The 115343-nt window shown below is 65.3% G+C and carries 100 protein-coding genes, 6 tRNA genes, 1 pseudogene and 1 riboswitch (2 of these 108 running past the window's edge); of the genes and pseudogenes, 49 read left to right on the top strand and 58 right to left on the bottom strand.

The genetic code is table 11. The features are described from left to right. Positions 1-573 carry the 5' portion of an inositol 2-dehydrogenase gene (gene iolG, locus LC062_RS04000; RefSeq protein ID WP_224909704.1) on the bottom strand. It extends 426 nt beyond the left edge of the window, so 573 of the gene's 999 nt are visible here — the first part of the coding sequence; its start codon is at positions 571-573; its stop codon lies off the left edge, out of view. Between the two features lie 161 nt (positions 574-734). Between iolG and LC062_RS03995 the strand changes: the two genes are divergently transcribed. Continuing rightward, entirely contained in the window at positions 735-1847 is a 1113-nt protein-coding gene (locus LC062_RS03995; protein WP_224909703.1) for a Gfo/Idh/MocA family protein, read from the top strand. Here the strand turns inward: LC062_RS03995 and LC062_RS03990 are convergent, their stop codons facing one another. Beyond that, positions 1848-3266, bottom strand: a complete 1419-nt coding sequence (locus LC062_RS03990; RefSeq protein ID WP_224909702.1) for an aminotransferase-like domain-containing protein — start codon at positions 3264-3266, stop codon at positions 1848-1850. It abuts the gene before it with no gap. 120 nt (positions 3267-3386) lie between these two features. On the opposite strand from LC062_RS03990, the gene LC062_RS03985 reads away from it, so the two are divergent. Continuing rightward, positions 3387-4247 carry a DMT family transporter gene (locus LC062_RS03985; RefSeq protein ID WP_224909701.1) on the top strand — a complete coding sequence of 287 codons (861 nt, stop codon included), beginning with the start codon at positions 3387-3389 and terminating at the stop codon, positions 4245-4247. A 9-nt stretch (positions 4248-4256) separates the two neighbouring features. On the opposite strand, the gene LC062_RS03980 is transcribed toward LC062_RS03985, so the two are convergent. Beyond that, entirely contained in the window at positions 4257-5138 is an 882-nt protein-coding gene (locus LC062_RS03980; protein WP_224909700.1) for a LysR family transcriptional regulator, read from the bottom strand. A gap of 204 nt (positions 5139-5342) precedes the next feature. On the opposite strand from LC062_RS03980, the gene LC062_RS03975 reads away from it, so the two are divergent. From LC062_RS03975 to LC062_RS03965, 3 genes are all read left to right on the top strand, one after another. Further along, positions 5343-6842, top strand: a complete 1500-nt coding sequence (locus tag LC062_RS03975) for a CoA-acylating methylmalonate-semialdehyde dehydrogenase (protein ID WP_224909699.1) — start codon at positions 5343-5345, stop codon at positions 6840-6842. Between the two features lie 634 nt (positions 6843-7476). Then, complete coding sequence (locus tag LC062_RS03970) at positions 7477-8670, top strand: acetyl-CoA C-acyltransferase family protein (protein ID WP_224909698.1); 1194 nt, start codon at positions 7477-7479, stop codon at positions 8668-8670. 82 nt (positions 8671-8752) lie between these two features. After that, complete coding sequence (locus LC062_RS03965; RefSeq protein ID WP_224909697.1) at positions 8753-9766, top strand: ChaN family lipoprotein; 1014 nt, start codon at positions 8753-8755, stop codon at positions 9764-9766. Positions 9767-9987: 221 nt separating this feature from the next. On the opposite strand, the gene LC062_RS03960 is transcribed toward LC062_RS03965, so the two are convergent. From LC062_RS03960 to LC062_RS03945, 4 genes are all read right to left on the bottom strand, one after another. Then, entirely contained in the window at positions 9988-11883 is a 1896-nt protein-coding gene (locus LC062_RS03960; RefSeq protein WP_224909696.1) for a potassium/proton antiporter, read from the bottom strand. A 104-nt stretch (positions 11884-11987) separates the two neighbouring features. Further along, positions 11988-13118, bottom strand: coding sequence for a saccharopine dehydrogenase family protein (locus tag LC062_RS03955; RefSeq protein WP_224909695.1), 1131 nt, complete (start codon positions 13116-13118; stop codon positions 11988-11990). Positions 13119-13362: 244 nt separating this feature from the next. Next, entirely contained in the window at positions 13363-13842 is a 480-nt protein-coding gene (locus LC062_RS03950; RefSeq protein WP_224909694.1) for an Lrp/AsnC family transcriptional regulator, read from the bottom strand. 106 nt (positions 13843-13948) lie between these two features. Beyond that, complete coding sequence (locus LC062_RS03945; protein ID WP_224909693.1) at positions 13949-15361, bottom strand: helix-turn-helix domain-containing protein; 1413 nt, start codon at positions 15359-15361, stop codon at positions 13949-13951. A 141-nt stretch (positions 15362-15502) separates the two neighbouring features. Between LC062_RS03945 and LC062_RS03940 the strand changes: the two genes are divergently transcribed. The 8 genes and pseudogenes from LC062_RS03940 (at position 15503) to LC062_RS03910 (ending at position 24669) form a co-directional block, all read left to right on the top strand. After that, a complete protein-coding gene (locus LC062_RS03940) occupies positions 15503-16066 on the top strand; it encodes a biotin transporter BioY (protein WP_224909692.1) in 564 nt (187 codons plus the stop codon). Positions 16067-16086: 20 nt separating this feature from the next. Further along, the gene (locus LC062_RS03935) at positions 16087-17619 is read left to right on the top strand and encodes an acyl-CoA carboxylase subunit beta (protein WP_224909691.1); all 1533 of its coding nucleotides are present in this window, start codon (positions 16087-16089) and stop codon (positions 17617-17619) included. Between the two features lie 13 nt (positions 17620-17632). Then, positions 17633-19100 (top strand): annotated as a pseudogene (locus LC062_RS03930) (acetyl-CoA carboxylase biotin carboxylase subunit); the annotation flags it as partial. After that, a complete protein-coding gene (locus LC062_RS21535) occupies positions 19088-19639 on the top strand; it encodes a biotin/lipoyl-containing protein (RefSeq protein WP_404829675.1) in 552 nt (183 codons plus the stop codon). The pseudogene LC062_RS03930 and the gene LC062_RS21535, both read left to right, overlap by 13 nt. A 10-nt stretch (positions 19640-19649) precedes the next feature. After that, positions 19650-21797 carry a methylmalonyl-CoA mutase gene (scpA, locus tag LC062_RS03925; protein WP_224909689.1) on the top strand — a complete coding sequence of 716 codons (2148 nt, stop codon included), beginning with the start codon at positions 19650-19652 and terminating at the stop codon, positions 21795-21797. Positions 21798-21807: 10 nt separating this feature from the next. After that, positions 21808-22665 (top strand): GNAT family N-acetyltransferase, encoded by an 858-nt coding sequence (locus LC062_RS03920; protein WP_224909688.1) that lies wholly within the window; start codon positions 21808-21810, stop codon positions 22663-22665. Between the two features lie 82 nt (positions 22666-22747). Further along, positions 22748-23815 carry an FAD-dependent oxidoreductase gene (locus tag LC062_RS03915; protein ID WP_224909687.1) on the top strand — a complete coding sequence of 356 codons (1068 nt, stop codon included), beginning with the start codon at positions 22748-22750 and terminating at the stop codon, positions 23813-23815. 245 nt (positions 23816-24060) lie between these two features. After that, positions 24061-24669, top strand: a complete 609-nt coding sequence (locus LC062_RS03910) for a sarcosine oxidase subunit gamma (protein WP_224909686.1) — start codon at positions 24061-24063, stop codon at positions 24667-24669. Between the two features lie 81 nt (positions 24670-24750). Here the strand turns inward: LC062_RS03910 and LC062_RS03905 are convergent, their stop codons facing one another. The 5 genes from LC062_RS03905 to LC062_RS03885 all read right to left on the bottom strand — a co-directional run bounded on the left by LC062_RS03905 (position 24751) and on the right by LC062_RS03885 (position 31237). Beyond that, positions 24751-25605 (bottom strand): ABC transporter permease, encoded by an 855-nt coding sequence (locus LC062_RS03905; RefSeq protein WP_224909685.1) that lies wholly within the window; start codon positions 25603-25605, stop codon positions 24751-24753. Positions 25606-25615: 10 nt separating this feature from the next. After that, complete coding sequence (locus LC062_RS03900) at positions 25616-26887, bottom strand: ABC transporter permease (protein WP_224909684.1); 1272 nt, start codon at positions 26885-26887, stop codon at positions 25616-25618. Between the two features lie 142 nt (positions 26888-27029). Next, positions 27030-28130, bottom strand: a complete 1101-nt coding sequence (locus LC062_RS03895) for an extracellular solute-binding protein (protein ID WP_224909683.1) — start codon at positions 28128-28130, stop codon at positions 27030-27032. A 93-nt stretch (positions 28131-28223) separates the two neighbouring features. Beyond that, on the bottom strand, positions 28224-29318 hold the full coding sequence (locus tag LC062_RS03890) for an ABC transporter ATP-binding protein (protein ID WP_224909682.1): 1095 nt from the start codon (positions 29316-29318) through the stop codon (positions 28224-28226). Between the two features lie 377 nt (positions 29319-29695). Continuing rightward, entirely contained in the window at positions 29696-31237 is a 1542-nt protein-coding gene (locus LC062_RS03885; RefSeq protein ID WP_224909681.1) for a trimethylamine methyltransferase family protein, read from the bottom strand. 300 nt (positions 31238-31537) lie between these two features. Between LC062_RS03885 and LC062_RS03880 the strand changes: the two genes are divergently transcribed. Both LC062_RS03880 and bmt read left to right on the top strand, forming a co-directional pair. Beyond that, positions 31538-34099, top strand: a complete 2562-nt coding sequence (locus LC062_RS03880; protein ID WP_224909680.1) for a GcvT family protein — start codon at positions 31538-31540, stop codon at positions 34097-34099. Positions 34100-34180: 81 nt separating this feature from the next. Next, positions 34181-35191 carry a betaine--homocysteine S-methyltransferase gene (gene bmt / locus LC062_RS03875; RefSeq protein WP_224909679.1) on the top strand — a complete coding sequence of 337 codons (1011 nt, stop codon included), beginning with the start codon at positions 34181-34183 and terminating at the stop codon, positions 35189-35191. A gap of 99 nt (positions 35192-35290) precedes the next feature. On the opposite strand, the gene LC062_RS03870 is transcribed toward bmt, so the two are convergent. From LC062_RS03870 to LC062_RS03810, 13 genes are all read right to left on the bottom strand, one after another. Next, positions 35291-36904: a BCCT family transporter gene (locus tag LC062_RS03870; protein WP_224909678.1), complete on the bottom strand. Its 1614-nt coding sequence runs from the start codon at positions 36902-36904 to the stop codon at positions 35291-35293. 583 nt (positions 36905-37487) lie between these two features. After that, a complete protein-coding gene (locus LC062_RS03865; RefSeq protein WP_224909799.1) occupies positions 37488-39521 on the bottom strand; it encodes an ASKHA domain-containing protein in 2034 nt (677 codons plus the stop codon). Positions 39522-39580: 59 nt separating this feature from the next. Further along, the gene (locus LC062_RS03860; protein WP_224909677.1) at positions 39581-40537 is read right to left on the bottom strand and encodes a methyltetrahydrofolate cobalamin methyltransferase; all 957 of its coding nucleotides are present in this window, start codon (positions 40535-40537) and stop codon (positions 39581-39583) included. After that, positions 40534-41430 (bottom strand): methylenetetrahydrofolate reductase, encoded by an 897-nt coding sequence (locus tag LC062_RS03855; RefSeq protein WP_224909676.1) that lies wholly within the window; start codon positions 41428-41430, stop codon positions 40534-40536. The genes LC062_RS03860 and LC062_RS03855 overlap by 4 nt, the downstream gene beginning before the upstream one ends. Beyond that, positions 41423-41725, bottom strand: coding sequence for a virulence factor (locus tag LC062_RS03850; protein ID WP_181759197.1), 303 nt, complete (start codon positions 41723-41725; stop codon positions 41423-41425). The genes LC062_RS03855 and LC062_RS03850 overlap by 8 nt, the downstream gene beginning before the upstream one ends. A gap of 240 nt (positions 41726-41965) precedes the next feature. Next, positions 41966-42619 (bottom strand): type B chloramphenicol O-acetyltransferase, encoded by a 654-nt coding sequence (gene catB, locus LC062_RS03845; protein WP_224909675.1) that lies wholly within the window; start codon positions 42617-42619, stop codon positions 41966-41968. Positions 42620-42699: 80 nt separating this feature from the next. Next, positions 42700-43356: a DUF1638 domain-containing protein gene (locus tag LC062_RS03840; protein ID WP_224909674.1), complete on the bottom strand. Its 657-nt coding sequence runs from the start codon at positions 43354-43356 to the stop codon at positions 42700-42702. A 33-nt stretch (positions 43357-43389) separates the two neighbouring features. After that, the gene (locus tag LC062_RS03835; protein ID WP_224909673.1) at positions 43390-44097 is read right to left on the bottom strand and encodes a corrinoid protein; all 708 of its coding nucleotides are present in this window, start codon (positions 44095-44097) and stop codon (positions 43390-43392) included. A 557-nt stretch (positions 44098-44654) separates the two neighbouring features. Then, a complete protein-coding gene (locus LC062_RS03830) occupies positions 44655-46325 on the bottom strand; it encodes a formate--tetrahydrofolate ligase (RefSeq protein WP_224909672.1) in 1671 nt (556 codons plus the stop codon). A 148-nt stretch (positions 46326-46473) separates the two neighbouring features. Continuing rightward, complete coding sequence (gene sseA, locus LC062_RS03825) at positions 46474-47316, bottom strand: 3-mercaptopyruvate sulfurtransferase (RefSeq protein WP_224909671.1); 843 nt, start codon at positions 47314-47316, stop codon at positions 46474-46476. Between the two features lie 59 nt (positions 47317-47375). After that, the gene (locus tag LC062_RS03820) at positions 47376-48089 is read right to left on the bottom strand and encodes an alanyl-tRNA editing protein (RefSeq protein ID WP_224909670.1); all 714 of its coding nucleotides are present in this window, start codon (positions 48087-48089) and stop codon (positions 47376-47378) included. Positions 48090-48172: 83 nt separating this feature from the next. Next, complete coding sequence (cls, locus tag LC062_RS03815) at positions 48173-49651, bottom strand: cardiolipin synthase (RefSeq protein WP_224909669.1); 1479 nt, start codon at positions 49649-49651, stop codon at positions 48173-48175. Between the two features lie 264 nt (positions 49652-49915). Next, a complete protein-coding gene (locus LC062_RS03810; RefSeq protein ID WP_224909668.1) occupies positions 49916-50956 on the bottom strand; it encodes a cysteine synthase A in 1041 nt (346 codons plus the stop codon). Positions 50957-51273: 317 nt separating this feature from the next. Here LC062_RS03810 and LC062_RS03805 point away from each other — a divergent pair, with 317 nt between their 5' ends. Next, complete coding sequence (locus LC062_RS03805; protein WP_224909798.1) at positions 51274-51927, top strand: ChrR family anti-sigma-E factor; 654 nt, start codon at positions 51274-51276, stop codon at positions 51925-51927. A gap of 55 nt (positions 51928-51982) precedes the next feature. Next, the gene (locus LC062_RS03800; RefSeq protein ID WP_224909667.1) at positions 51983-52807 is read left to right on the top strand and encodes an SDR family NAD(P)-dependent oxidoreductase; all 825 of its coding nucleotides are present in this window, start codon (positions 51983-51985) and stop codon (positions 52805-52807) included. A 7-nt stretch (positions 52808-52814) separates the two neighbouring features. On the opposite strand, the gene LC062_RS03795 is transcribed toward LC062_RS03800, so the two are convergent. The 6 genes from LC062_RS03795 to LC062_RS03770 all read right to left on the bottom strand — a co-directional run bounded on the left by LC062_RS03795 (position 52815) and on the right by LC062_RS03770 (position 59925). Then, positions 52815-54044, bottom strand: coding sequence for an SAM-dependent methyltransferase (locus tag LC062_RS03795; protein ID WP_224909666.1), 1230 nt, complete (start codon positions 54042-54044; stop codon positions 52815-52817). Positions 54045-54076: 32 nt separating this feature from the next. Then, positions 54077-54931 carry a DUF1365 domain-containing protein gene (locus LC062_RS03790; RefSeq protein WP_224909665.1) on the bottom strand — a complete coding sequence of 285 codons (855 nt, stop codon included), beginning with the start codon at positions 54929-54931 and terminating at the stop codon, positions 54077-54079. After that, complete coding sequence (locus tag LC062_RS03785) at positions 54928-56232, bottom strand: NAD(P)/FAD-dependent oxidoreductase (protein ID WP_224909797.1); 1305 nt, start codon at positions 56230-56232, stop codon at positions 54928-54930. The genes LC062_RS03790 and LC062_RS03785 overlap by 4 nt, the downstream gene beginning before the upstream one ends. Positions 56233-56270: 38 nt before the next feature. Beyond that, positions 56271-57716 carry a cryptochrome/photolyase family protein gene (locus LC062_RS03780; RefSeq protein ID WP_224909664.1) on the bottom strand — a complete coding sequence of 482 codons (1446 nt, stop codon included), beginning with the start codon at positions 57714-57716 and terminating at the stop codon, positions 56271-56273. A gap of 270 nt (positions 57717-57986) precedes the next feature. Then, on the bottom strand, positions 57987-58658 hold the full coding sequence (locus LC062_RS03775; protein WP_224909663.1) for a hypothetical protein: 672 nt from the start codon (positions 58656-58658) through the stop codon (positions 57987-57989). A 445-nt stretch (positions 58659-59103) separates the two neighbouring features. After that, positions 59104-59925 carry a phosphodiesterase gene (locus LC062_RS03770; protein ID WP_224909662.1) on the bottom strand — a complete coding sequence of 274 codons (822 nt, stop codon included), beginning with the start codon at positions 59923-59925 and terminating at the stop codon, positions 59104-59106. Between the two features lie 204 nt (positions 59926-60129). On the opposite strand from LC062_RS03770, the gene LC062_RS21635 reads away from it, so the two are divergent. From LC062_RS21635 to LC062_RS03750, 4 genes are read left to right on the top strand one after another with little or no spacing between them, the layout of a single operon-like run. Then, positions 60130-61998: an ArnT family glycosyltransferase gene (locus LC062_RS21635; protein ID WP_224909661.1), complete on the top strand. Its 1869-nt coding sequence runs from the start codon at positions 60130-60132 to the stop codon at positions 61996-61998. Further along, positions 61995-62939 (top strand): phosphatase PAP2 family protein, encoded by a 945-nt coding sequence (locus tag LC062_RS03760; protein ID WP_224909660.1) that lies wholly within the window; start codon positions 61995-61997, stop codon positions 62937-62939. The genes LC062_RS21635 and LC062_RS03760 overlap by 4 nt, the downstream gene beginning before the upstream one ends. Positions 62940-62947: 8 nt before the next feature. Next, on the top strand, positions 62948-63757 hold the full coding sequence (locus LC062_RS03755) for a glycosyltransferase family 2 protein (RefSeq protein ID WP_224909659.1): 810 nt from the start codon (positions 62948-62950) through the stop codon (positions 63755-63757). Positions 63758-63760: 3 nt separating this feature from the next. Then, positions 63761-64078, top strand: a complete 318-nt coding sequence (locus LC062_RS03750) for a lipid-A-disaccharide synthase N-terminal domain-containing protein (RefSeq protein WP_224909658.1) — start codon at positions 63761-63763, stop codon at positions 64076-64078. 49 nt (positions 64079-64127) lie between these two features. On the opposite strand, the gene metC is transcribed toward LC062_RS03750, so the two are convergent. Further along, positions 64128-65306: a cystathionine beta-lyase gene (metC, locus tag LC062_RS03745; RefSeq protein ID WP_224909657.1), complete on the bottom strand. Its 1179-nt coding sequence runs from the start codon at positions 65304-65306 to the stop codon at positions 64128-64130. Between the two features lie 290 nt (positions 65307-65596). Here metC and LC062_RS03740 point away from each other — a divergent pair, with 290 nt between their 5' ends. From LC062_RS03740 to LC062_RS03725, 4 genes are all read left to right on the top strand, one after another. Continuing rightward, complete coding sequence (locus tag LC062_RS03740; RefSeq protein ID WP_224909656.1) at positions 65597-66613, top strand: amino acid ABC transporter substrate-binding protein; 1017 nt, start codon at positions 65597-65599, stop codon at positions 66611-66613. Positions 66614-66761: 148 nt separating this feature from the next. Beyond that, positions 66762-67964: an amino acid ABC transporter permease gene (locus LC062_RS03735; RefSeq protein WP_224909655.1), complete on the top strand. Its 1203-nt coding sequence runs from the start codon at positions 66762-66764 to the stop codon at positions 67962-67964. 4 nt (positions 67965-67968) lie between these two features. Beyond that, positions 67969-69288 carry an amino acid ABC transporter permease gene (locus LC062_RS03730; RefSeq protein WP_224909654.1) on the top strand — a complete coding sequence of 440 codons (1320 nt, stop codon included), beginning with the start codon at positions 67969-67971 and terminating at the stop codon, positions 69286-69288. Positions 69289-69347: 59 nt separating this feature from the next. Next, positions 69348-70142, top strand: coding sequence for an amino acid ABC transporter ATP-binding protein (locus LC062_RS03725; protein WP_318246093.1), 795 nt, complete (start codon positions 69348-69350; stop codon positions 70140-70142). Positions 70143-70709: 567 nt separating this feature from the next. Here LC062_RS03725 and LC062_RS03720 read toward each other — a convergent pair. After that, entirely contained in the window at positions 70710-71744 is a 1035-nt protein-coding gene (locus LC062_RS03720) for a GlxA family transcriptional regulator (RefSeq protein ID WP_224909653.1), read from the bottom strand. 587 nt (positions 71745-72331) lie between these two features. Here LC062_RS03720 and LC062_RS03715 point away from each other — a divergent pair. Beyond that, positions 72332-73171: a hypothetical protein gene (locus LC062_RS03715; protein ID WP_224909652.1), complete on the top strand. Its 840-nt coding sequence runs from the start codon at positions 72332-72334 to the stop codon at positions 73169-73171. A 125-nt stretch (positions 73172-73296) separates the two neighbouring features. Here the strand turns inward: LC062_RS03715 and LC062_RS03710 are convergent. Continuing rightward, positions 73297-73371 (bottom strand) — tRNA-Val (locus LC062_RS03710). Positions 73372-73610: 239 nt separating this feature from the next. Between LC062_RS03710 and LC062_RS03705 the strand changes: the two genes are divergently transcribed. Both LC062_RS03705 and LC062_RS03700 read left to right on the top strand, forming a co-directional pair. Next, positions 73611-74066, top strand: coding sequence for an Lrp/AsnC family transcriptional regulator (locus LC062_RS03705; protein ID WP_224909651.1), 456 nt, complete (start codon positions 73611-73613; stop codon positions 74064-74066). Continuing rightward, complete coding sequence (locus tag LC062_RS03700; protein WP_263625421.1) at positions 74063-74710, top strand: LysE family translocator; 648 nt, start codon at positions 74063-74065, stop codon at positions 74708-74710. The genes LC062_RS03705 and LC062_RS03700 overlap by 4 nt, the downstream gene beginning before the upstream one ends. A gap of 27 nt (positions 74711-74737) precedes the next feature. Here the strand turns inward: LC062_RS03700 and gph are convergent, their stop codons facing one another. Both gph and LC062_RS03690 read right to left on the bottom strand, forming a co-directional pair. Beyond that, positions 74738-75433: a phosphoglycolate phosphatase gene (gene gph / locus LC062_RS03695; RefSeq protein WP_224909650.1), complete on the bottom strand. Its 696-nt coding sequence runs from the start codon at positions 75431-75433 to the stop codon at positions 74738-74740. Positions 75434-75606: 173 nt separating this feature from the next. Next, on the bottom strand, positions 75607-77244 hold the full coding sequence (locus LC062_RS03690; protein WP_224909649.1) for a methyl-accepting chemotaxis protein: 1638 nt from the start codon (positions 77242-77244) through the stop codon (positions 75607-75609). A 399-nt stretch (positions 77245-77643) separates the two neighbouring features. Between LC062_RS03690 and rpiA the strand changes: the two genes are divergently transcribed. The 3 genes from rpiA to gor are packed head-to-tail and all read left to right on the top strand — an operon-like array spanning position 77644 to position 80334. Next, the gene (rpiA, locus tag LC062_RS03685; protein WP_224909648.1) at positions 77644-78339 is read left to right on the top strand and encodes a ribose-5-phosphate isomerase RpiA; all 696 of its coding nucleotides are present in this window, start codon (positions 77644-77646) and stop codon (positions 78337-78339) included. A gap of 58 nt (positions 78340-78397) precedes the next feature. Then, positions 78398-78910, top strand: a complete 513-nt coding sequence (locus LC062_RS03680) for a DUF2059 domain-containing protein (protein ID WP_224909647.1) — start codon at positions 78398-78400, stop codon at positions 78908-78910. A 50-nt stretch (positions 78911-78960) separates the two neighbouring features. Then, positions 78961-80334, top strand: coding sequence for a glutathione-disulfide reductase (gene gor, locus LC062_RS03675; protein ID WP_224909646.1), 1374 nt, complete (start codon positions 78961-78963; stop codon positions 80332-80334). Positions 80335-81398: 1064 nt separating this feature from the next. Here the strand turns inward: gor and LC062_RS03670 are convergent. The 3 genes from LC062_RS03670 to LC062_RS03660 all read right to left on the bottom strand — a co-directional run bounded on the left by LC062_RS03670 (position 81399) and on the right by LC062_RS03660 (position 82927). Beyond that, entirely contained in the window at positions 81399-82064 is a 666-nt protein-coding gene (locus LC062_RS03670) for a 5-formyltetrahydrofolate cyclo-ligase (protein WP_224909645.1), read from the bottom strand. Positions 82065-82266: 202 nt separating this feature from the next. Further along, positions 82267-82342: transfer RNA gene (locus LC062_RS03665), tRNA-Glu, on the bottom strand. Between the two features lie 144 nt (positions 82343-82486). After that, positions 82487-82927 (bottom strand): VOC family protein, encoded by a 441-nt coding sequence (locus LC062_RS03660; protein ID WP_224909644.1) that lies wholly within the window; start codon positions 82925-82927, stop codon positions 82487-82489. A 303-nt stretch (positions 82928-83230) separates the two neighbouring features. On the opposite strand from LC062_RS03660, the gene LC062_RS03655 reads away from it, so the two are divergent. After that, positions 83231-83803 carry a cold-shock protein gene (locus LC062_RS03655; RefSeq protein ID WP_224909794.1) on the top strand — a complete coding sequence of 191 codons (573 nt, stop codon included), beginning with the start codon at positions 83231-83233 and terminating at the stop codon, positions 83801-83803. 152 nt (positions 83804-83955) lie between these two features. After that, the gene (locus LC062_RS03650; protein WP_224909793.1) at positions 83956-84510 is read left to right on the top strand and encodes a DUF192 domain-containing protein; all 555 of its coding nucleotides are present in this window, start codon (positions 83956-83958) and stop codon (positions 84508-84510) included. 21 nt (positions 84511-84531) lie between these two features. On the opposite strand, the gene arsC is transcribed toward LC062_RS03650, so the two are convergent. From arsC to LC062_RS03630, 4 genes are all read right to left on the bottom strand, one after another. Further along, positions 84532-84936 (bottom strand): arsenate reductase (glutaredoxin), encoded by a 405-nt coding sequence (arsC, locus tag LC062_RS03645; protein ID WP_224909643.1) that lies wholly within the window; start codon positions 84934-84936, stop codon positions 84532-84534. A gap of 28 nt (positions 84937-84964) precedes the next feature. Then, positions 84965-86071 carry an ACR3 family arsenite efflux transporter gene (gene arsB / locus LC062_RS03640; RefSeq protein ID WP_224909642.1) on the bottom strand — a complete coding sequence of 369 codons (1107 nt, stop codon included), beginning with the start codon at positions 86069-86071 and terminating at the stop codon, positions 84965-84967. A 75-nt stretch (positions 86072-86146) separates the two neighbouring features. Continuing rightward, on the bottom strand, positions 86147-86497 hold the full coding sequence (locus tag LC062_RS03635; RefSeq protein WP_224909641.1) for an ArsR/SmtB family transcription factor: 351 nt from the start codon (positions 86495-86497) through the stop codon (positions 86147-86149). 108 nt (positions 86498-86605) lie between these two features. Beyond that, positions 86606-87049, bottom strand: coding sequence for a hypothetical protein (locus LC062_RS03630; protein WP_224909640.1), 444 nt, complete (start codon positions 87047-87049; stop codon positions 86606-86608). 703 nt (positions 87050-87752) lie between these two features. Between LC062_RS03630 and LC062_RS21455 the strand changes: the two genes are divergently transcribed. Together LC062_RS21455 and LC062_RS03620 are read left to right on the top strand one after the other, a co-directional pair. Next, a complete protein-coding gene (locus tag LC062_RS21455; RefSeq protein WP_224909639.1) occupies positions 87753-88487 on the top strand; it encodes a helix-turn-helix transcriptional regulator in 735 nt (244 codons plus the stop codon). Between the two features lie 100 nt (positions 88488-88587). Then, positions 88588-89241, top strand: a complete 654-nt coding sequence (locus LC062_RS03620; RefSeq protein WP_224909638.1) for an acyl-homoserine-lactone synthase — start codon at positions 88588-88590, stop codon at positions 89239-89241. 340 nt (positions 89242-89581) lie between these two features. On the opposite strand, the gene LC062_RS21295 is transcribed toward LC062_RS03620, so the two are convergent. Continuing rightward, entirely contained in the window at positions 89582-89713 is a 132-nt protein-coding gene (locus LC062_RS21295; RefSeq protein ID WP_263625420.1) for a hypothetical protein, read from the bottom strand. Positions 89714-89913: 200 nt separating this feature from the next. On the opposite strand from LC062_RS21295, the gene LC062_RS03615 reads away from it, so the two are divergent. The 3 genes from LC062_RS03615 (at position 89914) to LC062_RS03605 (ending at position 90644) form a co-directional block, all read left to right on the top strand. After that, positions 89914-89990, top strand: a tRNA-Pro gene (locus LC062_RS03615). A gap of 240 nt (positions 89991-90230) precedes the next feature. Then, positions 90231-90536: an ETC complex I subunit gene (locus LC062_RS03610; RefSeq protein WP_224909637.1), complete on the top strand. Its 306-nt coding sequence runs from the start codon at positions 90231-90233 to the stop codon at positions 90534-90536. A 31-nt stretch (positions 90537-90567) separates the two neighbouring features. Then, a tRNA-Arg gene (locus tag LC062_RS03605) sits at positions 90568-90644 on the top strand. Between the two features lie 161 nt (positions 90645-90805). On the opposite strand, the gene proX is transcribed toward LC062_RS03605, so the two are convergent. From proX to LC062_RS03580, 5 genes are all read right to left on the bottom strand, one after another. Next, a complete protein-coding gene (proX, locus tag LC062_RS03600) occupies positions 90806-91819 on the bottom strand; it encodes a glycine betaine/L-proline ABC transporter substrate-binding protein ProX (protein WP_224909636.1) in 1014 nt (337 codons plus the stop codon). A 120-nt stretch (positions 91820-91939) separates the two neighbouring features. Continuing rightward, a complete protein-coding gene (locus LC062_RS03595; protein ID WP_224909635.1) occupies positions 91940-92872 on the bottom strand; it encodes an ABC transporter permease in 933 nt (310 codons plus the stop codon). After that, complete coding sequence (locus LC062_RS03590) at positions 92869-94155, bottom strand: quaternary amine ABC transporter ATP-binding protein (RefSeq protein WP_224909634.1); 1287 nt, start codon at positions 94153-94155, stop codon at positions 92869-92871. The genes LC062_RS03595 and LC062_RS03590 overlap by 4 nt, the downstream gene beginning before the upstream one ends. 361 nt (positions 94156-94516) lie before the next feature. Then, on the bottom strand, positions 94517-95695 hold the full coding sequence (locus LC062_RS03585; protein ID WP_224909633.1) for a BaiN/RdsA family NAD(P)/FAD-dependent oxidoreductase: 1179 nt from the start codon (positions 95693-95695) through the stop codon (positions 94517-94519). Positions 95696-95988: 293 nt separating this feature from the next. After that, positions 95989-96064, bottom strand: a tRNA-Asn gene (locus tag LC062_RS03580). A 212-nt stretch (positions 96065-96276) separates the two neighbouring features. Next, a riboswitch (cobalamin riboswitch) is annotated at positions 96277-96501 on the top strand. Between the two features lie 35 nt (positions 96502-96536). Here LC062_RS03580 and LC062_RS03575 point away from each other — a divergent pair. From LC062_RS03575 to LC062_RS03545, 7 genes are read left to right on the top strand one after another with little or no spacing between them, the layout of a single operon-like run. Next, complete coding sequence (locus LC062_RS03575) at positions 96537-96728, top strand: CbtB domain-containing protein (protein ID WP_224909632.1); 192 nt, start codon at positions 96537-96539, stop codon at positions 96726-96728. A 47-nt stretch (positions 96729-96775) separates the two neighbouring features. Continuing rightward, positions 96776-97582 (top strand): CbtA family protein, encoded by an 807-nt coding sequence (locus tag LC062_RS03570; protein ID WP_224909631.1) that lies wholly within the window; start codon positions 96776-96778, stop codon positions 97580-97582. Next, a complete protein-coding gene (gene cobU, locus LC062_RS03565) occupies positions 97579-98133 on the top strand; it encodes a bifunctional adenosylcobinamide kinase/adenosylcobinamide-phosphate guanylyltransferase (protein ID WP_224909630.1) in 555 nt (184 codons plus the stop codon). The genes LC062_RS03570 and cobU overlap by 4 nt, the downstream gene beginning before the upstream one ends. Then, positions 98130-99230: a cobalamin biosynthesis protein CobW gene (gene cobW, locus LC062_RS03560; RefSeq protein WP_224909629.1), complete on the top strand. Its 1101-nt coding sequence runs from the start codon at positions 98130-98132 to the stop codon at positions 99228-99230. The genes cobU and cobW overlap by 4 nt, the downstream gene beginning before the upstream one ends. Before the next feature lie 43 nt (positions 99231-99273). Beyond that, positions 99274-103074 (top strand): cobaltochelatase subunit CobN, encoded by a 3801-nt coding sequence (gene cobN / locus LC062_RS03555; protein ID WP_224909628.1) that lies wholly within the window; start codon positions 99274-99276, stop codon positions 103072-103074. Between the two features lie 17 nt (positions 103075-103091). Then, the gene (cobO, locus tag LC062_RS03550; RefSeq protein ID WP_181758540.1) at positions 103092-103703 is read left to right on the top strand and encodes a cob(I)yrinic acid a,c-diamide adenosyltransferase; all 612 of its coding nucleotides are present in this window, start codon (positions 103092-103094) and stop codon (positions 103701-103703) included. A 12-nt stretch (positions 103704-103715) separates the two neighbouring features. Beyond that, entirely contained in the window at positions 103716-105197 is a 1482-nt protein-coding gene (locus LC062_RS03545) for a cobyric acid synthase (RefSeq protein ID WP_224909627.1), read from the top strand. Between the two features lie 20 nt (positions 105198-105217). Here LC062_RS03545 and LC062_RS03540 read toward each other — a convergent pair whose 3' ends face one another. The 9 genes from LC062_RS03540 to LC062_RS03500 form a co-directional block, all read right to left on the bottom strand. Beyond that, the gene (locus LC062_RS03540; RefSeq protein WP_224909626.1) at positions 105218-105832 is read right to left on the bottom strand and encodes a DUF938 domain-containing protein; all 615 of its coding nucleotides are present in this window, start codon (positions 105830-105832) and stop codon (positions 105218-105220) included. Between the two features lie 8 nt (positions 105833-105840). Further along, entirely contained in the window at positions 105841-106821 is a 981-nt protein-coding gene (gene cbiB / locus LC062_RS03535; RefSeq protein WP_224909625.1) for an adenosylcobinamide-phosphate synthase CbiB, read from the bottom strand. An 8-nt stretch (positions 106822-106829) separates the two neighbouring features. Beyond that, entirely contained in the window at positions 106830-107831 is a 1002-nt protein-coding gene (gene cobD, locus LC062_RS03530) for a threonine-phosphate decarboxylase CobD (RefSeq protein ID WP_224909624.1), read from the bottom strand. A gap of 260 nt (positions 107832-108091) precedes the next feature. Next, a tRNA-Cys gene (locus LC062_RS03525) sits at positions 108092-108165 on the bottom strand. Between the two features lie 189 nt (positions 108166-108354). Continuing rightward, a complete protein-coding gene (locus tag LC062_RS03520) occupies positions 108355-108876 on the bottom strand; it encodes a flavin reductase family protein (RefSeq protein ID WP_224909623.1) in 522 nt (173 codons plus the stop codon). Positions 108877-108890: 14 nt separating this feature from the next. Next, on the bottom strand, positions 108891-110261 hold the full coding sequence (locus LC062_RS03515) for a carboxylesterase family protein (protein ID WP_224909622.1): 1371 nt from the start codon (positions 110259-110261) through the stop codon (positions 108891-108893). 9 nt (positions 110262-110270) lie between these two features. After that, positions 110271-111461: an acyl-CoA dehydrogenase family protein gene (locus tag LC062_RS03510; RefSeq protein WP_224909621.1), complete on the bottom strand. Its 1191-nt coding sequence runs from the start codon at positions 111459-111461 to the stop codon at positions 110271-110273. A 9-nt stretch (positions 111462-111470) separates the two neighbouring features. Further along, on the bottom strand, positions 111471-111872 hold the full coding sequence (locus LC062_RS03505; protein ID WP_224909620.1) for a nuclear transport factor 2 family protein: 402 nt from the start codon (positions 111870-111872) through the stop codon (positions 111471-111473). 172 nt (positions 111873-112044) lie between these two features. Next, entirely contained in the window at positions 112045-112473 is a 429-nt protein-coding gene (locus LC062_RS03500) for a cupin domain-containing protein (protein WP_224909619.1), read from the bottom strand. A 265-nt stretch (positions 112474-112738) separates the two neighbouring features. Here LC062_RS03500 and LC062_RS03495 point away from each other — a divergent pair, with 265 nt between their 5' ends. The 4 genes from LC062_RS03495 to LC062_RS03480 all read left to right on the top strand — a co-directional run. Next, positions 112739-113731, top strand: coding sequence for an AraC family transcriptional regulator (locus tag LC062_RS03495; RefSeq protein WP_224909618.1), 993 nt, complete (start codon positions 112739-112741; stop codon positions 113729-113731). Between the two features lie 368 nt (positions 113732-114099). Continuing rightward, positions 114100-114648, top strand: a complete 549-nt coding sequence (locus LC062_RS03490) for an iron transporter (protein ID WP_224909617.1) — start codon at positions 114100-114102, stop codon at positions 114646-114648. Positions 114649-114715: 67 nt separating this feature from the next. Beyond that, positions 114716-115105, top strand: a complete 390-nt coding sequence (locus LC062_RS03485) for a cupredoxin domain-containing protein (RefSeq protein WP_224909616.1) — start codon at positions 114716-114718, stop codon at positions 115103-115105. Between the two features lie 50 nt (positions 115106-115155). Further along, a protein-coding gene (locus LC062_RS03480) for an FTR1 family iron permease (RefSeq protein ID WP_224909615.1) crosses the window boundary here: on the top strand, positions 115156-115343 show its 5' portion. Its footprint extends 652 nt past the window's final position; 188 of the gene's 840 nt are visible here — the first part of the coding sequence; the start codon lies at positions 115156-115158; its stop codon lies beyond the right edge, outside the window.

The raw sequence follows: 115343 nt of genomic DNA, 5'->3' as shown, positions 1-115343 counted from the left end.
GACCGGCTCTTCGCCGAGCAGGAAGCGGGCCATGTCGAAATCATGGATCATCATGTCGCGGAACAGCCCGCCGGACCGTTCGATGTAGGAGACCGGCGGCGGGGTCGGATCGCGCGACAGGATCGTCACCAGTTCCACATCGCCCACCTGGCCCGCGTCGATCCGCGCCTTCAGGCTTGCGAAATTCGGGTCGAAGCGGCGGTTGAAGCCGATGAACAGCGGCACGCCGCTGTCCTCGACGACGGTCATCACCGCGCGGATGCGCTCCGCCGACAGGTCCACCGGCTTTTCGCAGAAGACCGCCTTGCCGGCCCGGGCCGCCTGTTCGATCAGATCCGCATGGGTGTCGGTGGGCGAGGCGATCAGCACCGCGTTGCAATCCGGCGAGGCCAGCGCCGCTTCGGCGGTGACCACCGGCGCACCGACACGGGCCGCCAGCGCGGTTGCTGCCGCGTCCACCGCGTCGGCGATGCCGAAGATCTTCAGATCGCCGCGTTCGCTGGCGCGCGCGGCAAGGTTGCTGGCATGGATCTGGCCGATGCGGCCGGCCCCAATTACGGCGATGGAAAGCACGGGTTGGACCTCGCGAAAGAATGTTTATTCCATATTGACCGATGTATAGAATTCACGTTTCATTCGTGCAAGGGGCCCGGCGCGCGGCCCGGGCAAAAATCGGCTTTTGAACATCTTTCGTCGCCGGGTGATGGCGGCGACCACCGGCGGAAAGGCTTGGCATGACTTCTCTCGGCGTCGGTCTGATCGGAACCGGATACATGGGCAAGTGTCACGCGCTTGCCTGGAACGCGGTCAAGGGTGTTTTCGGCGATGTCGCCCGCCCGCGTCTGGAACTCCTGTGCGAGGTGACGCCGGAACTGGCGCGGGAGAAGGCGGAGGCCTTCGGCTTTGCCCGCGCCACCGCCGACTGGCGGGCGCTGGTCGCCGATCCGGCGGTGGATGTGGTGTCGATCACCACCCCGAACGAGTTCCATCCTGAGATGGCGATTGCCGCGCTTGAGGCCGGCAAGCATGTGTGGTGCGAAAAGCCGATGGCGCCGGCGCTCGCCGATGCGCAGCGCATGAGCGCGGCCGCAGTGGCCTCGGGCCGGGTGGCGCTGCTTGGTTACAACTACATCCAGAACCCGGTGTTTCGCCAGATCGGCCGGTTGCTGGAGGAGGGAGCCATCGGCACCCCGTTCCAGGTGCGCGCGGAGATGGACGAGGATTTCATGGCCGACCCGGAGGCGCCGTTCCACTGGAAAAGCGCTGCGGCCTCCGGCTATGGCGCGCTCGATGATTTCGCCGTGCATCCGCTGTCGCTGATCCAGCGCCTGTTTGGCAATGTCGCCCGGGTGTTCTGCGACATGGGGCGGCCCTACGCGACCCGGCAGGATAAAGGCAATCCGCGTGTCGTGGAGACCCATGACATGGCCAATCTGCTGCTGCGGCTGGAAAACGGCATGCAGGCGAGCCTTCTGGTCAACCGCTCCGCCTGGGGGCGGAAAGGCCGCATCGCCCTGCAGATCTTCGGCTCGAAGGGCTCGATCCTCTACGATCAGGAGCGCATGAACGAGGTCGAGGTCTATCGCGCCGCCGGACCCGAGGCGGAACAGGGCTACACCCGAACCCTGGCCGGTCCGGCGCATGCGCCCTATGGTCAGTTCATTCCCGCGCCCGGTCACGGTCTTGGCTTCAACGATCTGAAGGTGATCGAGTGCCGGGAGTTGATCCGCCTGATCGCCGGGGAGACGGCCACCGCCATCACCTTCGCGGACGGGCTGGCCATTGAACGTACGGTGCATGCGGCGGCGCGGGCGTTTGAAAGCGGCACCTGGCAGGAGGTGGGCTGATCAGCCGTCACCAGAGCGCTGCCGTGCCATCTCGCGCGCCGAGTTCAGCGCCCGGGCTAGCACGGCATCGACCTCAAGACCGCCCATCTGGCTGACATTGAAGCGCATGAACCCGGGCAGGCTGCGGCTGACGCTGAAGGCGTTTCCGGGCGCCAGCACGAGCTCTTCCTTCAGAGCCGCGCGGGCGACATCGGCACCGTCCAACCCTTCGGGCAGACAGCACCAGAGATAGAAGCCGCCGCGCGGCAGGATCCACGGGGTGATGCCGAGCGCGCCAAGCCGGGTCACGGCATCCTTGCGGGCGCGGGCGAGGCGGGTGCGCAAGGCTGCCATGTGCTTGCGGTAGCCGCCGTCCGACAGGACCGAGAAGGTCAGGTCGGTTGCCATCGGGCTCGGGCCGCCGAAACTCGTCGCCACCTGCAGGTCGATCAGCGCGGCAATCCACTCGGGCCGCGCGGCGATGTAGCCGCAGCGCATGGAGGCGGAGAGCGTCTTGGAAAAGCTGCCGATGCGGATCACCCGTTCCAGCCCGTCGAGCGCGGCAAGGCGTGGCGCGGGCTCCGGCTCGAAGGCGGCGAGGATGTCATCCTCGATGATGGTGAGATCATGGTGTGCGGCGAGCATCAGCACCCGGTGCGCGGTCTGCGCCGACAAGGTGGCGCCGGTCGGATTGTGCAGGGCCGAGTTGGTCAGGTAAAGGCGCGGGGCCGCCGTCTCCAGACGTTCGGCAAAGCGCTCCAGGTCCGGGCCTTGCGGGGTGTAGGGCACGGCGACCAGTTGCACCTGATGTGCCCGAAGCAGGGCCTGGAAGTTGAAGTAGCAGGGATCGTCGACCAGCACCGTATCGCCGGGGCGTAGCAGCAGGCGGCAGATCAGATCCATCGATTGCGACCCGGACCCGGTCAGGAGGATCCGGTCGGGGGGAACCTCCAGCCCCTGTTCCAGAAGGTCGCGGGCCACCAGTCGCCGCAGCGCGGCCGGTCCCTGCGCGCTGCCGTAGTCGGTCAGCGTTCCGTCTTCGGCCCGGGCAAGCGTGCGCAGGGCGCGCCGTAGCGATGCGGTCGGCATCCAGTCCGGCGGCAGCCAGCCGCAACCGGGCTTGGGCAACTGCGGATCCGCGTCGAGCGATTGCCGGGAAATCCAGAACGGGTCGATGGCGCGGTCGAACTGCGGCCCGCCGCGCGCGATCCGCAGCGGCTGCGGCGTGTCGCGGACGAAGAAGCCGGAGCCGCGCCGGGCCTGGATCAGCCCCTCGGCGGCGAGCCGGTCATAGGCGTCCACCACGGTCGAGGGCGAAACCCGCATGGTGGTGGCAAAGGCCCGGATCGAGGGCAGGCGCTCGCCCGGCGTCAGCGCCCGTGTCTCGATCTGCTTGCGGATCGCGGTCATCACCGTCTCCGTCCGGGTGCTGCGGTTCATGCTGGTTCCGATCGTGTGGCCCGTTGCGCCAGTACAGTTTGGCAAGATTGTATGGATCTGTCTCTGGTTCCGCCAGCCCGATTGCGCCACACCGTGGGCTCGGCGGACAGGAGTGCGGTCATGCAGTCATCCTTCACGGCCTGGGGCAATGGTCTCCTTGGCGTGCTCATCTTCAGCGGCTCGCTGCCGGCAACCCGGGCGGCGGTCGGTGGGTTCAGCCCGGTCTTCCTCACCTCGGCCCGGGCCGTTTTGGCGGCGCTGATCGGCGGTCTGGTGTTGATCGCTCTGCGTCAGGCGTGGCCACGGCGCGGCGATGTGCTGCCGCTGATGCTGGTGGCGCTCGGCGTTGTCGTCGGTTTTCCGCTGCTGACGGCGATTGCGCTACAAGAGGTCACGGCGGCCCATTCGACGGTGTTCATCGGCCTGCTGCCGCTGGCGACCGCTATTTTCGGCGTGCTGCGCGGCGGCGAGCGGCCGCGCCCGCTGTTCTGGGGCTTTTCCTGCGCCGGGGCGCTGGCGGTGGCGTTGTTCGCCCTGCGCGAAGGCGGCTCGGTATCGCTGACCGGTGATCTGCTGATGCTCGCTGCCATTCTCGTCTGCGGCTACGGCTACGCGGAAGGTGCCAGGCTCGCGCGGCATCTCGGCGGCTGGCAGGTGATCTGCTGGGCGCTGGTCTTCTCGCTGCCGCCGATGCTGGCGCTGGCGCTCCTCACCCAGCCGCCGACCCTGGCCGGCATTGCCGTTCCCGCCTGGATCGGTCTTGGCTATGTCTCGGTGTTCTCGATGCTGGTCGGTTTCTTCTTCTGGTATCGCGGGCTGGCGCTGGGCGGTATTGCCGGGGTTGGCCAGCTTCAGCTGCTGCAGCCGTTCTTCGGCCTCCTGCTGGCCGGCTGGCTGCTTGGGGAGGCGGTGGTGCCGTCGATGATCGCCGTGACCGGCTTCGTCGTTGCCTGTGTCGTCGGCGCGCGCCGCTACGCATAAAAGCTCAGGTCAGGTGAAGCTTGTCCGCTCCCGCTCCACCGCGTTGGCGATGAAATCGGCAACGACGCGCACCCTTCGCATCTCGCGCAAGCTCTCATGCAGCACCAGCCAGTAGCTGCGGGAAATTCGTTTCTCCGGCAGCACCGGGACAAGATCCGGATCGCGCCGGGCGATGAAAGCATGAAGGATGCCGATGCCGGCGCCGGCCCGCACCGCCTCGGTCTGGCCGAGCGCCGAGGCGATCTCGAACCGGGGGCGGAACGCCCGGTCGATCTCATCCGCATAGGCAAGGGCGGAGGCGTAAACCAGATCCTCCACATAGCCGACCAGCGCATGCGCGCGCAGGTCCTGCGCCGTCTCCGGCATGCCCGCCCGTTCCAGATAGGCCTTGGAGGCATAAAGCCCGAGGCTGTAGTCGACCAGCTTGCGGGCGACCAGCCGGCCATGTTCCGGTCGTTCGACGGTGATGGCGATATCCGCCTCGCGCCGCGACAGCGACACGGCCCGGGGCACCGGCACCAGTTGCAACGTCAGATCCGGATGCCGCGCGGCCAGCGTGCCGAGCCGGGGGGCGAGAAAGGCGACACCGAAGCCGTCCGGCGCGCCGATCCGCACCGTGCCGGAAATGGCGATGTCGCCGCCGCCGATATCGGCCCGGGCGCCGAGCATCTCCGCCTCGATCCGTTCAGCCGTTGCCCGGAACCGCTCGCCCGCAGGGGTAAGCAGGGACCCGGTGGTGCGCCGGTCCACCAGCTTCACCGCCAGATCCTCCTCCAGTGCCGACAGCCGCCGGGCGACCGTGGCATGATTGACCCCAAGCGCGCGGGCGGCGGCCAGGAGCTGGCCGGCGCGGGCCACCGCGAGGAAGATGCGCAAGTCGTCCCAGTTCATGAAAGAGTGCCTGTCGGTTCAACGATATCGAGGATGCGACTATAATTTACGCACAACGGTTGCGGCAATGCGTCTATTGCGAAAGACAAAAAACGAAGGCATCAACATGGGGTCGCCTCGGCATGTCGCGTGACATGCGGGGCACGAGAATTTGCAAGCCGTCCGGGCGATCCGACCGGGATGGAGACAGGGAGAGAGCGATCCATGGAAACGATTGGACATTTCATCGGCGGCAAGCATGTTGCCGGCACGTCGGGACGGTTCGCGGATGTCTACAATCCGGCGACCGGTGAGGTTCAGGCCAAGGTGGCGCTGGCGAGCAAGGACGAGCTGCGCGCAGCGGTGGAGAACGCGGCGGCGGCACAGCCGGCCTGGGCCGCGCAGAACCCGCAGAAGCGCGCTCGCGTTCTGATGAAGTTCGTCGATCTGCTGCACCGCGACATGGACAAGCTGGCCGAGGCGCTGAGCCGCGAGCATGGCAAGACCATCCCGGATGCCAAGGGCGACGTGATCCGTGGCCTTGAGGTTGCCGAGTTCTGCATCGGTGCGCCGCATCTGCTGAAGGGTGAGTTCACCGAGGGCGCCGGCCCGGGCATCGACATGTATTCCATGCGCCAGCCGCTGGGTGTCGTTGCCGGCATCACGCCGTTCAACTTCCCGGCGATGATCCCGATGTGGAAGTTCTGCCCGGCGATTGCCGCCGGCAATGCCTTCATCCTGAAGCCGTCGGAGCGCGATCCGTCCGTGCCGATGATGCTGGCCGAGCTGATGCTTGAGGCCGGTCTTCCCGCTGGCATCCTCAATGTCGTCAACGGAGACAAGGAAGCGGTCGACGGCGTGCTCGACGATCCGGACATCATGGCGGTCGGTTTCGTCGGCTCCACGGCGATTGCCGAGTACGTCTATTCGCGTGGCTGTGCCAACGGCAAGCGGGTGCAGTGCTTCGGCGGTGCCAAGAACCACATGATCATCATGCCGGATGCGGACATGGATCAGGCCGCCGATGCGCTGATCGGCGCCGGCTATGGCGCCGCAGGCGAGCGCTGCATGGCGATTTCCGTCGCCGTTCCGGTGGGCGAGGCTGCGGCCAACGCGCTGATGGAGCGACTGATCCCGCGGGTGGAAAACCTGAAGATCGGACCGTACACCGCTGGCAACGATGTCGACTTCGGTCCGCTGGTCACGGCGCAGGCGCGCGAGCGCGTGCTCGGGCTGGTGGAGCAGGGCATCAAGGACGGCGCAACGCTCGCGGTCGATGGCCGCGACTTCACCATGCAGGGCTATGAGAACGGCTACTTCATGGGCGGCTGCCTGTTCGACAATGTCACCAAGGACATGTCGATCTACAAGGACGAGATCTTCGGCCCGGTGCTGTCGGTGGTCCGCGCCAAGGATTATGCCGAGGCGATCGATCTGCCGATGAGCCATGAATACGGCAATGGCACCGCGATCTACACCCGCGATGGCGACACCGCGCGCGACTTCGCCAGCCGCATCAACATCGGCATGGTCGGCATCAACGTGCCGATCCCCGTGCCGCTCGCCTACCACACCTTCGGTGGCTGGAAGCGGTCCGGCTTCGGCGATCTCAACCAGCACGGCCCGGATGCGTTCCGCTTCTACACGCGAACCAAGACGGTCACCTCGCGCTGGCCGAGCGGCATGAAGGAAGGCGCCGAATTCGTCATTCCGACGATGAAGTGAGCCCCGGTCCGGCCCGCCAGGGCCGGATCGATCATGCCGGTGGCATGATCGAAGGGGCGAACGCGGTCGAGGGTAAGCGGGCGTCAGCCCGCGCCCGGACCGCCAGCCGGTCGGGCCCACAAGATCAACCCGTCCCAGCCCTTTCCGGGACGGGCGAGTTGATCGCTCAAGAAAGGGCCGGATCGATCATGCCGGTGGCGTGATCGAAGGGGCGAACGCGGTCGAGGGTAAGCGGGCGTCAGCCTGTCCGAAATACGAGGACGAAGCCCCTGTGGGCGTCCTCCCGGACGCAGCAAAGCGGCGAGCCGGGATCGGCGAGGCACGGCCTGTCGGCTCCAGCCCTATGAAAACGCGAGTCTTTCGGCTCCCCGATCCCGGGTCGCGCCAAGGCTTGCCCGGGATGACGCGGGAGGGAGTTCCTTACCTTGTGGTGACACGTAAAACGTGACGCCATCGTACCAAGTCTACCCGGTTCGGGTGATCCGGATCAGAGGGTGGGAGCGCATGCTCCCGCCCTCTTTGCGTTTTGTTTGGCGGTGCAACATCGGGTTTGCGCTTCGTCGTTACGGAGGTTACGTTCAGGTCAATCGTGCGCGAGGATGGCGTTCGGAAGGATAAAACAGGTGAGGGATCAATGACGCAGCGTGAAGTGGTTCTTGTGTCGGGCGTGCGCACGGCGATTGGCAGTTTTGGCGGTTCCCTGAAGTCCGTGCCGCCCTGCGAGTTGGCCGGCAAGGTGACGGCGGAGGCCATTCGCCGCTCCGGGGTCGGGGCGGAAGAGATCGAGCATGTGGTGTTCGGGCATGTGATCAACACCGAGCCGCGTGATATGTATCTGGCCCGGGTTGCCGCCGTTGACGCCGGCATTCCGGTCGAGACGCCGGCGCTGACGTTGAACCGGCTGTGCGGATCTGGCGCGCAGGCGATCGTGTCCGCCGCCCAGTCGATCCTGTTGGGCGATGCCGATATCACTCTGGCCGGCGGCGCGGAATCCATGAGCCGCGCACCGTTCTCCAGCCCCGGCGCCCGTTTCGGCGTCAAGATGGGCGATGCGGTGATGCATGACATGATGCTCGGCGCGCTGAACGATCCGTTCGGCGGTGGCCATATGGGCATCACGGCGGAAAACGTGGCCGAGCGCTACAACATCAGCCGCGAGGCCCAGGACGCGCTGGCGGTCGACAGCCAGCACCGGGCCGGGATCGCCATTCGCGACGGGCGCTTCAGCGAGCAGATCCTGCCGCTGGATGTGAAGGTGGGCCGTAACACCATCAAGTTCAACACCGACGAGCATGTGCGCGCCGACACCTCGCCCTCGACGCTGAGCGCCCTGCGCCCGGTGTTCCGCAAGGACGGCTCGGTGACCGCTGGCAATTCCTCCGGCCTGAACGACGGCGCTGCGGCGGTGGTGCTGGCCGACCGGGAGACGGCGAAGCGGCGTGGACTGAGGCCGATGGCCCGGCTGATCGGCTATGCCCATGCGGGCGTGGCGCCGGATGTGATGGGCATCGGCCCGATCCCGGCGGTGCAGAAGCTGCTGCAGAAGACCGGCATGAGCCCGGCGGATTTCGACGTGATCGAATCCAACGAGGCGTTCGCGGCGCAGGCCTGTGCGGTGATGCGGGAGCTGGGCTTCCCCTCTGACCGGGTCAACCCTAATGGCGGGGCCATCGCGCTTGGCCACCCGGTCGGCGCCACCGGCTGTATCATCACGGTGAAGACCATGTACGAGCTTGAGCGTACCGGTGGGCGCTACGGCCTCGTCACCATGTGCATCGGCGGCGGTCAGGGCATCGCCCTGGCGCTGGAGAACCTCAGCGCGGCCTGATGGGCGTGGCGGCGCCCGCTTGCGCGGGGGGAGGGGCGCCGCCGGTCCTTCGATGGTCGGATGTCATAGCGGAGTAGCTTTCGTGATCAGATCCCTTGCCGCGGCGCTGGTTGCCGGTGCGTGTCTTGTTGCCGGTGCCGTGCGTGCCGAGGAGCCCGCGCCGCCCTCGTTCACTCTGGCCGGCGAGGCCGGGCATCCGCTTGTCGGGCGCATCTGGTCGGTGGCGGACAAGAGCTTCATCACGCCGAAGGAGGTCTCCCGGGCGGCGGTCGCGGCGAGCTTCGTCCTTCTGGGCGAGATCCATGACAACCCGGATCACCACGCGCTTCAGGCCTTTGTCCTGTCCGCCGTCACCGCCTCGGGTCGCAAGCCGGCGGCGGTGCTGGAGATGCTGCCCGGTGATCGTCAGGCGCGGATCGATGACTATCTGGCGGAAAAGGAACCGACGCCGGACGGGTTCGGCGCGGCGGTCGGCTGGGCGGAACTCGGCTGGCCCGATTATCGCATTTATCAACCGGTGATCGCGGCGGCGATGGAGGTCGACCTGCCGATCATCGCCGGGGACGTGCCGAAGAAACAGCGTGTGGAGGTCAGCCGCGACGGGTTTTCCAGCCTCGGCGAGGAGGCGCTTGCCAAGATGGCGCTCGACCAGCCGCTGGGGGAGGCCGCCGACGCGCGGCTGTTGCAGACCCTCTTTGAGGGCCATTGCGAAATGATGCCCAGGGAAGCGCTGGTGCCGATGGCCAATGTCCAGCGTCTGCGCGATGCCGGGCTCGCCAATGCCATGCTGGCGGCGGCGGGCGAAGGGGCCGATGGTGCGGTGCTGATCGCCGGCGCTGGCCATGTGCGTGCCGATCTGGCGGTGCCGCGCTATTTGCGCTGGCGCGCGCCCTCGGCCGGGCTGGTGACCATCGCCTTTATCGAGGTCGCCGCCGGCGAGACGGACCCGGCGGCCTATGCGGTGCCAGAGGATGGCACGGCGGCGCCTTATGATTACCTGTGGTTCACGCCGCGCGGCGCGCGCAAGGATCCGTGCAAGGAGCTGAGCGCCCGCTTCGACAAGCTGGGGAAGAAGAAGCCGAAAGCGGCGGAGTGATCCGCCGGAGCGTGATGGCAGGGCCCCGCCCTTCGCGTCCTCCCGGACGCCGCGCACGCGGCGAGCCGGGATCGGCGAGGCACGGCTTCTCGGATCCTGCCGATTGAAAACGCACACCTTTCGGCTCCCCGATCCCGGGTCGCGCTAAAGCTTGCCCGGGATGACGCGGGAGGCGTCTTTGCCCTTCGTCAGCACCCGGACGGCAGAGTAGCTGAACGCCTTCAGTTTTTGTCGCTGTCCGTTTCCGTGTCCTTTTGCTGTGCGGGCGTGTCGAAGGACGCGCGGCGGCGGGCGATGACCTTGCCGCGTGCCCGGCGCATCCGCACCCTTGAGATCGCGCGGCGGCTGACGCGGGCCACGTCGTCGCGGGAGAAGAAGAACGGCAGCACCGGCTCCTGAGGCTCCACATGCTCGACCGACAGGCCGATTTCGGTGATGGCATGGTCGTGATCGATGGCCCGCACCACGAGGTCGATGGCGCCATGGGCGACACGGTCGGTCGGCTCGACATCGTCCCCCAACTCCCGCCGCATGTAGTCGCGCAAGCTCAGTCCCGCGTCCTCCTTGCGCACATGAAAGCCGTAGACCGCGCCGACATCGGAGAGCAGCGCGTCCGGATCGAGCGGGAAGTCGCCGAACAGCGCCGGGTCGTGTCCTTCATGGGCGGCGCCGGCGAACAGGGCGTCGAGCGCGGGAACCTGCCGGGCGGTGGTGAGAATGTAGAGCTGGTCGCCCGGCTGCGGCCGCCCGGCCTTCTGGGGGCGCAGGCTCTGGCCGTCACGCAGGATCAGGACCGGCCGCGCCCAGCGGGGGATGCGCCCGCCGCGCGCCACCGCACTGCCCGGGTGCACCCGGTAGCCCACCAGCTCGTGATCCTGTCCGCCGGGCAGTTCCAGCTCGATCCGGTCCACCGGCCCCATGCGCGGCGGCACGATCAGCCGCAGCCAGAGCGCCAGCGGGCGGATGGTCCAACCCTGCAACACCAGCGAGGTCAGGACGATCAGGAAGGTGATGTTGAAGATCGTCTGGGCATTGGCGAGCCCGCCGATCAGCGGCAGGATCGCCAGCAGGATCGACACCGCGCCGCGCAGGCCCACCCAGGAGACGAAGGCGATCTCCGCCCGGGTGAAGCCGAAGGGCAACAGGCAGAGCCAGACGGCGATCGGCCGGGCGATGAAGATCAGGACGGCGGCGAGGGTGAAGCCGGGCAGGGCCACCTCGCCGAACTGGGAGGGGGTTGCCAACAGGCCGAGGGTGACGAACATGCCGATCTGGCCGAGCCAGGTCATGCCGCCCTGGAAGTTCTTCAGCGCCGGCTGTTGCCGCATCCGCACATTGCCGCACAGGATGCCGGCCACGTAGACGGCGAGAAAGCCACTGCCGCCGGCGAGCGACGTGGCGCCGGACAGGGCCAGCGCCAGCGCCAGCACGACGATCGGATAAAGCGCCGGTTCCAGATTGACCCGGTTCACCAGCTGGACGATGGCATAGCCACCGGCAAGGCCGGCGATCAGGCCGATGCCCATCTGCTGGGCGAACTCGGCGAGCAGGCCGAGCCCGGCGTCCTCGCCGCTGGTGCCGGCGACGATCATGCCGACGAGCGTGACGGTGAGGAAGATCGCCATCGGGTCGTTCGAGCCCGATTCCACCTCCAGCGTCGCCGAGATCATCTCGCGCAAGTGGATGCCGCCGACCCGCAGCAGAAAAAACACCGCCGCCGCGTCGGTCGAACCGACGATGGCCCCGAGCAGCAGGCCCTCGATCCACGGCCAATCAAACAGGAAATGGGCGGCGAGGCCGACAAGCCCGGCGGTAACGGCCACCCCCACGGTCGCCAGCGTCAGCGCCGGAAAGGCCGCGAGGCGGAAGGTGGCGAAGCGGGTGCGAAACCCGCTGTCGAACAGAATGATCGCCAGCGCGATGGAGCCGATGAAATAGGCGGTGCGGGTATCGGCGAATTCGATGCCGCCGGGGCCGTCCTCGCCGGCCGCGAGGCCGACGAGGAGGAAAACGAGCAGCAAGGGCGCGCCAACCCGAAAGCTGATCAGCGATGTGAACACCGACACGGCGACGAGGCCGGCGGCAATCAGGATCACCAGATTGAGCGTTTCGAGCATCGGCGGCGTGGGCCTTCCGGCGCGGGAAACCCGCGCCCGTGACGAGGAATCGGATTGATCCTCTCACTATAGGCCAAACGCCAGCCCGCTGGTGTGCGTTCCCGTCAGGCGGCCTTGCGTTTCTCCTCGTCCGTGTGCTGGCTGCCGCCGTCCCCGTTGCCGGCATAGACCCGGCCAAACCGGTTGGCGAGGAAGAGGTCGAGCGGGATGGTTTCCTGGCGCAGGAACCCACGCGCGGGGATCTGTCCGGCACGCATCAGATCGAGCGTGGCGCAGATCCCGGCCGCCGTGGTCGTCTGGATCGCGCTCCAGGTCTCGCCGGCCATCTCCCGCGAGGTGACCCGGTAGACCGAGGAGATCTGTTCGCGCTGGTCGCCGCGCAGGCCGGAGGCGGTGATGAAGATCAGCACCACATCCTGTTTGGTCATCGGTACGGCGGTTTCCAGAACGTCGCGCATCAGGTCGCGCCGGTCCTCCAGACCGAGATCCTGTAGCAGCATGCGCATGATGTCGCGGTGGCCGGGATAGCGGACCGTCAGATAACGCAGGCTGCGCACCTTGCCGGCGAGCGTCTCGGTGAGCGAGCCGAGCCCGCCGGAGGTGTTGAACGCCTCGTAGTGAACCCCGTCGAGCGAGAAGGTCTCATAGCCTTCCAGCGGTGCCAGCAGCATCGGCGCGCCGTCGACGATGGCCTCGCACGGGTTGCAGTATTCGTTGATCAGGCCGTCGGTCGACCAGGTGAGATTGTACTTCAGCGCATTGGTCGGATAGCGGGGCAGGGCGCCGACCCGCATGGTCAGCGTTTCCAGCGTGTCGAACTTCTGCGCCAGATCATGCCCGGCGATGGAGACGAACCCGGGCGCCAGGCCGCATTGCGGTGCGAAGGCGATTTCCGCTCCCTCGGCCAGGGCGCGCACGGTTTTGGTGGAGGCGACATCCTCGGTAAGGTCGAAATAATGGGTGCCGGCCCGCTTGGCGGCGCGGGCAATCACCGAGGTGAGGAAGAACGGCGCGGCGGAGAGCACCGCCTTCTTGCCGGCGAGCGCTGAGGTCAGCGCGTCCTCGTCGGACACATCCACCTCGATCGTTGCCATTCCGGCCCGGGCGGCCGTGGCCAGCGCGCCCGCATCGCGGTCGGCAAGGGTGACGGTGTAGTCGCCGCAGTCGGTCAGAAGCGCGGCGATGGTGCGCCCGATCTTGCCTGCGCCGACGATCAGAACCGGCCATTTGTTCATCTTCAGTCTCCTCCTCGGGCGCTTGTGCCCGCACGTGTTCGTTCCCTCTGAAGGGGCTCTTCCCAAGAGTACGGGGGGCGGTGTTCGCCGAGGAGATGACAAAATGCCGGAAGTGTACGTGAATTCGTCATAAAGTCGGACAAATAGGCAAATTGCCGGTCATAGGGTCGCGGATATCTGCTGCCCCGCTTGGGTCAAGCGGGCCGGATCGCGGCGAGTCGCGCCCGGTGAGTTGCGTGAAAGCTCAGGAAGCCGGGGTGTCTTGCGGCGCGGGCTCCGTCACCGGGGCCCGGTCGAATTTCGTTGCCAGAACGATGGAGGAGCGCGAGCGGCGCACGCCTGGGGTCACGGCGATGTCGTCCAGCACCTCGTCAAGTCGGTCGAGCCGCTCCGCCTCCACCACCAGAAAAAGGTCGAACTCGCCGGAGACGGTCAGACAGGTGCGGATTTCCGGAAATGTCTCCAGACGCTTGACCGTCTCGCGCACCTGCTGCTGTTCCACCGCCAGCATCACCAGTGCCCGCGCCATTTCCCGGTTGGGCGCCCGCGCCAGCCGGGCGGTGTAGCCGGTGATGACGCCCTCGCGCTCCAGCCGGGCGATCCGTTCATGCACGGTGGAGCGGGCGATGCCGAGCCGCCGGGCGAGATCGGACGTCGGCGCCCGCGCGTTCATCTGCAACAGGGCGAGCAGCTTGCGGTCGAGTGCATCGCGGGGGGCGGTCATGGCGGCCTCGTCAAAATGTCGGATCCTCCGACGAAATGACACTTCGGGGCCAATGGCAAGTCCTGATGTTCCGAGGTGGACGACACGCGGCCGTGTTGGCTGCGGATCAGCGGATCTCGTAGGGGATCAGTCGGCGGTCGTTGGGGTCGATGGCAATCGCCCGGTTGAGCGGCGGCATCGAGCGCTGTGGGCAGGTCAGCCGCTCGCAGATCCGGCAGGAGATGCCGATGGGCTCGAAGGCGGCGGCGCGGGTCAGGTCGAGGTCGTCGCAATAGATGATGTCGCGCGCATGGGCGATATCGGCGCCAAGGGTGATGGCATAATGCAGCACCGGACCGCTGTAGCCGCCGGATTTCTTGATGATCTGCGCCGCCAGCGAGATGTAGCGCGAGCCATCGGGGGTCTCGGCCAGTTGGCGGATGATGGTGCCGTGGCTCTCGAAGGCGCGATGCACGTTCCACAAGGGGCAGGCGGCGCCGAAGCGGGCGAATTGCAGCTTGGTGGCGCTGTGCCGCTTGGTGATGTTGCCGGCCCGGTCGACCCGGGCGAAGAAGAAGGGGATGCCCTTCATCTTCGGCCGTTGCAGGGTGGAAAGCCGATGCGCCACCTGTTCCAGGCTCGCGCCGAACCGGTCGGCGATCAGGTCGAGATCGTGGCGGGTTTCCTGCGCCGCGTTGAGAAAGCCCTTGTAGGGAAGCACCAGCGCGCCAGCGAAGGCGTTGGCAAGGCCGATCCTGGCCACATGCACCGCATCGTCGGTCTGAAACCGGGCGCCGGCCAGCACCGTGTCGATGATCTCGCCCGCTTCCAGAAGAGCGATCTGATGGCCGAGCTGAAAGACGATGGTCGCTTCCGGCAACGCCTCGTTGAGGCTGAGCCGGCGGGTGGCCGGGTCGAAACTGCGGATCCGCCCCTGGTCGTTGCCGGTTCTCTGCCGCTCCACCGTGACCCCATGCACCGTTTCGAGATGCTGGGCGAGATCGCGGGCGAACAGCCGTCCGTTCGAGGCGAGCTTGCCCGCCAGCGCTTCGGCGGCCAGGTCCAGCTCGTGAATGTAGTTGTTCTCGAAATGGAAGAAGTCGCGCACTTCCTCGTAAGGCGTGGGCCGGGCGAGCGCTTCGTCGCGGGTCAGGGTGTCGTCGAGCATGGCCAGTTGCTCGCTGGTCTGGCGATAGGCCTGATGCAGGCGCACCAGCGCATGGGCGATGTCCGGCGTGCTCTGGCACAGCATCTTGAAGTCCTGCAAGCCGGGCGCCGTGCCCGCCAGCACCGGATCGGCGAACACCTCCCGCAAGGCGGCGAGCAGCCGGTCGTTGTCATCGACGGACAAGCTGGTCAGATCCAGGTCGAAATGCTCGCTGAGGCTGAGCAGCACCGGCGCGGAGACCGGCCTCTGGTTGTTCTCCAGCTGATTGACATAGCTGGTCGACAGGCCGAGACGCTCGGCGAAATCCCGTTGCGTCATGGCTGCCTTCTCGCGCAGACTGCGGATATGGCGGCCGAGAAACAACTTCTTCATCTTGACGGTGTCCGCGATGTTTGCAAATTTGCAGATTGTGATTTGCAAATAGATTATTTTCGCTTTGCGGCTTTTTCAACTCTCCCGTTCGACCGGGAAACGCGCTAATCCGGGTCCGATTGGACGAGGAGACCCCCCTGAATGGCTGAAAACACCGGAATCGGTGCGCATCCGAGGCGGCTCGCCGAGACCGCCGCGCTGGTGGTTGGCGGATCGCTGCTGCTCACCCTGTCGGCGAAGGTCAGTGTGCCCTTCTATCCCGTACCGATGACCCTGCAGACCATGGCGCTTCTGGTGCTCGGGTTCACGCTCGGTCCGGCCCGCGCCGGCATGGCGGTGCTGCTGTATCTGGCGCAAGGGGCGGCCGGCTTTCCGGTGTTCTCCGGCACACCGGAAAAGGGGATCGGGCTTGCCTACATGATGGGGCCGACCGGCGGCTTCCTTCTGGGCTTCCTTGCCTCCGCCATGCTGGCCGGCTGGTTCGCGGCCAAGGGGTGGACCCGGTCGTTGTGGCGGGCGGTGCCGGCGGCGATCCTCGCCGAGGCGGCGGTGTTCGTTCCCGGACTTCTGTGGCTCGGCGCCCTCCTTGGGTTCGACAAGCCCATTCTCGCCTGGGGCCTCTACCCCTTCGTTCTGGGCGGTGCCGTCAAGGCGCTGCTCGCGGCGGCCATCGCCGTCGCGCTGCACCGCACCGCGCCCCGTTGATTTCAAGATAAGGACCCGTCATGCAGGAAATCTTGCAGGAACTGGAAGAGCGCCGCGCCGCCGCGCGGCTTGCCGGCGGTGAGCGCCGCATCGACGCCCAGCACGCCAAGGGCAAGCTGACCGCGCGCGAGCGCATCGACGTGTTTCTCGACGAGGGATCGTTCGAGGAATTCGACATGTTCGTCGCCCATCGCTGCGTCGATTTCGGGATGCAGGACACCTCCATGCCCGGTGACGGCGTCATCACCGGCTGGGGCACGGTCAATGGCCGGATGGTCTATGTCTTCAGCCAGGACTTCACCGTCTTCGGCGGCTCCCTGTCCGAAACCCATGCCCAGAAGATCTGCAAGATCATGGATATGGCGATGAAGAACGGCGCCCCCGTCATCGGCCTCAACGACAGTGGCGGTGCCCGCATCCAGGAGGGCGTCGCCTCGCTCGGCGGCTATGCGGATGTGTTCCAGCGCAATATCATGGCCTCCGGCGTGGTGCCGCAGATCTCCATGATCATGGGGCCGTGCGCAGGCGGTGCCGTTTACTCCCCGGCGATGACCGACTTCATCTTCATGGTGCGCGACACCTCCTACATGTTCGTCACCGGCCCGGATGTGGTGAAGACGGTGACCAACGAGGTGGTGACGGCGGAGGAGCTTGGCGGCGCCAAGACCCACACCAGCAAGTCCTCGGTCGCCGATCTGGCCTTCGACAATGATGTGGAGGCGCTGATCGCGCTGCGCCGCTTTATCGACTTCCTGCCGGCCAACAACCGGGAAAAGCCGCCGGTGCGTCCGTTCTTCGACGATCCGGCCCGGATCGAGGCGTCGCTCGACACGCTCATTCCCGACAATCCGAACAAGCCCTACGACATGAAGGAGCTGATCGTGAAGGTCGCCGACGAAGGCGACTTCTTCGAGCTCCAGCCCGATTTCGCGGGCAACATCATCACCGGCTTCATCCGTATCGAGGGCGAGACCGTCGGCGTGGTCGCCAACCAGCCGATGGTGCTGGCCGGCGTGCTCGACATCAACTCCTCGCGCAAGGCGGCCCGTTTCGTCCGCTTCTGCGACTGTTTCAACATCCCGATCCTGACCCTCGTCGACGTGCCGGGCTTCCTGCCCGGAACGACCCAGGAATACGGCGGCGTCATCAAGCACGGTGCCAAGCTGCTGTTCGCCTATGGCGAGGCGACGGTGCCCAAGGTCACGGTGATCACCCGCAAGGCCTATGGCGGTGCCTATGACGTGATGTCCTCCAAGCACATTCGCGGCGACATCAACTATGCCTGGCCGACCGCCGAGATCGCGGTGATGGGCGCCAAGGGCGCGGTCGAGATCCTCTACCGCTCCGAGCTGGGCGATGCGGAAAAGATCGCCGCCCGCACCAAGGAATATGAGGACCGGTTCGCCAATCCGTTCGTAGCGGCGGAAAAGGGCTTCATCGACGATGTGATCATGCCGCATTCCACCCGGCGCCGGGTCGCCCGGGCGTTCGCGACGCTGCGCAACAAGCAGCTCTCGAACCCCTGGAAGAAGCACGACAACATTCCGCTCTAGGCAGGACGCAGACATGATCAAGAAAATCCTGATCGCCAACCGTGGCGAAATCGCCTGCCGGGTCATTAAGACGGCGAAGAAGATGGGCATTGCCACCGTCGCCGTCTATTCCGATGCCGACCGGGACGCACTGCATGTGAAGATGGCCGACGAGGCGGTGCATATCGGCCCGCCGCCGGCCAACCAGTCCTATATCGTGCTCGACAAGATCCTCGACGCGATCCGCTCCTCCGGCGCCGACGCGGTGCATCCGGGCTACGGCTTCCTGTCCGAGCGCGCCGATTTTGCCGAGGCACTGGCGAAGGAGGGCGTTGCCTTCATCGGCCCGCCGCCCAAGGCGATCGAGGCGATGGGCGACAAGATCACCTCCAAGAAGATCGCCGCCGAGGCCGGTGTCTCCACGGTGCCCGGCTACATGGGGCTGATCGCCGATGCGGATGAGGCGGTGAAGATCGCCGCCGAGATCGGCTATCCGGTGATGATCAAGGCCTCCGCCGGCGGCGGCGGCAAGGGCATGCGCATTGCCTGGAACGAGACGGAAACCCGCGAGGGCTTCCAGTCGTCGAAGAACGAGGCGGCCAGCTCCTTTGGCGACGACCGCATCTTCATCGAGAAATTCGTCACCCAGCCGCGCCACATCGAGATCCAGGTGCTGGCCGACAGCCATGGCAATGCGATCTATCTCGGCGAGCGCGAATGCTCGATCCAGCGCCGCAACCAGAAGGTCATCGAGGAGGCACCGTCGCCGTTCCTCGACGCGGACACCCGCAAGGCCATGGGCGAACAGGCGGTGGCGCTGGCCCAGGCGGTCGGCTACGCCTCCGCCGGCACGGTGGAATTCATCGTCGATGGCGATCGCAATTTCTACTTCCTGGAAATGAACACCCGCCTGCAGGTCGAGCATCCGGTGACCGAGCTGATCACCGGCGTCGATCTGGTGGAGGAGATGATCCGCGTTGCCGCCGGCGAGCCCCTGCGCATGCGCCAGGACGACGTGCGGCTGAACGGCTGGGCCATCGAGAGCCGGCTTTACGCCGAAGACCCCTACCGGAGCTTCCTGCCGTCGATCGGCCGGCTGACGCGCTACCGCCCGCCGGCGGAGGGCACCGCCGCCGATGGCACGGTGGTGCGCAACGACACCGGCGTCTTCGAGGGCGGCGAGATTTCCATGTTCTACGATCCGATGATCGCCAAGCTCTGCACCTGGGGTGTGGACCGGGCGGCGGCGATCTCGGCCATGGGCGCGGCGCTCGACCGGTTCGAGGTCGAGGGCATCGGCCACAACCTGCCGTTCCTCTCCGCCGTGATGGAGCACCCGCGCTTCCGCTCCGGGGCGATCACCACCGCCTTCATCGCCGAGGAATACCCGGACGGGTTCGCCGGCGTGGAGCTGGACGCGGACAACCTCAAGCGGCTTGTCGCCATCGCCGCGGCGTGCAACCTTCTGTCCGAGACCCGGGCGACGGAAATCTCCGGCGCAATGGCCAACCACCGGCGGCAGGTCGGCGCGAGTTGGGTGATCGGCGCCGCCGGGCAGGAGTTCCCGGTCAGCGTTGCCCGGGAGGCAGACGACTACCGGGTCACCGACGCGGAGGGGCAGGCCCATCTTGTCCGGCTCAATGGCTGGAAGCCGGGCGCGCCGCTGATCGAAGCCGAGGTCGAGGGAGCCAAGCTGGCGGTCAAGCTGGAGCGGACCATCCAGGGCTACCGGATGCGGATGCGCGGTGCGGATGTGATCCTGACTTGCCTTACACCGCGCCAGGCCGAAGCAGCCCGGTTGATGCCGGAGAAGGTGCCGGCGGATACCTCCAAGATGCTGCTGTGCCCGATGCCGGGTCTGATCGTGTCGATCGCCGTGGAGGAAGGGCAGACGGTCGAGGCCGGCCAGACGCTTGCCACTGTCGAGGCGATGAAGATGGAGAACGTTCTGAAGGCGGAGCGCAAGGGGGTGGTCAAGACCATCGCCGCCAAGGCGGGCGACAGCCTGGCCGTCGATGAACTGATCATGGAATTCGAATAGGAGCGAAGCCGTGAGCGAGAAGAAGACCGTGGACGACTGGGCATCGCTGGCTGCGCGTGAACTCAAGGGCGCGAGCCTCGATGACCTGGTGTGGCAGACGCCGGAAGGCATTCCGGTCAAGCCGCTCTACACCGAGGCGGATCTGGAAGGGGTCGATCATCTCGGCACGCTTCCCGGTTTCGAGCCGTTCCTGCGCGGGCCGCGTGCGACCATGTACACCGGCCGTCCCTGGACGATCCGCCAGTACGCGGGCTTCTCCACCGCCGAGGCCTCCAACGCCTTTTACCGCAAGGCGCTCGCCGCCGGCCAGCAGGGTGTCTCGGTCGCCTTCGACCTTGCCACCCACCGGGGCTATGACAGCGATCATCCGCGCGTTGTCGGCGATGTCGGCAAGGCGGGTGTCGCCATCGACAGCGTCGAGGACATGAAGATCCTGTTCGACGGCATTCCGCTGGAAAAGATCTCCGTTTCCATGACCATGAACGGCGCGGTGATCCCGATCCTCGCCAGCTTCATCGTCGCCGGCGAGGAGCAGGGCGTGTCGCGTGCCCAGCTCTCCGGGACCATTCAGAACGACATCCTCAAGGAGTTCATGGTCCGCAACACCTACATCTACCCGCCCGAACCCTCGATGCGGATCATCGCCGATATCATCGAGTACACGGCCAAGGAGATGCCGAAGTTCAACTCCATCTCCATCTCCGGCTATCACATGCAGGAGGCCGGGGCGACGCTGGTGCAGGAGCTGGCCTTCACCCTGGCCGACGGGCGCGAATATGTGCGTGCGGCGCTGGCCAAGGGGCTGGATGTGGACGCCTTCGCCGGGCGGCTGTCGTTCTTCTTCGCCATCGGCATGAATTTCTTCATGGAAGCGGCCAAGCTGCGCGCCGCCCGCCTGTTGTGGGCGCGCATCATGGACGAGTTCGAGCCGAAGAAGCCGCAGTCCAGGATGCTGCGCACCCACTGCCAGACCTCCGGCGTGTCCCTGCAGGAGCAGGATCCCTACAACAACGTGGTGCGCACGGCCTTTGAGGCCATGTCGGCGGCGCTCGGCGGCACCCAGTCCCTGCACACCAATTCCTTCGATGAGGCGATTGCCCTGCCGACGGAGTTTTCCGCCCGTATCGCTCGGAACACCCAGCTCATTCTGCAGCATGAGACCGGGGTGACCCGTGTCGTCGATCCGCTGGCCGGCTCCTACTACGTGGAAAGCCTGACCAACGAACTGGCCGAAAAGGCCTGGGCGCTGATCGAGGAGGTCGAGTCCCTGGGCGGCATGACCAAGGCGGTGAACGATGGTTTGCCGAAGCGGTTGATCGAGGAGGCGGCGACCCGCAAGCAGGCGGCGGTCGATCGCGGCGACGAGGTGATCGTCGGCGTCAACAAGTACCGGCTTGAGGCCGAGGACGAGATCGATATTCTCGACATCGACAACAAGGCGGTGCGCGAGGCGCAGATTGCCCGGCTCGAGAAGACCAAGCGTCAGCGCGACCCGCAGCGGGCCGAGGAAACCCTTTCGGCGCTGCGCGAAGTGGCCCGCTCGGGCCAGGGCAACATCCTGGAAGCGGCTGTCGAGGCGGCCCGCGCCCGGGCGACACTGGGCGAGATTTCCGATGCGCTGCGCGATGCCTTCGGCGACCATGCCGCCGTGCCCAAGGTGGTGAAGAAGGTCTATGGCCCGGCCTATGAGGGCGAGCCGGAGTATGAAACGCTGGTGGAACGCCTGCGCGAGTTCTCCACCACCCTGGGCGAGACCCCGCGCCTGCTCGTTGCCAAGCTCGGTCAGGACGGTCACGACCGGGGCGCCAAGATCATTGCCTCGGCCTTTGGCGACATCGGCTTCGACGTGGTTGCCGGCCCGCTGTTCCAGACGCCGGAAGAGGCCGCCGATCTGGCCGTGAAGAACAAGGTGCATGTGATCGGCATGTCCTCGCTGGCGGCCGGCCACAAGACCCTTGCCCCGCAGCTCATCGAGGCGCTGAAGGCGCGCGGTGCCTCGGACATCATCGTCGTCGTCGGCGGCGTGATCCCGCGTCAGGATTACGAATTCCTGCGCGAGGCGGGTGTGGCGGCGATCTTCGGTCCGGGCTCCAACGTGCTCGATGCGGCGCGCTCGGTGCTCGATCTCATCGCCGGTCATCGCCGCAACGTCGCCTGAGGTGAGGCGCATGGCCTTCGATCCGCGGCAGGCGGAACTTGCAACCGCCACCCGGGCCGATCTCGACTGGATGCTGGACTGGGCGGCGGCGGAGGGCTGGAACCCCGGGATCGACGATGCCGATCCCTTTTTCGCCGCCGATCCGCAAGGGTTCTTCGTGGCGCGGGTGGGGGGAACCCCGGCCGCGTCGATGGCGCTTGTGCACTACAGCGAGGCCTTCGGCTTCATCGGCCTTTACATCACCGCGCCGGACTGGCGCGGGTGTGGCCTCGGCCGCCGGCTGTGGGATCATGCGCTGGCGAGCCATGGCGCGCGCACCATCGGCCTCGATGCCCTGCCGGACATGGTTTCCCGCTATGCAGCGGCCGGCTTCACACCCGCCCATCGCACCGTGACGATGGCCGGGTTCCCGTATGTGGAGCCGCCGCGCGATCCGCGCTTGACCATTGCCGGCCGTGGATTGTTTCCCTCCTTGCGCGATTATGACGGCAGGTGTTTTCCCGCTCCGCGCGCGCCGTTTCTGTCGCGCTGGCTGGAGCCGGGAGGCAGCCGCCGCGCCTTCGCCCTTGTCGACGCGGGGCGGGTCTGCGGTTTCGGTGCCATTCGCCAGTGCCGCGACGGGTTCAAGATCGGGCCGCTGTTCGCCGATACGACCGCCGATGCGGAGGTGCTGTTGCGCGCGCTTGTCTCTCAGCTGCGCGGGCAGGAGGTGTTTCTCAAGGTGCCGGAACACAATGTCGAGGCGATGCGGCTCGCCGAGGATTTCGACCTGTCGCCGCTGCTGGAGGCCACAAGAATGTTCCACGGACCGGCGCCCGAAGGGCCGAGCCATCGCGTTTTCGGACTGACGACCCTTGATCTGGGGTAAGGCCGCCAGCCCCCGCCGAAGCGCTGGAACGGGCAGGGCTCTTGCATCGGATCCTGAAGCAGCAAGAACGCTCAGCGCCGATGTGTTGGTCATCGGCGCCGGCGTCGCAGGGCTGATGGCTGCCGACAGCGCCGCCCGCGCCGGCTTGCAGGTTCTGCTTGTCGATGCCTTCCCTGTGCCCGGTGGCGGCTGCGTGTTTGACGCTGCAGCAAGGATCGACGGTGTTGCTCCGGCGGTCTGGCGCGCCGAACGGCTCGCGGCGCTGGAGGCGCGGGAGAATGTGTCGGTGCGGTGCGGCCTGCGGGTGCGCTTCCGGCCGGGGGGCGTTTGCGAAGCGCTCGAACGTCCGCTCGGCGCCGGGCGCTGGCGACTTCAGGCGCGTCATGTGGTGGTGGCCACCGGCGCGCGCGAGCGGCCCATCGTCTTTTCCGGCAATGACCGGCCGGGAGTGATGCCAGCTTCCGTGGGGCTGGCTGCTTTTGCCCGCGCCACGGAGGAGGCGCCCCGCAAACTGGCGGTGTTTGCCAGCAATGCCCGGGGACTTGCCACGGCGGTCGCCTTGCATGATTGTGGCGTTGCGGTGAAGGCGGTGATCGACCCGCGCCCGGCCGCCGATCCGGCAATCGCTGCGGAGCTGATACGGCGCGGCATCCGGCTTGAGGCGGGGGCGGTGGTTGCCGCAACCCGGGGCTGGCGGCAGCTGAAGGGCATCGATATCTGCGGCTATGATCCGCGCTCCGGCGCGCTCGGCGTCAACATCATGCAGATGTCCTGTGACGCCCTGCTGGTCTCCGGCGGCTGGGACGCCGATCCCCATTTCGCCGCTCTGGCAGATATGGCGCAGGGGCATGATGTCGCGGAAGGAGAGCTGGCGCGGGCCTGCATGGCGGACGGCGTGACCGCCTGCGGCGGCGCGGCGGGTGCCGCAGACCTCGCCGCCGCAGTGGCCTCCGGCACGCAAGCGGGCAGGGCGGCGGTCCTCGCCCTTGGAGCGGATCCCGGGCCGCAGAGTGGCGCGGTCCCCGAGGTCATCGGCGATGGCATGGCGGGTCTCGCCCTTCTTCCGGAGGATGCGCCGCTGTTCAAGGTGCCGGTGCGTGGACGGGGTCGGCGCCTGTCCGGCTTTCCCGAAAACAGGCTTTTCCGGTAAGGAAACTGACGGGCGTCGCGCGGCTTCACGCCCCTGTCGGCCCCTTGACCTTCGGCGGCGGACGGGAGACTGTCGGGCGTCACCGCGACGGCCCGTTCGCTGGGGTCCGGCTTGCCACGCATCTTGCCGTGGTGCCACGCAGGATGCGTGGCGGGCCGGTCAGGACAGCGCGTCTCCGCCTTGAGGCTGGAGACCTTTCAGGGGCGTCGCATCCCGTTTCTCAGACCCTGAAGGAGCCGATCTGCATGTCTGATGCCTTGTCCGCCTCCGGGCAGCTTGTGCCCGGGACCTGTGGCGGACGTGACGACGCGACAATCCTGATCCGCGATGTGTCCTTCGGTGCGGCGCTGGAGATCGGTTCCTGGCCGAACCGGCTGGAGACGGTTGCCAACCGGCTTGGGGAACTGTGCGAGGGCGCGGTTCCGGGCCGGCCCGGCCGGTTTTCCGCCCACGCGCCGGCGCTGCTGGGCTGGCTTGCCTTCGGACGCTTCCTGTGGCTGTCCGCCGAGGCGGAGGATACGCGGCGCATCGACGAGGCCTTTCCCGAAGAGGATGCGGCGGTGGTCGATCTGGCTCCGGCCCGCCATCTGCTGCGCATCAGCGGCGCCGATGCACCGGCACTGCTCAACAAGGCCGTGACCATCGATTTCGACCCCAAGGCCTTCGACCCGGGATCGCTGGCGCAAAGCGTCATTCATCAGGTGCCGGTGGTGATCTTGCGGCGCTCGGTCGAGGATTTCGACCTTCTGATCCCCAGCAGCCTGATTGCCACCTTTACCGGCTGGCTGACGGAGGCGGCGGAGGAGTTCGGCTACACGGTGGGCGAACCGGTGCCGATCCTCGCGCAAGGCTGATCCGCGAGCGAAACAGGAAGGAGCCGGCGTCTCCGCAAGCGATGCGCCGGTTCCCTTCGTTGCGATGAAGTCAGGCGCGCCTCAAGAGGGCGTCAGGCCGCGCAGCCGCTCCGACCGTCGGCGCAGCAGTTCCAGCACCGTCAGTAGGATGATCGAGATCGCCACCATCAGCGAGGCAACCGCGAGGATGGTCGGTGAAATCTGTTCGCGCAGGCCGGTGAACATCTGCCAGGGCAGGGTCTTCTGCCCCGCCGAGCCGAGGAACAGCACCACCACCACCTCATCGAAGGACGTGATGAAGGCGAACAGCGCGCCGGAGACGACGCCCGGGATGATCAGCGGCATCTGCACCTTGAAGAAGGTGGTGACCGGATTGGCGCCGAGGCTGGCGGCGGCCCGCACCAGACTGCGGTCGAAGCCGACAAGGGTCGCCGTCACCGTGATGATAACGAACGGTGTGCCCAGTGCCGCATGGGCCAGCACCACGCCGACGTAGGTGCCTTGCAGGCCGATGCGCGAATAGAAGAAATACATACCCGCCGCCGAGATGATCAGCGGCACGATCATCGGCGAGATCAGGATCGCCATGATCGCCGAGCGGTAGGGCACGTGGCTTTGCGACAGGCCGATGGCCGCCAGCGTGCCGAAGCTGGTGGCCAGCAAGGTTGCCACCGGGGCGATGGCGAAGGAGTTCCTGAGCGCCTGTTGCCAGTCCGGGTTGGTGAAGAAATCCTCGTAATGCTTCAGCGAATAGCCAGCCGGGTCGAGCGCCAGCATCTGCGGGGTGAAGGTGAAGAAGTTCTGTGCATTGAACGACAGCGGCAGGATCACCAGGATCGGGAAGATCAGGAAGAAGAAGATCAACCCGCAGATGATGCGGAAGGAATAATGCCAGGCGCGCTGACCGGTGGAGGCATAGGCGGGAAGTGCGGACATGTCGGTCTCCTCAGCCCAGCTTCACATTGTCGATGCCGACGATCTTGTCGTAGACGTAGAACAACAGCAGCACCGCCCCGAGCAGGATCACCCCGAGCGCGGCCGCAAGGCCCCAGTTGAGCGAACTGGAGATGTGGTAGGCGATCCGGTTGGAGATGAAGATGCCGTCGGTGCCGCCCACCAGCTCCGGCGTGATGTAGTAGCCGATCGCCAGAATGAACACGAGGATCGCGCCGGCGCCGATGCCAGGCACCGTCTGCGGGAAATAGACCCGCCAGAAGGCGGTCCAGTCGGTGGCGCCCAGGCTCTTGGCGGCGCGCACATAGGTGGGCGAGATCGTCTTCATCACCGAGAACAGCGGCAAGATCATGAAGGGCAGCAGGATGTGCGTCATGGCGATGATGGTGCCGGTCTTGTTGTTGATCATCACCAGCCGGCTGGCATCGCCGATCACTCCGATCCACACCAGGAAATCGTTGATCACGCCCTCCTGTTGCAGCAGCACCTTCCAGGCCGAGGTACGCACCAGCAGCGAGGTCCAGAACGGCAGCAGCACCAGGATCATCAACAGGTTGGCCGAGCGCAGCGGCAGGCTGGCCAGCAGGAAGGCGATCGGATAGCCGAGCAGCAGGCAGCACAGGGTGATGGTCAGCGACAGGAACAGGGTGCGGGCGAACAGGAGCAGGTAGATCCGCTCGTTCGCCGGCTTCATGGCAATGCCGTCCGCGGTGAGCTGCGCATCCGCCGCATTGAGGAAATAGCCGGGCGTGTATTTCGGCGCGTAGCGCTTCAGCAGGCGCCAGGTGGCGAGATCGCCCCAGTCCTTGTCGATGTCGATGAACTGCTCGGCGAAGGGGCCGGCCTCATCCATCCGCTTGATCCGCCGTCCGGTCTTGCGAAACAGGCTCGACATGCCCGAGGCCTCGTAGTTCAGCCGGGAGCCGAGCCGGGTGTGGGTCTTCTCCTCCGTCGCCACCTTGAGGTCTTCGTAAAGCGCCTTGTACACCGGCTCGCCGGGAAGCTGCGATGAAGTGACATCCCAGTCCGACAGGGCGTTGACCGTCTTTGGCAGGGTGTTCTCGACAATCCCGTTTTCCACCGAGCGGAACAGCATGTCGGCGATCGGTGCGGCGAAGGTCACCAGAATGAAGATCAGCAACGGGGCAATCAGGGCCAGCGAGCGCAGTTTCTCGCGCCGCAGTGCCTTTGCCAGGCTGACCTTCAGCGGGGTGCCGTCCCGCGTGGTCAGGACCTGCGGATCGGATTGGGGTTGCATGTTCATCTGTGCCGACCGCTCCGGAAGTGGATCTTTGTGCCCGGCGTCTTTTGTCGCGCCGTTGCGGGGACCGGCGGGCGGAAGGCCGTCCGCCGGTCGTCGAAGGTGTCAGAAGGTGCGGCGGCGGGAAGCCGCCACCGGACCGGGCTTACTTCGACAGCCACGCCTGGAACTTGGCGTCCAGGTCGTCGCGATAATCCGCCCACCATTCGTAATTGTAGAGGAAGGTGTTCTTGGCGTTGGCCGGATCGGTCGGCATGTGCGGGGCCATCTCGATGCCGAGCGTGGCGTGCTTGCCGACGAGCGGGGCGGACGACTTGCGGGCCGGGCCATAGGAGATGTACTTCGCCTGATCCGCCAGACGCTGGGTGTCCGTGGCGAACTTGAGGTAGTCCATCACCGCTGCCTTGCGCTCATCCGACAGACCGGCGGGGACGATCCAGCCGTCGAGGTCGAACACCTGCGCGTCCCACAGGATCTTCACCGGCTGTTTCTGTTCCTCGATCAGCGAGAACAGGCGGCCGTTGTAGGTCGAACCGATCGCCACTTCGCCATCGGCGAGAAGCTGCGGGGTTTCGGCACCGGCCGACCACCAGACCGTCTGGTCCTTGATGGTGTCGAGCTTGGCGAGTGCTCGGGCGACGCCCTCGTCGGTCTCCAGCACGTCATAGATGTCTTCCTTGGCGACACCGTCGCACATGAGGGCCCATTCCATGTTGTTGATCGGCCGCTTCTCCAGCGCCCGCTTGCCCGGGAAGGCCTCCAGATCGAACACGTCGCAGATGTCGTCCGGCTCCTTGCCCTTCCAGGCCTCATTGTCGGTGCGGTAGCCGAAGGTGGTGGAATAGACGATCTCCGGAATGAAGCAGTCGGCCACGATCAGATCGCCGAAATCCTCCGAGGCCGGGGTGCCGTCCGGCGCCGGCGCCAGCTCCTTGTCGAAGTCGATTTCCTGGGCCAGACCCTCGTCGCACAGGCGGATCGCATCGGACGCCAGCACATCGACCAGATCCCAGGTGATATTGCCGGCCTCGTTCATGGCGCGCAGCTTGGCGACCGCCTCGGCGGAGGATTCATCGTTGATGATCGTCACGTCCGGGTTCTGCGCCATGTAGGGCTTGTGATAAGCCTCGTTCTGCGAGTTGGAATAGGCGCCGCCCCACGAGACGATGGTGAGATCGGTTGCCAGTGCCGCCGACGTCATCATCGCGCTGGCGGCTCCGGCCATGAGAATGGTCTTGAGTTTCATGAAACAGCTTCCCTCGTTTTTTCTGGTCTTCGCCCGGAACGTTGCTGTCCGGGTACGGAAACGGCCGCGCCGGAGCGCGTGCCGAACGGCATCTCAGGCGACGGGATCGAGCGCCTTGCAGTCGCCGGTGGCCCAACCGATCTCCACGGTCTGGCCGGCTCTGAGGTCCCGCTTTTCGCCGCGGTTGCGCACCTTGACGATGAACTCGTCATTGCCCGCGACCTTCATGCGCACGCGAATATGGTCGCCGAGATAGATCATCTCCCGGATTTCGCCGGGGATCAGGTTGTCCATGCGCTCGTTGGTGTCGAACTCCACCCGTTCCGGACGCAGCGAGATGGTCGTGCGTGACCCGACGTGGCCGATGTTGACGGCTTCCGCCTTCAGCATGGTGCCGTCGTCCAGCTTGACGTCGCAGGTGCCGCCATCGACGGCGACCACCGTCCCGCTCAGCTTGTTGTTCTCGCCGATGAACTGCGCCACGAAGGAGTTCTGCGGGTTCTCGTAGAGCTGGTCCGGCTCGGAAAGCTGCTGGATGATGCCGTCGTTGAACACCGCCACCCGATCCGACATGGTCAGCGCCTCGGTCTGGTCATGGGTGACGTAGACGATCGAGACGCCGATGTTTTCGTGGATGTGCTTGATCTCGTATTGCATCTGCTCGCGCAGTTGCTTGTCCAGCGCGCCGAGCGGCTCGTCCATCAGCACCAGTTCCGGCTCGAACACCAGCGCCCGGGCCACCGCCACGCGCTGTTGCTGCCCTCCGGAAAGCTGGGCCGGGCGCCGCGAGCCGAAGCTGCCCAGCTCCACCATCTCCAGCGCCCGGGTGACCTTCTCTTCCTGCTCCGCCTTGCCCATGCCGCGCACCTGCAACGGGAAGGCGAGGTTTTCCGCGACGCTCATATGCGGGAACAGGGCGTAGTTCTGGAACACCATGCCGATGCCGCGCTTGTGCGGCGGCACGTTGTTGATCGGCCGGTCGTTGAGGAAGATTTCGCCATGGGTGGCCGGCTCGAAACCGGCCAGCATCATCAGGCATGTGGTCTTGCCGGACCCCGATGGCCCCAGCATCGTCAGGAACTCTCCGGGGGGAATATCCAGGTTCAGATTCTTCACGACGAGCGTCTCGCCGTCATAGCTCTTTTGAACGTTCTCGTAGCGGACGGAGGCGCCCCTGGATTCTGTCATTGTTGCCCCTAAGCATAAACGGGAAGGGGACGCTCTGCCGTGAGAAATATCAGGACAAGTCTACGCTCTTCCCGTTGGTCGAACTCTTTGCGGTTCGCTTCAAGATCCTGTCAGGGGCGTAAGTTAAGCAAAAAATGACAGGGATTGAAAGGGTGGCTTGAAAAAAATATTAAAAAAAAGAAATGAAAACATAGATATAGGCCGACGAGGCTGTGTTCCGCCTCACCGTTCGCCGTCTGCTTGTCGCGCCCGCGCGCGGCAGTCTGACGCTACGTCGCCTCGTGCGCGTTCACGCCGGATGTCCCGTCTCTCGAACGGCCCGTGCCTGCCCCATCCGGTCCCTCGGTCTTCCTGTGGAAGGTCCTGTGGACAGAAGGTCAGACGTTGCTGTCGGGAAACTCGGATTTCCGCCTGGTCATGAAGGCGATCAGCGCCTCGTCGATGGCCGGGTCGAGCTCCGGCGGCGTATAGGCCGCGAGCATCTGTTTCCACTTCTGGTTGGCGCGCTGGGCGGCGTCCAGCCCGCCATCGGCGCTCCATTGTTCGTAGGAGTTGTTGTCGGCGATCGCCGAGCGATAGAACGCGCTTTCGAAGTTGCGCTGGGTATGGGCGGCGCCGAGGAAATGCCCGCCGGGGCCGACTTCATGCAGCGCGTCCATCGCCTGCGCTTCTTCCGAGAGGTCAATGCCCTTGGCCAGCACGTGCATCATGCCGAGCTGGTCCGCATCCATCACGAATTTCTCGTAGGAGGAGCACAGGCCGCCCTCCAGCCAGCCGGCCGCGTGCAGGCAGAAGTTCACGCCAGAAAGCAACGTTGCCAGAATGGTTTGCGCGGACTCCTGGGCCGATTGTCCGTCCGGGGTCTTGGAGGAGGTAAAGGAACCGCCAGAGCGGAAGGGCAGGCCGGCGCGGCGGGCGAGCTTGGCCGCGCCGTTGAGCAGCAAGCTGCCTTCCGGCGAGCCGAAGGTCGGCGCGCCCGATTGCATCGAGATGGAGGAGACGAAGGCGCCGAACACCACCGGCGCGCCGGGGCGCAGCAGCTGGGTGAGGGCGCAGCCGACCAGCGCTTCGGCCAGCACCTGGGAGAGGGTTCCGGCGACGGTCACCGGGCTCATGGCGCCGGCCAGGATAAAGGGGGAGACGATGCAGGCCTGATTGGCCCGGGCATAGACCTTGAGCGCCCCCAGCATGGTCGCATCGTACACCAGCGGCGAATTGGCGTTGATCAACTGGATCATCACGCAATTGGCGTCGACGAACTCGCGGCCGAACACCAGCCGGGCCATCTCCACGGAATCTTCCGCCCGCTCCGGCGCGGTCACCGAGCCCATGAACGGCTTGTCGGAGTATTTCAGGTGGGAATACACCATGTCGAAATGGCGTTTGTTGACCGGTAGGTCGACCGGCTCGCAGACCGTGCCGCCCGAATGGTGCAGATGGGGCGAGGCATAGGCCAGCTTCACGAAATTGCGGAAGTCCTCGATGGTGCCATAGCGCCGGCCCTCATCCAGATCGGTGACGAAGGGCGGACCGTAGACCGGGGCGAACACCAGGTTGTTGCCGCCGATCTCCACGTTGCGGGCCGGGTTGCGGGCGTGCTGGGTGAAGCGTGTGGGCGCGGTGGCGAGCAGCGAGCGCGGCAGGCCCTTGGGAAAGCGCACCCGGGTGCCGGTCACGTCGGCGCCGGCCTGCCGCCAGATGTCGAGCGTTTCCGGATCGTCGTGGAACTCGATGCCGATCTCTTCCAGAATGCGGTCGGCATTAGCTTCGATGATCTCCGCGCCCTCGTCGCTGAGAAAATCGGTGACCGGAATGCCCCGAGAGATATACGGCGTGCCCATGGCCGTCTGGCTCTCCCGCCGCTTCTCCGTCCGCGCCGCCCGTCCGCGCCGTCCCGCGCGTGTTGCTTGCTCGCTCATGCCGCTCGATCCCCTGCGAAGGCGAATATCTCAGGGTAACTGTGCGCCGGTTGCAGGCGGTCCAGCGGTGCGAAAGCGTCTCCCGCTTCTCTAAAAACGTCATGGCGGCGGGCGGGACGGGCGCGGCTTTTGGTTCTCCTTGTCGGCGCGGCGATACCCGGATGACGCAAATGCGCTACTTGGCCCCGGTTTTTCCCGCGATACTGCCTTGCATAAGAGAGCTGGCCCGGCGCGCATCCGCCAAGCGATGCGCGGGGGGCGGAGAGGTCAGGCAAGCAGGCCAGGGAAGAAGGGGGAAGCATGTCGGCATTTCCTGACAAGGCACAGATCGTCATCGTCGGTCTGGGCGGCATCGTCGGTGCATCGGTCGCGCATCACCTCATCGAACGCGGCTGGACCGACATTGTCGGCATCGACAAGTCCGGCATTCCGACCGACATCGGTTCGACCGCCCATGCCTCCGATTTCTGCTACATGACCAGCCACGATTTCCTCTCGACCTGGACGTCGCTGTACTCGGTCGATTTCTTCGACAGGATGGGCCACTACCAGCGGGTCGGCGGTCTTGAGGTCGCCCGCACCGGCGACGACACCTGGATGGAGGAAATCAAGCGCAAGGTCTCCTCGGGACGCGCCTTCGGCACCCGCGCCCATCTGGTGAGCCCCGCCGAGATCAAGGAAAAGTTCCCGCTGATCGAAGAGGATCAGGTGCAAGGGGGGCTGTTCGATCCCGATGCCGGGCTCGTGGTGCCGCGCTCGCAGACGGTGGCGGGCAAGCTGGTCGACGAGGGGGAGAAGACCGGCAAGCTCAAGGCTTTCGCCAACACCCCGGCCAGGTCGTTGATCGTCGAGGATGGGCTCATCCGGGGCGTTGTCACCCATCGCGGCACCATTCTTGCCGATCATGTGATCGTCTGTGCCGGCCTGTGGGGGCGCCTCATCGCCAACATGGTTGGCGAGGATCTGCCGGTGATGCCCGTCGACCATCCGCTGACCTTCTTCGGCCCGTTCAACGAATTCGCCGGCACGGGCAAGGACATCGGCTATCCGCTGCTGCGCGATCAGGGCAACTCGGCCTATATGCGCGACACCGGCGACCCGAAGACCACCGAGGGTGGCCAGATCGAATGGGGCTACTATGAGACCGAGGCCCCGCGCATGTGCCACCCGCGCGATCTTCTGGAGAAGGAGCAGGCGCGGCTGTCGCCGTCCCAGCGCGATCTCGATCTGGAGCAGGTGATGGAGCCGCTTGAGCGGGCCATGGAGCTGACGCCGATCCTCGCCGAACTGGGCTACAACGAGAGCCATTCCTTCAATGGCCTGTTGCAGGTGTCCGCCGCTGGCGGCCCCTCCTGCGGCGAGAGCCAGAAGGTGCGCGGCCTGTGGTACTGCGTGGCGATCTGGGTCAAGGATGCGCCGGGCTTCGGCAAGCTGATCGCCGACTGGATCACCGATGGCCGCACCGAAATCGACCATGCCGCCATCGACTATTCCCGTTTCTACCCGCATCAGACGGAGGAGGCGTTCATCGCCGGCCGCTGCTACGAGGCGGCGCAGAAGATCTACTTCCCGGCGATCCACCCGCGCGAGCCCTATGCCAGCGGGCGGGGCGTCAAGCGTTCCCCCTTTTATGAGCGCGAAGTCGCGCTCGGCGGGTATTTCATGGAGCTGGGCGGCTGGGAACGCGCCCATGGCTACGCCGCCAACGAGCATCTTCTTGAAAAATACGGCGACCGGGTCCCGCAGCGCGAGAACGAGTGGGACAGCCGCCACTTCTGGCGCGTTTCCAATGCCGAACATCTGGCGCTGAGCGAGGATTGTGGGATCATTAACCTCTCGCATTTCTACATGTTCGAGGTTGCCGGCCCGGACCATGTGGAGTTGCTGGAGTGGCTGTGCGCCGCGAAGATCGGCGGCGATGGCAACATCGGCAAGGGCATCTACACCCATTTCCTCGACAATGAAGGCATGGTGCGTGCGGATCTGACGGTGTTCCGCATGGCGGATCGCTGCCGCATTGTCGATGGCGCCGATGCCGGCCCGCGCGACTTCCACTATGTGAAGCGCGCGGCCGAGGACAAGGGCTTCGACGTCACCGTTACGGATGTCAGCGAGGACTACACCACCATCGGCATCTGGGGGCCGAACGCCCGGGAGTACTTGAAAGAGGCGGTGGCCGATCCGGCCGGGCTCGATCCTGAGAACTTTCCCTTCGCCGCGATCCGCCAGATCGAGATTGCCGGCAAGCCGGTGACCGCCCTGCGGCTGTCCTATGTCGGCGAGCAGGGGTGGGAGCTGCACATGGCCTATGCGGATGGGTTGGCCGTGTGGGATACCTTGCGCGATCTCGGCATCACGGCGGTCGGCATCGAGACCTATGCCAATTCGCGGCGGCTGGAGAAATCCCTGCGCCTGCAGAACGCGGATCTCCTGACCCAGTACAATCTCTATGAAGCCGATCTTGCCCGGCCGAAGGTCAAGCAGGCCGACTTCCGCGGCAAGGAAAAGCATCTGGAGTATCGCGCCCGCGACCATCAGCCGGCCATGCTCTGCACGCTGGTGATGACCGACACTGTCGATGCAGGCGGGGTTGCCCGCTATCCGGTCGGAACGCTTGCCGTTGTCGATCCCGAGACCGGTGAGGTGCTGGTCGATGCGCTGGGCCGGCGCTCCTATACCACGTCGATTGCCTATGGTCCGACGCTGGGCAAAAACATCGCGCTCGCCTATCTGCCGCATGACTATGCCGAGGTCGGGCGAACGCTTGCCGTGGAGTATTTCTCCGAAAGCTTCCCCGTGGAGGTGGCGGGCGTCGGCTACGCCCCGCTCTACGACCCGGAGAACCTGAAGCCGAGGAGCTGAGGAACAGCCCCCCCCGCAGGGGCTTCGGGGCAGTCTGCGACTGGTTCCGCGTGCAACGCCGCGCGACGACAAGGCAGGAACATGAACAAGCTTGAAGATCTTCTGGCGCGCAAGCGCACGCTGCTCGCCGACGGGGCGACGGGGACCAACCTGTTCGACATGGGGCTGACCTCCGGCGATCCGCCGGAGGAATGGAACCTGACCGAGCCGGACAAGATCCGCGCCCTGCATCGCGGTTTCGTCGAGGCCGGCGCCGATATCATCCTGACCAACAGTTTCGGCGCCAACCGGCACCGGCTGAAGCTGCACAAGCTGGAAGGCCGGGTCCATGAGCTGAATGCGGCGGCCGGGCAGCTCGCTCGCGAGGTGGCGGAGGGTTCGGGGAGGGAGGTGCTGGTCGGCGGCTCCATCGGCCCGACCGGTGAACTGTTCGCGCCCCTCGGCGCGCTCTCCCATGAGGAGGCGGTGGACACCTTCCGCGAGCAGGCCGAGGGGCTGAAGGCCGGCGGTGTCGATGTGCTGTGGATCGAGACCATGTCGGCGGCGGAGGAAATGCGCGCCGGGGCGGAAGCGGCGGCAGCAGCCGGGATGCCTTTCGTCGTCACCGCCAGTTTCGACACCGCGGGCAAGACCATGATGGGCCTTGGCCCCACCGGTCTCGGCGCCCTGACAGCCGGGTTCGCCTGCACGCCCGTTGCCTATGGCTCCAACTGCGGCGTCGGTGCCTCCGATCTTCTGGCGGCGGTGCTGGAGATCACGGCGGCCTATCCGGAGGCGGTGGTGGTCGCCAAGGCCAATTGCGGCATCCCGGTCATTCGCGGCGACGAAGTCGTCTACACGGGCACGCCGGAGCTGATGGGCGACTATGCCCGGCTGGCGATGGATGCTGGCGTCAGGATCATCGGCGGCTGCTGCGGCACCTCCTTCGGCCACCTGGCGGCCATGCGTCAGGCCCTCGATGCGCATGAGGCGGGCGAGCGCCCCACGGTGGAGGAGATCGTCGCGCGCCTCGGGCCGCTGGTCTCGCCGCCGGCAGCCCCGACACCGGATGGGGAGGGCGGTGGCCGCAGGCGCGCCCGGCGTCGGGGGTAAACAAGAACCCGGACCAGACCTTTGAAACGAAAGACGGCGCCGGCATGCGATCCATGCCGGCGCCGTTTCTTGTTCTCCTCAGGGGGGCAGGTGACCGCCTCAGGAGGCGGCCGCCTGGCGGGCCTTGTACGCGGCCAGCTCATTGTTCAGCCCCATCTGCAGGCACACGCACATGGCCAAGAGCACGAAGGCGAAGGGGAAGCCGGTGGCGATCGCCGCCGCTTGCAGCGAAGCCAACCCGCCGCCGAGCAGCAGGGCGATGGCAACGAGCCCCTCGAAGGTGGCCCAGAACACGCGCTGCGGCATTGGCGCATCTACCTTACCGCCGGCGGTGATGGTGTCGATCACCAGCGACCCGCTGTCGGAGGAGGTGACGAAGAAGACGATCACCAGGACGATGCCGATGAACGAGGTGACCTGCGCCAGCGGCAATTCGCCGAACATGATGAACATCTTGACCGGCAAGTCGGCATTGGTGACTTCCATGAAGCCATCCCGGACGATCTGGGTGATGGCGGTGCCGCCGAAGGCGGTCATCCACAACACGCAGACCAGCGAGGGGATCAGCAGCACGCAGGTCAGGAATTCACGCACCGTGCGGCCGCGCGAGACCCGGGCGATGAACATGCCGACGAAGGGCGACCAGGACATCCACCAGGCCCAGTAGAAGGTGGTCCAGCCGGTGTAGAAATTCTGGTCGCTGCGGCCGATGAAATTGCTGAGCGCCGGCAACTCGCGCAAGTAGGCGGCCAGGTTGCCGAAGAACCCGGTGAGGATCGCCATCGTCGGGCCAACGAGAATGATGAACAGCAGGAGCAGGGTGGCCAGCGCCATGTTGAGCTCGCTGAGCCGCTTCACCCCCGCATCGAGGCCGGCGACGACGGATAGCAGCGCGACGGCGGTGATGCCGATGATCAGCCCGACCTTGATCGGATCGTTGATCGGAACGCCGAACAGATAGTTAAGGCCGGCGAGCGCCTGTTCCGCACCGAAGCCGAGCGAGGTGGCAAGACCGAACAGGGTGGCGAACACCGCCAGCACGTCGATGATGTGACCCGGCCAGCCCCAGACCCGTTCGCCGAGGATCGGATAGAATGAGGAACGGATGGTCAGCGGCAGGCCGCAGGAGTAGGAAAAGAACGCCAGCGACAGCGCCACCACCGCGTAGATCGCCCAGGGGTGGAGACCCCAGTGGAAGATCGTTGCCGCCATGCCGAGCCGCCGCGCCGCTTCCGCGTCGCCCGCCGCGCCGCCGAGCGGAGCCCAGCTTTCCGCCGTGCCGGCATTGTCGGCGAAGGAGGAGGAGAAGTGGGAGATCGGTTCCGACACGCCGAAGAACATCAGGCCGATGCCCATGCCGGCGGCGAACAGCATCGCGAACCAGCCTGTATAGGAATAGTCGGGCGTTGCGTCCTCGCCGCCGATCCTGAGCTTTCCGTAAGGCGAGACGATCAGATAAAGGCAGAATATCACGAAGATATTGGCGCCGATGACGAAGACCCAGTGGAACTGGGTCGTCAGCCAGGGGCGCAGCCAGCCGAAGAAGGCCTCCGCGCCTTCCTGGAACATCAACGTCAACAGGACGAAGGCAATGATCAGGAGAGCGGAAATCGCGAAAACCGGATTGTGAATGTCGAGGCCAAGTATCTGGATATTGTCCTGACCGACTTCATAATCCGTTTCGATTTCAGAACTTGTTTCGTCGGAAGACATGGGATTCCCCCCTCGGTTCAGTTCCGTAAGTTCGTGATGGATTGCGATGGTTGTTTCATCAGGGTTTCACTGATGTCGCAGCTCCGTCAACAGGTCGGGCGTCTCACAAGCGAAGGGCATTGTTCTGAATGCGGCGCTGAAAGACTTTGACGGATGATAGCATGAGCGCGGGTGTACCAGACATGCCTTGTTTCGGTCACCCCTCCGCCGCAATTTTAGTGTGCACGAGCGAAGAGGCGCTCCGGCATGCCGACGCGTGGTCGTGGATCGTCCATCGCTTGCGGTCGATCAGGCGCCGGAAAAGAAAATGGCGCCGCCAGGGCGCCATGAAATGGGGCAAGGGCTGCTCTCCTCTGCAGATCGCCCCACCCTCCGCGTCCTCCCGGGCAAGCGCCAGCGCGACCCGGGATCGGGGAGGCACGGCTTGTCTTGCGCCGGAAGCGTTGGTCTTCAGGCTCTCCGGTCCCGGCTCGGGGGCCGGGACGACGCGGGAGTCCAGTGCCGTTCCGGGCGCGCGCTTCGCCGGTCAGCTTGACGAAACGTCATTGGAGCGCCCTGCTGTTGCCCGCAAAAGCTGTCCGGCCTATCCCCGCCGCCGGCGGCGTCGGCGGTCGCCATCCGGACCCGCCTGGGGCTCAGCGGTCTTTTGTTCCGGCAGGGCGACCGCCGCCCGCAGTTTCGGGAAGGGATCGCGCTTGTTGGGGAAGGCCATCGCGTTGACGAAATGCTCCTGGAACTTCGGCTCCAGCGCGGTTTCGATCTTCTCGATGTCGCGCACCACCTGTTCGATCTGCCGGCGCTGGGCGCGGCTGAGCAGCGCCAGCCGGGCGCCGGTGCCGGCGGCATTGCCGACGCTTGTGACCTCCGACAGGTCGCAATCGGGGATCAGCCCCAGAACCATCGCGTATTTGGTGTCGATGTAGCTGCCGAAGGCTCCGGCGAGGCGAATGCGCTGGATTTCCGGCTCGCCCAGCTTGTCGAGCAGCAGCTTGACCCCGGCGTAGAGCGCGGCCTTGGCAAGCTGGATCGCGCGGATATCGGTCTGCCGGATCGTCAGTTCGATCTCGTCATCGGCGATCACATAGGCGAATGTCCGGCCCTTCTGGACGACGCGCGGCGATCTTTCCGCCAGCGTTCCATCGATCAGCCCGTCGCTGGTAACGACGCCGGCCAGGTAGAGTTCCGCCACCGCCTCAATGATGCCCGAACCACACAGCCCGGTGACGCCAACCTGATCGCGCACCTCGGCAAACTCCGGATCGTCCGACCACTGGTCGAGACCGATCACCTTGTAGCGCGGCTCCAGCGTTTCCGGGTCAATGCGGATGCGCTCGATGGCGCCCGGCGCTGCCCGCTGGCCGCAGGAGATTTCCGCGCCCTCGAAGGCCGGGCCGGTCGGCGAACTGGCCGCAAGCAGCCGGTGCCGGTCGCCGAGGACGATCTCCGCATTGGTGCCGATATCGACAAGAAGGGTCATGGCATCGCTGTCGAACGGGCGCACCGACAGGGTGGCCGCAGCGGCGTCCGCCCCCACATGGCCGGCGATGCAGGGGAGCAGATAGGCGCGCGCGCCCGGGTTCAGCTCCAGTCCGAGGGCGGTTGCCGTGGTGTGCACCGCCTCGGAGACCGCCAGCGCGAAGGGGGCGCCGCCCAGCTCGGTCGGGTCGATGCCGAGGAAAAGGTGATGCATGATCGGATTGCCGACGATCACCGCGTCGAGCACGTCGGAGCGCTGCGCGCCGACATCGGCGACCAGCTTGGCGATCAGCGCGTTCACGGCCTCGCGGACGGTGCGCACCAGATCCGGCAGCTTGTCCGGGTTCATCTGGATGTAGGAGACCCGCGACATCAGGTCCTCGCCGAAGCGGATCTGCGGATTGGAGGTGCCGGCGGAGGTTACGGTACGGCCACTTTGCAGATCGCACAGATGCGCGGCGATGGTGGTGGAGCCGATATCGACGGCAAGTCCATAGACGTGCTGCTTCTCGCCGGGCCACAGGGCGACAATGCGCGGCGGGGCGTCGTCATCCTGCCAGATGGCGGCGGTGACCTGCCAATCGGCCTCGCGCAGGAGCTTCTGCACCCCGGCCAGCAGGGATGGATCGAGAGCAAGGCGCGGCAGGCCGGCGGCGATGGCGAGCGCCCGGCGCATCCGGTCGGCATCGCCCAGTGGGGTTTCCATGTCCGGCTCCGCGACACGGGCCGTCACCAGAGTGATGGCGCTGTCCGGTGTCACATCGACGTTTTCCGCGCGCTTGCGCACCACCTGGCGGTTGGTTTGTGCATCGACGGGCACATCGACCACCAGATCGCCTTCGATGGTCGCCTGACAGGACAGGCGCCGGTCGCGCGCAAGGTCACGCAAGGCCGCGTAGCGCGCCTCCGCCTCGGTTGCCGGGCCAAGATGATCGGCGGCGCTGTCGATCTTCTCCTTGGCGAAGCGACCTTCCGACACGGAAATCTGGCAGCGGCCACAGATGCCGCGCCCGCCGCAAACGGACTCCACATAGACCCCGAGCGACCGGGCGGCATCGAGCAGTGGCGTGCCGATGGGAAATTCCCCGCGCCGGCCGCTTGGTTGAAACACGACCCGTGCCCGTTTCCCATCCCCCGCCATGATGCCGTCATTTCCCTCCGTGTCGATGCCGACCGTCTTGCGTGTCGTCCAAGGAGCCCTCACGCCCCGGCGCGCCGTCGGCCCTCGCGGCCGCCGCGCCGCCGTCCGGCGCCGCTGTCTCCGCTTGCCGGTGCCGCCGCTGCCGCAGCTCCCGCCGGCTTGTGGTCGCGGTAGGTCATGATCCATTCGGAGCAGTTCGGATCGGCGCCGGTCAGCACATTGGCGCCGCGCACCGCCTCCATCTCCTGCGGCCGGCAGGGGTTCATGATCGCGCTGGTCATGCCGGCGGCGATCACCATCGGGATGAAGGCGGCGTTGATGCCGTGCCGGTGCGGCAGGCCGAAGGAGATGTTGGACAGGCCGCAGGTGGTGTTGACCTTGAGTTCCTCGCGCAGCCGTCGCAACAGCTTGAACACCTGCTGTCCGGCCGTGCCCATCGCCCCGATCGGCATCACCAGCGGATCGACCACGATGTCATGGGCCGGAATGCCATAGTCGGCCGCGTGCTGGACGATCTTGCGCGCCACCTCGAAGCGCACGTCCGGGTCTTCGGAAATGCCGGTCTCATCGTTGGAAATGGCGACCACCGGTACATCGTATTTCTTGATGAGCGGCAGGATCGCTTCGAGCTTTTCCGTCTCGCCGGTGACCGAGTTGACCAGCGGTCGCCCCTTGGCAACCTGGAGCCCGGCCTCGATCGCCGCGGTGACCGAACTGTCGATCGACAGCGGCACATCGGTGAGCGACTGCACGATCTCCAGCGTCTTCACCAGCAGCGGCGGCTCGGTCTCGTTCGGGTTGACGGCGGTGACCCCGGCGTTGACATCCAGCATGGTGGCCCCGGCGGCAACCTGCGCCAGGACGTCCTTTTCCACGGTGGAGAAATCGCCCGCGTTCATCTCGGCGGCGAGTTTCTTGCGGCCGGTCGGGTTGATCCGCTCGCCGATCACGCAGAAGGGCTGGTCGAAACCGATCACGATTTCCCGTGTCGCCGATGCGACGAGCGTTCTTGTCATTGGGCTACCTCAATGGAGTTGGACCGGGTGTGCGGGGGCTGAAAAGACCAGCTCCCGCGTTCGAGAAGCCATTGGGCGGTCTTCTGCAGGCCGCCGAAGGGATAGACGTGGATCTGCTCCAGCTGGCACTGCGGCCGGGTGCGGATTCGCGCCTCCAGCGGGGCGATCATGGTCTCCGGGTCATATCCCGACAGCATCGAGACCACCGCGCCGCCGCGTTTCTTCAGAAAGGCGAGCGAGTTCTCCACCCCGGCAAAGGCGGCGTATTTCAGCAATGTGGTGATCTTGGCCGGGCCGGCGACGCCGATATGCACCGGGAAGCGGTTGCCCCAGGCCGCGATCTCGTCGAGCCAGAGGTTGACCCTGTGTGGATCGAAACCGAACTGGGTGACGATGTGAAAATGCGCATCGCTCTGGCTCGCCAGCTCATGCTTGCGCATCAGGAAGGCGCGGATCGTTGCCTCGGGAATTTCCGGTGCGCCCTCCGGGTGGCCGGCAATGGCGATCCGCTCGATGCCCAGTTCGTCGAACAGGCCGGTTTCCAGCATGTCGACCGAGGAGGTGAGGGGGCCGGGCGTGTCGGTTTCCCCGGCAATCGCCAGCACCTCGCGCACCCCCGCTTCGCCAACGAGACGGCGCAGCCGCCGGTCGAAGGCGGCAAGGCTGTCATAGCGCCGCGCCGCCATATGCGGCACCGGCACCAGCCCGGCGTCATGCAGGCGGACCGCCGCCTGGACGATGCCGTCCTCGGGAACGTTGCCAAGGTCGGTGAGATAAACCCGGGTCAGCTTCGGCGGCAGGGTGAGAAGCTCCGGCTTTTCCAGCACCTGGCGCGGTGACATTTCCGTGGAGGCGGAAAAGCGGCCGATCGCATTGAGGCGGGGATCAGTCATGCTCGTATCCTTCCGAGCCGATGAGCGTTTTCAGCCGCTCCGGCGGGTATTGGCTGTCGAGAGCGGCGAGCGCGGTCTCGGCTTCCTGTTCCAGGTCGTCGCCAACCGGTTCCGCCTCGCCCCGGCGCCATTGCTCCAGATAGGCGTCGCTGTCGCGCGCGCCCACCCGCATGGCACAGCGGTCGATGGCCTCGATGAAACGGAGCGGCAGTTCCCGTCGGGCGGTGCGCCGTCCGGCCCTGATCAGCACCTGGGCGGGGATGTCCCGCCAATAGACGATGGTTTTCTGCGCCATCCGATCGGCTCCCGTCCGCCGTCCCCTGTTGGTTTCATGATGCCTTGGGGCGTCGGTCTCATCGGTGCACAGACGACACCGGCAATCCTGAAAGCGACAGAAGAGCGGACGGGTATTCTTGGCACGACTGTATAGGCGCGAGCGTACGCCGTCTCGCCCTTGGTGTTCGCTCGCGAAGACTTGAGTACAGGCAATCGGAAGGCGGCAAGGCGCGTGGGAGCGGAGTGGCTGCGGGCTGCCTCAGTCGGCGGCAGCGCCCGCGGCGGCCTGAGCGGCCTTCCAGCGTGCATGGACGCCGGCGACATCGCCGGAGCACAGCGCCGGCATTTCATGCTCGATGCGCTCCAGCGGCCAATCCCACCAGGTCATTTCCAGCAGCAGGGCGATCTCGGCATCGGCAAAGCGCTTGCGGATTTCCCGGGCCGGATTGCCACCGACGATGCTGTAGGGTGCGACATCGCGGGTCACCACCGCGCGCGTGCCGATCATCGCCCCGTCGCCGATGCGGATGCCCGGCATGATCATCGCTTCGGAGCCGATCCACACATCGTTGCCGACCACCGTGTCGCCGGCCGGCTGGTAGCCGTTTTCGGCGCCCGCGAAGGCCGGTTCCTCGGACATGTAGAAGAACGGGAAGGTGGAGATCCAGTCGTTCCGGTGGCCCTGGTTGCCGGCCATCATGAAGGTGGCGCCGGTGCCGATGGAGCAGAAACTGCCGATGATCAGCCGGTCCACGTCGTTCCGGTCGGGGAGCAGGTAGCGGGCGCAATCGTCGAACGAATGGCCATGGTAGTAGCCGGAATAGTAGCTGTAGCGGCCAACGAGGATGTTCGGGTTGGTGACCTGCTCGCTCAGGAGCCTACCCTTGAACGGGCTTTCGAAGTGATTTTCCATGTGGCCGATCCTGCCAGGCGAAAGACCGGTTTCATACCCGTATTCCCGATAAATGCAACCGTTTGGCGCACGCGAAGGGGTCAGGCGCCGCGCAGCATCTCTTCCAGCAGCCCATAGCCGGTGACCCGGTGGGCGTAGGAAAGCCCGAGCCGTTTGGCCGCTGCCTGCGCCTTCTCCCGCAGCACGGCATCGCCGTTTTGTTCCAGATACATCAGCCGGGTGTAATTGCCGAAATAGGCGTCGCGCAGCTCCGGCCGGGTGTCGAGGCCAAGCGGGCGGATGACCAGCGTATCGAAATGCCGGGCAAGAAAATCGGTGAGATAGAAGGTGCCCGGCTCCCGGTCCATCTCCGCCTCGAAATCATCAATGCCGGTGAAGAAGGCGTAGCAATGGGCGCCCTCGATCCGCTCCACCCCTTCCTCGGCCAGCACGGTGTCGAGCAGGCCGCCGGTGCCGCAGTCGCCATAGCCGATGAGAATGCGCGCATATTGGGCGCGGGCGACATGGATCGCCCGGCGGACCGCCTCGGGGATCTTCTCCGGCCGGTTGTGCAGTTGCGCCGGCAGGCATTGCAGTGCCACATGGCTGAGGCCGTGCTGGCGGGTGATGGCCAGAACTTCATTGGCAAGCGCGCCGCAGGCGATCACCAGCACTTTTTCCGGGCGAGCGGGCACACCCACATGCGGAGGCCGTCCGGTGCCCCGGATGTCCGCCGCATGGGTTGCCGTGACAGGCATTGTGCTTACCCCGTGATGCTTGCCCTGGGATGCCTACCCTGTGCGCGCCGCGAGTTGGTTGTGCTTGCGCGCGATCAGGTCCTTGGCCATCTCCACCGTCACCGCCGCGTCGCGGCCGTAGGCATCGGCGCCGACCGCCTGGCCGAACTCCTCGTTCAGCGGCGCGCCGCCGACCATGACGATGTAGTCGTCGCGAATGCCCTTCTCGACCATCGCGTCGATCACCACCTTCATATAGGGCATGGTCGTCGTCAGGAGAGCCGACATGCCGAGAATGTCCGGTTTGTGCTCTTCCAGCGCCGCCAGGTAGTTCTCGACCGGGTTGTTGATGCCGATGTCGATCACCTCGAAGCCGGCGCCTTCCATCATCATCGACACCAGGTTCTTGCCGATGTCGTGGATGTCGCCCTTGACCGTACCGATCACCATCTTGCCCATCTTCGGGGCGCCGGTTTCCGCCAGGAGCGGCCGCAGGATGCCCATGCCGGCCTTCATCGCATTGGCCGACATCAGCACTTCGGGAACGAACAGGATCCCATCGCGGAAGTCGACGCCGACGATCCGCATGCCCTCCACCAGGGCCTCGGTCAGCACCTTGTAAGGGGTCCAGCCGCGTTCCAGCAGGATGTTGACCCCGTCGCAGATCTCGTCCTTGAGACCGTCGTAAAGGTCGTCATGCATCTGCTCGACAAGTTCTTCGTCCGAAAGCGACGCAAGATCGAGATCGTCTTCTTCCGACATCAACGGGCTCCACAAGCACGAGGGGCGAGGTCTTACCCGAATACTGTGCGGTCAGCCGGACCGCGCCGGTGTCTCCAATGCGACATGCGCGGTCGCGGGAGCGACAGATGGCCGCGCAGGAGCGACCCGGGTCCCCTCGTGGCCGCAAAACGGAAAACGGTCGGCGGGTGCCGACCGTTCAGATTGCCGATTCAGGAAAGCCGTGCCTCCCGCGTCGTCCCGGCCCCCGAGCCGGGACCGGGGAGCCGAGAGCGGAGCGCTTCCAGCATCATCAGAACCGACAGGCTGTGCCTCGCCGGTCCCGGGTCGCGCTTGAGGCTTGCCCGGGAGGACGCCGAGAAATGGGGCAAGGGCTCTCTGCACCGGCCATCGCCGTACACTCCGCGTCCTCCCGGACGAAGCGAAGCGAAGATCCGGGATCGGGGAGCCAGGATCTCTCGGGTCCAGCCCCTTGAAAACGCAGGCCCATCGGCTCCCCGATCCCCGCATCAGAGACGAATTCGCCGCAATGAGTTGATGACGAACCTGTTGCCGAGGTCCTCGGGGGCGTGTTGGCGTCAGAACAGCCCTTCGATCTGCCCATCGGCATCGAGGCGGATGTGGTTGGCCGAGGGCACCTTCGGCAGGCCCGGCATGGTCATGATCTCACCGCAGATGACGACGATGAAACCGGCGCCGGCGGACAGGCGCACCTCGCGCACCGGCACCATATGCCCGGTCGGCGCGCCGCGCAGGTTCGGGTCGGTGGAGAAGGAATACTGGGTCTTGGCCATGCACACCGGCAGGTGGCCGAACCCGTCCGCCTCCCACTTGTGCAACTGGTCGCGCACCGACTTGTCGGCGGCCACGTCATCGGCCCGGTAGATCCGCCGCGCCACGGTCTGGATCTTGGCGAACAGCGGCATGTCGTCCTCGTAGAGCGGGGCGAATTGCGCGCTGTCATGCTCCACCAGTTCCACCACCTTGCGGGCGAGCTCCTCGGTGCCTTCCGATCCCTTGGCCCAGTGCTGGCACAGCACCGCCTCCACGCCCTGTTCGGCGGCATAGGCCTTGATCGCCTCGACCTCGGCATCGGTGTCGGTGACGAAGTGGTTGATGGCGACCACCACCGGCACGCCGAATTGCTTGACGTTCTCGATGTGCCGGCCAAGGTTGGCGCAGCCCTTCTTCAGTGCCTCGACGTTCTCCTCGCCAAGCGCGTCCTTGCCCACGCCGCCGTTCATCTTCAGGGCGCGGATGGTGGCGACGATCACCGCGGCGGCCGGCGAGAGGCCTGCCTTGCGGCATTTGATGTCGAAGAACTTCTCCGCGCCGAGATCGGCACCAAAGCCCGCCTCGGTCACCACATAGTCCGCCAGCTTCAGGGCCGTCCGGGTGGCGATCACCGAGTTGCAGCCATGGGCGATGTTGGCGAACGGGCCGCCATGGATGAAGGCGGGGTTGTTTTCCAGCGTCTGCACCAGATTTGGTTGCATCGCCTCCTTGAGCAGAACGGTCATAGCGCCATCCGCTTCTAGGTCACGGGCGGTGACGGCGGAGCGGTCGCGGCGATAGCCGATGATGATGTTGCCGAGCCGTTCCTGAAGATCGGCGAGATCGGTGGCGAGGCAGAGGATCGCCATGATTTCCGAGGCGACGGTGATGTCAAAGCCGGCCTCGCGCGGGAAGCCGTTGGCGACACCGCCGAGCGAGGAGACGATCTCCCGCAAGGACCGGTCGTTCATGTCCATGACCCGGCGCCAGGTGACCCGGCGCACGTCGATCTCCAGTGTGTTGCCCCAGTAGATGTGGTTGTCGATCAGCGCCGACAGGAGGTTATGCGCGGAGGTGATCGCGTGAAAATCGCCGGTGAAATGGAGGTTGATGTCCTCCATCGGCACCACCTGGGCATGGCCGCCGCCGGCGGCCCCGCCCTTCATGCCGAAACAGGGGCCGAGCGAGGGTTCGCGCAGGCACATGGCCGCCCGCTTGCCGATCCGGTTGAGCCCGTCGCCGAGACCCACGGTGGTGGTGGTCTTGCCTTCGCCGGCCGGTGTCGGGTTGATCGCGGTGACGAGGATCAGCTTGCCGTCGGGCCGGCCGTTCAGTCCGGCGATGAAGGAGGATTTGACCTTGGCCTTGGTCGAGCCGTAGCTTTCGAGCGCCTCGGGCGGAATGTCGAGCTTCGCGCCGATCTCGGTGATCGGCCGCATCTTGGCCGCACGTGCAATTTCAATGTCACTCGCCATGAAACCGTTTCCTCCTGCGCCCGGGGTCTTTGCGCCTCAGGTCTGGCCGAGCCTGTCGCGGGCTCGTTGTCGGGCTTGGGGAGAGGCTAGAAGAGCCGCCCCCCGCGTTGTGTAGAAATTGCGACGTGCGCTCGTTCCACAATCGACGTCAGGCGTCGCCCTGGGCGACCTCGGTGTCCGGATGCGCCCCCCACTCGCTCCAGGAGCCGTCATAAACCGGTGCCTTGGTCTGCCCGGCCTCCGCCAGCGCCAGCGACAGGATCGCGGCGGTGACGCCGGAGCCGCAGGTGGTGATCACCGGCTTGCCCCGGTCGATGCCGGCCGCATCGAAGGCGGCCGACAGTTCGACCGCCGGGCGCAGGCAGCCGCCCTCCAGCAACTCGGTGAAGGGCAGGTTGCGGGCGCCGGGCATGTGGCCGGACTTGAGGCCGGCGCGCGGCTCTGCTTCCGCGCCAGAGAAGCGGCTGCGCGAGCGCGCGTCGAGCACCTGGGCGCCGCTTGCCAGCGCGCGGCGCACCTTTTCCAGATCGGCGACCAGCGAATTGTCGAGACGGGCGGAGAAATGGCGCTCGCCGCGCGGCACCGGCGGCAGATCCTCCAGCGGGTGCCCCTCGGCCTTCCACTTCGGCAGGCCGCCATTGAGCACATGCACCCGCTCCACGCCCATCGCCCGGAAGGTCCACCACACCCGCGCGGCGGAATAGAGCCCCATGCCGTCATAGACGACGATGGTCTGGCCGTCGCCGATGCCCAGCTTGCGCATCATCGAGGAGAACACATGCGCCGGCGGCAGCATGTGCGGCAGGTCGCTGGCCTGGTCGCTGAGCGCGTTGACGTCGAAGAAGATCGCGCCGGGAATATGCTCCTGCGCGTATTCCGGCTGCGCATCAGGCTGGCCCACGGGCGGCAGCCAGGCGTTGACGACGACAACATCGGGGGAGGACAGCCGGGCGGCAAGCCATTCGGTGGAAACGAGCGGGGAAGTGGCCATGATCTGAACTCGCAAGAGAGGGAAGGAACGAAACGGAGCGTGCCCCAGGGGGCAAAGGGTCAATCGGCCAGGCGGATGCGCACACGGCGGTTCTGCCGGCCCTTCTTTTCGATCTTGGTAACCTCAAGCGGGCCGATTTCCGAGGTGCGGCTGACATGGGTGCCGCCGCAGGGCTGAAGGTCGATATCGGTGCCGATCCGCACCAGCCGCACCCTGCCGCTGCCCATCGGCGGCTTGACGCTCATGGTCTTGACCAGATCCGGCTTGGCAAGGAGCTCTTCATCGGTGATCCATTCGCTGGTGACCGCATGGTCGCCGGCGGCGATCTCGTTGACCTTCGCCGCGATCTCCTCCTTGTCGAGGGTCGCTTCGGGAATGTCGAAATCGAGCCGTCCTTCGCCCTCGGAAATCTGGCCGCCGGTGACGGGGAAGGGCAGGACGACGGACAGGAGATGAAGCGCGGTGTGCACCCGCATCAGCCGGTAGCGGCGGGCCCAGTCCAGATGGGCGGTCACCCGGGTGCCGGGCGCGGGCAGGCTTGCCCCTTCCGCCGGCACATGGACGATCTGCCGCTCCGCGTCATAAACGGTGGTCGCGAGGGGGATCTGCGTCCCGTCCTCCAGCTCCAGATGGCCGCTGTCGCCCGGCTGACCGCCGCCGGTGGCATAGAACACCGTGCGGTCGAGCAGCAGCCCGCCCCGGTCGTTGACGCCGATGACCGCCGCCTCGCAACTGCGCAGGTAGGCATCTTCGCGAAACAGCAGATCGGTCATGGGCATCCTCGCATACGATTCCTGATAGCGCCGGCAAGCCTAGCCGATCATTGCGGGCAATCAACCGTGGCGCGCGTCCCCGCTCACAGGATTGGCGAGAACAGCCGCGCCGCCTGAGCGACAAGGCGGAAGGCGTAGGAACGTGACGACAGGTCCGAGCTCGTGGTTGCCCGCGCTTCGGCAAAGTCGCGTGCCAGCATGGCGTCCACGGCTTCGATCATCCGTTGATGGGTGAACCACAGGGTGACCTCGAAGTTGATGCGGAAGGAGCGGGCGTCGAAATTCACCGTGCCGATGCCGGCGATCTCGTCATCGACGAGAATGACCTTCTGGTGCAGGAAGCCGGCCTTGTAGCGGTAGACCTTGATGCCTTGCGCGACCATGTCATCGGCATGGGCGTAGCTCGCCAGCCACACCAGCCGGTGGTCGGCCTTCTCCGGCAACAGGATACGGATATCCACCCCGCGCATCGCCGCCGCCAGCAGTGCGGTCTGCATGCTCTCCTCCGGCACGAAATAGGGGCTGACGATCCACAGCCGCTTGCGCGCCCGGGCGATCACCTCGGAAAAGGCGATGGCGCAATCCTCGAACGTGTCCGCCGGTCCGGTCGGCATGACCAGCACCGGCTCATCGCCCGGCTGCGGCACCGGGTCGGGCAGGTACGGGGTCATCGGCGCGCCGGTTGCCCAGTGCCAGTCTTCGCAGAACGCCAGCGCGCAGCCGATCGCCGCCGGGCCGCTGACCTTGACATGGGTGTCGCGCCAGTGACCGAAAGCGGGCGAGCGGCCGACATATTCATCGCCGACGTTGTGGCCGCCGACCCAGGCCGTTATGCCGTCGACGACGACGATCTTGCGGTGATTGCGGTAGTTGAGCCGCATCGGACCGGTCAGCCGCAGCAGCTTGTGCCGCTCGTTGAAGGCGGAGACCTTGACCCCGGCCTCGACCAGCCGGCGGATGTAGCGCCGGGACAGGCTCTTGCTGCCCACATCGTCGTAAAGCAGGCGGATCGGCACGCCGGCGCTGGCCCGTTCGATCAGGCAGTCGGCAAGCTGGTTGCCAAGCTCGTCGTCGCGGATGATGAAGAACTGTACCAGCACCTCGCGCCGCGCGGCGGCGATCCCCTCCAGTATCGAGGCGAAGGTGTCCGGGCCGTCGATCAGCAGATCGGCGGTGTTGCCGGCAAGGAACGGGATCTGGGCGATCCGGGTCAGCACCGGCCAACTCGTGCTGGTGGTCATGTCGGCGAGATGCATGTCCCGCGCCCGGGCGGCGCGGGTCTCGCGGCCGGCATAGGCGTGGATCTCGGCATATTCCTCGAACCGCTTCCAGCCGAACACCAGATAGAGAAACCCGGTGGGGAAGGGCAGGAACAACAGCGACAACAGCCAGGCGATCGAGCCTTGCGAGGTGCGCGAATACAGCACCTCGCGGACCGCGCAGACGGCGGCGAGCGTATAGAGCGCCAGGGTGAGGGCGGCGATGATCGGCAGGTTGGCGATCAGCGTCTCGACGAAGCCAACGTCGCGTGCCACCAGATCGATACCGGGATCAGTCGGCATGGGCCTGGCTCCGGCTGCGGCGGGAGAGGCAAAACGCCTGCCCTGCGTCCTTTCGGAGGCGGGGCGTGGTCATGGTGCGCGGATGCGCCGTGGCTGTCGAAATGGCTGCTATCACAATGACTTTCCGGTCCGTGCCTGCCGCTGCGGGAGCGACAGGCACAGGTTTCATCTGACCCGGGTTATAGCTGAGGTTGCCGAATTTCCGAAGCAAAGATGCGGGCGCCGAACCGCCCGACACCAAGGCTCGCAGCCGGAAAAGGGCGGTCAGTCCACCTTCTCGAACGGAACGGAGATGTTGCTCCGCCGCTCCAGCCAGCCGGGCACCGGCAGCGCTTTGGAGCGCAGGAACTCCGGGTTGAACAGCTTGGACTGATAGCGGGTGCCGTAGTCGCACAGGATCGTCACGATGGTGTGGCCGGGGCCGAGGTCCCGGGCCATGCGGATCGCGCCGGCGACATTGACGCCGGTGGAGGCGCCCATGCACAGGCCCTCGTGCTCCAAAAGGTCGAACACCACCGGCAGCGCTTCCTCATCGGGGATCTGATAGGCAAGATCCACCGGCGCGTCTTCCAGATTGGCGGTGATCCGTCCCTGGCCGATGCCTTCGGAGATCGACGAGCCTTCCGCCTTCAACTCGCCGTGGGCGTAGTAGTTGTAAAGGGCCGCGCCCATCGGGTCGGCGATGCCGATCTTGATCGACGGATTGCGCTCCTTCAGGGCCATGCCGACCCCGGCCAGGGTGCCGCCGGAGCCGACCGCGCAGATGAAGCCGTCGACCTTGCCATCGGTCTGGTCGAAGATTTCCGGGCCGGTGGTCTCGATATGGGCGCGCCGGTTGGCGGTGTTGTCGAACTGGTTGGCCCAGATGGCACCGTTTTCCTCGGTTTTGGCCAGTTGCTCGGCCAGCCGTCCGGAGACCTTCACGTAGTTGTTCGGATTGCGATAGGGCACCGCCGGGACTTCCACCAGCTCCGCGCCGGCAAGCCGCAGCATGTCCTTCTTTTCCTGGCTCTGGGTTTCCGGAATGACGATCACCGAGCGGAAGCCGAGCGCATTCCCGACCAGCGCCAGGCCGATGCCGGTGTTGCCAGCCGTGCCCTCGACGATCACGCCGCCCGGGCGCAAGGTGCCCCGCTCGATGGCATCGCGGATGATGAACAGCGCCGCCCGGTCCTTGACCGACTGGCCCGGGTTCATGAACTCCGCCTTGCCGTAGATCTCGCATCCGGTCAGCTCGGAAGCGCGGTTCAGCCGGATGAGGGGCGTGTTGCCGATGGCCTCGACTACCGACATCTTGATGCTCATGGGTCAGGTCGCTTTCATAGGAACAAGGAAGGGGCACGGTGCGCGCGGGCGTTGTGCATTTGAGGATCGAGCCTAGGGGGAGCGGCAATGCGCATCAAGCCGAAACGCTTTGCGTCTGCAGGGCAGAATTGAAAATCTTCTGCGCAGTTTTTCGAAAAATTGGATGATGATTCCAGCCTGCTTGCCTATTTTGTCCCTCAGGCTTTTTTGCGATGATCCGGTAGAAGCGTCGCGGCGTATCACTGACGAGCCGGAGCGGTCCGGTCGGCACCGGTCGCGGTAGAGGCCAGAGCGCGGGAACAAGAGCAGTGACGGCAATGGAAGAGGACAGGCAACAGGTGGATGCGTTGCTGGCGGGATATGTCGCCGGCAGCCTGGCGGAGCCGGCCCGGGTGCTGGTGCGCTGTCATCTCGATCTGTCGACCGACAGCCGCGCCTTCGTGCGCGATCTGGAAGCCGCCGGCGGTCAGATGCTGGAAGACCTGGAGCCGGTGGCGATCAGCGACCGGGAGGCCCGGCTTGCGGCGATCTTCGCACTGGACGCCGATCCCGCACCGGAACCGGCGCCAGTCCCCCATCCGGCCCCGAAAACCCGGCTGCCGGCCCCGCTTTACGATTACATCGGCAAGGATGTTTCCGACCTGCCGTGGAAGACCCTTCTCCCCGGTTTGCGCGAATATCGCATGGGCGAGATCGATGGCTGCAAGGCGAGCCTCCTGTGGATCCGCGCCGGCCAGGCGATGCCGACCCATACCCATCACGGCACCGAGCTGACGCTGGTGCTGGAGGGCGGTTTTCGCGATCAGCACGGACATTATGTGCGCGGCGACATCGCCTATGCGGATGACGAGGTCGATCACCGGCCGGTTGCCGATGACGATGAGGATTGCATCTGTTTCGCGGTGACCGAAGGGGCGCTGCGCCTGACCGGGCCAATCGGACGGTTATTCGCCCCCTTCATGCGCGGCTGATCCCCGCCGAAGGCCCTGCCGCTGGCGCCAGAACACGCGGGAGCGCGCAAGCACCATGGCCGAGAAATCCCCGCTGCATCTGCCCCTTTCGCCGACGGACGGCACCGCCTTTGTCACCGGCGCAAGCTCGGGCATCGGCCGGGCGCTGGCCCTGCGGCTGGCCGCCAGCGGTTGGCAGGTCGCGGTGACGGCCCGGTCCGCTGATGAACTGGAGAGGCTGGCGCGGGGCGTGGCGGAGAGCGCCGGCGCGATCCTGCCCTTTCCCGGCGATGTGACCGAGCCGGACGCCATGGCCGAACTGGTGCGCCGGATCGAGCATGAGGCCGGGCCGATTGCGCTCGCGGTGCTCAACGCCGGGGTCTATCTGCCGGTGGATGGCACGAGGCTTTCGGTCGAGCCGTTCCATGCGTCTTTCTCGGTCAATCTCGGCGGCACGGTCAACACGCTGGTGCCGGTCATCGTGGCGATGCGGCCGCGCCGGCGCGGGCGGATTGCCCTTGTCGCCTCGGTCGCCGGCTATCGCGGCCTGCCGACCTCCGCCGCCTATGGCGCGACCAAGGCCGGGCTGATCAACCTGGCCGAATCCCTGAAATTCGATCTCGACCGGCTGGGCATCGCGATCCAGGTGATAGCGCCCGGCTTCGTCGACACGCCTGCGACGCGCAGGAACCCGTTCCCGATGCCGCATCTGATGGCGGTCGAGGCGGCCGCGACCCGCATCGAGGCCGGGGTGACTAGGGGCCGAAGCTTCGAAGTCTCCTTTCCCCGGCGCTTCGTCTTCCAGTTGAAACTGCTGCGGCTCTTGCCCTATCGGCTCTATTTTGCGCTGGTCTCCCGCGCCACCGGCTGGCGCGGGAAGAAGGTCGACGGGAGCGGATAGGCTTTGCTCAGGGCGCCTTCACATAGATCATCTGCCGGACGTCGATGTTGCCGGAGCGGAACCCGGCCTCGCAATAATGGAAGTAGAACTCCCAGAGCCGCTTGAACCGTTCATCGAACCCCAGCGGGCGGATGCGCGGCCAGGCATCGCGGAAACGCTGGCGCCAGACCTCCAGCGTGCGGGCATAGTCATGGCCGAAGATCTTCTGTGCCGCCAGCTCAAGGCCTGTGTGGTTGCCCAGCGCCGCCAGCGCGCCGGGGGGCGGCAGCATGCCGCCGGGAAAGACATGCCGCTGGATGAAGTCGGGCGTCTTGCGGTAATCCTCGAAGAACCGGTCCTGAATGGTGATGATCTGCAGACCGGCCCGGCCACCCGCCTTCAGGCAGGTGGACAATTGCCGGAAATAGGTCTGCCAGTAGCTTTCGCCGACCGCCTCGAACATCTCGATGGACGCGATCCGGTCGTATTGCCTCGTCTCGTCGCGGTAGTCCTGAAGCTTGATCTCCACCTTTTCCGTCAGACCGTTCTCCTGCATCCGCCGGCAGGCAAAGTCGTATTGTTCGCGCGAGATCGTCAGCGCGGTCACCCGGGCGCCGACCTCGCGGGCGACATATTCGGCAAACCCGCCCCAGCCGCAGCCGATTTCCAGCACATGATGATCGGGGCGAATGTCCGTTTCAGCCACCAGCGAATGGTATTTGCGCCGCTGCGCCTGTTCCAGATCGTTGATGCCGCCCTCGAACAGGGCGGAGGAATAGGTCATCGAGGGATCGAGCCATTCCCGGTAGAAATCATTGCCCAAATCGTAGTGGGAGGAGATGTTGCGCCGCGACCCGGAGCGGGTGTTGCGGTTGAGCCAGTGGCGCAGGCGGATCATCATCCGGTAGACCCGGGTGCCGCGCAAAAGGTCGGCGGTCGCATCCCGGTTGATGCAGAACAGCTCCAGGAAGGTGGTGACGTCGGAGCTGGTCCATTCGCCGGCCATGTAAGCTTCGCCGACGCCGACATCGGCACCGCTGATCAGGCGCCGGGCAAACCGCCAGGAATGAATGGTGACATCCGCCGCCGGGCCCGGTTCGGCGCCGCGCACCAGATAGCGCCGACCCTCCGGCGTGGTGACGTCGAGCGAGCCGTGGCGCAGGCCCATGGCAACCCGCAGGCTGAGCTTGCCCAGCCGGGGCAGACCGGCGAGGGCCTGCCGGGCATTGTCGGGAGTGAGGAGCATTGCAGACGACATGGAGCACACCTCGTCAGACCGCCGGGGCCGGCCTACCGACCCTCAGGAGATGACACATGGCGATGCACGTCGGCTCGCGGGCGTCTTGCCGGCGAATGAAACGGCGCGCCTTTCAACCAGAGCTTCATGGCTTCCCAATGGATGCCGCCTGTTACTTTGAGTGTCATCAGCGGAATTTTCAAGCAAAGTGAGAGGATGGTCCGACTGCAAAGCTCTTGCCGGGCCCCGGAAAAGGCCGCCGCCAGCGCCGGACCATGCGCATCGCTTTGCAAAATGCGCAGCCGCACGGCCGTGCCCGGCGGGAGCACGTGAAAGTTGTAGAGGTGATTCATATCGAGGAAGGGCGAGACGTAGAAAGTCTTCCGCCGCTGCTGGCGGACCCCTTCCGGGCCCGTCTGCCCGGCCCGCACAGGCTCCACGTAACTGTGCATCTCGCCGAAGGTGTTGCGCACCTCGTAGATCAGCGCGGCAAGCGCGCCGTCCCGGCCATAGGCAAAATACACCGACAGCGGATTGAACACATAGCCGGCAATGCGCGGATAACATAAAAGCAGCACCCGCTCCGCTCGCTCCGTCAGCCCATGGGCGGCCAGCAGCCGGTCCACATGGGGCCGCAGCGGCGATCCATCGCGCGGGCCGTGGTCCCGGGGGTGAAAACTCATCAGATTGCTGCGGCCAACGGAAAATAGCGGTGACAACCCGTCCGCCTCGTCCAGCCGGTCGAGGTCGATCAACAGGGTGAACACCCGGTAGGCAAACCGGTGCGGCACCGCCCCCAGCCGCGCATGGAACACCTGTCCGGGGTAGAGCGTCGCGGCAGCTACCGGTGGCGGACCGTTGGCCGCGCGGGTGGTGGCTGGTCTGTCGCGTGATCTGGCGCGGGTCATTCCGCTGCCTCCGCCGTGCGGGCGATGCCCTCTTCGGTGATCCGCCAGGGGATCTCCCCGCCCAGCGCATCGGCCACCGACAGGCCGGCCTTCAGCCCGTCCTCATGGAAACCAAGGCCGCACCAGGCACCGCAGAACCAGGTGTTGCGGGTGCCCTGGATGCGATGAAGCGCGCCTTGCGCTGCGATGGCCTCCTTGTCGAACTGCGGGTGATCGAAGGTGTAGCTGCCGAAGGTGAGCGCCTCGCGGGGCGGTACCAGCGGGTTGAGGGTGACGAACACCGGCTTGTCCTGGGGCAGGTGCTGCAGCCGGTTCATCCAGTAGCTGACCGAGGCATCGCGGTAGGCGGCGCCCGGATCGCTGGAGGCAAGATAGTTCCAAGAGGCCCAGACCTTGCGACGCTTCGGCATCAGCTCCGGATCGCTGTGCAGGTACACCCGGTTGGGCCGGTAGCGGATCGCGCCGAGAATTTCGCGCTCCGCCGGGCTGGCATCGGCCAGCATGGCAAGGCTCTGGTCGGTGTGGGCCGCCAGGATCACATGGTCGAACACATCCTCATGGCCGCGCGTGTCGGTGACATGCACCTTGCCGCCGGACCGGCGGATCTGCCGAACCGGGGTGGCAAGGCGCATGCGATCCTTCAGCGGTGAGATCAGCCGCTCCACGTAGCTGCGGCTGCCGCCGGAGACAGTGCGCCAGACGGGCCGGTCGGTGTTCACCAGCCGGTGGTTCTCGAAGAAGGCGACGAAATTCTCCGCCGGAAAGGACAGGATGTCGGCGGGCGGGCTCGACCAGATCGCCGAGCCCATCGGCAGCAGATAGTCGCTGGCGAAGCTGCGCGAAAAGCCGCGCCGGTCGAGATAGTCGCGCAAGGTGAGATTGCCGAGACCGCCGGCCCCGCGATCGGCGACCGCCTGCTTGTTGAAGCGCAGGATCTCGCGCAGCATCCACAAAAAACGGGGCGAGGCCACGTTGCGCCGCTGACCGAAGATCGTGTCGAGACTGACGCCCGACCACTCCAGCACGCCCCGGTCGAGGGAAAAGGAAAAGCTCATGTTGCTGGCCTGGGTGCGCACGCCGAGATGGTCGAACAGCGCCGTCAGGTTCGGATAGTTCAACTCGTTGTAGACGATGAAACCGGTGTCGACCGAAAGCTGTGCGCCACCATGGTCGATGTCGACGGTGGCGCTGTGACCTCCCGCACGGGCGCGCTTTTCGTAAAGCACCACCTCATGACGCCCGCTCAACGCCCAGGCGGCACTGTTGCCGGCAATTCCCGATCCGATCACGGCGATGCGCATGTCGTGTCCTGTCCTGTCCTTCATTCTTTGTTCTGCGGTTAGGCAGCGCTCTTGAGGGTCTCGAATGCATCAAGTGCCCGCTGGCGCGCCTTGGCATGCTCGACAATGGGAAAGGGGTAGGTGTCGCCAAGCCGGACCCCGGCCTCGGCGAGCACCTCGGATGGCGCCTCATGGGGGCGGAACAGGTAGCGGTCCGGCAGCCTGGCAAGTTCCGGCAGCCACTGCCGGGTGTAGGCACCATCGCCGTCGAACCGCTCGCCCTGAGTGGTGGGGTTGAAGATGCGGAAATAGGGCGCGGCATCGGCACCGGAGCCGGCGACCCATTGCCAACTGGCGGTGTTGCTGGCCGGGTCGGCATCGACCAGCGTATCCCAGAACCAGGCCTCGCCAAGGCGCCAGTCGAGCAGCAGGTGCTTGACCAGAAACGAGGCGGCGACCATCCGCACCCGGTTATGCATGGTGCCGGTTTGCCAGAGCTGGCGCATGCCGGCATCCACCAGCGGGTAGCCGGTGCGCCCCCGCTGCCACGCCGTGAGCCCGGCCGGATCCTCCCGCCAGGGAAAGGCGTCGAAGCGCCGCTGAAAGTTCCGCGTCGCCAGATCGGGGAAGTGGAACAGCAGGTGATAGGAGAACTCGCGCCAGCCCAGTTCCGCCTGGAACTTCGTCAGCGCCGCGCCCTCGATGCCGGCGGCGCACACCTCATGCCAGATGCGGCGCGGCGAAATCTCGCCAAACCGCAAATGCGGCGACAGTATCGAAGTGCCGTTGCAGCCCGGCTGGTCGCGATTGTCGGCATAGCCGGCAAGCCGTTCGTCGATGAAGCGGGAGAGTGTCCGGCGGGCGGAGGCTTCGCCGGGCTGCCAGGTGTCGCGCAGGCCGCCGGCCCAGTCCGGCCGGGTCGGCAGCAGGCCCCAGTCCTCCAGCCGATCGGAGGGGGGCGGGACCGGATGGCCCTTGGCTTTCGCTGGGGCGTCGAGCGGCTGCGGCGGCGCGCCGGCCGCTTGCGCGGCGCGCCAGAACGGCGTGAAGACCTTGAGCGGTCCGCCGCTGCCGCTGCGCACCCGCCAGGGCTCGATCAGAAGCGCGCCGTTGAAGCTCTCGCAGGCAATATCCGAGGCGCGAAGGCTGGCCTTCAGATCGCTGTCGGCGGCAATGCCCGGCGCATCGTAGCGGCGGTTCCAGAACACCGCTCCCGCGCCGGTTTCTCCCACCAGATCGCGCAAGACGTCCGCCTCCGGTCCCCGGCGCAGCACCAGCGGAATGCCGAGCTCCGCGAGCGACCGGTTCAGCGAGGCGAGCGAATGATGCAGCCACCAGCGCGAGGCGCCGCCGGGCGCTCGTCGCCCGTCCGTGCCGCTGTCCTCGACGTGGACGGCCAGGATCGGCCGTCCGCTCTCCACGGCGGCGGCGAGGGCGAGGTTGTCGTCAAGGCGCAGGTCGTTGCGGAACCAGAGCAGGGCAGGGGCGGTGGTGGTGTCGTCCATCATCGTCCTCAAATGATTGGCTGTTGCGGTCTTGATCGTCTACGCGCTGGGCGGGCGGCTGGATCATCGCCCGCAGCATCATGCGCCGAGAAAGGCCGGGTCAGAAGAGGACGAGGACAAGGGAGCGGCGAGGCGGGAGTGCCGGCAATCGGCGCGGAGACCGGGCCCGACGCGGATGGCCGCCGGACCGGCGCGCGGGGCCGCAAAAAAGCTGCGGGCCGGTCGGGTCCGCAGCACGAAGGAGGAGGCCTGAAAAGACGACGGCGGCGGTCAGGCCCGGAACGGCTGGGTAATCCAGGCCCAGGCGACCATCACACTGTCGCGGGCCGCCGTGAGGCTGGCCACAATCCGCTCCCAGACCATTTCGCCGAAGGCGGCGATCTTCATCATCGCCGTCGGTTCGCGCTCCGGCTGGACCGCTTCGCGCGGGGTCTGCTCGATGAACTCGATGGCGGTCTTCAGGGACGGGTCGTCCACCACCCGGCGGGTGACCACGAGACGCGCGTCCGGCGCGACCCGCGACTGGTCCGTCTTGGCGACCTGGACGCTCTCGTTGTCCGGGTCCGTCAGGGCGCGCACCACAACGGCGCGGCCGTCCGGCAGCAGATGGGTCTCATTGTGCGCGACTTCGCTGTCGTAGATGACCTCGCCATGATCGTCGATCAGCTCGACCCAGACCGCCTTGCGGCCATTGATCTCCACCTCGCCGACCCAGATGGCATAGTCGCCAGCGTCGCCGGTGTCGGACCCGGCGCCAAATCCCGATGGGGTGCCAAGGGTGACGGAGAGGCGATCCTCGGGCAAGACGAAGGTCTCGCGATCTCCCTTGCCTGCTCTCGCTTCCTTGGTCACTTCGGCCGCAATAGAGGTGCTGGCGAAGACCAACGCGGTCAGACCAACAGCCAGGGCCGTGCCAACTGCACGTGATGCAATACCAAACATTCGTCGCCTCCCAAGGCATTGCGATTCCAGCTCTTTGGCCAGTAATCGCCAGAATGTCGAAACAATTAATATCTGGTGACGTTGATGCCGCCATTCTAGAAGTTCTGTTGATTATGCTCCCTCGAACATCCTGACGGAACCGTAATTTGAGTCACAAAAATCGGAATAAAATGTTGGTGAATTCTTCATGTGGGGGTGATCTTGAGGGGTAACGTCTTGATCGCTTGGGCATTTTGATGGTGGCGAAAATGTGGCGAACCTACGGCAAAAACATGCGATGGGCGATCTCACTTTTTTGTGATGAAGAGTGATTTTGATTGCGTGCGGTATTTTTTCAACGCCACCCAGGGGCGAGAAACCCGGGGGGATTCCTCGCCCTACGCGCTGCGCGCCGCACCTTTCGAAAGGGGGGGCGCGCGGCCCGCTTGCGGAGAAGCTGTGCCGCCTACCAGTCGACGCCTTCATCGGCGAAGAACGGGTAGGGGCCGGGGAAGGGCTCCACATAGGCCAGATGGCTGATGACGCCCGATTGTTCGGTGAAGCGGTGCAGGAAATAGCCCGGCGGTTCCATGATGAAATGGGCCGGCGCGTCGTCGCCGAAAGCGAGCGCGACCTGATGGCCGGTGCTCGGCGCCAGCGTCATCACCCGGCCGCCGACCTCGGCGATGATCGTCCGGTGCACATGACCGCACAGGATCCGCGCCACATGCGGGTGGCGGCCGACGACCTCGGCGAACGCCTCGCCATCTTGCAGGCCGATCTGGTCCATGTGCTCGATGCCCAGGCTCTTGGGCGGATGATGTACCGCGATGAGGGTCGGGGTGGTGTCCGCGCCAAGGGTCCGGTCGAGCCAGGCGAGCTGATCGGGGCCCAACTCGCCATGGGCGGCGCCCGGCACGGAGCTGTCGAGGGCGATCAGCCGCACGTCGCCGATCGTCACCGCGTAATGCATCTTGTCCGCCGTGCCTTCGCCGATCGGCCCGACGCCGGTGAGTCGCTCGCGCATCATGGCAGTTGAATCATGATTGCCCGGAAGCACGTAGACCGGGGCCTTGAGGCTGGCGAGCAGCCGCTGCACTCCGGCATATTCGCGTGGATCGGGCATGTCCGCCAGATCGCCGGTGACGATGATCGCATCCGGCTGCGGATCGAGCCGGTTGAGCGCGGACATCGCCCGCTCGGCCAGCATGTTGGTCTCGCTGACCCGGTAGCAGGCCAACCCCTGAGGCCGGATGTGCAAATCGCTGATCTGGGCGATAACGGTCATTCACGCTCTCCGTTGACGAAAGGCTGTCTCCCGCGACCGTCTAGAGCATGATCCGCCCTGGCGGGCAATCGCCTTCGCCACTGGCTGCGGAACCGGCCGCATCGGCGACAGAGAAACGGATTGCAGAGGTTTCCCTTTGCGCCGGGCTCATGTAGGAAGCGCGCGGGGGGCGAAGGCCCCAACGGTCGGAGCAACGGTCGGACGATGAACGAACAAGTGGCACGGCGGCAGCCGGGAAATTTCGACAATGCGCGTGCGCCCTGGCTGCGCCTTCTCGGACATCGCGGCCTCGCGCCGCTGATTCTGGTGGTGCTGTCGCTGGCGCTGTTCGCGCCCGGGCTGATGCAGGTGCCGCCGCTCGACCGGGATGAGCCGCGTTTTGCCCAGGCCAGCAAGCAGATGGTCGAAAGCCGCGATTTCATCGACATCCGCTTTCAGGACGAAGCCCGGCACAAGAAACCCATCGGCATCTACTGGCTGCAGGCGGCCGCCGTCGAGGCAAGTGGTCTGGGCGCCGATGCGCCGATCTGGGTCTACCGGCTGCCCTCGCTGCTGGGGGCGATGCTCTCGGTGCTGCTGACTTACTGGATCGCCCGGGCATTCACCGGCCCGCGCGCCGCCTTCGTCGCCGGCATGCTCGTCGCCTCGGCCTTGCTTCTGGGGGTCGAGGCGCGGCTGGCCAAGACCGATGCGGTGCTGCTCGCCACGATCCTTGCCGGACAGGGGGCGCTCGCCCGGATCTGGCTCGACCGCGCCGCGCGCCGCCACCCGCTGATGGCCGCGCTGTTCTGGGTCTCGCTCGCCCTCGCCGTTCTGGTCAAGGGACCGGTGGCGCCGATGGTGCTGGGCCTGACCATCGCCGCCCTTTGTCTCGTCAAGCGGGAAGCCGGCTGGCTGAAGGCGCTGTATCCGGCGCGGGGCCTGGTGGCCTTTGTGCTGATCGTCGTGCCGTGGTTTGTCGCCATATACCTGCAGACCGAAGGGGCCTTTTTCGCCGAGGCAGTGGGCAAGGATCTTCTGGGCAAGGTGGCGACCGGGCAGGAAAGCCACGGCGCGCCGCCGCTGACCCATCTGGCCGCCGCGCTTGCCAGCTTCTGGCCGCTGCCGGCGTTCCTGCTCCTGGCGCTGCCGGGCGTGCTGCGCTCCTGGCGCACGCCGATGACCCTGTTCCTGCTTGCTTGGGTGCTGCCGACCTGGGTGATCTTCGAACTGACCGCCACCAAGCTGCCGCATTACACCATGCCGCTGCTGCCGGCCCTGGCGATCCTCGCCGCCGGCCTGCTGGCCGAAGCCGAGGCTGCCCCGGGCCGCGCCTGGCGCTGGGGCGCGGCCGCGCTCTTCACTTTGCCGCTGGTGGGCGTCGCGCTCGCCAATGTGGTGGCGCCAATTTACCTCGGCACATGGCCGTCGCCTCCGGGCGCCATTCTCGCCGCCCTGGCGCTGATCCCGGGGCTTGCGGCCGCCCATCGCCTCCATGCCGGAGCGGCGGTGTCGGCCTTGCCGGGAGCCATGGCCGGAGCTTTCCTGATGATCGTCGCCACCTGGGGCTTCACCATGCCGGCCCTATCGCCGATCTGGATCAGCCCACGGCTGGCGGAAGCCGCCGACCGGGTCGCGGCCTGCCCCAACCCGCAGGTGGCCAGCGCCGGGTTCAACGAGCCGAGCTATGTGTTCCTGCAAGGTACCGACACCCTGCTGACCACGGCCGAAGCCGCCGCCGCCCATCTTCTGGAGGCTCCGGCCGGCGCCTGCCGCGTCGCGGTGGTGGAAAGCCACGGAGAAGAGCGCTTCCTGGAGGCGCTGAAGGAGGGCGGTGCGCCGCAGGAGGTCAGCAGCGACCGGGTGCGCGGCCTCAACATCAACGGCGGCAAGACGCTGGATATCGGTGTTTACCGGTTGAACGCACCCGCCACCCCCGCCAATCCGGTCGACCCGGCCACCACCGCGCCGGAGCCCGGAGCGGTCCCCGCGGCGCCCCTCGGGGCGGATGGGCCGAGCCCCTCAGAGCCCGCCCCTGCCACAACGCCAGATACATCGCCGAATTCACCAAACGTGACGGAGCCCCGTGAATGACTAGCCTGCCGACCTCGGGCCACGAGACCGCCCCTGAAGGGCAAACCCGCGGCCTGCGCAGGCTGTTCGACCGGGTGAGGGCCAACGCCCTGAACCTCCGGCAGCTTGTGCGTGGCCGCGCCCGGCGGGTTGCCGCCGAACCGGCGCCCTTGCCACCCGGCCACCGGCCGCAGGACGTCTTGGCGATCCTGCTTCTGACCGTCGGCATCGCCGTGATCATCCTCGACATTCCGACCTACCCCTGGCTGCGCTCGTTGCCGCCGGAGTATCGCAACGCCTTCGCCGCGATTACCGACATTGGCAAGGGGCACTGGATCCTGTGGACCACCGGGATCTTCTGCCTGGCGAGCCTCGCGCTGGACTGGCCGCGAATGACCTGGCGGATACGGATGGTGATGACCACGATCTGGACCTATTGCGCCTATATCTTCGCCGTCGTCAGCGCCAGCGGGATCATCGTTCTGGTGCTGAAATGGAGCCTTGGCCGGGCCCGGCCGAAACTCTACGAGGAGGTCGGGCCGGTGCATTTCGACTTTTTCGCGCTGAACGGCGCGTACACCAGCTTCCCCTCGGGGCATTCGACCACGATTGCCGCTCTGGCGGCCTCGCTGGCGCTGATCTTCCCCAGCTACCGCTGGCTGATCATCGTTTGCGGCTTCTGGATCGCCTTCAGCCGGATCATGGTCGGTGCCCATTATCCGAGCGATGTGATCGCCGGGACGCTGCTGGGCGTCAGTGTCGCCGTTGTCGGCGCGCGCTGGATGGCGCATCGGCGGATCGGCTTCGTGCTGTCGGAGGCGGGGGCGCTGCGCCCGCAAATCGGCGGCGCCACGGCGCGCCGGTCCGTCGTTGCCCTGTGGCATGTGCTGACCGGCAAGCGCAGCTTTTACAAAACCGGGACGGAACACGGAACGGCTGGTCCGTCCGCGCAGGATACATGACAGACACAATGACACAGACACCGACTGACAGCGGATCGGGAACGCGGACCGCGTCATCGCCCGCAAGGCCGGATCCGGAGGTCTCGGTGATCGTCCCGGCCAAGGACGAACGGGACAACCTGCCGGAACTGCTCGACGAGATCGAGACGGCGCTGGCCGGACGCAGCTTCGAGATCATCGTCATCGACGACGGGTCGAGCGATGGCAGCGACGAGATGCTGCGGGCGCGGGCGCAGGAGAAACCGGTCCTGCGCGCCCTCCGGCACGCCCGCTCCAGCGGTCAGAGCTGCTCGGTGCGCACAGGCCTTCGCCATGCGCGCGGCGCCATTGTCGTCACCATCGACGGCGATGGCGAGAACGATCCGGCCTATATTCCGGCGTTGCTGGAAGCTCTGGAAGGGGCCGGCGAGGGTGTCGCCCTGGCCGCCGGCCAGCGGGTAGGGCGCAAGGCCAGCGGGCCGAAGCGGGTTGCCTCGCGCCTCGCCAATGGCCTGCGCGGCTGGCTGCTGGCCGACCAGACCCGGGATTCAGGCTGTGGCCTGAAGGCGCTGCGTCGCCATGTGTTCCTGGCGCTGCCCTATTTCGATAGCTGGCACCGGTTCCTGCCGGCGCTGGTGCTGCGCGAGGGCTACGGCGTGGTCCATGTGGACATCGTCGACCGGCACCGTCGGCACGGCCAGTCGAAATACGGCATCTTCGACCGGGCGCTGGTCGGCATTCTCGACCTTTACGGTGTGTGGTGGCTGCGCCGCCGCCGGCGCGTCATTCCCGAGGTTTCCACCATTGCCGGCGGGGCAAACCCCGCGCCCAAGGAGTAGCCCATGCTGCACGATCTGTTGGCCTGGCTGCACCTGGTGTTCATCGAGCGTTTCGATGGCTGGGTGATCCTCGGTCTGATCGCCCAGGCGATGTTCATGATGCGCTTCGTGGTGCAGTGGATCGCGTCAGAGCGAGTGGGGAAGTCGATCGTCCCGGTCGCCTTCTGGTTCTTTTCCATCGGCGGCGGCATCCTGCTGCTGATCTATTCGATCCGCCAGCAGGACCCGGTGTTCATCGCCGGCCAGGGGCTCGGCCTGATCATCTATTTCCGCAATCTGTGGCTGATCTTCCGCGAAAAGCGGCAGGATCCGAGCCTTTGATGTGGTCGCGGCGCCGGGAAAGCCCGGCGCCGCCATCGGTGCTTTTGCCTCAGCCGCGCAAGGCGGCAAAACCCGCTTCCAGATCCGTCTGGATATCCGCGACATCCTCAAGGCCGATGTGCAGCCGGATGCTTGGGCCCCCCTCGGGCAGCGGCGTGGCGCTGCGCGCGCCCTTCAGGCGAACGGGAATGGCGAGGCTCTCGAACCCGCCCCAGGAATAGCCCAGGCCAAACAGGCTCAGCGCGTCCAGGAAGGCGCGGGCGGCCTCATCGCTGGTGCCCTCGACAAAATCGAAGGCGAAGAGCCCGGACGCGCCGGTAAAGTCGCGGCGCCACAACTCGTGTCCCAAATCGTCGGCAAGGGCCGGATAGCGCACCCGCGCCACCTCCGGCCGCTGCTGCAGCCAACTTGCCACCGTCAGGGCGCTCTCCATGTGCCGGTCGAGCCGCACCTTCATGGTGCGCAGGCCCCGCAGGCCAAGGAAGACATCGTCCGGCGCCACATGCATGCCCAGCGCGCCATGGGTTTCCTCCAGCCGCTCCCAGGCGCGCGGGCCAGCGGCGACGGTGCCGAGCATCGCGTCGGAATGGCCGACGATGTATTTCGTGCCGGCCTGGATCGACAGATCGACCCCATGGTCAAGCGGACGGAAGAAGCAGGGCGTGGCCCAGGTGTTGTCCATCAAGACGAAGGCGTCGATCGTCCGCGCGGCGGCGACAATCGCGGGAATGTCTTGCATCTCGAAGGTGAGCGACCCCGGGGCCTCGGTCATGATCGCCCGCGTGTTCGGACGGAACAGGGCGGAGATCCCCGCGCCGACGGTCGGGTCGAAATAGTCGACCTCGATGCCGAGCCGGCGCAGCGTTGTCTCGCACAGATGCCGGGTCGGCGCATAGGCGCTGTCGGTGACGAGCAGGTGGTCGCCGGCGGACAGGCAGGACAACAGCGCCACCGAAATGGCGTTCAGCCCGGAGGAGGCGAGCTTGACCCCGGCCGCGCCTTCCAGCTCGCACAAGGCGTCTTCCAGCGAATCCGTCGTCGGATTTCCGCGCCTGGCATAATGATACTTCTGTTTTCCCGTAATCATCGTCTCGGTATCGGGGAAAAGTACCGTAGAGGCATGAACGACCGGAGGATTGACGAATCCATCATGCGCTTCGGGAGATCGCCCCGCGTGGGCCAGGCGTGTGGAGAGACCTTGCGGGCTGTTCTTGGCAGAGGCGGACATAATCACCCTTTTGAATCGCTTTTTTGTGATTTTCAGATTGCGAAAAAAATTTCACAATTCCGGTGTTGCCGGGCGTCGGCCCTTGACCCTTAGCCATAAATGCCATCGAATGCATCCATGAGATGACGTAGGCGGTCTTCACGCTCCGCACAATAACAAGGCGCGGGAGACTGTCGGGAGGGGGTATTTCCATTGCCGATGATTAAGCTTCGTTGGGGGGCGCCCGTATCCTGGGTCCGTGATCTCGCAAAGAACCCATAATATTTCAAGGGCAACAGAAGGCTGTATCCATGACGAGTAAAATCCTTCCGATCGTATTCGGAGCGGCGCTTGGCGTTGCCGCGACAGCCGCGTCGGCCGCGACGCTCGACGATGTCAAGGCCAAGGGGTTTGTGCAATGCGGCTCGAACACTGGCCTCGCCGGTTTCGCCGCTCCCGACGACAAGGGCGAGTGGAACGGCATCGACGTCGATGTCTGCCGGGCGATCGCAGCCGCGATCTTCGATGACCCGAAGGCGGTCAAGTTCACCCCGCTGACCGCGAAGGAGCGCTTCACCGCGCTGCAGACCGGCGAAGTCGACGTGCTGGTGCGCAACACCACCTGGACCATGAGCCGTGACACCACGCTCGGCCTGAACTTCGCCGGCGTGAACTACTATGACGGCCAGGGCTTCATGGTGCGCAAGTCGCTGGACGTGACTTCGGCGCTGGAGCTGTCCGGCGCATCGGTCTGCGTGCAGACCGGCACCACCACCGAGCTGAACCTCACCGACTATTTCAAGGCCAATGGCATGGAATACAAGCCGGTGGTGTTCGAGAAGCTGGAAGAGGTGAACGCCGCCTACGACGCCAATCGCTGCGATGTCTACACCACGGACGCCTCGGGCCTTTATTCGATCCGCCTGCAGCTCACCAATCCGGGCGACCACATGGTCCTGCCGGAGATCATCTCCAAGGAGCCGCTTGGCCCGGTGGTGCGCCAGGGTGACGACCAGTGGTTCAACCTGGTGCGCTGGACCCTCTTTGCGATGATCAACGCCGAGGAAATGGGCGTGACCATGGCCAATGTCGAGGAGATGAAGGGCTCGGACAATCCGAACGTCAAGCGCCTGCTCGGCGTTGACGGCAAGTTCGGCGAGGCGATCGGCCTGTCCAACGACTGGGCGGCCCGCATCATCAAGCATGTGGGCAACTACGGCGAAGTGTTCGACCGCAACGTTGGCCCGAATACCCCGCTCGGCATCGCCCGCGGCGTGAACGCGCTGTGGTCGAAGGGCGGCCTGCAGTACGCGCCGCCGATCCGCTAAGCCGTAAGGCAAGACGCTTGCCGGCGCCGGCCAGACGGTCGGCGCCGGTCCAAAAAGACGGTGGCACAAGCCGCCGCGACACGTCCGAAAACGGACGGAAATAGATCGGGTCACCAAATGTGATCCGGGCGAGGGGATACAGTCCGATATGAACCCTGTCAGCTCAGCTGGGAGCGAGGGTGCGGGTAACGGTGAACGGGCATCATGGTTCTACAATCCGCAGGTTCGCGGCGCGGTGTTCCAGGTGCTGGTGATTCTAGCCCTTCTGGGGGTGCTCGCATTCTTTGCCTATAACGCAAAGACCAATCTGGAGCGCGCGGGCATCGCGTCCGGGTTGGGGTTTCTGTCCGAAAGGGCAGGCTTCGATATTTCGCAGTCGTTGATCGCCTATACCAATGACAACACCTATTTTCGGGCCTTCTGGGTCGGCCTGACCAACACCTTGCTGGTTGCCGTGATCGGCGTGTTCTTCGCCACCATCATCGGTTTTGTCGTCGGCGTCGCCCGGCTTTCCCACAATTTCGTCATCCGCCAGCTTGCCGCGATCTATGTGGAGACGCTGCGCAACATCCCGCTGCTCTTGCAACTGCTGTTCTGGTACAAGGCGGTGCTCAGCGTGCTTCCCTCGCCGCGCAGGTCGCTGGAGCCGCTGTCCGGGGTCTATCTCAACAATCGCGGGCTGATCCTGCCGGAGGTGATCCGCGAGCCGGGCAGCTCGCTGATCTTTCTTGCGCTGATCGCGGCCATCGCGGTTGCCATTGGTATCTCCCGCTGGGCGCGCAAGCGACAACAGGAGACCGGGGAGCAGTTTCCCAGCTTTCTGGTTGGCCTCGGCCTGATCATCGTCTTGCCGCTGCTGGCGTTTTTCGCAAGCGGCATGCCGATCCACTTCGAGTATGCGGAGCTGAAGGGCTTCAATTTCGCCGGCGGCGTGGTGGTCAATCCGGAGTTCATGGCGCTCCTGCTCGGTCTGTCGCTCTACACCGCGTCCTTCATCGCCGAGATCGTGCGTGCCGGGATCCTGGCGGTCGCGCACGGGCAGACGGAGGCAGCCTATTCGCTTGGCTTGCGGCCACGCCGCACCTTGCAGCTGGTGATCATTCCGCAGGCGATGCGGGTGATCATTCCGCCGCTGACCAGCCAGTATCTCAATCTGATCAAGAACTCCTCGCTGGCGGTCGCCATCGGCTACCCGGATCTCGTCGCGGTGTTCGCCGGAACGGTGCTCAACCAGACCGGGCAGGCGGTCGAAGTGATCATCATCACCATGCTGGTCTATCTGATCATCTCGCTGATCACCTCAAGCTTCATGAACTGGTACAATCGCCGCATGGCGCTGGTGGAGAGGTAGGGCCATGCCAGACAGATCTCGCGCCCCAGGCACATCCATCGCCTATGTGCGCAAGGATGAAGCCCCCGCGTTCAGCCCGCCGGTCGCCACGACCGGACCGATCGGCTGGCTCCGGGACAATCTGTTCGATTCCGTCGGCAATGCCATCCTGACGATACTTGGCATTCTCTTCCTCGTCTGGACCATTCCGCCGGTGATCAGTTGGCTGTTCATCGACGCGGTCTATGTCGGAGACAGCCGCGATGCCTGCGTGGTCGAAAACGCCGGTGCATGCTGGGCTTTCGTGTATGCCAAGTTCGGCCAGTTCATGTATGGCCGCTATCCGCTGGAGGAGCGCTGGCGGGTCGACCTGACCGGCATTCTGCTGATCCTTGGGCTTGCCGCCGCGGCCATTCCGCAGGTGCCGTTCAAGCGTCTGACGATGCTGTTCCTGCTGGTGGTGTTCCCCGTTCTCGGCTTCGTCCTGCTGACTGGCGGGCATATGGACCTGTCCGCCGGCTTCTGGCTCGGCTTCGTCGGGCTTGGCGCGGTGCTGCTGGCCGTCGTCCTTGGGGTTTGCATCAATGCCGGGCTCGCGCCGCTCGGTCCGATCCGGGACGTCGGCCTCGGTCTCCTCGCCATCGCGCTGATCCTGGCGGTCGTGTCGTTCGATTTCGGTTTGCGGCCGGTGGAAACCCAACTCTGGGGCGGGTTGCTGGTAACGCTGGTGGTCGCCATCGTCGGCATCGTCGCCTCCTTCCCGATCGGCATCATGCTTGCCCTGGGCCGCCGGTCGCATATGCCGGTGGTGCGCCTCGTGTCGGTGATCTTCATCGAATTCTGGCGCGGGGTGCCACTGATCACCGTGCTGTTCATGTCCTCGGTGATGCTGCCGCTGTTCCTGCCGGAGGGTGTGAATTTCGACAAGCTGCTGCGGGCGCTGATCGGCGTGGCGCTGTTTGCCTCCGCCTATATGGCCGAGGTGGTGCGCGGCGGGCTTCAGGCGATCCCCAAGGGTCAGTACGAGGCGGCGAACGCCATGGGGCTGTCCTATTGGCAGGGCATGGGGCTGATCATCCTGCCTCAGGCGCTGAAGCTGGTCATTCCCGGCATCGTCAACACCTTCATCGGTCTGTTCAAGGACACCAGCCTGGTGTTGATCATCGGTCTGTTCGATCTTCTGGGGATCGTGACCCTGAACTTCTCCGATTCCAACTGGGCATCGCCCAACACCCCGGCCACCGGGTTCATCTTTGCCGCGTTCGTCTTCTGGATTTTCTGCTTCAGCATGTCCCGCTACTCGATTTACATGGAGAAGCGGCTGCACAGGGGACATGCCCGATGAGGGCGTGTCCGCAGACGGTCCCGACGATGCACTGGCCACGATTCTGGAGCTAACGAGCCATGACGGATAACGCAGCCGCCACCCCGACGGCCAATCGGGCGAAAATGCAGATCTCTGATACCGATGTGGCAGTCGAGATCAGGGACATGAACAAGTGGTATGGGGATTTTCATGTCCTGCGCGACATCAACCTGAAGGTGATGCGCGGCGAGCGGATCGTCATTTGCGGTCCCTCCGGGTCGGGCAAGTCCACCATGATCCGCTGCATCAACCGGCTGGAGGAGCACCAGGCCGGCACGATCGTGGTGGATGGCATTGAACTGACCGACGATCTGAAGAAGATCGACGAGATCCGCCGCGAGGTGGGCATGTGCTTCCAGCACTTCAACCTGTTCCCGCATCTGACGATCCTGGAGAACTGCACGCTGGCACCGATCTGGGTGCGCAAGATGCCCAAGGCGGAAGCGGAAAAGATTGCCATGCACTATCTGGAGCGGGTGAAGATCCCCGAGCAGGCGAACAAATATCCGGGCCAGTTGTCCGGCGGGCAGCAACAGCGCGTCGCCATTGCCCGCTCGCTGTGCATGAACCCGAAGATCATGCTGTTCGATGAGCCGACCTCGGCGCTCGATCCGGAGATGATCAAGGAAGTTCTGGACGTGATGGTCGGGCTGGCCGAGGAGGGCATGACCATGCTCTGCGTGACCCATGAGATGGGCTTTGCACGCCAGGTGGCCAACCGGGTGATCTTCATGGATGCGGGGATGATCGTGGAGGAGAACGAACCGGAAGCGTTCTTCACCAACCCGCAGCACGAGCGCACCAAGCTGTTCCTCAGCCAGATCCTGCATTAGGGGCCAGACTCATAAATGAGCTTGAAATGGTTTGAGACGGATTGCTTCTGCTCGAGGAGCGGAAGCGCAGGAAATATGGTTATTTTCGAGCCTTTCGCAACGTAAGAGCAGGAGCAATCCGGTCAAATCCTTCAGGACATGGAAATGGCTTCACTCTGCGTTGTCAGCGCGTTTGACCGGGCAACAAGCCCGCTCCGCACGCCCTTCCTCGCGAGGCTTTGCCATTTCCCATGCCATGTCAGCCTCATTTGTGGGTCTGGACCCTAAGCGACGCCGGACCGCTTCGGCGGCCCGGTGAGTGTGCTGACGAAGCCCCGCTCGCCCCGTCCTCCCGGACGCCGCCGCGCGGCGATCCGGGACCGGAGAGGCACGGCGTATCGGTTCCAGCCTTATGAAAACGCTTGTCTTCAGGCTCTCCGATTGCGGCCCGGGGGATGACGCCGAGAGGGGGCGTTGCCCTTTGTCGGCGGTCCGGTTTCCACGGCCAAACGACCGTATCGGATGGGAAAAGAATGTGGCCGGCGACATGTGACCGCCGGTCTGTTGCGTGCGTGCGGACGGCGGCGCCTATCGGGCGGTCAGCACCCGCTTGCCGCCGCGCCGTTCGCCCTGCGCCCAGAAGTAGGATTGGCGCTCTTCCGTTGGCGTGCAGTGATAGCGCTCGCGGTAGCATTTGGTGAAATGCGAGGTTGAGGCGAAGCCGCAGGCAATCGCCACGTCGAGCACGGCCCGGCTGGTGCGGCGCAGCAGGTCGCGGGCGGTTTCCAGGCGCAGCTTCAGATAATACTGACCCGGCGTACAGTCGAAATGCCGGCGGAACAGCCGCTCCAGTTGCCGGGGACTGAGGTTGACCGTCATTGCCAGTTGCTGACAGGACAGCGGGTCCTCGATATGCAGGTCCATGATGCGGATGGCGTCGAGGATCTTGACGTTGGAAATGCCGGTGCGGGCCTCCAGGTCGTGCCGCTGGGCGGATTCTCCGGAGCGCATGTTCTGGTAGAGCGCTACCTCGGACACTTCATGAGCCAGATAGGCGCCATGCTGGATGGCGATCACCCGCAGCATCATGTCGAGTGCAGCCATGCCACCGGCGCAGGTGATGCAGTTGCGGTCGATGGCGAAGAGATCGCCCGACACCTCGATCTCGGGAAATTCCTCGCGGAACGAGTGCAGGTTCTCCCAGTGAATGGTGCAGCGGCGCCCCTCCAGCAGGTGATAGCGCGCCAGCACATAAGACCCGGTGCAGATCGCGCCATAGGTTCGGCCACGGGCGTTCAGCTTGCGCAGCTTGGCGCCAAGCTCCCGATCGAGCGGAATCCGTTCCACATCCACACCGGCACAGATCAGGGTGATGTCGGCATCATCGAGATCGGCGATCGATCCGTTGACCGACATCCAGCAGCCGTTGCTGGCCTGCACTGCATTGCCGTCGACCGAATAGGTTCTCCAGGAATAGAAGTCCTCGCCGAGCACACGATTGGCCAGCCGGATCGGCTCGATGGTCGAGGTGAAGGCAATCAGGGAAAACTGATCCAGCAGGACAAGGGCAATCCTCTGCCCGTCGTCCTGACCGGTCGGGATCGAACCATTCTGTGTCGCCATGTGCTGCGTCCGCGTTCAGAGCCTCTGGAAATCTTGTATTTTTCTTGTCTTCAGTCTGGGCGTGGGGGTGCGGGCTGTCAAATAAAAAGTCCGGGAATACATGGGGGGGTCAAGTTGCGTTTGAATTGTGCGTTGCGAAGTAAGTTTATGCCGCGTTGTGGTTTTGTAAATATTCGGTTGCGTTGGCGAAATGCATTCGCCTGTCAAGAATTCGATCCGTTCGTCCGCTTGGCGAGCCGAATTTCAATGGAGTTTCTTCGAAGGAGTGTGCCGGTGCAAACGACCGGACGCACTTGGTGTTTTGGCGAAAAAGAGGTCAGAGGTTCTGGGATCTTCTGAGATAGATCTCGGCGTAATTCTTCTGCTTTCAGTAAAATGTACCTAACGTCTTTGCGAAGCGTTCTTCCGCTTTTTTGAAACAAGACGTTCCAGGGGATCGTCTGCGGCGATTTAAGGGTTTGGCAAGCAAGGCCGGGCCAGCGTTGCGGCGCGAGGGGGCGTGAGTGCGGCGCAGCGGTCCGGCAGGCCGGGCGCGGCCGGGGCGGTGGAGGCGTATCGTTTCGAGGCAGGAAGGGGGCGTCTTTGCCATGCGCACCCCGTTTGAGCGGCACTACGTCAAGGATCTGGCCGGCAATGCGCATCCCGATGCAGTGGCGGCCTTCAACGCGACCCGCCCGGTGCGGCGCAAGTATTTCCCCGGTGCGGCGGGGCGCTACCGGCCCGAGGATCACTATGTGGTGGCACCGGCCCGATGGGAGAGAACGCCGGAGGGGAAGGTCTGGCTTGGTATCTTTGCCCATGAAACCGGCCATGCCATCGATCATGGCGGCCGTCCGTCGGGGCAGGGGCGGTCGATCTGGATGGGGCCGGCGATCCGGCGCGACCGGATGGGGATGGTGAGCCGGTCCGAGGTGGAGCGGGGGACGTTGGCGCATGTGGACGGCGAGTGGGCGCTGGGGCGATTTCCGCCCGGCGCGCGGGCCTGGTTGCTGGAAGGCTTGCCCGGGCGGGCGGAGGCCGCCTGTTTTGCCCGGTGCTGGAGCGTCGGCCGTATGGAGCAGGCGATTGATGCCTATGCCAGGGCGCGGCTGACCCTGTCGTCTCGGATGCGCAAGGGACCGCCGGACGAGGACGCCCGGCTGCACGTCTATGCCATGGCCAAGGTCAATGACTATATCGGCGCGGTCTACGACCTGGAACGCGGCGGGGGGCATTCACGTGCCTACTACCGCCAGTTTCTGCCGCTGGCCGGCTCGGCGCTAACCATCGGTCACGCGGCGGAGGCCTTCGCCAATGCCTTTGTTGCCGATGTTCTGGAGGGAACGGAGCTTCTGTCGTTTCTGGTCCGCAGCGCGGCGCCGCACACCCATGCCGCCTACCGGTTTCTGCTGCGCCGCATCGGCCTTGGGCTGTGCCTGCGCGGGTGAGTCTGGCCGGCAGCGCGGGTGGGGCAAGTCGGGGTGGACGAGACAACGGCAAATTCAGCCCCGCGCAACGGTTCGAAGGACCGTGCTGAAGTGCTTCTTGCTGTCAAATTTTAAAAGGGGGGGAATGGTGGGCGATACTGGGATTGAACCAGTGACCTTTCCGGTGTGAACGGAACGCTCTCCCGCTGAGCTAATCGCCCGGCCGCCATCGGCTGGTGGCGGTTATCTAAACGACGCCAATTGTTTGCGCAAGGGTGATTTTGCCGGCTTGTGGAAATTCCCGGGGGATAGGGGCGTAAACGGGTTTGATTGGGGCTCCTGTCGGGGCCGGCGGGCAGGGTCTTCGGGGAGCGGTGGTGTCGGCGGGCGGGATGCGTTTCTGATTTTGATTTCCATAAAATATCTTGAATAAATAAAATTGACCACATAATTTATGGTTATGGATGAGATTGACAAGAAAATAATCAGACTTCTCGGATTGGATGCGCGGCGCTCGCTGGCCGATATCGGTGCGGCGGTCGGGCTGTCCGCGTCTGCCGTCAACGAGCGGATCCGCAGGCTTGTGGCGTCGGGCGCCATTCGCCGTTTCACCGTCGATGCGGATCCGCGCGCGCTTGGCCTGCCGGTGCTGGCCTATCTCTGGATCGCGCTTGCACGGGATGCGGATGAAGGGGCCTTCCGGCGGATGATGGCGGCGCATCCGGCAATCGGCGAATGCCACCATGTCACCGGGGCCTGGTCGTATCTGGCCAAGGTCCGGGTCGGGTCGCTGGATGAGCTGGAAGCGCTGCTCGCCGAGGTCAAGCGGCACGGATTTCTGGAGCGCAGTGAAACGGTCATTGCCCTGTCGTCGGTGACCGATGGGCCGTTCTGCCCGAAGGAGGAGGTGCCATGATCGATCTTGCGCTTTTCGGCAAGAGCCTGGTTCTCGGCCTGGCGATTGCCGCGCCGCTCGGACCGATCGGCGCGCTGTGCATCAATCGCACCCTGGAGCGCGGCTTCTGGGCGGGGCTTTCCGGTGGCCTGGGAACGGCGCTGGCGGATGCGGTCTACGCCAGTTTCGCGGCGGTGGGGTTTGCCGCCTTCGCGGCCGGGCTCGCCATCATCGACGCGCCGCTGCGGCTGATCGGCGGCGCGTTCATGATCTGGCTCGGCGTCAAGGCGCTGAGCATCTCCCGCGTCGATGCGCCGGCGGCCAGGGTCGGGGCGCGGGATCTGATCGGCACAGTCGCCGCCACGTTCTTCCTGACCATCACCAACCCGATGACGATCCTGGCCTTCGCGGCGATCTTCGCCGGTCTCGGGCTTGCCGAGGCGCCGGGGGCGGCGGGGGCTGCCAGTGTGGTCAGCGGGGTGTTTTTCGGATCGCTGTTGTGGTGGGGGCTGCTCAGCGGCGGCGTTGCCATCATGCGCCATCGCGTGTCGGCCGGGTTCGCCCGCTGGAGCGGGATTGCGTCAAGCGTCGTTCTGATCGCCTTCGGCGTTTTCGCCATCGGCTCGCTGGCTGGTCCGCTGGTGGAGGTCTGGGCCGGCGGGTGAGGGTGGGTCTGAGGTGCGGGGGTAGTTTCAGGCGTTGGCGGCGGTCCGGGGGAGGGTGCCCAGCCCTTCTACGGCGGCGTCAAGCGCATCGAAATGGGAAATGATCGCATCCGGCGCCAGCTTCTCGACCGGAACGCTGGTGTAGCCGAAGGTGACCGCGACAACCGGGATCCCGGCGGCGCGGGCGGCGTCGATGTCGGTCTTGCTGTCGCCGACCATGATGGCGCGGGCGGGGGAGCCATTGGCGCGGGCGATGGCGCCGAGCACCGGTTCGGCATGGGGCTTGGCGCGGGAAAACGTGTCACTGCCGACAATGGCGTCGAAATGGCCGGTCATGCCGAGGGAGGCAAGCAGCGGCCTTGCGAGATATTCCGGCTTGTTGGTGCAGATCGTGCAGCGCCAGCCACGGGCGCGAAAGCGCTGAAGCGCGGCGATGACGCCGGGAAAGGGGCGGCTGTGCACGGCGATATTCGCCAGGTAGTGGTCGAGAAACCGGGCGTAGAGGGTTTCGATCAACTCCGGGTCCGCCGTCACGCCATTGTCCGCAAGGCCGCGCTGCAGCAGCGCCCGCGCGCCCTGGCCAAACAGGGAGCCGAGGCTTTCCGGCGGCACCGGTGCGTGTCCGAGCGAGGCCAGCACCGCGTTCAGCGTCGCCGACAGGTCGCCCATCGTGTCGACAAGCGTGCCGTCCAGATCGAAAACAAGCGTGGGGGCAGCGGGCATTGCGGGTCTCCGGAGGAACCTGGGCCGTAAGCTCATAAAATTGGCTGCGAATGGCTCAGGGCCGGCAGTTTTATGAGTGGGCGGCCCAGCGTGGCTACCGGGTTTCGCTGCCCGTGGCAAGTCCTGCGCCCTCCTTGGCGCGGGTGCGAAGGAGGGGGCGGGGCGGGCCGGGCTCACAGCCGGTACGCCGTGCGGAAGGCGCCCCAGTGCCGGTCGGCGATCATGACCGGGGCGTCGATCTCGCGCATCCAGACGATCTCGCCATTGCCCATGTCGCGCGGATAGGTCTGGATCAGGAAGGGCCGGGTGTTGCGTGCGGCGCTGAGCCCGGCGCGATCATCGAACATGCGCCTGTTCCGGCTATGCGCCGCGTTCCAGACCGGATCGTCCGGCCGCTGCGGCTGGGAGTAGATCCGATTGTGCACCGGCAGATAGGCATTGCGATCAACGGCGGCGCAGAAGGACATGCCATCGCTCTGGGCGTCTGCCAGGATCTCTTCCTGGATCGCCGGCAGCAGCGCTTCCAGCGCGGTAAGAGCGCGGTTTGTCACCTGCGGCGGATTGCTGCCTTCGATGGGGCGATAGTCGGTGTCGAACAGCGCATCGAGCGACAGGCTTCCCTCGGCAAGCGCCTGGGTCAGGGTCTCGGCGATCCGCGTCGCGCCATCCCGGGCCCGGGTGATGTAGCGCTCAAGCTCTTCGGAAATCCGCGTAAGCTTGGCCTCCAGCTTCGCCTGGAACTCTGGAGACGGCGAGCGAAACGCGCAATGCAGCCCGTTGTCGGAGCGGGCCACCAGATCGACCGCCACCGCGCCGAGCCCGGCAAGTTCCAGCTGCGCCGGGCCGGGCGTGAACCCATCGCCCTCGCCAGGGTGTTGCGGCACCAAGAGGACACCGCCGGCGGACAGATCGCGGGAGCCGACCGCCAAGCGTTGACCGCCGCGCGTGAGCGTGCCGGAAAGCTCCGCCGGCAGCCGGTCGTGGCGCCGCCGGTCGCCCATGGCGGTCTGCCGGATCATCATCGTCACCCGGTTGTTGAGGTTGCCGCTGAGGTCCAGCATGGTGTCGGTGGCCGCGCCGGCCGCCCGTCCCGACTGGGCGGCGTTGTCGGTGGCGGCGGCGATGGTGCCGACCTTTTCGGTAACCGCCCGCACGAAGGAGGCGGTCTGTCGCGCCGTCTCGCTGACATCCTTGGAGGTCTGCAATTGTTGACTGACCGCCTCGGCGACGGCGGAGAAGCTGGGGCGGATCTCGCCGATCACGCCGATGATCCGGTCGACGGCAACGATGCTGCCTTCGGCGGATTGCTGCAGGCGGGCGATGTTGGCGACGATCTCGTCGGTGGCCGACTGGGTCTCGACCGAGAGCGCCTTGACCTCATTGGCGACCACGGCGAAGCCCTTGCCTGCCTCGCCGGCGCGGGCGGCCTCGATGGTGGCGTTGAGGGCCAGGAGGTTGGTTTGCTTCGCCACGTCCGAAATGAGTCGCACCACATGGGCAATGTCGTCGATGGCGGTCTTCAGGTCCTGGATGCCGGCATTGGCGGTGTCGGCGACCTGCCGCGCTTCATCGGCCAATTGGCTGGAATGACGCACCTGATCGTCGATCTCGCCACTGGCCGCGGCCAGGCTTTCGATCGCCTCGGACAGATGTCGCGCGGTGCGGTCGGCCTGCTCGGTCTCGCCGCGCAGGGTTTCGGAATCGCCGCGGATGCCGGAGAGCACCTCAAGCTGTTCGTCGACCCTCTGGCGCAGTTGCTGCGCGCCCGACCCGATACCGGCGGCGGCGCTTCGCAGGTCCGCTTCGATCATGTCGAGCGTCAGCGCGGTCTGACGATCCCGGACGTCACTTTGTAAGTCATTGGTGCTTTGACCATCGCGAAGGGGCGGGATTTCCTCCGAAGTGGCGATCTCCGTGGCGATTTCTGTTTTTTTTGAGCGTATTGCCGAAAAAAGGCGCATTGAAAGTTCTCCGGGTGCGGAAACTTCCCCAAGGGATGATTTGTGAAATTTTGTGAATTCTGCACGCACTCTCTTAAATTGATGGTTAACGAAGCGTCATGATTCTGCGTCAGGTTGTTTTCTGGTTGTGTTGGCACGCATATGGGGTGGCGGCGTGTCGGCCAGCTTCCCTTTGCGCTGCTGCCGTCCCATGCTAAACCCGCGCTCGCTGGCGCTTCACGCGCATCGATATTTGGGAAGACGGGTTTGATGAGCGAAGATCTGAAGCGACTGGCTGCGGAAGCAGCGCTAGGCGAGGTGCAATCCGGCATGCGGCTGGGGATCGGCACCGGTTCGACGGCGGAACATTTCGTGCGCGGTCTCGGCGCGCGGGTGCGGGCCGGCCTCGATGTTGTCGGCGTTCCGACTTCCGAGCGCACCGCTGCGCTCGCCCGCGAAGAGGGGATCCGGCTGGAGACCCTGGAAAACTGCCCTGAACTGGACCTGACCGTCGATGGCGCCGATGAACTGGACGCCAATCTGACGCTGATCAAGGGCGGCGGCGGCGCCTTGCTGCGCGAGAAGATCGTTGCCACCGCCTCCGCGCGGATGGTGGTGATCGCCGATGCGGGCAAGCGGGTGTCGTGCCTTGGTGCCTTTGCTCTGCCGATCGAGGTGGTTCCCTTCGGCCTGCGCGCGACGCGCAATTCGATCGAAAGCGCGCTGGCCGCGCTCGGCTATTCGGCGGTGCCAGCGCTGCGCGGTGGTGCCGAGCCGTTCGTGACCGATGGTCAGCATCACATTTTTGACGTGGAACTGGGGCAGATACACGACCCTGTCGCGGTGTCGGACGCCCTGTTGAGGATCCCCGGCGTCGTCGATCACGGCCTGTTCATCGGCATCGCCGATGCCGCCTATGTCGCCGGACCCGATGGCGTGGACCGCCTGACCCCGGCCGCCGGATAAAACCGGGCTGGCCGGGTAAGCCAACCCTCTGCCGATGCCCTTTGCAATGGAGTTTTTAATGATCCGTATCGCTCGCAAGACCCTGCTGGTCGCCGCTTCGGCGCTGTTCATGAGCGCCGCCCTGCCGCTGCAGGCGCAGGAGACCATCCCCGAGGACCATCTTGCGGCTGCCCGCGAGACCGTGTTCGCATCCAATGCGATCCGCGCCTTCGACAATGTGCTGCCGCTGATGGCCGAGCGCACCCGCACGCTGTTCATCCAGCGCGATCCGGCCAACACGGCGATGATCGACGAGATCGTCAACGAGGTGGCGCTGTCGCTTGCATCGCGCCGTCCGGAGCTGAACAAGGTGGTGTTCGAGGTCTGGGCCCGCCGCTTCTCCATCGAGGAGCTGAACCAGCTGACCGCCTTCTACAAGTCGCCGCTCGGCCAGAAGTATTCCCGCGTCGAGCCGGAGCTTCGGGCGCTGTCGATCGGTGCGGCCAAGCAGTGGGGCGATGCGATTTCCACGGAAATGGTGACCTTGGTGCGCGAAGAGCTGACCAAGCGACAGGCGGCGGCGACCGAGTAATCGGTCGTACCCCCTGAGGGGATGCTGCTCGCGCACTGGAGATACGCTGAATGACTGATTTCGATTATGATCTTTTCGTCATTGGCGGCGGATCGGGCGGCGTTCGCGCCGCGCGTATCGCCGCCGGCTATGGGGCGCGGGTGGGCATCGCCGAGGAGTACCGCTATGGCGGCACCTGTGTCATCCGTGGCTGCGTTCCCAAGAAACTCTTTGTCTATGCCTCCAAATTCTCCGAGGAGTTCGAGGACGCGGCCGGCTTTGGCTGGCAGGTCGGCGAGCGGCAGTTCGACTGGGAAAAGCTGATCGATGCCAAGGACCGGGAGATCGCGCGTCTGGAGGGCGTCTATCGGCGCAATCTGGAACGGGCCGGCGTGGAGCTGTTCGACAGCCGGGCCGTGCTGGAGGATGAGCACACGGTGCATATCCTCTCCGATGATCGGCGGGTCCGTGCCAAGACGATCCTGATCGCGGTCGGCGCGACCCCCAATGTCGATGCCGGTCTTCCCGGCGGCGAGCACGTGATCACCTCCAACGAGGCGTTCCACCTTGCTGATTTCCCGAAGCGGGTGGTGGTGGCCGGCGGCGGCTACATCGCCGTCGAGTTCGCCGGCATCTTCAACGGCCTCGGCGCTGAAACCACGCTGCTTTATCGCGGCGAGGAGATCCTGCGCGGCTTCGATGGCGATCTGCGAAAGATGCTGCACGAGGAGATGGAGCGCAAGGGCATCCGCGTGATCTGCGGCGACACCTTCGCATCCATCGAAAAGGGACCGGATGGCTTGATCGGCCAGACGCAAGCCGGTGAAACCCTCGCCGCCGACCGGATCATGTTCGCGATCGGTCGCCGGCCGAACACCTCCGGCCTCGGCCTGGAAGCGGCCGGCGTGGCCGTATCCGCGTCCGGCGCCATCGAGGTGGACGAGACCTCGCGCACCAATGTGCCCTCGATCTATGCGGTCGGGGACGTGACGGACCGGGTGAACCTGACGCCGGTGGCGATCCGCGAGGGCCATGCCTTCGCCGATACGGTGTTTGGCGGCAAGCCCTGGAGCACGGATCATGACATGATCCCCACCGCCGTGTTCTCGCAGCCGGAAATCGGCACCGTCGGCCTCACCCAGGAAGAGGCGGTAGCCTGCTACGGCGCCGTCGATGTCTATCGCGCCGCCTTCCGGCCGATGAAGCACACCCTGTCCGGGCGCGAAGAAAAGATGCTGATGAAGATGCTGGTCGAGCCGGACAGCGACCGGGTGCTTGGCGTTCATGTGCTCGGTGCCGATGCGGGTGAGCTGTCGCAGGTGCTGGGCGTTGCCTTGCGCATGGGCGCGACCAAGGCCGATTTCGACAGCACCATGGCGGTGCACCCGACGGCGGCGGAAGAGCTGGTGACCATGCGCGAGCCGAGCGAGCGGATCCGCGCCTGAGGTCGATGGCAGTCTGACGCCTCTCGCCCTCAGGGGCGGGGCTACCACAGGGCGATATGAGGCGGGGCGGATCAATCCGCCCCGTAAGTGTGTTGGCAGTGCTCCTGCGGGGCGGCCTCCCGGACGAAGCGAAGCGGAGAGAGCCGGTATCGGCGAGGCGCGGCCGCCCGCTTTCAGTCTCTTGGAAATGCCTGTCTTTTGGCTCGCCGATTCTGGGTCGCGCTGACGCTTGCCCGGAATGACGCCAAGAGGAGGTGCCCGGACGACACCATTTCAAGGGCAGCGGCGGCTCGATACCGTACACCACCGCCACACTCCGCGTCCTCCCGGACGCCGCAAGGCGGCGAGCCGGGATCGGAGAGCCGCGGCGTTTCGGTGCCTGTCCGTTGGCCAAGCAGGAGCTTCCGCCACGCGCCTCCACTTGAGGGCGAGGGGCGCAGGCCTGAAGGCATCCATTATCGTCATCCTCAATGCACGGATGAGGGAGGAATTGACCGCACCGAGTTGATGGTGCCCAGGCGGGTTTGGCCTTTGTCGCAGTTTGCGGGCGGTGCTGCTGCGCCCGCCCGTTTTCATCTGTCGCCCGTTTGCGGTCTGTGCGGTTCTGCCGGGAAGCGGGATGATGACGGGTGCGGGGAAAAGAAATACGCCCACCGGTGGGTCGGGGCCGTCAGGGGTGGAGTTGACGGGACGGGACCGATCCGGTGGGCGCCGGGAGTTTTTATATGTCCGCGATCATTTGTCGATGGGGCATCGCGGTTTTGTCCGAAACGTGGTGGTGTCGGGCTGACCTTCCTCGACCATGTCCGTTCCGGCTTGCTCTATACAAACCAAAAAGCGTGCCAACCGGGTTGTGCGCGTGCCACTCTGCAAAATACTGCGAAAGATGACGAAATCTCCCAGAATCTGATAGTGACACCCGGAATCCTGCGCGAATTGGCCTTGTCACTTTTGCGAATTGCAATGCAGTCGTCCAAAGTTGCAAATCTCTGAAAATTATCGGTAAAAAATTTGCGTCTTCTGGCCGGTGCGCGGCGACCGCCCATGCCGGTGACCGAGGCGGTTTAGCCCTCCACAATGAGTGTATCCATCGGAACGTCGTGCCATTGCGGGTAGATGGTCGGCAGGCGGCTGATTTCGTAGCCCACTCCGATGATCTTCGGTGTGTGCGGCATGGCGCGCAGGGTCCGGTCGTAGAACCCGCCGCCATAGCCGAGCCGGTAGCCCGCGGCGTCGAAGCCGACCAGCGGCGCGACGATCACATCCGGGGCGACAATCGCGCCCTGGGTCGGGACGGGAATGTTCCACACGCCCTTTTCCAGAGGGTCACCGGGCTGCCAGAGGCGAAACTCCAGTGGCTGGCCCTTGGTGATGACCGCAGGAAGCGCCGCTCGGGCGCCGTGGGAGACAAGGGTCTTGATCCAGGGGCGCAGGTCCGGCTCGCCGCGGAACGGCCAGTAGAGGCCGATTGTATGCTCTGCAAGAGGGTGGAGCGCCGCGTCGAGGCGATGCGCAATCCGTTCGGAGATCTGCTGGCGTGTTTCCGCCGGCAGGGCGAGGCGCTCGGCAATCAGGCGCTCGCGGGTAGCCTTGCGCCAGCGAGAGAGGTCCCGCGAGTTCTGTGAACCATCTGCCGTCGCCACCGGGCGCCCATCGGGGCCAAGCTCATGCATGAAACAGGGCGGTGAGGCGTAGGTGCCGGGGGTGTCGCTGTCATCTGCCGCTGTCATGTCCCGCTCCCGATCCACTGCTGGTCCGGCAAGGATGACACGGGACGGCGGTCTGATGAAAGGGGAGGTGCCCGTAGCGCTGGTGAAGCGCGAGGCCAGGACCGCCGGGCCAACAGGCCCGGCTGGTGCATTCGCAACGATGGTCCGGAAATCTTCGGCAGCGCTTTCGGCCGATCGCAGAGCGATGCAGACCGGAAGAAGATGGTACGCCCAACGGGACTCGAACCCGTGTTTCCGCCGTGAAAGGGCGGCGTCCTAGACCGCTAGACGATGGGCGCCCGCTGCCGGTGTGCGCGGTTTATAGGGGGCTTTTTTCTTCCCGGCAAGAGGGGATCTGTGTCGTCATCCACAGTTTCGCATTTTGATGTTGATAGTTGTGCCGGGGAGGGCGGAAGAACCGCAGTTTTCCGCCCCTTTTCCGGTTACCAGCTTCCGGTATTTTCCATCGAGGCCCAGGGTTCGCGGGGCGCCAGCGCCTCGCCCTTCTGCAAAAGCTCGATCGAGATGTTGTCGGGAGAGCGGACGAAGGCCATGTGGCCGTCGCGCGGCGGGCGGTTGATCGTCACCCCGGCCTTCTGCAGCTTCTCGCAGGTGGCATAGATGTCCTCCACCTCATAGGCGAGATGGCCGAAATTGCGGCCGCCGGTGTACTCTTCCGGGTCCCAGTTGTAGGTGAGCTCAAGGGCCGGCGCCTGTCCCTTGCGCACCGCATCGAGGTCTCCGGGCGCGGCAAGGAAGATCAGGGTGAAGCGTCCCTTTTCGTTGTCGATGCGGCGTGCTTCCTCCAGCCCGAACGCATCGCAGTAAAAGCGCAGCGATTCGTCGATGTCGCGGACGCGGACCATTGTGTGCAGATAACGCATGAATGCCTCGTTGTTGGCGATGAATTGGCAACAGCATATGGCGCGCCGGCCGGACATCAATGGGGTGACCGGCGTTTTTCCGGGCGGGAGCGCGCCGCCTCGGGCGCTCCGATGCGGGGCGGCTTGGCGAATCGCCGGTTTCACCGCACACTGAAATGGACTTGCCGACAGTGAATTCGAAGAATTGTCTGGTCCGGCAATGCGGCAGTGTTATCCTTCGGAGGTGGAATCGTTGTATTGCGGTGTCCGCGCAAGAGGATCCAGCTTACGGCGTATCAGGGGCATGGACGAATGAAGGACTTGATGGCAAAGGCAGCGGCGACGCGACACGAAACGGGATCGGAGGATCCCGGTGTCGATCTGCTGGAGGTTGCCGGCTCGATCAAGTGGTTCGATGTGGCCAAGGGCTACGGGTTCATCGTCCCCGACGAGGACCTTGGCGATATTCTGCTGCATGTCACCTGCCTGCGCCGCGATGGCTATCGCACCGCCTATGAGGGCGCGCGGATCGTCTGCGAAGTGGTGCCGGGCACGCGCGGTCTGCAGGCCTTCCGCATCCTGTCGATGGACGAATCGACCGCCATTCACCCCTCCCAGATGCCGCCGTCGCGCACCCATGTGCAGGTGACGCCCGAAGGCGGTTACGTCCGCGCCACGGTGAAGTGGTTCAATCGCATCAAGGGTTTCGGCTTCGTCACTGAGGGCGAGGGCACGGAAGATATCTTCGTGCACATGGAAACCCTGCGGCGCTACGGCATCACCGAGCTGCGCCCCGGGCAGACGGTGCTCGTGCGCTTCGGCCAGGGTCCCAAGGGACGGATGGCCGCGGAAATTCGCCCTGACGGCGAAGGCGTGCATATTCCCGCCTCCCATTGACGGGGCGCTTGCTGCAGCGTTCTTGCGTTGTCTGGGAAACTTGCACGGCACATCATTCGCCGTCACCTTAACGGGTGACTGCTTGTCGCCGCACCGGAGGGGCCGGTGATCTCGCGGCGGGCATACCCTTCAGGATACCGCTGGCCGTGACCATGGACATCTCGTTTCCAGGATTTTGCAGACCCGCTCGCCGGTCCGCCGGCAGCAAGGCCGGCGCGCTGCGCGCGGCCCTTCGCAAGCTGGCGCTTGGCGGCGCGCTGCTGCTTCTTTCCTGGAGCGCGCCCCTGCCTGCAAGCGCTGGAGGGGCCGAGGCCGCCGCTCTGCGGCGCGAATCGCTGCTGGTCATCTCCCAGACCGGCCGTCATCGCTTCGAGGTGGAAATCGCCGATACGCCGGCGGCCCGTGCCACCGGGCTGATGCACCGCACCGCGCTGGCAGACGATCAGGGGATGCTGTTCGACTTCAAGCAGGAGAAGGAGGTGTTCTTCTGGATGAAGAACACGCTGATCCCGCTCGACATGCTGTTTGTCGAAGCCTCCGGCCGGATCGCCCATATCGCCCGGGAGGCGACGCCGCTCTCCGAAGAGCTGGTGCCCTCGCGGGCCGAGGTGCGCTTCGTGCTTGAGGTCAAGGGCGGTCTGGCTGCCCGGCTCGGGATTGTCCCGGGCGATGTGCTGCAGTCCGACACCATCAAGGGGTCGGACTGAGCCCTTCGCGTCGTCCGCGCCTTACTCGAAGGTGACCTCCTCGCCGTCCTCCTTGGTGAAGCGGCGAAGCACGCCCGGCGGCAATAACTCCACGACCGTTTCCGATGGCCGGCAGAGCCGCGTGCCGCGCGGGGTTTCGACAATCGGCCGGTTGATCAACAGCGGATGGGCCATCATGGCATCGATCAACTGATCGTCGCTCAGGCTGAGGTCGGCCAGCCCCAGCGCGTCATAGGGCGTTCCCTTCTGGCGCAGGAGCTGGCGCGGGGAAAGCCCCATGGCCGCCAGCAGCGCAACGAGCCGCTCCCGGCTGGGCGGGGTCTTCAGGTATTCGATCACCTCAGGGGTTTCTCCGGCCGCGCGCAGCATGGCCAGGGTGTTGCGCGAGGTGCCGCAGTCCGGGTTGTGGTAGATGGTGACGTGCATCGGGGCCTTCCCTTGTGAATAGCGGCGATCAGGCGAACCAGTGGCGGGTACGGTTGGCGAAGGCGACCAGCGACAGCATCACCGGGACTTCCACCAGCACGCCGACAACGGTGGCCAGCGCCGCGCCGGAGTGGAGGCCGAACAGGCTGATGGCCACCGCCACCGCCAGCTCGAAGAAATTCGAGGTGCCGATCAGCGCGCAAGGGGCGGCGATGTTGAAGGGGATCTTCCAGACGCGGGCAGCGGCATAGGTCAGAAGGAAGATGCCGTAGGACTGGAGCAGCAGCGGCACGGCGATCATCGCGATCAGCAGCGGATCACGCAGGATCACCTCGCCCTGAAAGCCGAACAGCAGCACCACCGTGGCCAGCAGGCCGAGGATCGACACCGGCTTGAGCCGCGCGGTGAAGCGGGCAACCGCTTCTTCCGCGTCCGCGTCCGCGTCCGCGCCAGTGCCGGCGGCGCGGGTCAGGTGTTGGCGGGTGAGCGCGCCGGCAGCCAGCGGAATGGCCACATAAAGCCCGGTGGCGAGCAGCAGGGTGTCCCACGGCACGGCAATATCGGTCACGCCCAGCAGCAGGGCGACGATCGGCGCGAAAGCGAAGATCATGATGACGTCATTGGCCGACACCTGCACCAGGGTGTAGGCCGGATCGCCGCGCGTGAGCTGGCTCCAGACGAACACCATGGCGGTACAGGGCGCCGCGCCGAGCAGGATCAGGCCGGCGATATAGCTTTGTGCGTCCGCTGGGGCGATCCAGCCGGCGAACACATGCTCGAAGAACAGCACCCCGAGCGCGGCCATGGTGAAGGGCTTGATCAGCCAGTTGACGACAAGGGTCAGCACCAGCCCCTTGGGCCGGTCGCCGATGTGCCGCAGGCTGGCGAAATCGACATTGACCATCATCGGGAACACCATCGCCCAGATCAGCCCGGCGACGACCAGATTGACAGAGGCGTATTCAAGGCTTGCCAGAAAGGCAAAGGCGGAGGGCGCGAAGGCGCCGAGCAGAAGCCCGGCGGCGATGCACAGCGCCACCCAGACGGAAAGCCATTTTTCGAAAAAGCCGATGCCGCCGGCGGGAAGGGCGGAGGCATCGGGAAGCGGCGCTGCGGCAGCGAGATTGTCGGTCATGAGAAGGGTCCGGTTCGGGAGACGATGTGAGCGATGCGCGGAAGGAAGGCGCGCAGAAGAGGATGGAAAGCGCGGTCAGGAGGCGGGCTTGGGCGTGCCGTCGCACACCACCGCATCGATCACGGGGCGGCAGAGCTCCGGTGCGCCATTGCAGCAATCCTCCATCAGGAAGGCGAGCAGATCGCGGAAGCCGGTCATGTCGGCGAAGTAACGCACCGACCGGCCCGCGCGCTCCGGACGGATCAGCCCGGCCTGGGTGAGGATCTTCAGATGCGCCGAGGCGGTGTTCTGCACCGCGCCGAGCCGCAGGGCGATTTCACCGGCGGGAAGGCCCGCGTCGCCCGCTCGCACCAGCAGGCGAAACACCTCAAGCCGGGTTTCCTGTCCAAGTGCCGCCAGGGCGGCGAGAGCTGATGGGGTATCCATTTATCCATAAATCCAGATATTATGATTGATCTGGATGTAGCACCATGACCGCATGGGCGCAAACCCTTTGTGGCCTGGCGGCTCTGCGAGCGGGGCAGGTGAGGGCAATCAGATGCCGCAGGCCTTGCGGAACGCGGCGCGCGCCTTGGTCGCGCCCTCCATCGGCGCGGAGAAGATCGTAATTCCCTCGGCGGTGGTGAACGCGATCCGGCTGCCGCTGGAAAATTCTTCCATCGCGGGCTCCGTGGCGGGCAAGGTGCCGACGAAGGTTTTCGCGGCGTCGACATCGTGACCGTCGACCGGGTGGCGGGCCAGGCGTCCGCCAGACAGCGTGATCCACATCATCATGGAATCGCTTGTGTCATCAACATTCCGCATGCCTTCGTGCGGCCCGCCAGTGAGCGTGAAATACAGCGCCGCGCGAAGGCGGCTGCTGCAGCCGGTATCCAGGATCTTTCCAGCCGCGGAGGTCTGCGCGGAGGCGATTGTGCCGTCGTTCGAGACACCGCTCTGCCAGGGTTCGGCTGGCGCCTGGGCGGCGAAGAGCGGCAAGCAGGGAAGGACTGTCAGACAAAAGGCCGGCGAAAAGGCGGGGAGGGAGAAAGGAGCTGCGCATCATCTGTCTCCTGCATGCGAAACGTCTGAAGGAAACGATGCATCCCATGATGTGCCCCGGTCAGGGGGGGGCAATGCCTGGCATCTGGTGGGAAACGGCGTGCCACAACCTTCATGCTTTCAGCTTGTCTGGCTAAATGTGGTCGGCCGTAGTTGCGAGCGGCAAATGCGGGGTCATTAAGCAGCATGTTGATTTTTCTAGATAACGCTTCCCCCTTCATGAGCCGATTAGTCTCTAGGGTTGATTTTTTCAACCTGTATGCAACCATAGAAAGATTCTTTCTACCGGTCTGAGGAGGTGTCGCCACGAAACAAAGGGGGCAATACGGTAAATTAGGGGAGGACATTTGGCCGATTACGCTCACCTCTCTCGCTGTCCTAGGGTCCTCTGGGCCGTGAGGAGGGCGCCGAAATGGACAGATCAGTAGCCGACATTCAAACCAGTATCCTAGGATATCTCGCTGGAACACTTGAGTTCTGCCGTGACGAAGTGCGGCCGATTGACTCGCAACTCGCAAGGAAAATCGACCTACTGCATGACGAGGTCGTCGCGGTTATGGAAATGAAGCGATCCGCATCGCGACTATTGCGGTAGCGTGTTATAGCATGCCCGTTATAGGCGAGATCTTTCTGAGGGGCGGTGATCGTGCGAGACGTTCGATTCTCTAGTATTATTGAGAAGCTTCAAGCTGTATCAAAAAAAGGTGACGGTAGAGATCTTCTTGATCGAGTTGTTGAAGAGTATGGTTTGAGTAACGCTGTATATTATGCGCGTAAAATTCCTGAGTTAACGCCGAAAGAGCATTTCTTTGCGCTGACCTATCAAGACGATTGGGTGAGGCATTACCAAGATCAGGATTTTTTCTCGATTGACCCGGTTCTGAAAGCAGGGGCACAGAGCCTTCTTCCAGTTGATTGGGATGTACTCGATCGTAGGGCGCCGAAAATCCAACAGATGTTTGGCGAAGCTCAGGATTTTGATGTTGGTCATAAGGGCCTGACATTTCCAATCAGGGGCGTGAACGGCGAAACGGCGCTGCTATCGATTACCTCGGATTTTTCAGACCGGGAGTGGAGCCAAACCAAATCAATCTATATTCGCGACTTTCAGGTTATCGCGAATTTCATTCACGAAATGATCATTCGGACTGAGGGGGGCGGCCGACTGTGCCCAAAACTCTCTCCTCGTGAGATTGAGTGTTTGCGGTGGGCCTCTGAGGGAAAGACGTATGAGGATATTGCAGTTCTGATCGGAATACGAACCGGGACAGTAAAGACGTATATGGAGATGTCTCGCCGAAAACTAAACGCTTTGAATACGACACATACGGTTGCTCGCGCAATCTCCTTTAAGCTGATCGACCCTCCAGGCTAAGGGATGTTTTTTTACGCGGGAACTCCCCCAAAATGCAGAATATACCCGTAAAAATATCGCTGTCATTGTCACCTCACCAAATGAGTGAGGAGGGAACAATATGATCCGCTTGATCCAGGGAATTGATCGTATGGAACATGCATTCGAGATTGATCGGATGCATACAATCCGAGCAGAGGTTTTTCATCATAGGCTCTGCTGGGATGTGACTGTCAAGGACGGTTGGGAAATCGACGTATTCGACGAACAAAACCCACTGTACATCATCTCAATTGACCCAGACACTGATGATGTGCGCGGTTCATTGCGGCTTTTGCCGACGACTGGCCCCAACATGCTTCGCGACGTTTTCAGTGACCTGTTGCCTGACGACCTCGAAGTCGCTGATCCGCTGATCTGGGAAGCCTCACGTTTTTCAATGGATCCCGAGTATGCGTGTCGCTCGAAGAAATGCGGTCAGGTGAGCGAGATTACCGCTGAGCTTTTTCTTGGGGCGATTGAAATCGGCGCACTGATTGGGCTCAGACAGCTTGTGACGGTATATGATGCGCGCATGGCGCGGCTATTCCGTCGAGCGAATTTCAACATCGATGTGGTCGGCACTCCGATGCGGTATGGTCGCGTCATGACCTATGCAGGCGTCATCGATACCAATCAAACCACGATCAACGAATTGCGCATGGCGAGCGGACATACCGCGTCGGTCCTCGAGAAACCCGCTCCGACGAATCCGCTCGCTGCGCTGGTTGCTTAAACGAAGACGTGTCACATCAAAGCCGAGGCAAGAGGTATTGCCTCGGCTTTGCGAGTCCGTGATGCAGACACTCACGGTCTTCCGAAAAGCCCGCGAAATGGGTTGCCATTTGATCTTGCGCGAGATGCTAAATTTTTGCGACACGATAAGTCGATGAGACGTGATAGATCACAATCGCACGATGCCCTGGACGTTGGAGGAGATAGCTGTCGCGGCCGACTGGCTCCGGGCCGAGGGGCCGGTAATACACGCTTTTTGGTCGCCGTGCTTTACCGGTTGGATCTGCTGCCTTGGGTCTTGGTTGAGTGCGGTTATTTGGGCGGATGTGGTCACCTTTCTGTCATGCGTGGTGAAGCTGGCTGGTCATCCGCGCTAGTAGCGCCACTTTGGCGACCTGAGCCTCGTCGCCGTGCTCCAGGTCGAGCGCGTCCTCGCATATTTCGATGGTCAGGGCGTAGAGACTAGCGTGCATGCTTCGGCCAATGGTTGCAAAAACTTTATGCTTTTCTTCGCAGTGTGGCGGAGAACAAAACGGGATTGCTTCCCCTGCGGATTCCGGGGCTATTCCGGGACTCCTTTGCCTCAGGGTGCTAAATTCGCCAGAAAAATCCTGGTTCGTTCCCCCTTGACGGCTTGCGGCTAGGCCGGATACACCCCACGGGACCAGCCGGACGGGGTATAGCGCAGCCTGGTAGCGCATCTGCTTTGGGAGCAGAGGGTCGCAGGTTCAAATCCTGCTGCCCCGACCATTCTTCAAAAAGATCGATTCATTCTCCGCCGCTACATTGCTTGCGGATCTAGCGCATGCGCGGTGTATCGGCGGTTGGTCTTCAGGCAATCGGCGAGGGACGGGAGGCGTTTTCCCCGGTCCTGCGGCCCGCCGGCGGCGATTTGCGATGTTGACTTCCCCCGGCGGCGGGGAAATAAACAGGCGCAGTTGGTGCGCAACCGCGCACCGGAACAGCGAATTGAGCGACGGGAGCCGTCCGATGGTGGCACGCATCTATTCTCCGGCCAAGACCGCGACCCAGTCCGGCCGTGGCAAGACCCATGACTGGGTGCTGGACTACGTTCCGGAGGTGGCGCGTACGATCGAGCCGCTGATGGGCTACACCTCCTCCAGCGACATGCGCCAGCAGGTGCGCCTGCGCTTTGCCAGCGAGGAAGAGGCCGTGGCCTACGCCCGGCGCAATGGCATCGCCTACCGGGTGGAAAAGCCGCGCGAACGGCATGTGCCCAAGGTGGCCTACTCCGACAACTTCCGCTTCAACCGGCATATGCCCTGGACCCACTGACGGCCCAGAGCGGCGGGATCCGATCCCGTCCGGCCCCGTAGCTCAGGTGGATAGAGCATCGGTCTTCTAAACCGAATGTCGCAGGTTCGAATCCTGCCGGGGTCGCCATTTCCCTTCTTTCAGTCCGAAGCAGAGTGTTCCCGCGCGCGCATCCGTGCGCCGGGCTGTCCAGGTCATAAAAAACCACGCGCGGGAGGGGCCGGCGCGTGGTTTTGTTTTGCGGGAAGGGCGGCCCGCCCTGAGGGGAGGGCCGCCGTGTCCGGTTTGGCTTACTGCGCCGCGCCGCGCGCGGTGGCAAGCCAGCCGTCGACCATCTCGCGGTTGGCCTTGATCCAGTCGGACGCCTGCTTCTTGATGTCTTCCGGGCTGTCGGCGCCATCGTTCATCGCCGAGTTCTGCGCGAAGATGTCCTCAAGCGGAATCGAGGCGGTCTTCAGCAGGGTGGCGACGGCGGGGTTCTCCTTCAGGAACTTGGAGTTGGCCACCGGCACGATGTCGTTGGCGGCAAAGCCCATGACGCACGGGTCGGCCACGCAGGAGGCAACACCCTTGGCTGCGTTCTCCTCGGTCGCCTCTTCCGGCACCTGGATCCAGACCACGTCCTTGCCCAGCTTCAGCTCGTTGACGGTCCAGTTCGGCGTCCAGGTGTAGAACAGGATCGGCTCGCCGGCGCCATAAGCGGCAACCGCATCGGCCATGGACGCGGAGTAGCTGGCCTTGATCTCGTTGATGTCGCCCTTGAGATCGTACTTGGTCAGATGCCCGTCGATGGCGACCTCACAGCCCCAGCCCGGGGGGCAGGCAACCAGATCGGCCCGGCCGTCGCCGTCACGGTCGAAGGCTTCCTTGACGTCGTCGCGCTTGAAGTCGGCCAGCGACTTGATGTTGAACTTTTCCGCCGAAGCCTTGTCGACCAGGTAGCCCTGCAGCGCGCCGCCGGCGGCAACCGCACCGATGATCTCGGCGGAGCCTTCGAAGGCCGGACGGTAGGTGTCGTGGATCGGGAACCAGCCGTTGACCCAAAGGTCGACATCGCCATAGCCGACCGCCTGATAGAAGGGCGGGTTGTCGAGGGTGGTCGGGCCGTCGATGGAGTAGCCGAGCTCCTCGAAGAGCTGCTTGTAGATTTCCGAATGGAACCAGCCGGTGTCCCAGGTCGCCTGGGCCATCTTGATGGTCTTGCCGGCGCCCGGGCCGTCCTGTGCCGAAGCCGGGGCGGCGGCGAGGGTGCCGACCAGCGCCAGGGCCGTCACGGACAGGAGGGTCTTCTTGAGGCTGTTCATGGTGTGAAATCTCCGAAATTGGAACGTCAGATGGGGATGGCGGCGTGCGCCGCCACCTTGGGCACGCGGCCCCGCTGGAACGGGGCCGCGCGAAACGGTGTGTCGCAGCGAGGCGGGGCGTCAGGCCGGCTTGCCGCTTTGCGCGCCCGCATCCGCCTTGCCGGCGGAGAACAGCGAGCGCAGCGACTGCCACAGCGAGGGCGTTTGCACGCCCTTCTTCTCGCCCAGCGACTGGGTGATACGGTCCAGAATGATCGCCAGGAGGACGATGCCGATGCCGCCGGTCGTCGCCGCGCCGACATTCAGCCGTCCGAGGCCGGTGTAGACCGTCAGGCCGAGGCCACCGGCGCCGATCAGCGCCGCGATGACGACCATCGACAGGGCCAGCATCAGGGTCTGGTTGAGGCCGGCCATGATCGTCCTGAGCGCCAGTGGCAACTGCACCTCCCACAGCATCTGCCAGCGAGTCGAGCCGAAGGCCTCGGCGGCCTCGATCAGATCGGCGCGCACGTTGCGGATGCCAAGGTTGGTGAGCCGGATGATCGGTGGCAGGGCGAAGATGATGGTGGCGATGATGCCAGGCACCATGCCAACGCCGAACAGCATGACGATCGGCACCAGATAGACGAAGGAAGGGATCGTCTGCATGATGTCGAGGATCGGCCGGACCACGAGCAGGACCCGGTCGCTGCGGGCGCTCCAGATGCCGAGCGGAATGCCGATCACCGCGCAGAAGAACACCGAGGTGAGGATCATCGACAGGGTGGTCATGGTTTCCGCCCACAGGCCGATCATGTCGATGAAGATCAGCGCCACCAGCGTGAACAGCGCAACGCCGCGTCCCGCCGTACGGTCGGCGATCAGCGTCAGTCCGACGGTGAAGACCAGCATCGGCAGCCAGTGGAAGAAGCTGTCGATCCGGGCAAGGACTTCCGTGATCGGCACCTGCATGGCGCGAAAGGCCGGGCGGAAGTTCGGCACCAGAAAATCGCGCACGAAGGAATTCACCCAGTCGTCGAGCGGGATCTGGACAAAGTCAGCGGGGCTGATCATCGGGGTGTCCCTCCTTGTGCGGTGTCGGTTGCCTTTTCTTCTGCGGGCGGCGTGCTGCCGTCTTCCGTAGCCTCGTCCTCATCCTCGTACTCGTCTTCGGAGGCATCGCCCGAGAGCTGGGAGAACACCGCTTCCACCTCGATCACGCCGGTCAGGCGCCCGCGCTTGTCGGTCACGGCAATCGGGTGGCCGGCGCTGGCCGCGCCGTAAAGCTCGTTCAGCGGCGTGTCCTGGTCGACCACAGGAACATCCGTCACCATCACCTCGGCAAGGTCGGTGCGGCCTTCCTCGCGGGCGGCGACCGCCAGTTCCTGATAGGTGACCAGGCCGGCGACCTTCTGGTCATCAACCACGTAGAGCGCGTTGCGGTTGTGCTCTTCCATCAGCTGGAGAGCCTTTTCCGCCGCACCCTTTTCGTGCTGCTCGACGGTCACCGGATCGGCGACCACATGGCTCGCCTCGAACACGCGGCCACGGTCGATGTCGGCGACAAAGGCGGCCACATAATCATCGGCCGGGTTGTCGACGATTTCCTGGGCCGTGCCTACCTGCACGAAGCGACCGTCCTTCATGATGGCGATCTTGTCGCCCAGAAGCAGGGCTTCGTTGAGGTCGTGGGTGATGAAGATGATGGTCTTCTTCAGGATCTTCTGAAGATGCAGCAACTCATCCTGCATCTCGCGGCGGATCAGCGGATCGAGCGCGCCGAACGGCTCGTCCATCAGCAGGACCTGCGGATCCGTCGCGAGCCCGCGCGCCAGACCGACCCTCTGCTGCATGCCGCCGGACAGCTCGCCGGGCAGGCTGTCGGCATAGGCGGCAAGTCCCACCTGCTCCAGCGCGGCAAGCGCCTTCTTGCGGCGTGAGGCTGCGCCCTCGCCCTTGATCTTCAGCCCGTAGGCGACGTTCTCGGCAACGGTCTTGTGCGGAAACAGCGCGAAATGCTGGAAGACCATGGTGATCTTCTCGCGCCGGATCTTGCGCAGGCGCTCCGCCGAGCAACTGGCAACATCGTCGTCGTCGATCAGGATCTTGCCGGAGGTGGGCGGGATCAGGCCATTGAACGTCCTGACCAGGGTGGACTTGCCGGACCCGGACAGGCCCATGACCACAAAGATTTCCCCTTCGCCAACCTCGAAGCTGACATCCTGGACACCAACGGTTTGACCGGTCTCCTCGAAAATCTCGATCTTCGATTTTCCGGACTTCAGTGCGTCAAGGGCCCCTTTCGGGTCCTCGCCAAATATTTTGTAAACACCTTCGACCCTTATTTTGGGTTTCATGGATCCTCTTTTTGATTTCCTGATTGTTTACTGGGAAAATCTTCCGGATTACGTAAGGTTTCTTTTGCAAATTTACTTGCTTTATTTCGCTGGCTTTGCCGCGTATGCTTTCAATTTTGCTTCGATCTTCCCATATCGCGGCGCAATATATCGTTTGTTATTATAATTCTCAACCGCAAATCAGATTTAATTTTATACGTTGCTCGCGGCGGCGGTTGTGGTGGCGAAATATGCTGGCGGGTGCGACGGTAAGTCGATGGGCGTGCGGGGAATTTGGCGCGCGGGTTCGTCGCCGGGAGCGGGTGTGTGGTCACCTGTTCGGCGTCGGTAGCGGCTGCTCGATTGGATTGGGGAGTGGGCCTTACGCGAACTGGCCGGCGCACCAGCCGGAGGACCAGGCCCACTGGAAATTATAGCCGCCAAGCCAGCCGGTCACGTCCACGACCTCGCCGATGAAGTAAAGCCCGGGGGTGGTTCTGGCTTCCATCGTTTTGGAATCGAGGTCGCGGGTATCCACTCCGCCGAGGGTCACTTCGGCGGTGCGATAGCCTTCCGAGCCTGTCGGCTTGATCCGCCAGTCGGTGACGGCGGCGGCGGTGCGCCGCAGCGCCGCGTCCGACATGTCGGCCAGGTTGGCCGGTGCGCGGGCTTCCGCCGCGATGAGCTGCGCCAGTTTCTTCGGCAGGTGATGGGAGAGGGCGGTCTGCAGGGCCTGTCGCCCGTTGCTGGCGCGCTGTGCGCGCAGGGTCTCGAACAGGTCGGCTCCCGGCAGCATGGAGAGGGCGATCTCGTCGCCTTCGCGCCAGTAGGAGGAGATTTGCAGGATGGCGGGGCCGCTGAGGCCGCGATGGGTGAAAAGCATCGCCTCATCAAAGCGGGTCTTGCGGCAGGTGGCGGTGGCATCGACTGCCACGCCCGCCAGCGGTTTCAGTCGCTCAAGCAGGTGCGGATCGAAGGTCAGCGGCACCAGGCCGGGGCGGGTTTCGACAAGGCGCAGGCCGAATTGGGTCGCCAGGTCATAGCCAAAGCCGGTCGCGCCCATCTTCGGGATCGACTTGCCGCCCGTCGCCACCACCAGCGACTGGCAGGACAGGCTGCCACCCGAATGGCGTACGGTGAAGCCGCGCTCGGATTTCTCGACGCTTTCCACGCGGGTGGCGAGTTCCAGCTTCGCACCGTGATCCCGCATTTCGGCAAGCAGCATGGCGATGATCTGTGTGGCGGACTCATCGCAAAAAAGCTGTCCGAGTGTTTTCTCGTGATAGGCGATGCGGTGCCGCTCGACCAATTGGATAAAATCCCGCTGGCTGTAGCGGCTGAGGGCGGAGATGCAGAAGCGCGGGTTGCGGGACAGGAAGTTCCGCGCGCTGGTGTGGATGTTGGTGAAATTGCAGCGGCCGCCGCCGGAGATTCGGATTTTCTCGCCGGGCGTCTTGGCGTGATCCAGCACCAGCACCGACCGACCGCGCTTTGCAGCTTCGATCGCGCACATCATGCCGGCGGCGCCGGCGCCAATTACCACGACATCGATGTGCTGCAACGTGCTGCTCCAGATGGTGGGGCGGATCGCTGATGGGGTCGAGCGGTGTTCCGTGCCCTGGGGTGTCGAAACGCAGGCGGTCTACTCCCTGCGTCAGACGTGCCAGCGCTCATATAGGAAACCGCCCGGCAGGGCCATGCGCGACGCCGAAAAACGTCAGTAGCGTCAGATGTCGGGTGTTCTGTGGGGTGGGGCGCAGATGCGCTGCCCACAGCACTCTGAGGCGCAAAGCGCCTCGCAGGCCGGGAGGCCTGCTTGATCTTCAATGTCTGTGAGAAACACCTTGGAGGGTGTGGCTCCCCGGGCCGGACTCGAACCAGCGACCCAGCGGTTAACAGCCGCTTGCTCTACCAACTGAGCTACCGGGGATCACCCTGTGCAGCGAGCTTCGCTGCGTCGGTGGCGAGCATATAGCAAACGGTTGGCGCGCTTGCCAAGCGTTTTCGTCCGGAAAATTTTGCAAGGCTGGGGAAAACTTTTTCGGATGGCTGGTCCGGCTGGGCGCGGGGCGGGCGCCCTCGTCAAGGCGCTCCTTGGGCATTTGCCACTTGCGGGCCCTTGTTGCTGTGACGGCAAAGCGGTACAAGAGGATGTGTTCCGGTTCCCCGCTTCGGGCAAAGCCCGATGGGGATGAAAAGGGAATGCGGTGGGGGAGGACCCAATCAGGGCTCCCGATTCCGCAGCTGCCCCCGCAACTGTATGCGGCGAGCCGCCCTGCGAAAGGCCACTGGATCGTTCGATCCGGGAAGGCGCAAGGGTGGCGGTGACCCGCGAGCCAGGAGACCGGCCGGAGCACGTGACTCGCACATGTCGTCGGGTGGACGACCAATGGAGAATGCCAATGTCCGCTTCTGTCTCCTCCGCCGCTGCCGCTTCGCAAGCGTCCGTTTCGCGCGCAGCCCTGTTGCCGGTCGTGCTCCTCAGCGCCTTTGTCGGCGCCTTCGTGGTCTTTGGCGTGGGCTTTGCCCATTCCAATGTGCTGCACAACGCGGCGCATGACAGCCGGCACGCGCTCGGCTTCCCCTGCCACTGACGATCCGGAGCGCCGGCGGGCATGATCCCGCCTGGCTGTCCAGTCCAGTGATCACACGGATATTCGGTGTTGCTCTCGGCGCGGGATGCGCTGCGGGCATTGCCTTGGCTGTGCTTCAGGCACTCATCACGACGCCGCTGATTCTTCAGGCCGAAACCTATGAGACGGCCGGCTTGTCCGCGCCGGCGCTGCATCAGGCTGCCGGCATGGGGGGCGTCGGTGCCAGTGCGGAGCTTGCGCCCTATGCCGGCGGGCTGACCGACGATGGCCGGGTCTGGCTCGCCCATTCCCCCGGCGAGCATGACGAAGCGACCGGTGAGCTCGGGTTTCTCGATTCGATGATCGGCGCCTGGGCGCCGGAGGACGGTCTGGAGCGCACGCTCTACACCAGCCTGTCGAGCATTCTGACCGGCTTCGGCTTCGGCCTGATGCTGCTGGCGGCGATGCTGCTCGGCGCGCGGCGGATCGATGCGGCGACCGGGCTGCAGTGGGGCCTTGGCGCCTTTGCCGCCGTCGCGCTTGCCCCGGCGCTCGGCCTGCCGCCGGAACTGCCCGGTTCCGCCGCCGCCGAACTGGTCGCCCGCCAGACCTGGTGGGTCGGCACTGCCATCGCCACCGGTCTCGGCCTCTGGCTGCTGGTGGGGCGCGGCGAGCCGCTGCTGAAGATCGCCGGCGTTCTGCTGATCATCGCGCCGCATCTGATCGGCGCGCCGCATCCGCATGAATTTGCCTCCCGTGTTCCGGCGGAGCTGCAGGGCCATTTCGTCGCCGCGTCGATGGTGTCGGCGGCGGTGTTCTGGGCGATTCTCGGCAGCGCGCTTGGCTGGCTCTGGCAGCGCGGCGAGGCGACATGACACACGGAGCGCGCGCGGCTGCGACCCTGGTCGTCGGGGGCGCGCGCTCCGGCAAGAGCGCGTTTGCCGAACGTCTCATCGTCGAAAGCGGATTGCGGCGGGTCTACGTCGCCACCTCCGCGCCCGGAGATGGCGAAATGGCCGAGCGGATCGCCCGGCACCGGGCCGATCGCGGTGACGGCTGGACCACGGTCGAGGAACAGCACGACATCGCCGGCGTTCTCTCCCGCGAATGCGGGCCGGACCGCGCCGTGCTGGTCGATTGCCTGACGCTGTGGCTGTCGAACCTGATGTTCGCGCAAGCCGATATCGAGGCCGAGACCGGCCGGCTGATCGCTGCGCTGGCAGACGTGCGGGGGCCGGTGGTGCTGGTCTCCAACGAAGTTGGCCAGGGCATTGTCCCTGAAAACGCGCTTGCGCGGCGATTTCGCGATGCGCAAGGGCGCCTCAATCGAACCATTGCGCAAGCCGCGGAGCAGGTGGTGCTGGTCGCCGCCGGTCTGCCGCTGCTGCTCAAACCCAATCCCATGCAACCGGAGATCCGCCTATGAGTGCCGGACCCTCGTCTTCCGCCAAGATCCCCGCCACCATCGTCACCGGCTTTCTCGGTGCGGGCAAGACCACGCTGCTGAGCAACCTTCTGACCGAAGCCAAGGGCAAGCGCATCGCCCTGATCGTCAACGAGTTTGGCGACATGGGCTTTGACGGCTCGCTGGTCGATGGCTGCGCCGACCCCAACTGCGCCGCCGAGGAGGTGGTGGAGCTGACCAACGGCTGCATCTGCTGCACCGTTGCCGATGATTTCCTGCCGACCATGGAAATGCTGATTTCCCGCGATCAGGCACCGGACCACATCGTCATCGAGACCTCCGGCCTTGCCCTGCCGCAGCCGCTGGTACGGGCGTTCTCCTGGCCGAGCGTGCGCAACCGGGTGACCGTCGATGCGGTGGTGACCGTGGTCGATACGGCTGCCGTTGCCGAGGGGCGGGTTGCCGCCGATGAGGCGGCGGTCGCCGCCCAGCGGGCCGCCGATGAAGCGCTCGACCACGACAGCCCGGTCGAGGAGCTGTTCGCCGATCAGCTCGTCTGCGCCGATCTCGTCGTTCTCAACAAGTCCGATCTGGTGGATGCGGAGACCCTTGACCGGGTGCGCCAGAGCGTTGCCGCCCGGGTGCGCCCGGCGGTGGAGATCGTCGCTGCCGAACGCGGCTGTCTTGCCGCCGATGTGCTGCTCGGCCGTGCCAGCGCCTCGGAGGACGACATGGCCGGGCGCGCCGGCCATCACGAGGCGCATCATCATGACGACGATCACGATCATGACGATGACCACGACCATCATCACCACCACCATGATCACGACCACGATGAATTCGCCAGCCATGTGATCGAGACCGGGGTCTTTGCCGGGCTTGATGACATTCGCGACAAGGTGGCGGCGGCCATGGCCGTGCCCGGCGTTCTGCGCATCAAGGGCGCGGTGGCGGTCGCGGGCAAGCCGGCGCCGGCGATGGTGCAGGCGGTCGGGCCGCGGGTCGAGGCCTGGTTCGCCCGCGATGCGCGTGCCCCCGGGCGTCTGGTGGTGATCGGCCTCAGCGGCTTCGACCTTTCGCGGATCGAGGACATGCTGCGGGTCGCCGTGACCGCCTGATACGCTGGCGGCGACAGTCGCCACAGCCCATACGGGAGACGACATGCATATTCTGGCCGGCCGCAGCGGGCGGATCGATCAGGGGGACGAGGCGGTTGACCTGGAACAGGCGCCCGCCGACATCCTCTTTCTGTCCGCCGCCGATACGGAACTGGCGTCGCTCGCCGCCGTTGTCGAGGAGCTCGGCGACGATGGCGCCCCCAGCCTGCGGCTGGCCAGCCTGCTGGCGCTCTCCCATCCCTATTCGGTCGATCTTTACGCCCAGCAGACCGTCGAGGGCTCGAAGCTGGTGGTGCTGCGCCTGCTCGGCGGGGCGGAATACTGGCCCTATGGGCTCGACCGGCTCACCGAGGTGGCGCGCGGGTTTGGCGTCAAGCTGGCGGTGATGCCGGGCGATGACCGCTGGGACGCGGATCTGGCCGCCCGCTCCACCCTGCCGGTGGAGGAGGTTGCGATCCTCTGGCGCTATTGCGTGGAAGGGGGCGCGGGCAATCTTTCCAATCTGCTGCGCTATTGCGGCTATCTGCTGGAGCGCAACCCGGAGCCCGACCCGCCGCGCGCTCTGCCGCGCGCCGGCGTGTTCCTGCCCGGCCATGCGGCGCCCGCGCTGGAGGACCTGACACGGAGCTGGGCCGATCCGGCCGCGCCCTGCGCTGCCATCGTCTTCTACCGCGCGCTGGTGCAAAGCGCGGCCACCGCGCCGGTCGAGGCCTTGTGTTCAGCGCTGACCGACCGGGGCGTCAACCCGCTGCCGGTCTATGTCTCCTCGCTGAAGGAGGCGGAAAGCGCCGGGGTGCTTGCCGCATTGTTCGCCGAGGCGCGGCCGGATGTGGTGCTGAACGCCACCGCCTTTGCCGTGTCCAAGGCGGGTGGTCCGCACCGCACAACGCCGCTGGATGCCCCCGGCGTTCCGGTGATGCAGGTGGTGTTCTCCTCTTCCTCCGAAGAAGGCTGGCGCGAGGCCGATCAGGGCCTGTCGATCCGCGATCTGGCCATGCATGTGGTGTTGCCGGAGGTGGATGGGCGGATCCTGACCCGCGCTGTGTCCTTCAAGGAGCAGGGCGCGCGCGATCCGCGCACCCAGTCCGCACCGGTGCGGTTCGTGCCCAAGCCCGACCGGATTGCCTTCGTCGCCGATCTGGCGGCACGCACCGCGCGGCTCGGCCGGACGCCGCCGGAGGGGCGCAAGGTGGCGCTGATTCTCGCCAACTATCCCAACAAGGACGGCCGGCTCGCCAATGGCGTCGGGCTCGACACCCCCGCCTCCTGCGCCGGCTTGCTCGCCGCCATGCGCGCCGAGGGCTACCGGGTCGAGGGGGCACCGGAAACCTCCGCCGGGCTGATGGAGCGGATCTCGCACGGTCCGACCAACGCACTGGCGGAAAGGCATGTGCGTCCGGGCGGCGCGGTGCTGGATCTGGACAGCTACCGGCGGCATTTCGCGCGTCTTCCCGAGGCGGTGCGCCGGCAGGTCACCGCGCGCTGGGGGGCGCCGGAGGACGATCCGCATGTGGCCGAGGGCGGCTTTCGCCTCGCCCTCCATGTGTTCGGCAACACGCTGGTCGGCATTCAGCCGGCCCGTGGCTACAACATCGACCCGAAGGCGACCTATCACGACCCGGACCTGGTGCCGCCGCATCACTATTTCGCGTTCTACATCTGGCTGCGCGAGGTCTTCGGCATCCACGCCGTGGTGCATCTGGGCAAGCACGGCAATCTGGAATGGCTGCCGGGCAAGGCGTTGGCGCTTTCCGAGGCGTGCTATCCGGAAGCGGTGCTTGGGCCGGTGCCGAACATCTACCCGTTCATCGTCAACGATCCGGGCGAGGGGGCACAGGCCAAGCGGCGCTCATCGGCGGTGATCGTCGATCACCTGACCCCGCCGCTCGGCCGGGCCGAAAGCCACGGCGTCGGCGCGGAGCTGGAGGTTCTGCTCGATGAATACTATCTCGCGCAAGGGGTCGATCCGCGCCGCCTCAAGGCGCTGACCCGCGACATTCTCGACACCGCGACCCGGCACGGGCTCGACCGCGATATCGGCCTCAGCGACGAGATGGACGAGGAAACCCGGCTTGCCCGGCTCGATGCCCATCTGTGCGACCTGAAGGAATTGCAGATTCGCGACGGGCTGCATGTGTTCGGCGCGGCGCCGCAGGGCGATGCGCTTTCCCATCTTCTGGTGGCGATGACGCGCATTCCGCGCGGGGAGGGCGCGGCGAACGAAAGCCTGCTGCGCGCCCTGGCGCGGGATCTCGGTCTCACTTCGGCGTCATCCCGGATCTCCGCTGACGCTCCGTCCGGGATGACGAATGAGGGGGAATTCGACCCGCTCGACTGCGATTTCGCGCAAGGTTGGCAGGGGCCGCGCCCGCAAGCCCTCGCCGAGGTCTCGGATGCGCCCTGGCGGAGCTGCGGCGATACGGTGGAGCGGCTGGAAATCCTCGCCCACCGCTGCGTGGAGGCCGGCGCGCCGGAGGAGTTCGCTGCGACCAAGGCGGTGCTTGAGGAAATCACGGAGCGGATCGCCCCCGCCGTCACCGCGTCGGGAGAGCTGGAAACGCGCGGCGTGCTCGATGCGCTGGCCGGCCGTTTCGTTCCGCCGGGGCCGTCCGGCGCACCGACGCGCGGGCGTCCCGATGTGCTGCCGACAGGACGCAATTTCTATTCCGTCGACGTGCGCGCCGTGCCCACGGAAACCTCCTGGCGGATCGGCGAGGCGAGCGCGGACCGGCTGGTGGAGCGGCACTTCCAGGATGAGGGCGAGTATCCCCAGGCGGTGGTCCTGACCTGCTGGGGCACGGCCAATATGCGCACCGGCGGCGATGACATCGCCCAGGCGTTGGCACTGATCGGCACCCGGCCGAAATGGGAGCCGGGATCGGGCCGGGTCACCGGCTTCGACATTCTCGGCCTGTCGGAGCTGGGCCGTCCGCGCATCGATGTGACCTTGCGCATCTCCGGTTTCTTCCGCGATGCCTTCCCCCATCAGATCGACCTGTTCCAGTCGGCGGTGGCGGCGATTGCCGCGCTGGACGAACCGGCCGATGCCAATCCCATCGCTGCCCGGGTGGCGGAGGAAACCCGCCGCCGGATTGCCGAAGGCGAGGGGGCGGAGGTGGCGGCGCTGAGCGCCGGCTACCGTGTGTTCGGCTCCAAGCCCGGTGCCTACGGCGCGGGGCTGCAGGCGCTGATCGATGAGCGTATCTGGGACCAGCGGTCGGATTTCGCCGAGGCTTTCCTCGCCTGGGGCGGCTATGCCTATGGCGCCGGCGCGGACGGGGCGGGCGCGCGCGGTGCGCTGGAGGACCGGCTGTCGCGGGTCGATGCGGTGCTGCACAATCAGGACAACCGCGAGCACGACCTGCTCGACAGCGACGACTATTACCAGTTCGAAGGCGGGCTGGCGGCGACGGTGGAAACCCTGAAGGGCGAGGCGCCGAAGGTCTATCACAACGACCATTCCCGGCCCGAGCGGCCGGTGATCCGCACCCTCGGCGAGGAAATCGGCCGGGTGGTGCGCGGCCGTGCCGCCAATCCGAAATGGATCGCCGGGGTCATGTGCCACGGCTACAAGGGGGCGTTCGAGATTGCGGCGACGGTCGATTATCTCTTCGCCTTCGCCGCGACCACCCGGGCGGTGGGCGATCACCATTTCGACCAGCTGTTCGATGCCTATATTGGCGACGAGACCGTGCGCGCCTTTCTGGAAGGGGCCAATCCAAAGGCGCTTGAGGAAATCATGGACCGGTTCCGCGAGGCGCTGGACCGGGGGCTGTGGGCGCCGCGGCGCAACAGCTCGCGGGCGCTGCTGGACCGACAGGACAACGGGGAGACGATCACGTGAGCGACAAGAAAGCGGCGATGAGCGAAGAGGAACTGAACGCTCGCCATGCGGAGAAGATGCGCAAGAAGAAAGCCGCGCGCGACAAGATCATGGCCACCAAGACCATCGAAAAGGGTCTGCTGATCGTCCACACCGGCAAGGGCAAGGGCAAGTCGACCGCCGGTTTCGGCATGGTGTTCCGCTCCCTCGGTCATGGTCACAAGGTGGCGGTGGTGCAGTTCGTCAAGGGACGGATCGAGACCGGCGAACGCATGGCGCTGGACCGGTTTTCCGATCTTGTGACAATCAAGCGCATGGGCGAGGGCTTCACCTGGGAGACCCAGGACCGCCAGCGCGACATCGACGCCGCCCGTCAGGCCTGGGAGGCGGCCAAGGAGATGATCCGCTCGCGCGAATACCGGCTGATCCTGTGCGATGAGCTGAACATCGTCCTGCGCTACGACTACCTGCCGATCGACGAGGTTGTCGCCTTCCTGCGCGATGAAAAGCCGGAGGATGTGCATGTGGTCATCACCGGCCGCAACGCCAAGGACGAGTTGATCGAGATTGCCGATCTGGTCACCGAGATGACCCAGATCAAGCATCCGTTCCGCTCCGGCGTGAAGCCGCAGGAGGGGATCGAGTTTTGAGCCAGCCCCGCCATGGCTGAGCGCCGCACCCCCGCCCTGATGATCCAGGGCACCGGCTCCAATGTGGGCAAGAGCCTGATCGTTGCCGGGCTCTGCCGGCTGTTCGCCGACCGGGGGCTGAAGGTGCGTCCGTTCAAGCCGCAGAACATGTCGAACAACGCCGCCGTCACCGCCGATGGCGGCGAGATCGGCCGCGCCCAGGCGCTGCAGGCCATCGCCGCGCGGGTGCCCCTGAGTGTGCACATGAACCCGGTGCTCCTGAAACCGGAAACCGATGTGGGAGCTCAGGTGATCGTGCAAGGAAAGCGCGCCGGCACCATGCGCGCCCGCGACTATGGCAAGCGCAAGGGCGAGCTGCTGCCGCGCGTTCTGGAAAGCTTCGCCAAGGTCTGTGACGGCGCCGACCTGGTGCTGGTGGAAGGGGCGGGCAGCCCGGCGGAAATCAACCTGCGGGCCGGGGATATCGCCAACATGGGGTTTGCCGAGGCCGCCGATGTGCCGGTGGTGCTGTGCGGCGATATCGACCGGGGCGGGTTGATCGCTTCGCTGGTCGGCACCCATGCGATCCTGCCCGAAGCAGAGCGGTCTCGCATCCGCGCCTTCCTGATCAACCGGTTTCGCGGCGACCCGTCGCTGTTCGCGCAAGGCGAATGGGAGATCGCGGAGCGCACCGGCTGGCCGTCGCTCGGTGTGGTGCCCTGGTTCGATGCGGCCCATCGCCTGCCGGCGGAGGACGCGCTGGAGCTGGCGGAAAGCGCAGGGACCGGCGCGGTGAAGATCGCGGTGCCGGTGATCAGCCGGATCGCCAATTTCGACGATCTCGATCCCTTGCGGCTGGAGCCGGAGGTGACGCTGGAGCTGGTGCCGCCCGGCGCGCCGTTGCCGGGGGACGCCGATCTGGTGCTGCTGCCGGGCACCAAATCGACCATCGGCGATCTGGCTTTCTTCCGCGCACAGGGCTGGGATATCGACCTTGCCGCCCATCTGCGGCGCGGCGGCCAGGTGCTCGGTGTGTGCGGCGGCTATCAGATGCTGGGCCGGACCATCGCCGACCCCGACGGTATCGAAGGCACCGCCAGCACGGTCCAGGGGCTTGGCCTTCTCGATGTGGAAACGGTGCTGACCCCGGACAAGCGGCTGGTCGAAGTGACCGGCACCCATCTGCCGAGCGGCGCGCCGCTGTCCGGATACGAGATCCACATCGGTCGCACCGAGGGCCCCGATTGCGCGCGCCCCTTCGCCCATGTGGCCGGGGAGGGGGGCCGGAGCCACCCCGATGGCGCGATTTCACCGGACGGGCGGGTGATGGGCACCTATATGCACGGGCTGTTTTCCGCCGACGGATTTCGCGCCGGGTTCCTGGAAGGGCTCGGTGCCCGATCCGGTTTCCGCTACGCGGGCGAAGTGGACGCGACCCTTGATGGCCTCGCCCGACATCTGCAAAAGGTGCTGGATGTGGAGGCCCTGCTGGCAATCGCCAACAGGGAGAGATAGGGCCGCGCGGCTCCGGCTTTTCAGCCGGCGGCGCGCCGCCAGACAAGCAACTGATTGTTCGCCGGCATGGCGATGTCATCGACAAGGGTCAGACCCTGTGCGCCGGCAAGGGCATCGAGCGCTTCGAAGTCGCGAATGCCGCTCTCCGGATCCCGCGCACGCAACTGCGCGTCGAAGGCGGCGTTGCTCGCCGTGGTGAAGGCACCGCCGTATTTCATCGGCCCGTAGACACAGCAGACACCGCCCGGCGCCAACACCTCGCCGACGCGCTGGAAGAACTGTTTCACATGCGCAAACGACATGATGTGCAAGGTGTTGGCCGTGAAGATGCCGTCGAAGGCCTCCGGGCTCGTCGCGGCCGGGACCGGCCAGGGCGGCATGGCAACATCGAGGGTGAGCGGCGGCGGTGTGCGGTCGTTGCCTTCCTCAGCCAATCGCGCGGCGATGCCCGGAACGTTCGCGGGCAGCTCGCTGCATTGCCAGAGGAGATGGGGCAGGGCCGCCGTGAAATGCACCGCGTGCTGGCCCGTGCCGCTGCCGACTTCCAGAACGCGTCGCGGCTGAGCAAGCAAGGGGCGGAGCGCGGTGAGGATTGCGTCCTTGTTCCGTTCGGCGGCAGGGGCGACTGGCAGCATGGCGAACCTCAGGTGAAAAGGGGAAGGGCGGCGATCAGTGCCACGAGCATGAATTGCAGCGCGGCGGCGATGGACAGGGCTTTCAGCGCCCGCGAAATGTCGCCGGCGGTGAGCGTTTTGCGCCCCTCGTCATGGATGAAGGGATCGTCCACCGTATAGCCGGGATAAATCCGCCGGCCGGCCAGGGCGACGCCGAGAACCGCCGCCATCGCCGCTTCCGGCCAGCCGGCATTGGGCGAGCGGTGCTGCGGCGCGTCGCGGCGCATGATGGCGAAGCAGGTGGTCAGGCTGCGCCCCAGGAACGGCGCGGCGCAGACGAGCGTCAGCCCGGCAAGGCGGGAGGCGGGCAGGTTCACCAGATCGTCGAACCTTGCGGAGGCCCAGCCGAAGGCGCCGTGGCGGTCGGTCTTGTGGCCGATCATCGAATCGGCGGTGTTGACCGCCTTGTAGGCGATCAGCCCGGGCAGGCCGAAGAGCAGGAACCAGAACGCCGGTGCGGTGACGCCGTCGGCATAGTTTTCCGCACAGGATTCGATGGCCGCACGGGCGACGCCGCTTTCATCGAGCTGCTCCGGATCACGCCCGACGATCATCGCCACGGCCCGCCGACCGCCGGCAAGCCCCTCGTGCACCAGCCCGTCGCGCACGGCGGCCACATGCCGGTAGAGCGAGTTTTGCGCCAGAAATACGGCGGCGATGGCAACAATGCCGATCTCGCCGAAGGGCAGGCCGCGCAGGATCGCCTCCAACAGGAACCCGATCAACAGGGCACAGGCAACCAGTGCGGCGAGGAACAGGGCGCCATAGATCCGGCGCAGCCGCTGGGAAAGATCCGGCGTGTTGAAATCCTGATCGGCGATGTCGATGATCTTGCCGAACAGCGTCACCGGATGGGGCAGCCGGCGCCACAGCCAGTCCGGATCGCCGACAAGCGCATCCAGCAGCAGCGCCAGCGCGAGCAACAGGGCGGCGTCGGAAAAAAGCAGCATCGCCGGGCTCAGGCTTCGGTCACGGCAGTGACCAGCGCCGCGTCGAGCCGATCGAAGGCCTCCTTGCTCCCCGGCAGGCCAATCCGCATCCAGGTTGGCGCGTAGTCGAACACCCGTGTCCAGATCCGCTGCCGCGCCAGTGCACGATGCAGCGCTGCCGCATCCCGCGTGCCGGCCAGCACGAACAGCGGCGTTCCGCCAAAGACGCTGAGCCCATGTTTGTGCATCAGCATGGTGAGGTCCGCCGCCTCATCGGCAAGCCTTGCGCGCATGAGGTCTTGCCAGTGCGTGTCGGCGAGCGCCGCGGTGCCGATGGCCAGCGCAGGACCGGATACGGCCCAGCTTTCCAGATCCGCCGTCAGCCGGTCGATATCCTCCGCCGGTCCGGCGGCGAAACCGAGCCGCACCCCGCCAAGGCCATAGAACTTGCCGAAGGAGCGCAGCACCAGCGCCGGCATGCCCTCCAGATGCGGCAACACGCTGGTTCCGGGAAAGCTGTCGGTGAAGGCTTCGTCGATGACGAGCCGCCCGCCGCGCCGCTGCATTTCGCCGGCCAGATGACGCAGGCTGGTGGCATCGACCAGCCGCCCGTCCGGATTGTTCGGATTGACGATGACCAGCACACGCACCGATGGGTTGAGATCGGCGAACGGGGTGCGAATGTCGATCACCTGCCGTCCGGCGCGCCGCCAGGTGTCCGCGTGACTGCCGTAGGTGGGGCCGACCACGGCGACATCGCCGGCGGGCAGAATATGCGGCAGGCGCGCCAGAATGGCCTGGGTGCCGGGTGCTGCGGCAAGGGCAAGGTGGTCCGGCACCTGATAGGTCGCGCGGGCGGTCGCCAGCAGCCGGTCGAGCGCGTCCTGCCCCGGCAGTGCGGTCCACACATGGGCGGGCAGGGCCGGCAGCGGATAGGCGTGGGGATTGATGCCGGTGGACAGGTCAAGCCAGTCTTCCGCCAGACCACCGGCCTGTGCGATTGCCGCGCCGAGGTCGCCGCCGTGTTTCATACCCGCTCCCGTTCCGAAATCATGGGGGCGGCACAAGACGCTTTTGTGTTCGTCGCGATACCGCCGGCCGACCATCGCGGCCGGACTGACCGTACTGCGCCGGGCCCGCCGCGCCAAGGCCGGGATACGACATGCGGCGGTTCGCCGTCGCCGCTATCCCCTGGCTGAACGAAAGAGACGCAGGCAATGCGGTTGCCATGGCGCACGGGAAAGCGCCAGCCGCAAGAGCTGTCGGAAATTTATCAGATTTTGAAAGGGGATGGAGGCCTCGCCCGGAATCGAACCGGGGTACACGGATTTGCAATCCGCTGCGTCACCACTCCGCCACGAGGCCTTGCCACGCTGTATCAACGGCTTAGGGCCGAGTGTCAAGCGGTGTTGGTGAGTTTATCCGCAGCGTTTGACAAATTCGTGTCCCCACCCTTTTGAAACCCGTGCGCTGGCGCCTCTTTTCCACAAGGGGGGCGGGCTCCGCAGCATCCCGCCATCCGTCAGCACTGCCCCGCGGAAGATTGTCTTCCGGTCAGGCTGCGTCTTCGATGGCATCGCGCAGCCGATGCCAGCGGCGATCGAGATAGACGAGGCTTTCGCCTGCCGGGTTTGCCGGGCCGGGGGGCGCATGTCCCTCAAGCAGCAGCGCGCTGACGATGGTTGCGCTATCGACGGGCAGGGTGCCGTGCAGACGGGCGCGAAACCAGGTGGCGACCCGGCTGTAGCGGGGTTCTCCGGTCTCCAGTCGCTCCCAGGGTTCGGTCGGGCCAAAGCGCTCCGCACCGCTTGTCGCGCAGAGCCGGGCAAGATCCTGGTCGGCGTAGCGCAGGAAGTGGACGACCATGGTCTTTGCCGTCAGCAGTGCGGCGGCGGAACTGGAAGACGAGGCGAGCGAGAAGGCGACGATCGGAGGTTCGGCGCTGACCGAGATCAGGGAACTGACCGTCAGGGCGACGGGGCCGGTTTCGGTCTCGGCGGTGATCACCGCCACGCCTGCCGGGTGGTAGCGAAAGGCCTCGCGAAAGGCTGCGCTCACCGGGTGTGACTGCTGCATGTTCTCCTCCTCCTTCAGGTGCGGTGCGGCCCGCTCTCCGCGCCCAGGGTGCGGTGGCCGTCTTGTTGGTTGCCGGCGACGAAGGCGGCAAGGTCCCTTCTGACCGCCCCGCTCACCTCCTCGAACTCTTCGTCCGGCCAGCCCTCCAGCATCGGGGCATCGCGCCAGTCCTTGCGATTCCCGAACTGGAAGGGCAAATCGAGACAGTGCGCTGCGCCGAGCCTTGCGGGTCCGGCGAGCGCCGCGAAGGCCCGCTGGACCACGAGGCGACCCTCCCGTTCCGCTGCGCCGGCGATCGCGCTGGCGAACCGTCCGAACGCGATCCAGGACGCGCGTGTGACGAGGGTGATCCGATCGCGTGGCCAGTCCGGAGGGCAGGGAACCGGTGGCACCGGTGCCATGCCGGCACGGGCGCGCAGATGCGCGAGGGTTGCTTCCATTTCGCTGGAGCCGGAAAGAGTGGCGGGCAGAAACACCGACATCTCGTGCCGGGTCACCCTCAGATACAGCGCGTCCACGTGAAATTTGCTGGCTGGCCTCGCCGGATCTTCGGGCCAGACTGGCAGATACATCGGCGGGATCGCGCCCGGTTCCCCAGGGGCTTGGGACAGAACCCGGGCGCCGGCGCGAAGCAGCGCCTCGCGCGGCTCCTGACGATACGCCGGATCCCTGGCCTCGGCGGAAAGGACAGCCCGGGTGAAGGCGCTGCGCTGTACCGGCGTCCAGGGTTTGATCGCCGGAACGCTCAAGAGCGCGGCCCGGCGGAACAGGCCGGCGGCAACCGGCAGCGTGGACAGAGCCCAGGCATACCAGGCACCAGCGGATTGTCCGGCAAGTGTGACCTGGCCGGGATCCCCGCCGAAATCGGCGATATGGGCCTGAACCCAGCGAAGCGCTTGCAGAATGTCCTCAATGGGCCGGTGATAGGAGCCGGGCTCGTCGTCATCGAGATGACCGGTCGGTCCGAGGCGGTAGTTCAGCGTCACGACGACGAGGCCTTCGCCTGCCAGTCGCTCGCCGCGATACCAGCGCGCCGCGCCGCCGCCGCTGGCCCAGGCCCCGCCATGCAGGAAGACGAGGACAGGAAGACCGGCGGCGTCCTCCGGCGCCCAGACATTCAGGTAAAAGGCGGCGTCATCCTGCGGGTTGTCACGGATGCCGGGGCCCATCACGTCTTCAAGCCGGCTGGGGAGTTGCGGGAAGACCGGGACGTCGGTCAGGTGTTCCACCTTGAGCTGACCGCCAGCCGTGGTGATGGCGGAGCGAGGGCTCCCCGGATGCAGGAGCTGTCCGTATCTGAGGCCGTAAAAGCAGGCGATGCCGCCGCGCGATACGCCGACCGCACCACCGCGTTGCACGGTTCTCTGGTCCGGGGAGCCTGTCATTGTCGCCTCCTAGACCAGCGGTGTCGGCTGCTCGATGCCCAGCAGGCCAGCGCCGCCGATTTCATAGCAGAGCGGGCTGGCGGCGATGGCATGGCGCACGCCGGTGTTGACGTCGCGCCAGAGCCGGCCCAGCGGGTTGGCTTCGGCGAACAGCGCGGTGCCATGCAGCCAGGCGATATCGTTCATGGCTTCGGCGAGGTTATGGGTGGCATGGGCACAGCAGTTGCGCACACTGGCCCGGTCGGCCACCGACAGCGGCTGGCTGCCTTGAGCGGCCGTGTCGATCATGTCGGCGGCGCGCTGCAGGAACATTTCGGCGGTGTCGATTTTCGCCCGTGTCGCGCCGATCCCCTGAACGAAGGCGCCGGAGCTGGTTTGCGGCTGATACTTCGAATAGGTCACCGGCCGTTTGGCGGAGATCTGCATCACCATCTCCAGCGCCGCCTTGGCCGCGCCCAGCGGACCGGAGATGATGACGGTCGGGAACATCGACACGGGCGTCAGCCGCTGCAGGAAATGCGCGTCCTTGGACGCCTCGAAACCGGGGCCGAGCAGAACGTCGGCGCCGACCACCTGATCGGCGGGAAGCCACAGGTCCTCGGTCACGAAGTTGTTGCTGCCGGTGCCGCGCATGCCGATGGTGAACCAGGTGTCCTTGATCGTGTACTGGTCCTTGTGCAGCAGCACATAGCCGGGGCGGGGGTCGGCATCCGCGCTCTCGCGCATCTGCACCGCGCCGATGGCCCATTCCGCGTTCAGGATGTTGGAGCCGAAGGGCCATTCGCCGGTGACGCGATAGCCATCGCCGTCACGCACCGCAGTGCTGCCCATGTTGACGATGACCGAAGCCATGCGCACGGGCCTGCCATCGCGGAAGATGCGCTCGCGGACGGGCTCGGGAAAACGCATCGGCAGCAGCGACGATACGCTGGAGATCACCGAAATCCAGGCCGAGTTGGTGCAATACTGGCCAATGGCGCTGGTGACGTCGAGCAGCATCCGGGCGCCGCCTTCTTGCCCGCCGTAGCGCGCCAGCGTGTTGATGCCGAATACGCCGGTGCTCTCCAACGCGGCGAGGGAAGCGTCGGGCACGCGCCTGTCGCGGTCCGCCTGGGCGGCATTGTCACGCAGGATCGGGCCGATCTCGTGGACACGGGCGATCATCTGCGCGGCGAGGTCTTGCTTGTATGGGATCGGCATGTCGTCTCCTCAGAAACCGAAAGCGGCGTTGACGGCGGCGAGATCCATCACTTCGCGGACGTCAATGATCTGGCCATCGCGCACGGTGATCACGTCGACGATCTCAAGGGAGATGCTGTTGCCGTTGTGCAAGGTGGCGGTTTCTTCGAGGTGCAGGATGCCGACGCCCTGCTCCTCATCGGCATAGAGTCCCTTCAGCCGCATGGTCAGCGTGCCCGGCACGAAGGCGGCGGCCAGTCCGCCGAGCAATTCGCCGAAGAACCCATCCCAACCTTCGTAGGTTCTGGCGATGGGGCAGGTGTCGCCAACCACCGTCCAGCGGATGTCTTGGGCGACGATGGTCTTGAGCGCGTCATGATCGCCGGCACTGTGGCCGTGCCAGAACGCCTCGACTACGGATTTCACATTCATTTCGGATCTCTCCTTCAGGGAGGGCAGCGTGACCCGCTGGGCGCACGGGGTCGTTGTCCGGTCGCGGTGCCGAACCCGTGCGCTCTGCCTGTTGTTGGAGTGGTGCCAGGGTCATATCCCTGGCCGGGGTGCGCGCTGTCAGGCGCAGGTCATCCCACGTGGGGCCTTGCGGTCAGACGAAGCGGATCTCGTGTTCCGCGCCGAGGCGGACCACTTCGGCCGGATCGCTCAGCCCGTCGATCCGGGCCATGTAGTCGTACATTTTTCCAGTCGGCGAGACGAAGACCAGTGCCCGGGCGGTCTTGCCCGACCGGTTGTGCAGGGCATGAGGAATGCCCATGGGCAGGGTGACCGTGGTGCCGGCCGCCGCCTTGATCGTCTTGCCTTCCAGCTCGAACTCCATCTCCCCCTCCAGAATGTAGAGGGTCTCATCCTGGGTTTCATGAAGATGGGTGGGAACGAAGCTGTCCGGGCCGAATTCGGCATGCATCAGCAGCGAGGAAGGGGTCATGTGCAGCGGCACATAGGGCTCCCCGAGGATCGTCCACTTCTGCCCCTGGAAACCGTCTCCGATGGTCATCGGACCCTTGCTGAAATCCATTTTCTCTCTCCCTTTTGAAATGTCCCGGCGGGGCGCGCGCAGCGTGCGCGGCTCTGGGCCGGGTGGTCACCGTTTCCGGTGTTGCGCGCAGTGGCGCGACGTCGCGGCGGCGCCTTGCGCGGCCTGCGATCCTCCTCTTTCTCCTCCTTGACGCGCCTCCCAATCGCGCGTTTCATATTATTGTATGTTGATAAGAATGGCGGTGCCGAAGCGGCCTCTCTATCCAGTTACTGCGGGAAATGTACAGATCGTGCAGGAAAGAACCTTGAGCGACCAAGACGAGACGCCCGTGCCCATGTCGCGTTATTTCCTCTTCGAGACATCCGATCTCGATGAGGCTCGCGAGCGGGTGGGAAAGGTCTTTTGCAGGCACCGTCTCGACTATGCCGGGCGGGGGCGCGGCCTTGCGATCCGGCAGCATCTCGCGCCGCTTGGCCGGCTTGCGCTGAGCCATATCACCTATGGCGAGGAGGTGGAGATCGACGCGGGCGAGCCGGAAAACTGGTTCATGGTGCATTCCGTCGACCGTGGCGGCTGCGAGATGAAAGTCGGCGACCGCTTCGTCTCGGCCTCACCGGCCATGAGCGTGATCAGCTCGGCGACGCTGCCGCTGCACATGACCTGGACCGAGAATTGCGATCATCTGGTGCTGAAGGTCGACCGGAGCGCGCTGGAACGGCACCTCGCGAGCTTGCTGAATGATGCGGTGATCCGGCCGATCGAGTTCTATCCGGAGTTGCCCACCGGGTCCTGTGAGAATCAGGGATATCGCCGGGCGCTGAACTTCGTCATCGAGGAGATCGATCAGGACGACACGTTCTTCCGGACGCAGGTGGGGATTCGGCATCTGGAGCAGACGCTGATGACGATGCTGCTGACCACGTTCCGCAATAACTATTCCGAGGCGTTGGCGGCGCCGGTGAGCCCGTCGGCACCGCGTCATGTGGTCCGGGCCGAGGACTTCATGATCGCCAATGCCGACCGGGCAATCTCGGTCGAGGACATCGCCGCGGCGGCCGGCGTTGGCGTGCGCACCCTGTTCGACGGCTTCCGCCGTTTTCGCGCCACGACGCCAATGGCGCGGCTGCGGGCGCTACGGCTGGAAGGGGTGCGGAAGGATCTGCTGGCCGCCGATGCGTCAGGCTCCGTCACCGACATTGCGCTGAAATGGGGCTTCACCAACGTTGGCCGCTTCGCCGATACCTACCGCAGGCGCTACGGCGAATTGCCATCGTACACCCTGAAGCGCCGCCGGTGACCGATGTGAGGCCGGCGCCTGCGACCAATGGGCGGTTTCTCGCAAAGCGCGCGACGCCTGCCTGCGAGGCTGGATACGGCTTGTGTAGTCTGGTTTCATATATATTGTTGATCGTATATTGGAATGATTATTAAGTTGTCATCTTGGAATTATTATAAAGGGATGAATGAATTGTAGGTATTTCTATTTACTTGAGAATGATTTTCATTTGCTTTAGTCGGGATGTGTTGCTTGTTCGATGGTAGGGCCTTGACCCCTGTTTATCGGAGATGGAAATGCACACACCGCCTTCTGCTCCATCTGAAGGGGCATGGCTTCTATGCGTCGATCGGCAACTCCGGCCCTTGAAACCGAAGGAGTTGTTCGACATGTCCCGAAAAATCGCCCTGACACTTGCCGGCAGTCTGCTCGCCGCAGCCTGGGCTTCTTCCGCGCTGGCGGCGGAATATCCGATTGGCGCGCCGCAAACCGGCGGCGGATTGGAGGTGGCGGCGGTCTATCTGCAGCCGATCACCATGGAGCCTCCGGGGATGATGCGCCCGGCGGCCGACAGCGATATCCATCTGGAAGCCGATATTCACGCCCTGGCGGACAACCCGAACGGTCTGGCGGAAGGGGAGTGGGCGCCGTATCTGGTCGTCACCTACACCCTGACCAAGCTCGACAGCGGTGAAACCCAGACTGGCCCCCTGATGCCGATGGTGGCCAGCGACGGACCGCACTACGGGGACAATGTGAAACTGATGGGCGTTGGCAAATACGAGCTGAAATTCGACGTCGCCCCGCCGAGCGGCAATGCCATGACCGGGTTCGGCCGGCATGTTGACAAGGAAACCGGCGTTGCGCCGTGGTTCGAACCCTTCACCACCACCTATGAATTCGTCTACGCCGGTGTCGGCAAGAAGGGCGGCTACTGACCCGTTGAGACTGCGGCCGGCGGATGTCTCGCCGGTCGCGTTTCGCCCATGTTCAGGAGCTGCCCCCATGTCCGTCTTTCGTCTTTTCACTCCCGGCCCGGCACGTGTTCAAGCGCACGCGCTTGCCCTGACCCTGACCCTTCCTCTTTGCCTCGCCCTTGCCCCGGCTCCGAGCCTTGCCGCCGAGATGCCGGTGTTCGAGATGGAGCTTCGCGACGGCGTCGTCACGCCCACCCGGATCGTGGTCGAGGCCGGGACCACCTTCAAGATCGTCCTGCGCAACACTGGCACGACCGCTGCTGAATTCGAGAGCCTGCGCATGCGCAAGGAAAAGGTGCTCGGCCCCGGCGTGACCTCCTTTGTCGTGATCCGGCGCCTGTCGCCGGGCAGCTATCCGTTCTTCGATGAGTTCCACATGGACAAGGAAACGGCTCATGGGGTGATCGTTGCCAGGTAGCGCCCGCGCGCGGCAACGAGGTGTCCCGACGGAGCCAGGGATTTGGCATCATGACGACGCAAATTGCATTCATTGTCTGGCGCGAAAGCGTCGAGGCGCTGCTGGTGATCGGCATTCTCAATGCCTGGATCGGTCAGAGCGGAATGGGGACCGCCGCCCGGCGTTATCTCTGGGGCGGTGTGGCAGCCGGTCTGGCCTGCGCCCTGGCGCTGGCCTTCGCCATTCTACGGTTTTCCGA

Origin of the sequence: Stappia indica (genome assembly GCF_020177335.1) — a bacterium.
Classification (GTDB): domain Bacteria; phylum Pseudomonadota; class Alphaproteobacteria; order Rhizobiales; family Stappiaceae; genus Stappia; species Stappia indica_B.
Note: the sequence above shows the minus strand (reverse complement) of the source record. Positions and strands in the feature narration are given on the sequence as shown.

Bases quoted from the DNA above. Each gene is read 5' to 3' on its own strand.
- LC062_RS03720 (WP_224909653.1), bottom strand. From the start codon at position 71,744: ATGGCGACACAGAATGGTTCGATCCCGACCGGTCAGGACGACGGGCAG.
- catB (WP_224909675.1), bottom strand. From the start codon at position 42,619: ATGGAAAATCACTTCGAAAGCCCGTTCAAGGGTAGGCTCCTGAGCGAG.
- sseA (WP_224909671.1), bottom strand. From the start codon at position 47,316: ATGGCCACTTCCCCGCTCGTTTCCACCGAATGGCTTGCCGCCCGGCTG.
- LC062_RS03750 (WP_224909658.1), top strand. From the start codon at position 63,761: ATGCTGCACGATCTGTTGGCCTGGCTGCACCTGGTGTTCATCGAGCGT.
- LC062_RS03740 (WP_224909656.1), top strand. From the start codon at position 65,597: ATGACGAGTAAAATCCTTCCGATCGTATTCGGAGCGGCGCTTGGCGTT.
- LC062_RS03905 (WP_224909685.1), bottom strand. From the start codon at position 25,605: ATGTCCGCACTTCCCGCCTATGCCTCCACCGGTCAGCGCGCCTGGCAT.
- LC062_RS03860 (WP_224909677.1), bottom strand. From the start codon at position 40,537: ATGACAAGAACGCTCGTCGCATCGGCGACACGGGAAATCGTGATCGGT.
- LC062_RS03595 (WP_224909635.1), bottom strand. From the start codon at position 92,872: ATGATCAGCCCCGCTGACTTTGTCCAGATCCCGCTCGACGACTGGGTG.
- LC062_RS03515 (WP_224909622.1), bottom strand. From the start codon at position 110,261: ATGACAGGCTCCCCGGACCAGAGAACCGTGCAACGCGGTGGTGCGGTC.
- LC062_RS03980 (WP_224909700.1), bottom strand. From the start codon at position 5,138: ATGAACTGGGACGACTTGCGCATCTTCCTCGCGGTGGCCCGCGCCGGC.
- LC062_RS03830 (WP_224909672.1), bottom strand. From the start codon at position 46,325: ATGGCGAGTGACATTGAAATTGCACGTGCGGCCAAGATGCGGCCGATC.
- LC062_RS03670 (WP_224909645.1), bottom strand. From the start codon at position 82,064: ATGACAGCGGCAGATGACAGCGACACCCCCGGCACCTACGCCTCACCG.
- LC062_RS03865 (WP_224909799.1), bottom strand. From the start codon at position 39,521: ATGGCGGGGGATGGGAAACGGGCACGGGTCGTGTTTCAACCAAGCGGC.
- LC062_RS03840 (WP_224909674.1), bottom strand. From the start codon at position 43,356: ATGCCTGTCACGGCAACCCATGCGGCGGACATCCGGGGCACCGGACGG.
- LC062_RS03755 (WP_224909659.1), top strand. From the start codon at position 62,948: ATGACACAGACACCGACTGACAGCGGATCGGGAACGCGGACCGCGTCA.
- LC062_RS03700 (WP_263625421.1), top strand. From the start codon at position 74,063: ATGATCGATCTTGCGCTTTTCGGCAAGAGCCTGGTTCTCGGCCTGGCG.
- LC062_RS03680 (WP_224909647.1), top strand. From the start codon at position 78,398: ATGATCCGTATCGCTCGCAAGACCCTGCTGGTCGCCGCTTCGGCGCTG.
- arsB (WP_224909642.1), bottom strand. From the start codon at position 86,071: ATGACCGACAATCTCGCTGCCGCAGCGCCGCTTCCCGATGCCTCCGCC.
- LC062_RS03620 (WP_224909638.1), top strand. From the start codon at position 88,588: ATGATCCGCTTGATCCAGGGAATTGATCGTATGGAACATGCATTCGAG.
- LC062_RS03910 (WP_224909686.1), top strand. From the start codon at position 24,061: ATGTCTGATGCCTTGTCCGCCTCCGGGCAGCTTGTGCCCGGGACCTGT.
- LC062_RS03945 (WP_224909693.1), bottom strand. From the start codon at position 15,361: ATGAAGAAGTTGTTTCTCGGCCGCCATATCCGCAGTCTGCGCGAGAAG.
- LC062_RS21635 (WP_224909661.1), top strand. From the start codon at position 60,130: ATGAACGAACAAGTGGCACGGCGGCAGCCGGGAAATTTCGACAATGCG.
- LC062_RS03805 (WP_224909798.1), top strand. From the start codon at position 51,274: ATGGAAGAGGACAGGCAACAGGTGGATGCGTTGCTGGCGGGATATGTC.
- bmt (WP_224909679.1), top strand. From the start codon at position 34,181: ATGAACAAGCTTGAAGATCTTCTGGCGCGCAAGCGCACGCTGCTCGCC.
- LC062_RS03650 (WP_224909793.1), top strand. From the start codon at position 83,956: ATGGACATCTCGTTTCCAGGATTTTGCAGACCCGCTCGCCGGTCCGCC.
- LC062_RS03775 (WP_224909663.1), bottom strand. From the start codon at position 58,658: ATGTTTGGTATTGCATCACGTGCAGTTGGCACGGCCCTGGCTGTTGGT.
- LC062_RS03850 (WP_181759197.1), bottom strand. From the start codon at position 41,725: ATGGCGCAGAAAACCATCGTCTATTGGCGGGACATCCCCGCCCAGGTG.
- LC062_RS03985 (WP_224909701.1), top strand. From the start codon at position 3,387: ATGCAGTCATCCTTCACGGCCTGGGGCAATGGTCTCCTTGGCGTGCTC.
- LC062_RS03970 (WP_224909698.1), top strand. From the start codon at position 7,477: ATGACGCAGCGTGAAGTGGTTCTTGTGTCGGGCGTGCGCACGGCGATT.
- LC062_RS03810 (WP_224909668.1), bottom strand. From the start codon at position 50,956: ATGAGCATCAAGATGTCGGTAGTCGAGGCCATCGGCAACACGCCCCTC.
- metC (WP_224909657.1), bottom strand. From the start codon at position 65,306: ATGTCCGCCTCTGCCAAGAACAGCCCGCAAGGTCTCTCCACACGCCTG.
- LC062_RS03490 (WP_224909617.1), top strand. From the start codon at position 114,100: ATGTCCCGAAAAATCGCCCTGACACTTGCCGGCAGTCTGCTCGCCGCA.
- cls (WP_224909669.1), bottom strand. From the start codon at position 49,651: ATGCCGACTGATCCCGGTATCGATCTGGTGGCACGCGACGTTGGCTTC.
- gor (WP_224909646.1), top strand. From the start codon at position 78,961: ATGACTGATTTCGATTATGATCTTTTCGTCATTGGCGGCGGATCGGGC.
- LC062_RS03790 (WP_224909665.1), bottom strand. From the start codon at position 54,931: ATGACCCGCGCCAGATCACGCGACAGACCAGCCACCACCCGCGCGGCC.
- LC062_RS03975 (WP_224909699.1), top strand. From the start codon at position 5,343: ATGGAAACGATTGGACATTTCATCGGCGGCAAGCATGTTGCCGGCACG.
- LC062_RS03800 (WP_224909667.1), top strand. From the start codon at position 51,983: ATGGCCGAGAAATCCCCGCTGCATCTGCCCCTTTCGCCGACGGACGGC.
- LC062_RS03545 (WP_224909627.1), top strand. From the start codon at position 103,716: ATGGCTGAGCGCCGCACCCCCGCCCTGATGATCCAGGGCACCGGCTCC.
- LC062_RS03725 (WP_318246093.1), top strand. From the start codon at position 69,348: ATGACGGATAACGCAGCCGCCACCCCGACGGCCAATCGGGCGAAAATG.
- LC062_RS03705 (WP_224909651.1), top strand. From the start codon at position 73,611: ATGGATGAGATTGACAAGAAAATAATCAGACTTCTCGGATTGGATGCG.
- LC062_RS03575 (WP_224909632.1), top strand. From the start codon at position 96,537: ATGTCCGCTTCTGTCTCCTCCGCCGCTGCCGCTTCGCAAGCGTCCGTT.
- LC062_RS03950 (WP_224909694.1), bottom strand. From the start codon at position 13,842: ATGACCGCCCCCCGCGATGCACTCGACCGCAAGCTGCTCGCCCTGTTG.
- cbiB (WP_224909625.1), bottom strand. From the start codon at position 106,821: ATGCTGCTTTTTTCCGACGCCGCCCTGTTGCTCGCGCTGGCGCTGCTG.
- LC062_RS03920 (WP_224909688.1), top strand. From the start codon at position 21,808: ATGGCCTTCGATCCGCGGCAGGCGGAACTTGCAACCGCCACCCGGGCC.
- LC062_RS03895 (WP_224909683.1), bottom strand. From the start codon at position 28,130: ATGAAACTCAAGACCATTCTCATGGCCGGAGCCGCCAGCGCGATGATG.
- gph (WP_224909650.1), bottom strand. From the start codon at position 75,433: ATGCCCGCTGCCCCCACGCTTGTTTTCGATCTGGACGGCACGCTTGTC.
- LC062_RS03935 (WP_224909691.1), top strand. From the start codon at position 16,087: ATGCAGGAAATCTTGCAGGAACTGGAAGAGCGCCGCGCCGCCGCGCGG.
- LC062_RS03520 (WP_224909623.1), bottom strand. From the start codon at position 108,876: ATGCAGCAGTCACACCCGGTGAGCGCAGCCTTTCGCGAGGCCTTTCGC.
- LC062_RS03590 (WP_224909634.1), bottom strand. From the start codon at position 94,155: ATGAAACCCAAAATAAGGGTCGAAGGTGTTTACAAAATATTTGGCGAG.
- LC062_RS03870 (WP_224909678.1), bottom strand. From the start codon at position 36,904: ATGTCTTCCGACGAAACAAGTTCTGAAATCGAAACGGATTATGAAGTC.
- LC062_RS03990 (WP_224909702.1), bottom strand. From the start codon at position 3,266: ATGAACCGCAGCACCCGGACGGAGACGGTGATGACCGCGATCCGCAAG.
- LC062_RS03730 (WP_224909654.1), top strand. From the start codon at position 67,969: ATGCCAGACAGATCTCGCGCCCCAGGCACATCCATCGCCTATGTGCGC.
- LC062_RS03820 (WP_224909670.1), bottom strand. From the start codon at position 48,089: ATGACCGATCTGCTGTTTCGCGAAGATGCCTACCTGCGCAGTTGCGAG.
- LC062_RS03635 (WP_224909641.1), bottom strand. From the start codon at position 86,497: ATGGATACCCCATCAGCTCTCGCCGCCCTGGCGGCACTTGGACAGGAA.
- LC062_RS03855 (WP_224909676.1), bottom strand. From the start codon at position 41,430: ATGACTGATCCCCGCCTCAATGCGATCGGCCGCTTTTCCGCCTCCACG.
- LC062_RS03785 (WP_224909797.1), bottom strand. From the start codon at position 56,232: ATGCGCATCGCCGTGATCGGATCGGGAATTGCCGGCAACAGTGCCGCC.
- LC062_RS03770 (WP_224909662.1), bottom strand. From the start codon at position 59,925: ATGACCGTTATCGCCCAGATCAGCGATTTGCACATCCGGCCTCAGGGG.
- cobD (WP_224909624.1), bottom strand. From the start codon at position 107,831: ATGAAACACGGCGGCGACCTCGGCGCGGCAATCGCACAGGCCGGTGGT.
- cobW (WP_224909629.1), top strand. From the start codon at position 98,130: ATGAGTGCCGGACCCTCGTCTTCCGCCAAGATCCCCGCCACCATCGTC.
- LC062_RS03510 (WP_224909621.1), bottom strand. From the start codon at position 111,461: ATGCCGATCCCATACAAGCAAGACCTCGCCGCGCAGATGATCGCCCGT.
- LC062_RS03890 (WP_224909682.1), bottom strand. From the start codon at position 29,318: ATGACAGAATCCAGGGGCGCCTCCGTCCGCTACGAGAACGTTCAAAAG.
- LC062_RS03735 (WP_224909655.1), top strand. From the start codon at position 66,762: ATGAACCCTGTCAGCTCAGCTGGGAGCGAGGGTGCGGGTAACGGTGAA.
- LC062_RS03955 (WP_224909695.1), bottom strand. From the start codon at position 13,118: ATGAACAAATGGCCGGTTCTGATCGTCGGCGCAGGCAAGATCGGGCGC.
- LC062_RS03500 (WP_224909619.1), bottom strand. From the start codon at position 112,473: ATGGATTTCAGCAAGGGTCCGATGACCATCGGAGACGGTTTCCAGGGG.
- LC062_RS03655 (WP_224909794.1), top strand. From the start codon at position 83,231: ATGGCAAAGGCAGCGGCGACGCGACACGAAACGGGATCGGAGGATCCC.
- LC062_RS03795 (WP_224909666.1), bottom strand. From the start codon at position 54,044: ATGTCGTCTGCAATGCTCCTCACTCCCGACAATGCCCGGCAGGCCCTC.
- LC062_RS03690 (WP_224909649.1), bottom strand. From the start codon at position 77,244: ATGATCGAAGCGGACCTGCGAAGCGCCGCCGCCGGTATCGGGTCGGGC.
- LC062_RS03610 (WP_224909637.1), top strand. From the start codon at position 90,231: ATGGTGGCACGCATCTATTCTCCGGCCAAGACCGCGACCCAGTCCGGC.
- LC062_RS03540 (WP_224909626.1), bottom strand. From the start codon at position 105,832: ATGCTGCCAGTCGCCCCTGCCGCCGAACGGAACAAGGACGCAATCCTC.
- cobN (WP_224909628.1), top strand. From the start codon at position 99,274: ATGCATATTCTGGCCGGCCGCAGCGGGCGGATCGATCAGGGGGACGAG.
- LC062_RS03835 (WP_224909673.1), bottom strand. From the start codon at position 44,097: ATGTCGGAAGAAGACGATCTCGATCTTGCGTCGCTTTCGGACGAAGAA.
- LC062_RS03505 (WP_224909620.1), bottom strand. From the start codon at position 111,872: ATGAATGTGAAATCCGTAGTCGAGGCGTTCTGGCACGGCCACAGTGCC.
- proX (WP_224909636.1), bottom strand. From the start codon at position 91,819: ATGAACAGCCTCAAGAAGACCCTCCTGTCCGTGACGGCCCTGGCGCTG.
- cobO (WP_181758540.1), top strand. From the start codon at position 103,092: ATGAGCGAAGAGGAACTGAACGCTCGCCATGCGGAGAAGATGCGCAAG.
- LC062_RS03715 (WP_224909652.1), top strand. From the start codon at position 72,332: ATGCGCACCCCGTTTGAGCGGCACTACGTCAAGGATCTGGCCGGCAAT.
- LC062_RS03885 (WP_224909681.1), bottom strand. From the start codon at position 31,237: ATGAGCGAGCAAGCAACACGCGCGGGACGGCGCGGACGGGCGGCGCGG.
- arsC (WP_224909643.1), bottom strand. From the start codon at position 84,936: ATGCACGTCACCATCTACCACAACCCGGACTGCGGCACCTCGCGCAAC.
- LC062_RS21295 (WP_263625420.1), bottom strand. From the start codon at position 89,713: ATGCACGCTAGTCTCTACGCCCTGACCATCGAAATATGCGAGGACGCG.
- LC062_RS03780 (WP_224909664.1), bottom strand. From the start codon at position 57,716: ATGGACGACACCACCACCGCCCCTGCCCTGCTCTGGTTCCGCAACGAC.
- LC062_RS03660 (WP_224909644.1), bottom strand. From the start codon at position 82,927: ATGCGTTATCTGCACACAATGGTCCGCGTCCGCGACATCGACGAATCG.
- LC062_RS03880 (WP_224909680.1), top strand. From the start codon at position 31,538: ATGTCGGCATTTCCTGACAAGGCACAGATCGTCATCGTCGGTCTGGGC.
- LC062_RS03960 (WP_224909696.1), bottom strand. From the start codon at position 11,883: ATGCTCGAAACGCTCAATCTGGTGATCCTGATTGCCGCCGGCCTCGTC.
- rpiA (WP_224909648.1), top strand. From the start codon at position 77,644: ATGAGCGAAGATCTGAAGCGACTGGCTGCGGAAGCAGCGCTAGGCGAG.
- LC062_RS03760 (WP_224909660.1), top strand. From the start codon at position 61,995: ATGACTAGCCTGCCGACCTCGGGCCACGAGACCGCCCCTGAAGGGCAA.
- LC062_RS03995 (WP_224909703.1), top strand. From the start codon at position 735: ATGACTTCTCTCGGCGTCGGTCTGATCGGAACCGGATACATGGGCAAG.
- LC062_RS03485 (WP_224909616.1), top strand. From the start codon at position 114,716: ATGTCCGTCTTTCGTCTTTTCACTCCCGGCCCGGCACGTGTTCAAGCG.
- cobU (WP_224909630.1), top strand. From the start codon at position 97,579: ATGACACACGGAGCGCGCGCGGCTGCGACCCTGGTCGTCGGGGGCGCG.
- LC062_RS03940 (WP_224909692.1), top strand. From the start codon at position 15,503: ATGGCTGAAAACACCGGAATCGGTGCGCATCCGAGGCGGCTCGCCGAG.
- LC062_RS03900 (WP_224909684.1), bottom strand. From the start codon at position 26,887: ATGAACATGCAACCCCAATCCGATCCGCAGGTCCTGACCACGCGGGAC.